109 protein-coding genes and 2 pseudogenes (1 of these 111 only partly in view) are annotated in these 111,657 nt (G+C 72.4%); 54 read left to right on the top strand and 57 right to left on the bottom strand.

Annotated elements, in window-relative coordinates; translation table 11 throughout:
• On the bottom strand, positions 1-59 hold the 5' end (the start) of the coding sequence (locus FB563_RS39875; RefSeq protein ID WP_055710578.1) for a putative protein N(5)-glutamine methyltransferase. It extends 733 nt beyond the left edge of the window; only the first 59 of its 792 coding nucleotides appear in the window; its start codon is at positions 57-59; the stop codon falls past the left edge of the window.
• A gap of 221 nt (positions 60-280) precedes the next feature.
• On the opposite strand from FB563_RS39875, the gene FB563_RS39870 reads away from it, so the two are divergent.
• Genes FB563_RS39870 through FB563_RS39860 form a run of 3 tightly spaced genes read left to right on the top strand, consistent with a single transcriptional unit; the run spans position 281 to position 4,603 of the window.
• On the top strand, positions 281-2,077 hold the full coding sequence (locus FB563_RS39870) for a hypothetical protein (RefSeq protein ID WP_142219240.1): 1,797 nt from the start codon (positions 281-283) through the stop codon (positions 2,075-2,077).
• Positions 2,078-2,123: 46 nt separating this feature from the next.
• On the top strand, positions 2,124-3,365 hold the full coding sequence (locus FB563_RS39865) for an AAA family ATPase (protein WP_055709546.1): 1,242 nt from the start codon (positions 2,124-2,126) through the stop codon (positions 3,363-3,365).
• Positions 3,362-4,603: a vWA domain-containing protein gene (locus FB563_RS39860; RefSeq protein WP_055709547.1), complete on the top strand. Its 1,242-nt coding sequence runs from the start codon at positions 3,362-3,364 to the stop codon at positions 4,601-4,603. The genes FB563_RS39865 and FB563_RS39860 overlap by 4 nt, the downstream gene beginning before the upstream one ends.
• Before the next feature lie 315 nt (positions 4,604-4,918).
• On the opposite strand, the gene FB563_RS39855 is transcribed toward FB563_RS39860, so the two are convergent.
• Positions 4,919-6,019 carry an ABC-2 transporter permease gene (locus FB563_RS39855; protein ID WP_055709548.1) on the bottom strand — a complete coding sequence of 367 codons (1,101 nt, stop codon included), beginning with the start codon at positions 6,017-6,019 and terminating at the stop codon, positions 4,919-4,921.
• 125 nt (positions 6,020-6,144) lie between these two features.
• Between FB563_RS39855 and FB563_RS39850 the strand changes: the two genes are divergently transcribed.
• Positions 6,145-6,543 (top strand): MarR family winged helix-turn-helix transcriptional regulator, encoded by a 399-nt coding sequence (locus tag FB563_RS39850; protein WP_234358020.1) that lies wholly within the window; start codon positions 6,145-6,147, stop codon positions 6,541-6,543.
• A gap of 22 nt (positions 6,544-6,565) precedes the next feature.
• Here FB563_RS39850 and FB563_RS39845 read toward each other — a convergent pair whose 3' ends face one another.
• On the bottom strand, positions 6,566-7,327 hold the full coding sequence (locus FB563_RS39845) for a GNAT family N-acetyltransferase (protein ID WP_055709550.1): 762 nt from the start codon (positions 7,325-7,327) through the stop codon (positions 6,566-6,568).
• Positions 7,324-8,247 (bottom strand): quinone oxidoreductase family protein, encoded by a 924-nt coding sequence (locus FB563_RS39840; protein ID WP_055709551.1) that lies wholly within the window; start codon positions 8,245-8,247, stop codon positions 7,324-7,326. The genes FB563_RS39845 and FB563_RS39840 overlap by 4 nt, the downstream gene beginning before the upstream one ends.
• 179 nt (positions 8,248-8,426) lie before the next feature.
• Between FB563_RS39840 and FB563_RS39835 the strand changes: the two genes are divergently transcribed.
• The 6 genes from FB563_RS39835 to FB563_RS39810 all read left to right on the top strand — a co-directional run bounded on the left by FB563_RS39835 (position 8,427) and on the right by FB563_RS39810 (position 13,964).
• Complete coding sequence (locus FB563_RS39835) at positions 8,427-9,032, top strand: sulfite oxidase-like oxidoreductase (RefSeq protein ID WP_055709552.1); 606 nt, start codon at positions 8,427-8,429, stop codon at positions 9,030-9,032.
• 172 nt (positions 9,033-9,204) lie between these two features.
• Positions 9,205-9,924 (top strand): ferredoxin reductase, encoded by a 720-nt coding sequence (locus FB563_RS39830; RefSeq protein WP_055709562.1) that lies wholly within the window; start codon positions 9,205-9,207, stop codon positions 9,922-9,924.
• Between the two features lie 215 nt (positions 9,925-10,139).
• Positions 10,140-10,724 (top strand): Rv1733c family protein, encoded by a 585-nt coding sequence (locus tag FB563_RS39825; protein WP_055709553.1) that lies wholly within the window; start codon positions 10,140-10,142, stop codon positions 10,722-10,724.
• A 107-nt stretch (positions 10,725-10,831) separates the two neighbouring features.
• Entirely contained in the window at positions 10,832-11,800 is a 969-nt protein-coding gene (locus FB563_RS39820; RefSeq protein ID WP_055709554.1) for an acetylxylan esterase, read from the top strand.
• A 108-nt stretch (positions 11,801-11,908) separates the two neighbouring features.
• Positions 11,909-13,075 (top strand): serine hydrolase domain-containing protein, encoded by a 1,167-nt coding sequence (locus tag FB563_RS39815; RefSeq protein ID WP_055709555.1) that lies wholly within the window; start codon positions 11,909-11,911, stop codon positions 13,073-13,075.
• Between the two features lie 130 nt (positions 13,076-13,205).
• Positions 13,206-13,964 (top strand): GntR family transcriptional regulator, encoded by a 759-nt coding sequence (locus FB563_RS39810; protein ID WP_055709556.1) that lies wholly within the window; start codon positions 13,206-13,208, stop codon positions 13,962-13,964.
• On the opposite strand, the gene FB563_RS39805 is transcribed toward FB563_RS39810, so the two are convergent.
• Entirely contained in the window at positions 13,934-14,686 is a 753-nt protein-coding gene (locus FB563_RS39805; RefSeq protein ID WP_055709557.1) for a class I SAM-dependent methyltransferase, read from the bottom strand. The genes FB563_RS39810 and FB563_RS39805 overlap by 31 nt on opposite strands.
• Positions 14,687-14,690: 4 nt before the next feature.
• Positions 14,691-15,254 carry a PadR family transcriptional regulator gene (locus FB563_RS39800; RefSeq protein ID WP_055709558.1) on the bottom strand — a complete coding sequence of 188 codons (564 nt, stop codon included), beginning with the start codon at positions 15,252-15,254 and terminating at the stop codon, positions 14,691-14,693.
• An 80-nt stretch (positions 15,255-15,334) separates the two neighbouring features.
• Here FB563_RS39800 and FB563_RS39795 point away from each other — a divergent pair, with 80 nt between their 5' ends.
• Together FB563_RS39795 and FB563_RS39790 are read left to right on the top strand one after the other, a co-directional pair.
• Positions 15,335-15,733 (top strand): nuclear transport factor 2 family protein, encoded by a 399-nt coding sequence (locus tag FB563_RS39795; RefSeq protein WP_055709559.1) that lies wholly within the window; start codon positions 15,335-15,337, stop codon positions 15,731-15,733.
• Between the two features lie 192 nt (positions 15,734-15,925).
• Positions 15,926-16,450, top strand: a complete 525-nt coding sequence (locus FB563_RS39790) for an SDR family NAD(P)-dependent oxidoreductase (RefSeq protein WP_234358014.1) — start codon at positions 15,926-15,928, stop codon at positions 16,448-16,450.
• On the opposite strand, the gene FB563_RS44720 is transcribed toward FB563_RS39790, so the two are convergent.
• Together FB563_RS44720 and FB563_RS44715 are read right to left on the bottom strand one after the other, a co-directional pair.
• The gene (locus tag FB563_RS44720; protein WP_234358016.1) at positions 16,386-17,336 is read right to left on the bottom strand and encodes a hypothetical protein; all 951 of its coding nucleotides are present in this window, start codon (positions 17,334-17,336) and stop codon (positions 16,386-16,388) included. The two genes, FB563_RS39790 and FB563_RS44720, sit on opposite strands and share 65 nt — an antisense overlap.
• A 149-nt stretch (positions 17,337-17,485) precedes the next feature.
• On the bottom strand, positions 17,486-17,752 hold the full coding sequence (locus FB563_RS44715) for a hypothetical protein (protein ID WP_234358018.1): 267 nt from the start codon (positions 17,750-17,752) through the stop codon (positions 17,486-17,488).
• A gap of 7 nt (positions 17,753-17,759) precedes the next feature.
• Between FB563_RS44715 and FB563_RS44710 the strand changes: the two genes are divergently transcribed.
• The 3 genes and pseudogenes from FB563_RS44710 to FB563_RS39770 all read left to right on the top strand — a co-directional run.
• The gene (locus tag FB563_RS44710; RefSeq protein ID WP_234358019.1) at positions 17,760-18,251 is read left to right on the top strand and encodes a hypothetical protein; all 492 of its coding nucleotides are present in this window, start codon (positions 17,760-17,762) and stop codon (positions 18,249-18,251) included.
• A 264-nt stretch (positions 18,252-18,515) separates the two neighbouring features.
• The gene (rho, locus tag FB563_RS39775) at positions 18,516-19,664 is read left to right on the top strand and encodes a transcription termination factor Rho (protein WP_167528556.1); all 1,149 of its coding nucleotides are present in this window, start codon (positions 18,516-18,518) and stop codon (positions 19,662-19,664) included.
• A 101-nt stretch (positions 19,665-19,765) separates the two neighbouring features.
• A pseudogene (locus FB563_RS39770) lies at positions 19,766-20,599 on the top strand (D-alanyl-D-alanine carboxypeptidase family protein); the annotation flags it as partial.
• Between the two features lie 59 nt (positions 20,600-20,658).
• Here the strand turns inward: FB563_RS39770 and FB563_RS45335 are convergent.
• The 15 genes from FB563_RS45335 to FB563_RS39695 form a co-directional block, all read right to left on the bottom strand.
• Entirely contained in the window at positions 20,659-22,050 is a 1,392-nt protein-coding gene (locus FB563_RS45335) for a glycosyltransferase family 87 protein (protein WP_107100600.1), read from the bottom strand.
• The gene (gene mptB / locus FB563_RS39760) at positions 22,047-23,450 is read right to left on the bottom strand and encodes a polyprenol phosphomannose-dependent alpha 1,6 mannosyltransferase MptB (RefSeq protein WP_055705883.1); all 1,404 of its coding nucleotides are present in this window, start codon (positions 23,448-23,450) and stop codon (positions 22,047-22,049) included. The genes FB563_RS45335 and mptB overlap by 4 nt, the downstream gene beginning before the upstream one ends.
• 143 nt (positions 23,451-23,593) lie before the next feature.
• A complete protein-coding gene (locus FB563_RS39755) occupies positions 23,594-24,532 on the bottom strand; it encodes a glutaminase (protein ID WP_055705882.1) in 939 nt (312 codons plus the stop codon).
• A gap of 64 nt (positions 24,533-24,596) precedes the next feature.
• Positions 24,597-26,009 carry an aspartate ammonia-lyase gene (gene aspA / locus FB563_RS39750; RefSeq protein WP_055705881.1) on the bottom strand — a complete coding sequence of 471 codons (1,413 nt, stop codon included), beginning with the start codon at positions 26,007-26,009 and terminating at the stop codon, positions 24,597-24,599.
• A gap of 63 nt (positions 26,010-26,072) precedes the next feature.
• Positions 26,073-27,089 (bottom strand): asparaginase, encoded by a 1,017-nt coding sequence (locus FB563_RS39745; RefSeq protein ID WP_055705880.1) that lies wholly within the window; start codon positions 27,087-27,089, stop codon positions 26,073-26,075.
• 40 nt (positions 27,090-27,129) lie between these two features.
• Positions 27,130-28,569 carry an amino acid permease gene (locus FB563_RS39740; RefSeq protein WP_055705879.1) on the bottom strand — a complete coding sequence of 480 codons (1,440 nt, stop codon included), beginning with the start codon at positions 28,567-28,569 and terminating at the stop codon, positions 27,130-27,132.
• Complete coding sequence (locus FB563_RS39735; protein ID WP_055705878.1) at positions 28,566-29,246, bottom strand: FadR/GntR family transcriptional regulator; 681 nt, start codon at positions 29,244-29,246, stop codon at positions 28,566-28,568. Before FB563_RS39735 ends, FB563_RS39740 begins: the two co-directional genes overlap by 4 nt.
• Positions 29,247-29,418: 172 nt before the next feature.
• Positions 29,419-30,255, bottom strand: coding sequence for an undecaprenyl-diphosphate phosphatase (locus FB563_RS39730; protein ID WP_055705877.1), 837 nt, complete (start codon positions 30,253-30,255; stop codon positions 29,419-29,421).
• 75 nt (positions 30,256-30,330) lie between these two features.
• Positions 30,331-30,705 (bottom strand): fluoride efflux transporter CrcB, encoded by a 375-nt coding sequence (gene crcB / locus FB563_RS39725; protein ID WP_055705876.1) that lies wholly within the window; start codon positions 30,703-30,705, stop codon positions 30,331-30,333.
• On the bottom strand, positions 30,702-31,082 hold the full coding sequence (locus FB563_RS39720; protein WP_055705875.1) for a DUF190 domain-containing protein: 381 nt from the start codon (positions 31,080-31,082) through the stop codon (positions 30,702-30,704). The genes crcB (FB563_RS39725) and FB563_RS39720 overlap by 4 nt, the downstream gene beginning before the upstream one ends.
• Positions 31,079-31,537 carry a fluoride efflux transporter CrcB gene (crcB, locus tag FB563_RS39715; RefSeq protein WP_055705874.1) on the bottom strand — a complete coding sequence of 153 codons (459 nt, stop codon included), beginning with the start codon at positions 31,535-31,537 and terminating at the stop codon, positions 31,079-31,081. The genes FB563_RS39720 and crcB (FB563_RS39715) overlap by 4 nt, the downstream gene beginning before the upstream one ends.
• A 67-nt stretch (positions 31,538-31,604) precedes the next feature.
• Positions 31,605-32,561, bottom strand: coding sequence for an SMP-30/gluconolactonase/LRE family protein (locus FB563_RS39710; protein ID WP_055705873.1), 957 nt, complete (start codon positions 32,559-32,561; stop codon positions 31,605-31,607).
• A 48-nt stretch (positions 32,562-32,609) separates the two neighbouring features.
• Complete coding sequence (locus FB563_RS39705) at positions 32,610-32,897, bottom strand: helix-turn-helix domain-containing protein (protein WP_055705872.1); 288 nt, start codon at positions 32,895-32,897, stop codon at positions 32,610-32,612.
• Positions 32,898-33,086: 189 nt separating this feature from the next.
• Entirely contained in the window at positions 33,087-34,649 is a 1,563-nt protein-coding gene (locus FB563_RS39700) for a glycosyl hydrolase 53 family protein (protein ID WP_055705871.1), read from the bottom strand.
• Positions 34,650-34,757: 108 nt separating this feature from the next.
• Complete coding sequence (locus FB563_RS39695; protein ID WP_055705870.1) at positions 34,758-36,779, bottom strand: beta-galactosidase; 2,022 nt, start codon at positions 36,777-36,779, stop codon at positions 34,758-34,760.
• A 235-nt stretch (positions 36,780-37,014) separates the two neighbouring features.
• Here FB563_RS39695 and FB563_RS39690 point away from each other — a divergent pair, with 235 nt between their 5' ends.
• From FB563_RS39690 to FB563_RS39665, 6 genes are all read left to right on the top strand, one after another.
• Complete coding sequence (locus FB563_RS39690; protein ID WP_055705869.1) at positions 37,015-38,331, top strand: ABC transporter substrate-binding protein; 1,317 nt, start codon at positions 37,015-37,017, stop codon at positions 38,329-38,331.
• Positions 38,328-39,254 carry a carbohydrate ABC transporter permease gene (locus tag FB563_RS39685; protein ID WP_055705868.1) on the top strand — a complete coding sequence of 309 codons (927 nt, stop codon included), beginning with the start codon at positions 38,328-38,330 and terminating at the stop codon, positions 39,252-39,254. The genes FB563_RS39690 and FB563_RS39685 overlap by 4 nt, the downstream gene beginning before the upstream one ends.
• The gene (locus FB563_RS39680; protein ID WP_055705867.1) at positions 39,251-40,156 is read left to right on the top strand and encodes a carbohydrate ABC transporter permease; all 906 of its coding nucleotides are present in this window, start codon (positions 39,251-39,253) and stop codon (positions 40,154-40,156) included. Before FB563_RS39685 ends, FB563_RS39680 begins: the two co-directional genes overlap by 4 nt.
• Positions 40,153-41,184: a LacI family DNA-binding transcriptional regulator gene (locus FB563_RS39675; RefSeq protein WP_055705866.1), complete on the top strand. Its 1,032-nt coding sequence runs from the start codon at positions 40,153-40,155 to the stop codon at positions 41,182-41,184. Before FB563_RS39680 ends, FB563_RS39675 begins: the two co-directional genes overlap by 4 nt.
• Before the next feature lie 223 nt (positions 41,185-41,407).
• Positions 41,408-41,758 (top strand): VOC family protein, encoded by a 351-nt coding sequence (locus FB563_RS39670; RefSeq protein ID WP_055705865.1) that lies wholly within the window; start codon positions 41,408-41,410, stop codon positions 41,756-41,758.
• 85 nt (positions 41,759-41,843) lie between these two features.
• Positions 41,844-42,263, top strand: a complete 420-nt coding sequence (locus FB563_RS39665; RefSeq protein ID WP_055705864.1) for a MarR family winged helix-turn-helix transcriptional regulator — start codon at positions 41,844-41,846, stop codon at positions 42,261-42,263.
• Positions 42,264-42,313: 50 nt separating this feature from the next.
• Here FB563_RS39665 and pqqB read toward each other — a convergent pair whose 3' ends face one another.
• The 7 genes from pqqB to FB563_RS43375 all read right to left on the bottom strand — a co-directional run bounded on the left by pqqB (position 42,314) and on the right by FB563_RS43375 (position 47,482).
• The gene (pqqB, locus tag FB563_RS39660; protein WP_055705863.1) at positions 42,314-43,204 is read right to left on the bottom strand and encodes a pyrroloquinoline quinone biosynthesis protein PqqB; all 891 of its coding nucleotides are present in this window, start codon (positions 43,202-43,204) and stop codon (positions 42,314-42,316) included.
• Positions 43,205-43,350: 146 nt separating this feature from the next.
• Positions 43,351-43,749 carry an SseB family protein gene (locus FB563_RS39655; protein ID WP_055705862.1) on the bottom strand — a complete coding sequence of 133 codons (399 nt, stop codon included), beginning with the start codon at positions 43,747-43,749 and terminating at the stop codon, positions 43,351-43,353.
• Between the two features lie 905 nt (positions 43,750-44,654).
• On the bottom strand, positions 44,655-44,831 hold the full coding sequence (locus FB563_RS44700) for a GntR family transcriptional regulator (RefSeq protein ID WP_234357716.1): 177 nt from the start codon (positions 44,829-44,831) through the stop codon (positions 44,655-44,657).
• The gene (locus FB563_RS39645; RefSeq protein WP_055705861.1) at positions 44,828-45,379 is read right to left on the bottom strand and encodes a cysteine hydrolase family protein; all 552 of its coding nucleotides are present in this window, start codon (positions 45,377-45,379) and stop codon (positions 44,828-44,830) included. Before FB563_RS39645 ends, FB563_RS44700 begins: the two co-directional genes overlap by 4 nt.
• Positions 45,376-46,890, bottom strand: coding sequence for a purine-cytosine permease family protein (locus FB563_RS39640; RefSeq protein ID WP_055705860.1), 1,515 nt, complete (start codon positions 46,888-46,890; stop codon positions 45,376-45,378). The genes FB563_RS39645 and FB563_RS39640 overlap by 4 nt, the downstream gene beginning before the upstream one ends.
• A gap of 106 nt (positions 46,891-46,996) precedes the next feature.
• A complete protein-coding gene (locus FB563_RS39635; RefSeq protein ID WP_055705859.1) occupies positions 46,997-47,320 on the bottom strand; it encodes a DUF2795 domain-containing protein in 324 nt (107 codons plus the stop codon).
• A gap of 9 nt (positions 47,321-47,329) precedes the next feature.
• A complete protein-coding gene (locus FB563_RS43375; protein ID WP_159045501.1) occupies positions 47,330-47,482 on the bottom strand; it encodes a hypothetical protein in 153 nt (50 codons plus the stop codon).
• A 163-nt stretch (positions 47,483-47,645) separates the two neighbouring features.
• Here FB563_RS43375 and FB563_RS39630 point away from each other — a divergent pair, with 163 nt between their 5' ends.
• A complete protein-coding gene (locus tag FB563_RS39630; protein ID WP_055705858.1) occupies positions 47,646-47,840 on the top strand; it encodes a DUF2795 domain-containing protein in 195 nt (64 codons plus the stop codon).
• Positions 47,841-47,911: 71 nt separating this feature from the next.
• Here the strand turns inward: FB563_RS39630 and FB563_RS39625 are convergent, their stop codons facing one another.
• Both FB563_RS39625 and FB563_RS39620 read right to left on the bottom strand, forming a co-directional pair.
• On the bottom strand, positions 47,912-49,609 hold the full coding sequence (locus FB563_RS39625) for a purine-cytosine permease family protein (protein ID WP_142219239.1): 1,698 nt from the start codon (positions 49,607-49,609) through the stop codon (positions 47,912-47,914).
• 70 nt (positions 49,610-49,679) lie between these two features.
• Positions 49,680-50,396, bottom strand: a pseudogene (locus FB563_RS39620) (MFS transporter); the annotation flags it as partial.
• A gap of 175 nt (positions 50,397-50,571) precedes the next feature.
• Between FB563_RS39620 and FB563_RS39615 the strand changes: the two are divergent.
• Complete coding sequence (locus tag FB563_RS39615; RefSeq protein WP_055710308.1) at positions 50,572-51,645, top strand: NAD(+)/NADH kinase; 1,074 nt, start codon at positions 50,572-50,574, stop codon at positions 51,643-51,645.
• Between the two features lie 140 nt (positions 51,646-51,785).
• Here the strand turns inward: FB563_RS39615 and msrA are convergent, their stop codons facing one another.
• A complete protein-coding gene (gene msrA, locus FB563_RS39610) occupies positions 51,786-52,307 on the bottom strand; it encodes a peptide-methionine (S)-S-oxide reductase MsrA (protein WP_055710307.1) in 522 nt (173 codons plus the stop codon).
• Positions 52,308-52,649: 342 nt separating this feature from the next.
• Between msrA and FB563_RS39605 the strand changes: the two genes are divergently transcribed.
• Both FB563_RS39605 and FB563_RS39600 read left to right on the top strand, forming a co-directional pair.
• Positions 52,650-54,299, top strand: a complete 1,650-nt coding sequence (locus FB563_RS39605) for a carbohydrate binding domain-containing protein (RefSeq protein WP_244329075.1) — start codon at positions 52,650-52,652, stop codon at positions 54,297-54,299.
• Positions 54,300-54,328: 29 nt separating this feature from the next.
• Positions 54,329-55,090, top strand: coding sequence for an alpha/beta fold hydrolase (locus FB563_RS39600; protein WP_055709142.1), 762 nt, complete (start codon positions 54,329-54,331; stop codon positions 55,088-55,090).
• 100 nt (positions 55,091-55,190) lie between these two features.
• On the opposite strand, the gene FB563_RS39595 is transcribed toward FB563_RS39600, so the two are convergent.
• Together FB563_RS39595 and FB563_RS39590 are read right to left on the bottom strand one after the other, a co-directional pair.
• Positions 55,191-56,102: an SDR family oxidoreductase gene (locus FB563_RS39595; RefSeq protein ID WP_055709143.1), complete on the bottom strand. Its 912-nt coding sequence runs from the start codon at positions 56,100-56,102 to the stop codon at positions 55,191-55,193.
• Positions 56,103-56,136: 34 nt separating this feature from the next.
• On the bottom strand, positions 56,137-56,913 hold the full coding sequence (locus FB563_RS39590; RefSeq protein WP_055709144.1) for an SDR family oxidoreductase: 777 nt from the start codon (positions 56,911-56,913) through the stop codon (positions 56,137-56,139).
• Positions 56,914-56,992: 79 nt separating this feature from the next.
• Here FB563_RS39590 and FB563_RS39585 point away from each other — a divergent pair, with 79 nt between their 5' ends.
• The 4 genes from FB563_RS39585 to FB563_RS39570 are packed head-to-tail and all read left to right on the top strand — an operon-like array spanning position 56,993 to position 60,465.
• The gene (locus tag FB563_RS39585) at positions 56,993-57,769 is read left to right on the top strand and encodes an enoyl-CoA hydratase family protein (RefSeq protein WP_055709145.1); all 777 of its coding nucleotides are present in this window, start codon (positions 56,993-56,995) and stop codon (positions 57,767-57,769) included.
• Positions 57,766-58,638, top strand: coding sequence for a CoA transferase subunit A (locus FB563_RS39580; protein WP_055709146.1), 873 nt, complete (start codon positions 57,766-57,768; stop codon positions 58,636-58,638). The genes FB563_RS39585 and FB563_RS39580 overlap by 4 nt, the downstream gene beginning before the upstream one ends.
• The gene (locus tag FB563_RS39575; RefSeq protein ID WP_055709147.1) at positions 58,631-59,404 is read left to right on the top strand and encodes a CoA-transferase subunit beta; all 774 of its coding nucleotides are present in this window, start codon (positions 58,631-58,633) and stop codon (positions 59,402-59,404) included. The genes FB563_RS39580 and FB563_RS39575 overlap by 8 nt, the downstream gene beginning before the upstream one ends.
• Before the next feature lie 11 nt (positions 59,405-59,415).
• On the top strand, positions 59,416-60,465 hold the full coding sequence (locus FB563_RS39570) for an NAD(P)H-dependent flavin oxidoreductase (RefSeq protein ID WP_055709171.1): 1,050 nt from the start codon (positions 59,416-59,418) through the stop codon (positions 60,463-60,465).
• 115 nt (positions 60,466-60,580) lie between these two features.
• Here the strand turns inward: FB563_RS39570 and FB563_RS39565 are convergent, their stop codons facing one another.
• From FB563_RS39565 to FB563_RS39555, 3 genes are all read right to left on the bottom strand, one after another.
• Entirely contained in the window at positions 60,581-61,738 is a 1,158-nt protein-coding gene (locus tag FB563_RS39565; RefSeq protein WP_055709148.1) for an acetyl-CoA C-acetyltransferase, read from the bottom strand.
• A gap of 859 nt (positions 61,739-62,597) precedes the next feature.
• Positions 62,598-63,380, bottom strand: coding sequence for an SDR family oxidoreductase (locus FB563_RS39560; RefSeq protein ID WP_107100759.1), 783 nt, complete (start codon positions 63,378-63,380; stop codon positions 62,598-62,600).
• Positions 63,381-63,382: 2 nt separating this feature from the next.
• Positions 63,383-63,802 (bottom strand): hypothetical protein, encoded by a 420-nt coding sequence (locus FB563_RS39555; RefSeq protein ID WP_055709150.1) that lies wholly within the window; start codon positions 63,800-63,802, stop codon positions 63,383-63,385.
• Positions 63,803-63,926: 124 nt separating this feature from the next.
• On the opposite strand from FB563_RS39555, the gene FB563_RS39550 reads away from it, so the two are divergent.
• A complete protein-coding gene (locus FB563_RS39550; protein WP_055709151.1) occupies positions 63,927-65,096 on the top strand; it encodes an acyl-CoA dehydrogenase family protein in 1,170 nt (389 codons plus the stop codon).
• Complete coding sequence (locus FB563_RS39545; RefSeq protein ID WP_055709152.1) at positions 65,096-66,091, top strand: acyl-CoA dehydrogenase family protein; 996 nt, start codon at positions 65,096-65,098, stop codon at positions 66,089-66,091. The genes FB563_RS39550 and FB563_RS39545 overlap by 1 nt, the downstream gene beginning before the upstream one ends.
• On the opposite strand, the gene FB563_RS39540 is transcribed toward FB563_RS39545, so the two are convergent.
• Entirely contained in the window at positions 66,085-66,510 is a 426-nt protein-coding gene (locus FB563_RS39540) for a CBS domain-containing protein (RefSeq protein ID WP_055709153.1), read from the bottom strand. The genes FB563_RS39545 and FB563_RS39540 overlap by 7 nt on opposite strands.
• Before the next feature lie 154 nt (positions 66,511-66,664).
• Between FB563_RS39540 and FB563_RS39535 the strand changes: the two genes are divergently transcribed.
• Positions 66,665-67,123 (top strand): archease, encoded by a 459-nt coding sequence (locus FB563_RS39535; protein WP_055709154.1) that lies wholly within the window; start codon positions 66,665-66,667, stop codon positions 67,121-67,123.
• A gap of 54 nt (positions 67,124-67,177) precedes the next feature.
• Here the strand turns inward: FB563_RS39535 and FB563_RS39530 are convergent, their stop codons facing one another.
• Both FB563_RS39530 and FB563_RS39525 read right to left on the bottom strand, forming a co-directional pair.
• On the bottom strand, positions 67,178-68,590 hold the full coding sequence (locus tag FB563_RS39530; protein WP_055709155.1) for an RtcB family protein: 1,413 nt from the start codon (positions 68,588-68,590) through the stop codon (positions 67,178-67,180).
• A gap of 34 nt (positions 68,591-68,624) precedes the next feature.
• Positions 68,625-69,266 (bottom strand): phosphoribosyltransferase, encoded by a 642-nt coding sequence (locus tag FB563_RS39525; protein WP_055709156.1) that lies wholly within the window; start codon positions 69,264-69,266, stop codon positions 68,625-68,627.
• 285 nt (positions 69,267-69,551) lie between these two features.
• Between FB563_RS39525 and FB563_RS39520 the strand changes: the two genes are divergently transcribed.
• Complete coding sequence (locus FB563_RS39520) at positions 69,552-70,001, top strand: hypothetical protein (RefSeq protein WP_063797141.1); 450 nt, start codon at positions 69,552-69,554, stop codon at positions 69,999-70,001.
• Between the two features lie 23 nt (positions 70,002-70,024).
• On the opposite strand, the gene FB563_RS39515 is transcribed toward FB563_RS39520, so the two are convergent.
• Complete coding sequence (locus FB563_RS39515) at positions 70,025-70,924, bottom strand: LysR family transcriptional regulator (protein ID WP_055709157.1); 900 nt, start codon at positions 70,922-70,924, stop codon at positions 70,025-70,027.
• 116 nt (positions 70,925-71,040) lie between these two features.
• Between FB563_RS39515 and FB563_RS39510 the strand changes: the two genes are divergently transcribed.
• Entirely contained in the window at positions 71,041-71,736 is a 696-nt protein-coding gene (locus tag FB563_RS39510; protein WP_055709158.1) for a type 1 glutamine amidotransferase domain-containing protein, read from the top strand.
• A gap of 24 nt (positions 71,737-71,760) precedes the next feature.
• Here the strand turns inward: FB563_RS39510 and FB563_RS39505 are convergent, their stop codons facing one another.
• Positions 71,761-72,459, bottom strand: a complete 699-nt coding sequence (locus FB563_RS39505; RefSeq protein WP_055709159.1) for an HAD family hydrolase — start codon at positions 72,457-72,459, stop codon at positions 71,761-71,763.
• Positions 72,460-72,569: 110 nt separating this feature from the next.
• On the opposite strand from FB563_RS39505, the gene FB563_RS39500 reads away from it, so the two are divergent.
• Complete coding sequence (locus FB563_RS39500; protein WP_055709160.1) at positions 72,570-73,520, top strand: alpha/beta fold hydrolase; 951 nt, start codon at positions 72,570-72,572, stop codon at positions 73,518-73,520.
• Positions 73,517-74,191 carry a TetR/AcrR family transcriptional regulator gene (locus tag FB563_RS39495; protein WP_079049021.1) on the top strand — a complete coding sequence of 225 codons (675 nt, stop codon included), beginning with the start codon at positions 73,517-73,519 and terminating at the stop codon, positions 74,189-74,191. Before FB563_RS39500 ends, FB563_RS39495 begins: the two co-directional genes overlap by 4 nt.
• 47 nt (positions 74,192-74,238) lie before the next feature.
• On the opposite strand, the gene FB563_RS39490 is transcribed toward FB563_RS39495, so the two are convergent.
• Both FB563_RS39490 and FB563_RS39485 read right to left on the bottom strand, forming a co-directional pair.
• Positions 74,239-74,715, bottom strand: a complete 477-nt coding sequence (locus FB563_RS39490; protein WP_055709161.1) for a (2Fe-2S)-binding protein — start codon at positions 74,713-74,715, stop codon at positions 74,239-74,241.
• A gap of 8 nt (positions 74,716-74,723) precedes the next feature.
• Entirely contained in the window at positions 74,724-77,033 is a 2,310-nt protein-coding gene (locus FB563_RS39485) for a molybdopterin cofactor-binding domain-containing protein (RefSeq protein WP_055709162.1), read from the bottom strand.
• A 173-nt stretch (positions 77,034-77,206) separates the two neighbouring features.
• On the opposite strand from FB563_RS39485, the gene FB563_RS39480 reads away from it, so the two are divergent.
• From FB563_RS39480 to FB563_RS39470, 3 genes are all read left to right on the top strand, one after another.
• Complete coding sequence (locus FB563_RS39480) at positions 77,207-78,409, top strand: PucR family transcriptional regulator (RefSeq protein WP_055709163.1); 1,203 nt, start codon at positions 77,207-77,209, stop codon at positions 78,407-78,409.
• A 127-nt stretch (positions 78,410-78,536) separates the two neighbouring features.
• On the top strand, positions 78,537-79,358 hold the full coding sequence (locus FB563_RS39475; RefSeq protein WP_055709164.1) for an SDR family NAD(P)-dependent oxidoreductase: 822 nt from the start codon (positions 78,537-78,539) through the stop codon (positions 79,356-79,358).
• Between the two features lie 62 nt (positions 79,359-79,420).
• A complete protein-coding gene (locus FB563_RS39470) occupies positions 79,421-80,152 on the top strand; it encodes a DUF7873 family protein (RefSeq protein ID WP_055709165.1) in 732 nt (243 codons plus the stop codon).
• Between the two features lie 934 nt (positions 80,153-81,086).
• Here FB563_RS39470 and FB563_RS39460 read toward each other — a convergent pair.
• The 3 genes from FB563_RS39460 to FB563_RS39450 all read right to left on the bottom strand — a co-directional run bounded on the left by FB563_RS39460 (position 81,087) and on the right by FB563_RS39450 (position 84,752).
• A complete protein-coding gene (locus FB563_RS39460; RefSeq protein WP_055709166.1) occupies positions 81,087-82,778 on the bottom strand; it encodes a tetratricopeptide repeat protein in 1,692 nt (563 codons plus the stop codon).
• A gap of 178 nt (positions 82,779-82,956) precedes the next feature.
• On the bottom strand, positions 82,957-83,748 hold the full coding sequence (locus FB563_RS39455) for an SDR family NAD(P)-dependent oxidoreductase (RefSeq protein WP_055709167.1): 792 nt from the start codon (positions 83,746-83,748) through the stop codon (positions 82,957-82,959).
• Positions 83,745-84,752 carry an NADP-dependent oxidoreductase gene (locus FB563_RS39450; RefSeq protein ID WP_107100758.1) on the bottom strand — a complete coding sequence of 336 codons (1,008 nt, stop codon included), beginning with the start codon at positions 84,750-84,752 and terminating at the stop codon, positions 83,745-83,747. Before FB563_RS39450 ends, FB563_RS39455 begins: the two co-directional genes overlap by 4 nt.
• A gap of 276 nt (positions 84,753-85,028) precedes the next feature.
• Here FB563_RS39450 and FB563_RS39445 point away from each other — a divergent pair, with 276 nt between their 5' ends.
• Both FB563_RS39445 and FB563_RS39440 read left to right on the top strand, forming a co-directional pair.
• On the top strand, positions 85,029-85,493 hold the full coding sequence (locus FB563_RS39445) for a DUF485 domain-containing protein (RefSeq protein ID WP_079049022.1): 465 nt from the start codon (positions 85,029-85,031) through the stop codon (positions 85,491-85,493).
• On the top strand, positions 85,490-87,106 hold the full coding sequence (locus FB563_RS39440; RefSeq protein WP_055709168.1) for a sodium/solute symporter: 1,617 nt from the start codon (positions 85,490-85,492) through the stop codon (positions 87,104-87,106). Before FB563_RS39445 ends, FB563_RS39440 begins: the two co-directional genes overlap by 4 nt.
• 202 nt (positions 87,107-87,308) lie before the next feature.
• Here the strand turns inward: FB563_RS39440 and FB563_RS44690 are convergent, their stop codons facing one another.
• A complete protein-coding gene (locus FB563_RS44690; RefSeq protein ID WP_159045590.1) occupies positions 87,309-87,464 on the bottom strand; it encodes a hypothetical protein in 156 nt (51 codons plus the stop codon).
• Positions 87,465-87,911: 447 nt separating this feature from the next.
• Here FB563_RS44690 and FB563_RS39430 point away from each other — a divergent pair, with 447 nt between their 5' ends.
• The 5 genes from FB563_RS39430 to FB563_RS39410 are packed head-to-tail and all read left to right on the top strand — an operon-like array spanning position 87,912 to position 93,352.
• Entirely contained in the window at positions 87,912-88,928 is a 1,017-nt protein-coding gene (locus FB563_RS39430; RefSeq protein WP_234357961.1) for a GlxA family transcriptional regulator, read from the top strand.
• Positions 88,925-90,688: a thiamine pyrophosphate-binding protein gene (locus tag FB563_RS39425; protein WP_142219237.1), complete on the top strand. Its 1,764-nt coding sequence runs from the start codon at positions 88,925-88,927 to the stop codon at positions 90,686-90,688. The genes FB563_RS39430 and FB563_RS39425 overlap by 4 nt, the downstream gene beginning before the upstream one ends.
• Positions 90,660-91,313 carry a hypothetical protein gene (locus FB563_RS39420; RefSeq protein ID WP_055710299.1) on the top strand — a complete coding sequence of 218 codons (654 nt, stop codon included), beginning with the start codon at positions 90,660-90,662 and terminating at the stop codon, positions 91,311-91,313. Before FB563_RS39425 ends, FB563_RS39420 begins: the two co-directional genes overlap by 29 nt.
• Positions 91,310-92,329 (top strand): 3-oxoacyl-ACP synthase III family protein, encoded by a 1,020-nt coding sequence (locus FB563_RS39415; RefSeq protein WP_055710300.1) that lies wholly within the window; start codon positions 91,310-91,312, stop codon positions 92,327-92,329. The genes FB563_RS39420 and FB563_RS39415 overlap by 4 nt, the downstream gene beginning before the upstream one ends.
• 3 nt (positions 92,330-92,332) lie before the next feature.
• Positions 92,333-93,352, top strand: coding sequence for a histidinol-phosphate transaminase (locus tag FB563_RS39410; RefSeq protein ID WP_055710301.1), 1,020 nt, complete (start codon positions 92,333-92,335; stop codon positions 93,350-93,352).
• Between the two features lie 154 nt (positions 93,353-93,506).
• Here FB563_RS39410 and FB563_RS39405 read toward each other — a convergent pair whose 3' ends face one another.
• Together FB563_RS39405 and FB563_RS39400 are read right to left on the bottom strand one after the other, a co-directional pair.
• Positions 93,507-95,150 (bottom strand): DEAD/DEAH box helicase, encoded by a 1,644-nt coding sequence (locus FB563_RS39405; protein ID WP_055710302.1) that lies wholly within the window; start codon positions 95,148-95,150, stop codon positions 93,507-93,509.
• A gap of 87 nt (positions 95,151-95,237) precedes the next feature.
• Complete coding sequence (locus FB563_RS39400; protein WP_055710303.1) at positions 95,238-95,441, bottom strand: cold-shock protein; 204 nt, start codon at positions 95,439-95,441, stop codon at positions 95,238-95,240.
• Positions 95,442-95,787: 346 nt separating this feature from the next.
• Here FB563_RS39400 and FB563_RS39395 point away from each other — a divergent pair, with 346 nt between their 5' ends.
• On the top strand, positions 95,788-96,462 hold the full coding sequence (locus FB563_RS39395) for a hypothetical protein (RefSeq protein ID WP_055710304.1): 675 nt from the start codon (positions 95,788-95,790) through the stop codon (positions 96,460-96,462).
• Positions 96,463-96,548: 86 nt separating this feature from the next.
• On the opposite strand, the gene FB563_RS39390 is transcribed toward FB563_RS39395, so the two are convergent.
• The 3 genes from FB563_RS39390 to lnt all read right to left on the bottom strand — a co-directional run bounded on the left by FB563_RS39390 (position 96,549) and on the right by lnt (position 100,824).
• The gene (locus tag FB563_RS39390) at positions 96,549-98,468 is read right to left on the bottom strand and encodes a helix-turn-helix domain-containing protein (RefSeq protein WP_055710305.1); all 1,920 of its coding nucleotides are present in this window, start codon (positions 98,466-98,468) and stop codon (positions 96,549-96,551) included.
• A gap of 175 nt (positions 98,469-98,643) precedes the next feature.
• On the bottom strand, positions 98,644-99,123 hold the full coding sequence (locus FB563_RS39385; RefSeq protein WP_055710306.1) for an NUDIX hydrolase: 480 nt from the start codon (positions 99,121-99,123) through the stop codon (positions 98,644-98,646).
• 90 nt (positions 99,124-99,213) lie between these two features.
• Complete coding sequence (lnt, locus tag FB563_RS39380; RefSeq protein ID WP_142219236.1) at positions 99,214-100,824, bottom strand: apolipoprotein N-acyltransferase; 1,611 nt, start codon at positions 100,822-100,824, stop codon at positions 99,214-99,216.
• Between the two features lie 415 nt (positions 100,825-101,239).
• On the opposite strand from lnt, the gene FB563_RS39375 reads away from it, so the two are divergent.
• On the top strand, positions 101,240-102,211 hold the full coding sequence (locus FB563_RS39375; protein ID WP_142219235.1) for an O-antigen ligase family protein: 972 nt from the start codon (positions 101,240-101,242) through the stop codon (positions 102,209-102,211).
• Between the two features lie 36 nt (positions 102,212-102,247).
• Here FB563_RS39375 and FB563_RS39370 read toward each other — a convergent pair whose 3' ends face one another.
• Both FB563_RS39370 and FB563_RS39365 read right to left on the bottom strand, forming a co-directional pair.
• The gene (locus FB563_RS39370) at positions 102,248-102,793 is read right to left on the bottom strand and encodes a hypothetical protein (RefSeq protein ID WP_055709945.1); all 546 of its coding nucleotides are present in this window, start codon (positions 102,791-102,793) and stop codon (positions 102,248-102,250) included.
• A gap of 107 nt (positions 102,794-102,900) precedes the next feature.
• Positions 102,901-103,686, bottom strand: coding sequence for a glutamate racemase (locus FB563_RS39365; protein ID WP_055709946.1), 786 nt, complete (start codon positions 103,684-103,686; stop codon positions 102,901-102,903).
• A 39-nt stretch (positions 103,687-103,725) separates the two neighbouring features.
• Here FB563_RS39365 and FB563_RS39360 point away from each other — a divergent pair, with 39 nt between their 5' ends.
• On the top strand, positions 103,726-104,919 hold the full coding sequence (locus FB563_RS39360; protein WP_411573230.1) for a glycosyltransferase: 1,194 nt from the start codon (positions 103,726-103,728) through the stop codon (positions 104,917-104,919).
• A 6-nt stretch (positions 104,920-104,925) separates the two neighbouring features.
• Here the strand turns inward: FB563_RS39360 and FB563_RS39355 are convergent, their stop codons facing one another.
• Positions 104,926-106,269, bottom strand: a complete 1,344-nt coding sequence (locus FB563_RS39355) for a TerD family protein (RefSeq protein WP_142219252.1) — start codon at positions 106,267-106,269, stop codon at positions 104,926-104,928.
• A gap of 292 nt (positions 106,270-106,561) precedes the next feature.
• On the opposite strand from FB563_RS39355, the gene FB563_RS39350 reads away from it, so the two are divergent.
• The 5 genes from FB563_RS39350 to FB563_RS39330 form a co-directional block, all read left to right on the top strand.
• A complete protein-coding gene (locus tag FB563_RS39350) occupies positions 106,562-106,993 on the top strand; it encodes a DUF6643 family protein (protein ID WP_142219234.1) in 432 nt (143 codons plus the stop codon).
• A 43-nt stretch (positions 106,994-107,036) separates the two neighbouring features.
• Entirely contained in the window at positions 107,037-107,861 is an 825-nt protein-coding gene (locus FB563_RS39345) for an MOSC domain-containing protein (protein WP_055709913.1), read from the top strand.
• Between the two features lie 185 nt (positions 107,862-108,046).
• Complete coding sequence (locus FB563_RS39340; protein ID WP_055705369.1) at positions 108,047-108,652, top strand: Rv1733c family protein; 606 nt, start codon at positions 108,047-108,049, stop codon at positions 108,650-108,652.
• Between the two features lie 230 nt (positions 108,653-108,882).
• On the top strand, positions 108,883-111,321 hold the full coding sequence (locus tag FB563_RS39335; protein WP_055705368.1) for a right-handed parallel beta-helix repeat-containing protein: 2,439 nt from the start codon (positions 108,883-108,885) through the stop codon (positions 111,319-111,321).
• A 37-nt stretch (positions 111,322-111,358) separates the two neighbouring features.
• Positions 111,359-111,657: VOC family protein (locus FB563_RS39330; RefSeq protein ID WP_142219233.1), on the top strand; the 299-nt coding region annotated here is incomplete at its 3' end.

The following is a 111,657-nucleotide window of genomic DNA, read 5'->3' as shown; positions in this document are numbered from 1 at the left end:
GCGCGCAGGGCGGAGACGAGAGGGGCGGGGGAAGAAGACAGGGAACCAGGAGAGGACATGGGGGTCAAAAGCCTTTCGGAGCGCGGGACTTCAGGGCGCTCTCGCGGTCACCGCTGCCGGTGCACCGTCCGCGACCGGACGTCCACACTACCCCAAGGGGGACGCCGGTTCCGGGCGGGAAAAACACCTCGCGCGGTGCCGGGCGGGCGGCTACGCTCGCCGCGATGACGACTCACACCTCGCAGAGATTGGGGGTCCCGTCCGCGCAAGGTGAGCGCTGATGCTCCCTTCCACCGCGCACGGGGACTCCCGGCTTTCCATGTGGCTGCGCGTACGGACGTACGCCGTGCCACCGTCCATGATCGAGCTCGCCACCCGCCGCCGTGCGGCCGGGGACTGGGCCGGGGCCTGCGCCGCCGCCCGGATCGACGTCGACCTCGATCTGCGTTCCGCAGCCCGCGCCCACGGCCGGGAGATCGCGGCCCGGCTCCGCGCCGACCTCCGCCGTCTCGCCCCGGACCTGCTGCGCTGGCACATGCCCAGGATCGCGCCCGACGGGCTGCTGCGCCCCGGCCTGACCCTGACGCTGGCCCGGTACGAGCGGCCCGGCCGGGCCGGCCCGCTGCACCTCGTGGCCCGCACGCCGCCGGCCTGGGCGGACGCCGGCCAGCGGATCGGCCTCGCCCTGTTCGATCCGGCCGACCCGCCCGCCGGCCGCCATCCGCATCCCCACCCGCACCGCCGCTACCGGCTCGATCTGCACCGGCACCTGTGGGACGCGAGCAGGTCCGGCGAGCTGCGCGCCCGGTCGGGCGCGGTCGGTCCCGCACCACCGGACCTCGATCCGCTGGGCCTCCTCCCGCCCGGGAGCGGCTGCGCCGTCGGCCGCTGGCCGGCGGAGGCGGATCTCCTGCTGCGCGCCGAAGGACACTCCGGCGGACCCTTCGCGGTACGGCTCGGTGGCGGCCGCCGGTTGCTTCTGGCCGTGACGGCGGACGGCGGCGACGCACCGGAGCCGATCCGTCAGCGGCGCCGGACCGACCCGGCCGACGGGGCGCCGGGCCCGGGCGGGGTGCGGCACCGTGGCGCACCGCATCAGGTGGGCGACGTGCCGGATCCGGCCGAGAACGGGTGCGGGGCCGGCCCGGCCGAGGGGGCGCCGGGCCTGGCCCGGATACGTCACCGTGGCCGGGCGCGCCACATCGGGGGCGGGGGTGACGCGCCGGATGCGGCCGAGTTCCTGGGCGGCGCATGCCCGGACGAGGCGGCACCGGTCCCGGGCCGGGTACGGCATCCTGGCCAGGCGCGACACGTCGGGGGCGGGGGTGACGCGCCGGATGCGGCCCGGTTTCCGCGTGGGGCGGGTGCCGACGGGGTGCCTGGCCCCGCCGGGCTCCCGTACCAGGTCGCGGGCCGGGACGGTGCGCCGCGCCTGCGGATCGTCGACGAGGTGCCGCCGGGCGGTCGCTCCGCCGTGCCGGTGCTGCCCGACGCGGCGACCTGGGTGACGCCCGATCTGGAGTTGCTGCGTGCCGGACTCATCGGCGCGGACCGGCTGCATCCCTTGGTCGCGGCCGCACTGGTCCCCGGTCACCCGGCGCCCGGCGCGCTCCGCGATCCGGATCCGGTGGATCGGGCACGTCGGGTGGAGTGCGGGGGAGCCACGCACCGGATCGGCCTGGTCGACGGAGTCCTGGTACCGCTGGACCACCATCCGGACGAGATCCGGCGCGAGGAGCTGCTGGCCGCGCTCGGCGGACCGCCATTGCCCTGTCTGCGGGTCATCGACGAGGCGCACCGGCGCCCCGACTGCCTGGCCGGTGTGCGGGAACGGCTGGACCACGGTGACACCGAAGGCGCCCTGGCCGTGGTCGAGGGCCTGCTGGGTCCCGGTGCCGTGCTGCGCGAGGGGCCGCTGCGGGACGAGCTCACGGCGGCCGCCGAGCGGCGCATCGCCTACGGGCTGTACCGGGCCGGCCTGACCGACCCCGGCGAAACCTCCCCCCACCCGAGCCGCCGCACCGGCCGAGGCCGCCGCCCCACCCGGCGGCAGGCCCGTCCCGTCACCTTCTTCTGAACTCGCTTTCATTCCAGTCCACTTCACACTCCTCAGGTGATCACCCATGACCTCGTACGTTTCCACTCCCCTGCCCGCAGGCCCTCCCCTCTCCTCCCAACTCGCCGTTGCCGACGCCCTGTCGGCCCTGCTGCGCGACTCGACCACCGAACCACGCTCCGACGTCCAGCTGGAGGCGCTGACCCTGGCCGTGGCCGCCGATCTTCCGGTGCTGCTGTGGGGCGAGCCCGGCATCGGCAAGACGGCGGCCCTCACCCAGCTCGCCAGTGCCCTGGACCTGCCGTTGACCACCGTGATCGCGAGCGTCCACGAGCCGTCCGACTTCTCCGGCCTGCCCGTCCTGGGCGACGATCCGGCGGTGCAGGGCGTCCCGATGGCCCCGCCGGACTGGGCGGTGCGGCTGGTACGGGCCGGGCGGGGACTGCTGTTCCTGGACGAGCTGTCCACCGCTCCCCCGGCGGTGCAGGCGGCCCTGCTGCGACTCGTGCTGGAACGTCGGATCGGCGCGCTGCGGCTGCCGCCCGGGGTGCGCATCGTGGCAGCCGCCAACCCGCGCTCCTCGGCGGCCGACGGCTGGGAGCTGAGCCCGCCGCTGGCCAACCGGTTCGTGCATCTGCAGTGGGTCCATGACCACGACGTCGTCGTTCGGGGCCTCGGCGGGACCTGGCCGCGGGCGACCCTGCCCCGGCTGGACGCGGAGCGGCTGCCCGAGGCCGTGGCCTTCGCCCGGCGCGCGGTGTGCCAGTTCCTCGTCGCCCGGCAGGGGCTGGTGCACCGGCTGCCGAGCGGGGAGAGCCGCCGGGGAGGGGCGTGGCCGTCGCCCCGGAGCTGGGAGGCGACCCTGCGGCTGATCGCCTTCGCGACCGCCGCCGGATCCTCGCGGGACGTGCTGTCGCTGCTCGTCCGCGGCACCGTGGGAGACGGCCCCGGGCTCGAGCTGCTGGCGAGCCTGGACCGGATGGACCTGCCCGACCCCGAGACCCTGCTCGCCGACCCGGTGGGTGCGGAACTGCCCGAGCGCGGGGATCTGCGGCAGGCCGTGCTCGACGGCGTGGTGGCCGCGGTCCGTGGGCGCCCCGAGCGGGCCCGCTGGGACGCGGCCTGGGCCCTGCTGGTGCGGGCGATGGAGACCGGCGCCCCGGACGTGGTGGTCGTCCCGGCGACCACGCTGGCCTCCCTGCGCCGGGACGACTGGGCCGTACCGGCGGCGATCGAGCGGCTGGCCGGCGTGGTGTCGCTGTCCCGGCGGGCCGACCAGGCCGCGCGTACGGCCGGCACCCGCCGATGACGGCGGCCGCGCCCGGGGCGCTGGACCTCGGCAAGCTGTTCGCCGCCCGGTTGCACGCGGCCCGCGTCCGGCCCTACCTGGCGACGGCGCTGTTCGCGCTGCGGCCGGTGGAGTCGCGGGAGGTCCCGACGATGGGGGTGGACCGGTACTGGCGGTGCTATGTCTCCCCGGCGTTCGTGGACCGCACACCGGTGGCGGAGCTGGCGGCGGTGTGGGTGCACGAGGTGGCGCATCTGCTGCGCGACCATCACGGGCGCAGCGAACGGTTCGCCCGTGAGCACCAGCTGACCGGGCCCGCGGAAGGGCTGCGCATGAACATCGCCGCCGACTGCGAGATCAACGACGACGTGTACGGCGAGGGTCTGGTGTGTCCCGAGGACGCGGTGACACCGGGGAAACTGGGGCTGCCCACGGGCTGGTTGATGGAGGACTACCTGCCCGGGTTCCGGCTCGGCTCTCGGCTGGAAAGAATGGCCTGGCTGGACTGCGGCAGCGGCGCCGACGGGCTGGAGCGGGGCTGGGAGCTGGGGCCGGACGGCGCGCACGGGCTGAGCGAGCAGGAGCGGGACGCGATCCGGTTCCGGGTGGCGCAGGGCATCAAGGGCAGCCCGGGCCGCGCGCCGCAGGGCTGGCGGCGGTGGGCGGAGGAGGTGTTCCATCCGCCGCAGCCGTGGCGCCAGTTGCTGGGGTCGGCGCTGCGGTCGGCGGTCTCCGCGCCGGGCGTCGGCGAGGACTACAGCTACGGCCGTCCGGCGCGGCGTTCGGCCGGGCTGTCCGGGGTCGTCCTGCCGAGTCTGCGGCGCAGGCCACCCCGGGTGTGCGTGGTCATCGACACCTCGGGGTCGGTCAGCGACGCCGAACTGGGCAGCGCGCTGCTGGAGGTGGCCGCGATCTGCCGGGCCGTGGGCGGCCGGCGGGACCTCGTCTCCGTACTGTCCTGCGACGCCGCGGCCGGGACCGTGCGGCCGCTGTGCCGGACGGAGGGCATCGAGCTGGTGGGAGGCGGCGGCACGGACCTGCGCACGGGGTTCGCCCGCGCCCTTCGGACACGGCCGGACGCCGTGGTCGTCCTGACCGACGGTCAAACCCCGTGGCCCGCCGAACGACCGCCGTGCCGGACCGTGGTGGGGCTGTTTCCGCGCACCGGTGGCTCGTACGACGAGGACCAACCCGACTACCGCCCGGACGCGCCGCCGACGTGGGCGCGGGTGGTGACGATCGGGTGTGGGACGGGCTGACGGAGTGACATGCCGGCAAGCCGGCCCAGCCCGATGAAGTGCACGCCGGGAGCCCGCTCCGGTGAAGCGCCACCAGGGGCCCACCGGGCGAGGCACCGCAGCCGAGCCCCGCCCTGTGAAGCGCCGGAAGCGAGCCCGGGCGAATGAAGGCAGGTAGGTGGCCTCGCCCGGTGAAACGCCCGGAGCGGGTCCGGACCTTTGAAGCGCCCGCAGCTTCCCGGACCCGTGAGGAACCGGAAGCGAGCCCGCCCGCGAAAAGCCGGCCGGGAGCCCCGCCCGTCGCTGGGCGTGCTCCCTGGGCCGGGCGGTGCCGGGTCAGACGCCGACCGTCTCCTCCAGCTCTTCCTCGGCCTCCTGCTCGACCGCCCGCGTCGCCGGGCGCCCGGTCGGCGGCAGGGTGGGCGTGGCCGTCGTCTCGGGCCCGGTCGCGGTGCCGGTGTGGCCGGCCGCGTGCCGGGCCCGGCGGGGCCGCTCGTACAGGGCCGCGATCCCGGTGACGACCAGGCCCACCAGCAGCCAGACCACAAGGGTCCACACGTTGCGGGTCAGACCTTCGTCGCCGAAGTACAGCAGGCTGCGGACGCCCTCGACGAAGCCGGCGCCGTTCCAGAAGGCGTGCAGGGTGCCGAAGAAGCCGTTCTGCAGCTCGGGCCGGAACAACCCGCCGGAGCTGGTGAAGTTGAGCATCACGAACAGCACCATCATGGTGAGCGTGGTCCACCGCTTCAGGAAGGTGTGCAGGCCGACGCCGATGAGGAGGATGCCGGCCGAGTACAGCCAGGCCATGCCCCACACGCCCGCGAGGTCGTGGTGGGCGAGGTGGAACACCGGTCCGGCGAGCAGCGCGCCGATGCCGCTGACCACGGCGGAGACGCCGAGCGCGAGCAGTGCCCGTACCCGCATCGCGAGGGCGGCGCCCGCGGCACCGAGGGCGGCGACCGAGGCGTAGGAGCCGATGCTGAGCGCGATCAGCAGGAAGAACAGGCCCTGCCCGGTGGGGTCGTCGGCGACGGGTTCGGCCACGTCGGTGACCTTCAGCGGTACGCCCTCCTTGGCGGCGACCGGCGTGAAGACCTTCTCGACGGCCGTCGCGCCCATGTCGGAGGCGGCGCTCGCCACCAGCAGTTCGGGCGCCTTGACGCTCGGCACATAGGCGCCGGTCACGTCGCGGGACTTCAGCAGCCCGACGGCGTCGGCGCGGGTCGCGACCGTGCGGACGTCGAGCTTGTCCCCGGCGGTGTCCTTGACCGTCTGGGCGAAGACCTTCGCCTGCGGGGTGCTGCCGACCACGGCGACCGGCAGGTGGTGCGGCTCCGGGGTCACGAAGGCCCCCATGTACGCGAGCCCCATGCCCAGGCACATCAGCAGCGGGGTGATCAGGTGCGTGAGCACATGGCGCAGGGCCGGTGACCTCATCGCGCACGACCTCCAAAGGTTGGCTTATACAACTTTCACTTCAAGTTGTACTATACAACTAGAACGCCGAAGGAGGTATTCCCGTGAGCGCAGCGGAGTCGGCCGTCGAGGCGATCCAGCGCGAGATGACCATCTTCGCCCGCCGGGCCCGCGCCTCGGCGGGCCGGATGCATCCCGAGCTGTCCCTGGTGTCGTACACCCTGCTCGGCCATCTGGAGGAGCGTGACGGCTGCCGCGCGACCGACCTGGCGGCGCACTACGCGCTGGACAAGTCCACCGTCAGCCGCCAGGTGGCCGCGCTGGAGCGGGCGGGGCTGATCGAGCGCCGCCTGGACCCGGAGGACCACCGGGTCCAGGTGCTGCACCTGACGGAGGCCGGCCGGGAGATCCTCGCCCAGGTCACCCGCAGCCGCCGGGCCGCGTTCCGCGAACGGCTCGCGGACTGGCCGGAGGAGGACCTGGTGCGCTTCGCGGCCTACCTGGAGCGGTACAACGCGGGTCCGGGCGAGACCGGGGCCGACTGACCCCCCGATCGTCCGACGCCGCTCATGCCACCGGCACCACGGCCCGCGCGTCGGCCGGCCGCTCCGGGGCGCGGGCCGCGAGGAACGCCGTACGGCGGCGCAGCCGGAAGCCGAGGGACTCGTACAGCCGGATCGCGCCCGTGTTCTCGGCGCTCGTGTGCAGGAACGGCGTCTCGCCGCGCTCCCGTATGCCGTGCGCGACCGCGAGGATCAGCCGCGTGGCGAGGCCCTCGCCGCGGAACGCGGGATCGGTGCAGACCGCGCTGATCTCGGTCCAGCCCGGCGGATGCAGCCGCTCCCCCGCCATGGCGATCAGCGCGCCGTCCCGGCGGATGCCGAGGTAGGTGCCGAGTTCGACAGTGCGCGGCAGGAACGGTCCGGGCCGGGTGCGGGCCACGAGGTCGAGCATCTCGGGCACGTCCGCCGGGCCGAGGCGGACCGCCTCCGCGTCCGGCGCGGCGGCGAGACCGTCGTCCACGAACTGCACCCCGTCGATCCGGAAGGTGATCTCCCAGCCGTCCGGCACCTCACCGCAGTACCCCGCCAGCGGGATCTCCGCACCGGGACCGGCCAGCGCCGCCAGGTCCGCCCAGTCCCGTGCGTGAGGTTCGTCGGGCAGCGCCAGCCAGGGCGAGACGTCGACGGGGTAGCGCAGCACACGGCCGCGGCGCTCGGCGAAGTGCGCGTGCGGGCCGGCCAGGGAGGTGAGAGCGGGGTTGTCGAGGACGTGCGGGGTGTCGGCGGCGGTCCCGTCGCCGACACCCGCTCCGGCTATGAGGCTCACGCGGCCACCTCGATCACGATCTTGCCGAGGGCGTGCCCGTCCTCCACGGTGCGCAGCGCCTGGCCGGCCTGCTCCAGCGGGAAGACGCGGGTGATGTGCGGCTTCAGGGCGCCGCGTACGGCGAGGTCGGCCACCGCCTCGAAGACGGCGGCGGTGCGGACCCGCTTCACGGGGGCGCCGCCGAGCGCGGTCACGGCCTCCTGCGGGGAGCCCGCGGTGACCAGCTTGCTCCGGTCCTTCAGCAGCTCGGCGACCGCGCCGAGCACCGGTCCGCCCACCAGGTCGTACACCCCGTCGATCCCGTCCGGCGCGGCGGCCCGCACCCGCTCGGCCAGATCGGGGCCGGAGGCCACGTGCACCGCGCCCAGCGACTGGACGAACTCCCTCTTGCCCTCGCTCGCCACGCCCACGACCCGCAGCCCGAAAGCGCGGGCGATCTGCACGGCAGCGCTGCCGACGCCGCCGCCCGCGCCCGTCACCAGCAGGGTCGAGCCACCGGGCAGGCTCAGCTGGCGGACGCCGTCGTAGGCGGTGGCGGCGGCGACCGGGAGGGTGGCGGCGTCGCGGAAGGACAGCGCGGCGGGCTTGTGGACGGTCGAGTCGGCGGTGAGCAGGGCGTACTCGGCGAATCCGCCGTGCGCGGCGCTGCCGAACACCTCATCGCCGGCGGCGAAGCCGGTGACTCCCGGGCCGACCTCCTCGACGACGCCGGCGGCCTCGCTGCCGAAGACCACCGGAAAGACACGCTCGCCCTCGCCGGGGCGGCGGAAGCCGTCACGCAGCTTCCAGTCGACGGGGTTGACGCCTGCCGCGCGGACCGCGATCAGGATCTCGCCGGGGCCCGGGCTGGGACGGTCCAGGTCGATCAGCGCCTCGGTCTCCGGTCCTCCGTGCCGTGTGTAGACATACGCCTTGGGCATGCTCGTTCCTCGCTTCTCTCGCGCTGTCACCGGTCTACCGGTGTCGGCATCGAGCGCAAAGGAGAAGCGCCGCAGAGCTATTCCCCTGGCCCGAAAGAGTTCATACGGCCGCAATCATCCGGGCCTGAGAGGCGGTGACCAGGGACGGAGCACCCGGACCGACCACGTACGGTTGAAGGATGAACGTTACGCGAGGCTTCACGGGCCGCCCGCGCGTCCACAACCCGGGACTGCCGCCCGGGCAGTACGACGCCGGCGACGACTGGCCCGTCCTGTCCGCCGAGGTCACCCCCGACCTCGCACCGGCCGACTGGTCCCTCCGGATCGACGGCCTGGTCGAGCGGCCGCACACCTGGGACTGGGACGCGGCGCACGCGCTGCCGGCGTCGGCGTACGACGGCGACATCCACTGCGTGACGGGCTGGTCCAAGTTCGGGGTGAGCTTCGGCGGTGTCTCCCTGGACGCCTTCTTCCATGTGGTCCGCCCCCATGTGTCCGCCACCCATGTGCTCGCCCGTTCCCACACCGGCTACACCACCAACCTGCCGCTCGCCGATCTCACCGGCGGGCGGGCCTGGATCGTGTGGGAGTACGGCGGCGAGCCGCTGCCGGCCGAGCACGGTGGCCCGGCGCGGCTGCTGGTGCCCCACCTGTACTTCTGGAAGAGCGCCAAGTGGATCGCCGGCCTCACCCTCCTCGACCACGACGAGCCGGGCTTCTGGGAGGGCAACGGCTACCACGAACGCGGCAACCCCTGGGAGGAGCAGCGCTACTCCGGTGACTGACAGGATGACGAAGAACCCAGGCACCCACGCCGTCCACCCGGAACCGGAGGCTCCGTCCGCGCCCCAGGCCCCGGCCGCCCGCACACCGGACGCGGGTACTCCCCGCACGGCCCTGACGCCGGACGCCCCCGCCCCGGCCTCCGGGCCCGCCGTTCCCGCCACGCGTTTCGCCGTGCCCGGGCGGATCGCCGTGAGTGAGCAGGTCGCGGCGGTGTGGCAGAGCGCCACGGTGGTGGGGATCCGGCGGGAGACGGCGCGTGCGGCCAGCTTCCGGCTTGCGGTGCCGGGCTGGGCGGGGCACCTGCCCGGCCAGCATCTGATGGTGCGCCTCACCGCGCAGGACGGTTACGTGGCCCAGCGGCACTACTCGATCGCGTCGGCCCCGGACGACTCCGGGCACATCGAACTGACCCTGGACCAGGTGCCGGACGGCGAGGTCTCCGGCTGGTTCCACACGGTCGCCCGCCCCGGCGACACGGTCGAGGTGCGCGGGCCGCTGAGCGGCTTCTTCGCCTGGCCGGGCGACCGGCCCGCGCTGCTGATCGGCGCCGGCTCCGGGATCGTCCCGCTGATGTCGATGGTGCGGCACCACCGCAGGCGCTCGCTCACCGTGCCTCTGCGCATGCTGGTGTCCGCGCGCAGCCCCGAGGAGCTGATCTACGCGGCCGAGCTCGGCGCGGAGACGACGCCCGTCTTCACGCGCAGCGCCCCACAGGGTGTGCCAGTGGGACGTATGAGCGCCGCACATGTGGCGCCGCTCCTGGCCGAGCAGCCTCCCGGTGGGTGGGAAGCCTATGTGTGCGGATCCAACGGGTTCGCCGAGCACGCGTCCCGGCTCCTCGTCGCGGCGGGCCAGCCGGCCGACCGGATCCGGATCGAGCGCTTCGGCTGACCGGGTCGCACGCCGGGGTCGTCCGAGCGGCCGTGGGGCGCGTGGCGCGTTCCGTGCTCCAGGTGGGCTCGAACTTACGCTTCGCGGCGTGAGCGAGGTGCTCCGTACGGGGTACGAGACGGGTGTGGGCGCTCGTGTGCGCGAGCGGCGGGGGTGAAGCGCCGTACCAGACCGACTCGTCGGCTCTCCGGCTCCGACGGTGCGAGGAGGTGGACATGCGTACCGGGGTGCGTGGCTGGCGCTGGCGGCGCAATCCGCTGCGGCGCCGCTCGGATGTCGTGGAGGCGTGGACGGTGCTCATCGTCGCCGTCCTGCTGTTCGTCGTCACACCGCTGGTGGGCGTCGCCGCGGGCCTGCGCGCGCATGACACGGCCCGGAGCCTCGCGGCCACCCAGCGGGCCGAGCGCCACCAGGTGCGCGCCCGGGTGATCGGCGACCCGCCCGAGCGGCCGTCGTCCGAGCAGAGCGACCGCGCGTACGCGTACCGCGCCCAGGTCCGCTGGACCGAGCCGGGCAGGGGAGTCCGTACGGCCTGGGCCCGGGTACCCGCGGGGACGCGTACCGGTGACACCGTCTCGGTGTGGTTCGACGCCCGGGGCCGCAGTGTCGCGCCGCCGCCGGGCGACGCGGCGGTCTGGCAGCACACGGTGACCGTCGGCCTGGTCGCAGCGGGCGGTTCGGCGGCCCTCGTGCTCCTCGGACACGCCGTCGAGCGCCGGATCGCGCTGCGCCACCGGCTGGCGGAGTGGGAGCGGGAGTGGGCGCGGACGGGACCGAGGTGGACCCAGCCGCGGGCGTGAGCGGCGGATGCGCGGCCGCCACGAGGGAGCAAACGCTTACTGGTCAGCCCTCGGGCACCCACCGTACGGTGAGCTGACGCAGTCTCCCTTCGCAAAGGTGGTTGCACATGGCCCTGTTCGACCTGCCCCTGGACGAACTCCGGGAGCACCGCAGCGAGTCCACCGAGCCCGAGGACTTCGACGCCTTCTGGGACAAGACCCTCGAGGAGGCGCGCGAGCACGAGCTGGACGCCCGCTTCGAGCCGGTGGACACCGGACTGTCGACGGTCCAGGTGTACGACGTCACGTTCGCGGGGTTCGGCGGCCACCCGGTCAAGGGCTGGCTCCGGCTGCCGGCCGGAACCACCGAACCGCTGCCCCTGGTCGTGGAGTTCCTCGGCTACGGCGGCGGGCGCGGGCTGCCGCACGAGAGCCTGCTGTGGGCCTCGACGGGCCGGGCCCACTTCCTGATGGACACCCGCGGCCAGGGCAGCGCCTGGGGCGCCGGGGGCGGCACTGCGGACCCGGTCGGCGCGGCCCCGGCCTATCCCGGGTTCATGACGCGGGGCATAGACGCACCCGAGAACTACTACTACCGCCGGGTGTACACGGACGCCGTGCGCGCCGTCGAGGCGGCCCGCTCGCACCCGCTGGCCGACGCGTCGCGGACCGTGGCGCTCGGCGCCAGCCAGGGCGGCGGCATCACCCTGGCCGTCGGCGGTCTGGTCCCCGACCTGGTCGCGGTGGCGCCGGACGTGCCGTTCCTGTGCGACTTCCCGCGCGCGGCGACGCTGACCGACCGGCATCCCTACCGCGAGATCGGCCTGTTCCTCAAGACGCACCGCGGCCGCTCGGCGGAGGTGCAGCGCACGCTGTCCTACTTCGACGGCGTGCACTTCGCGGCCCGCGGCCGGGCGCCGGCCCTCTTCTCGGCGGCGCTGGAGGACCAGACCTGCCCGCCGTCGACGGTGTTCGCCGCGTTCAACGCCTGGGCGCACGAGGACAAGGCGATCGAGGTCTACGACTTCAACGACCACGAGGGCGGCGGTCCCTTCCACGAGGCGGAGAAGCTCCGCTGGCTGCGGTCGTACGCCTGAGGCGGCGGGCCTGTGTGAGGGTCTTCCCTCCAGTCCGACCAGTCGGTACGTTCGGGGCACCCGGGCCGCAGCGCCGCGACCCGGGTTTCCGGCGACGACGGAGGTCCCATGTCCGCGCACAAGACACAGGTCCACGGCCACTGCGACGCGCGCTTCACAGCGGTGCGGGAGGCCTTCGAGGCCAACTTCCGGGAGCGGGGCGAACTGGGCGCCGCCGTCGCCGTGACCGTCGACGGCACCACGGTGGTGGACCTCTGGGGCGGCTGGGCGGACGCGAGGGCCACCCGGGCGTGGGAGCGGGACACGCTGGTGAACGTGTGGTCGACCACCAAGGGTCCGGTGGCACTGTGCGCCCATCTGCTCGCCGACCGGGGACTGCTCGACCTCGACGCGCCCGTGGCGGCGTACTGGCCCGAGTTCGCGGCCGCCGGCAAGGAGAAGGTGCTCGTACGGCATCTGCTGTCGCACCGCGCCGGGCTGTCCGGGCTGCGCGAGCCGCACTCCCTGGCGGACCTGTACGACTGGGAGCTGACGACCGCCCGGCTGGCGGCGACCGAGCCGTGGTGGGAGCCGGGCACCGTCTCCGGGTACCACGCGCTGACGTACGGCCACCTGGTCGGCGAGGTCGTCCGGCGAGTCTCCGGGCTGCGCCCGGGGGCCCTCCTGGAACGGGAGGTCACCGGGCCGCTCGGGATCGACTTCACCGTCGGACTGCCGGCGAAGGAGGCGGGGCGGGCGGCCGAGCTGGTGCATCCGCCGGCCGCCGACCGCGGTGAACAGGTGGCGGTCTTCAGCCAGTTGACACCCGCCGCGCTGGCGGCACTGACGAATCCGGCGGTCGGCGCGGCGGAGGCGAACACGGACGAGTGGCGAGCGGCGGAGATCCCCGCGGCGAACGGACACGGCACCGCACGCGCCGTCGCGGCACTGTACGGCGTCTTCGCCGGGCGCGGCCGCCACGGCGGGCGGCGTCTTCTGTCGCCGGAGGCGGCGGAGCGGGTGCGCGAGGGTCAGGGAAGCTGCCGCGATCTGGTGCTGGGCGCGGGCTTCGACCGGGAGACCGAGGCGGGGCTCGGGCTGTGGCTGAGCGGTCCGCAGGGGTCGTACGGCCCGAATCCGCGGGCTTTCGGTCATGACGGCTTCGGCGGTTCATGCGGGCTCGCCGACCCGGAGGCAGGCGTGTCGCTGGGGTACGTGATGAACCGGATGGGGCCGCGCATCGCCGACGACCCACGGAAGATGGCGCTGATCGACGCCCTGTACAGCGCTCTGTGACGGCACGATCGCGCGGGTGGGTTTCGGCCGAACCGGCAGACCGCCCTTCCCTCGTGGTTTAGACCAATGCTAAGTGTGGTCGCGCAACGAGCCCGCACGACTACGTCTTGTCACCACAGGAGGGCGCGGCATGGCCCGCACCACCCCGCACGAATCCACACCGCGGCAAACCGCGCAGGGCGACGACCGGCCCCTGTACGGGCGGATCGCGGCACTGCTCCTCGACGAACTGCGCGCCGGCACCATCCCCCCGGGCGAACGGCTGCCGGGCGAGCGGCACTTGGCCGCCTACTTCCAGGTCAGCCGGGAGACCGTCCGGCAGGCCCTGGAGGTGCTGCGGCGCAGCGGTGCCGTCTCCACCGACCGGCGGGGCAGCCATGCCGGGCTGCCCGCCCGGCCGGTCGCGGCGCCGGGGACACCGGCCTTCCCGCTGGGCGCCCGGTCGGCGGACCCGTCCGCGGTCGACCTGGCCACGGTGACCTGGGAGGCGCCGCCGGAGCAGCATGCTCGGGCGCTGGGTCTGGCCCCGCACCGGCCGACGCTGGTGCACCGCTACCGGTCGGCGACGCCGGACGGCCGGTCGCTGCGGACGGCCGTGACGTCGTTCTCGGCGGTGGCACTGGCCGAGGTCGCCGAGCTGGCCCGCTACCGGAACCGGGCCGACGGCACCACCCCCGCGCAATTACGGAGGGCCTACGACTGGATGCGCAAGGCCGGCCTGTCCCTGCACCACCGCGATTCCATCACCCAGGTCGACGGCGCCGCCTCGGTGCGGGTGACCCGGCGGGTGCACGACCAGTACGCCCGGCCGCTGGAGATCACCGACCTGGTGGTGGACGCCGAACGGGACGCCCTGGTCTACGAGTTCACGCTGCCGGCGGCCGGCTGAGCCCGTCGTGCCACCACCAGCCGGGCCCGTGGGCCGCCGTCGCCGCGCCGTCCGAACTCGGGCAGGGGGTGCAGCTCGACGGTGAACCCGGCCCGGCCCAGCTCGCCGAGCACGCCGCCGAGCCGGAAGGAGCGGTAGTACATGACGAACGGCGGCCGCCACAGGGCGTTGCGCACCCGCATCACCGCGTCGAAGCCGAGCAGCATCCAGAACCCGGCCCGCGTCGCAGGGGGCGGGGCGAGCACCGGGAAGGCGAACCGGCCGCCCGGCCGCAGTACCGAGTGGACCTGACCGAACAGCCCCGGCAGTTCTCGGGGCAGGAAGTGGCCGAACGCGCCGAAGGAGACCACGAGATCGAAGGCGGCCGCGAACGGCAGGGCACGGGCGTCGCCGCGCACCCAGGCGACCCCGGGCCCGCCGGCGGGCCGCACCCGGTGCCGGGCGACGTCGAGCATGCCGGCGCTGAAGTCGACCCCGGTGACGCTCCGGCGGCACAGCCCGGTGAGCACCTCCGCTCCCGCGCCCGTGCCGCAGCACAGATCGAGCCCGTCCTCGAACGGGCCGAGCGGGATGAGCGCCTTCGCCACGGAATCCAGGACGCCGTCGGGGGTCCGGAAGGGCGTGTGATCGAACTTCGGGGCGAGCAGGTCGTAACCGCGTTCGACGGAGGACAGTGCCTGCACGGCGAGTTCACGCAGGCTGGGGCCTTCGGGACCGAACATCTCCTCAGCCTAGGGCCACACGCCGGGTCAGGACCGCGAGTGCCCGCTCGCACCAGCGCAGGTTCTCCTCCTCGAAGCCGATCCCGGCCATGAGGGTGAGGTACGGGCCGACGCGGTCGGCGCTGCTCAGGTACTCGTCCTCGGTCCGGCCGTCGAGGAGGCGGGCCTGCACCCGCCGGTAGCGGTCGAGCTTGCCGCGCGCCCAGCCCATGCGCTCCTCGATCAGCGCGCGGGTGACCTCCGGGTCGCCGCCGTCCATCGCCTGGATCTTGATGAGGAGCTCGTCACGGATGGCTGTGGGCCGTTTCGGCGGCTCGGTGGCGAAGGCGTCCAGCTCGGCCCGGCCGGCCTCGGTGAGCGTGAACATCCGCTTGTTCGGCCGCCGCTCCTGCTGCACGGTCCGGGCCTGGACCAGTCCGTCCTGCGCGAGGCGCTCCAGCTCCCGGTAGAGCTGCTGCGGGGTGGCGGGCCAGAAGTTCGCGAGCGAGACGTCGAACGACTTCGACAGCTCGTAGCCCGAGGCCTCGCCCTCCAGCAGGGCGGCCAGGACGGCGTACTTGAGCGACATATGGACAGGCTAGCAGTCGTTGACTAATCTCATCCGCACCTATTCAAATAATTGTCTATGTGATGGTGCGAGGTGATCCGATGCACGCGTTCCGCGCGGCGGTGGAGGCCGGCGACTTCGATGCCGTCGAGGCGCTGCTGGCCGAGGACGTCGTCTTCTCCAGCCCGGTCGTCTTCAAGCCGTATCCGGGCAAGGCGATCACCGCGGCGATCCTGCGCGCGGTCTCCCAGGTCTTCGAGGACTTCCGGTACGTCCGCGAGATCGGCGACCCGGCCGCCCCCGACCACGCGCTGGTCTTCACCGCCCGGGTCGGCGACCGCGAACTGACCGGCTGCGACTTCCTGCATGTGAACGAGGACGGCCTGATCGACCAGTTCATGGTCATGGTCCGCCCGCTGTCCGGGGCGCACGCCCTCGCCGAGGCCATGGGTGCGCGGTTCGACGGGATCGTGAAGGAGGCGGAGGCGCGGTCGGCGTGAGCGTGGTCGGTGTGCCGTCGGTGCTCGCGCCCAGGGACCTGCCGCTCGGGGCGCGCACGGCCGCGTCCTCGGCGAGGGCGAGGGCGGTGTGGTACGACGTGCCGGTGACCGTCCAGGTGGAAGGAGGCGGCCCCGTCGCTGTCGTGAGGCAGGCGAGAAGCCGGCCGCGACCCTGACAACGCGGGCATCTCCATGCGGGCCCGCCTCGGCGAGGTCGAACTCGCCTACCTCAACCGGGCGTTGGCGGTGAACACGGCGGGGCCGCTGCTCGGCATCCAGGCACCGGCCCCCCGGATGCCGGCGGGCTCGGCCATCGTGAACGTCGGCTCGGTCGCCGCCCTGACCGCCCCCACGCCGTCCAGGGTGGCGGCCCTGGAGCCGGCCCCGCGCGGTATCCGCACCGATCTCGTCCATCGCGGATACATCGAGACCCCGCTGATGGCCTCCGCGAACCCGGTGTTCGTCCGGGCCCACCTCGCGGTGACGCCTCAGGGCCGCCCCGGCACCGTGGACGAGATCGCCCCGCTGGTGGTGTACCTGCTGTCCGACGAGGCGTCGTGCGTCAACGGGGCGGAGATCACGGTCGAAGGGCGGCTACGCGGCGCACGGCGGTGTCGAGGCCATCACCAATGCGCTGGACCTCGCCTGAGGGTCAGTTCTTCAGCTGGCCGAGCGTGGCCTTGGCGTCCTTCTTCAGCCAGTCGTCCACGTCGCTGAGCGCGGGCGGGTTCTTGTCCTGGTCGTACGAGGTCAGGTAGGCGCTGTAGCTCATCGTGTACGTCACCCAGCCGTCGCGGACGGCCAGCGTGGCGTAGCGGGAACCGCTGCTGGAGGAGCCGCTGGTGGTGTCCTGGCTGACCAGGTAGGCCTCGTCGCCGATACCGCTGACCGGGGAGACGTCGTAACCGGTGTGGCTGTCACCGTAGTTCTTCCAGGTGGCGGTGAACTCGGGCCCGGGGTTGGTCTTCCTGTGCAGGTCGAGCTGCATGGACAGATAGGCGTCCGCATAGGTCGAGCCGGTCTTCTTCAGGCCCACGCTGCAGAAACTCTCGTCCAGCGCCACGTTCTTCAGCGAGGTCTTGGTCGGCGAGGAGTCGCCCTGCGGATACTCGTCCTTGAAGGAGGAGTAGTCGGCGCTGGAGCACATGTTGGACGGCGCCGAGTAGCCGCGCAGGTCCGCGCTGCCGCCCTTGCCGCCGAGGAGGAAGACACCGCCCGCCCAGGCGGCGGAGGCGACGACCGCGCCGACCGCTGCCCACAGCACCGCCTTGCCCACTGCGCCGCCACCGGACGCAGGTACGGGCGGCACCGCGGCCCCGAACTGGGGAGCCTGCGCATACGGGTTGCCCGGCTGCGGCTGAGTCGGCTGACCGAACTGGCCCGGCTGTCCGGGCTGACCCTGGCCGAACTGGCCCGGCTGACCCGGCTGCGGCTGGGCCGCGGGCCCGCCGACCAGCGTGGGCTGGGCGTAGAAGTTGCCTGGCGGGGACTGTGGATTCGGGTAGGGGTAGGCCGTCGGCTGCGGCGGGACGGCGGGCGCGGGCTGCTGGGGCTGCGGAGCCGGCTGGTCGGCCGGCTGTGGGGACTGCGGTGGCGTGGACATGCCTTGAAAATAGTCCACGGTTGACGGTCAAGTCCCCCGACGTCCGGGATCGTTATGGTCTGGGGACATCTGATGCGGTTCCCTCACAGGACAGGCCCCAGCGAAAGGGCCGGGGTGCGAGGCCCCGGCCCTCCAGTGTCGCCTGCGGCTCACACGGACGCGCTCGGCACCGCCGCCGCCACCGCCGCACGGGCCGAGTTCCCGCGCAGCAGCAACAGGGTGACCAGCGCGCCGAGGAGCGAGGCGCAGCCGCAGACCACCACGCCGAGGGCCATGCCGTGGCCGAGCGCGCTCTGTGCCGCGGCCCTGGCGCCGTCGCTGCCGGCGCTGACCACGGCGAGCGGCCCGGCCGCCGCCTCCATGCCCGTGTCGGTGCCGGCCGGTTTGCCCGCCAGAGCCGAGGACGCGGCGCTCATCGCGCCGGTGCTGATCACCGCGGGCCCGAGGCCCTGCCCGAACTCCCGGACCAGGCAAGGAGACCACGCGGATGAAGCCGATACCGAGCAGCACCGGGCCGATGAAGGCGGCGAGCGAGGTGGTGGTGACGGGCAGCGCGGCAGTCCTGAACTGACCGGCCGCCATCGGCAGCAGTCCGCCCATGAGCAGGGTGCGCGGCTCGACCCGGGCGAGCATCCGGCTGAGCACCGGCGCGAGCAGCAGCGGGACGATCTGGAGGATGACGAACGGCAGGCCGGCCCTGAGCGCGCTGAGATGCGTCACGGCGCCGAGCCGGATGGAGACGCAGTAGGCGGTGCCGATCAACCCGAACCTGTCCGTGAGGGCGACGACGGCGCCCGCCGCGAAGGACGGGATCTTCAGCAGGTCCAGGTTGAACATGGGCAGCCGAATACCAACTGGCCGAGGTGGTGCTGCAGCGCGCGGGGGCGGGAATGGACGGCTGCGGCGGGATGTTGACCGAACCGAGCGCACGGGTATAGTGCGATCAGAGCGTGTGCGTGTCCCGGCGTACGGACACCGGCGCCGCTCTTCTCTCCATCAGCCCCCGGCCGAGGCTTCCGTCCGGCCCGGGCTTCTTCTCTGCACCACCTCGTGACCAGGGCGTTTCCGCCATACCCGAGGTGCCGTTCCCGCCGCCCGGAGGCAGCTGTCAAGGCCTCCCGCTCGCGGCCTCTCCCCCCTCGCCACTCTCGGTCTTCCGTCCGTGAAAGGACCTCCCACATGACCACCACACTCGAACACCCTCCCGTGGTCCAGCAGGCCCCGGCCGCCCGGCTCGTCACCGGTGTCCTCGACATCGACGCGCAGGGGAAGGGGCACCTGCGGGCCGCGCACCTGCTGGCCTCCCCCGCGGATCCCCAGGTCGCGCCGGGCCTGATCCGGCGCCATGGGCTGCGCAAGGGCGACCTCGTCGAAGGCGTCCAAAATGACCGGCGCGCGCTGACCGGGATCACGCGCGTCGACGGCCGCGACCCGGCGGACCTCCGCGGCCGGCGTCACTTCCGCGACCTCACCCCGCTCCACCCGCACGAGCGCATCCGCCTCGAACACCCCGCGTCCGGACCGGCCGGGCGCGTCACCGATCTCTTCGCGCCGGTCGGCAAGGGCCAGCGCGGACTCATCGTGGCCCCGCCGAAGAGCGGCAAGACGGTGCTGCTCCAGCAGCTCGCAGCCGCCGTGGCCGGCAACCACCCCGAGTGCCGGCTGATCGTCCTGCTGCTGGACGAGCGCCCCGAGGAGGTCACCGAGATGCGCCGCTCGGTGCGCGGCGAGGTGTACGCCTCCACCTTCGACCGGACGCCCAAGGAGCACATCGCGCTCGCCGAGCTCGTCGTCGAACGGGCCAAGCGCCTGGTGGAGGCCGGCGAGGACGTCGTGATCCTGCTGGACTCGCTGACCCGGCTGTGCCGGGCGCACAACAACGCCTCCGCCGCCGGCGGCCGCACCCTGAGCGGCGGTGTCGACGCGGGCGCGCTGCTCGGGCCGAAGCGGTTCTTCGGCGCCGCCCGGCAGGCCGAGGAGGGCGGCTCGCTGACCATCCTCGCCACCGTCCTGGTGGACACCGGCTCGCGCGCCGACGGCTACTACTTCGAGGAGCTGAAGAGCACGGGCAACATGGAGCTGCGCCTGGACCGGGAGTCCGCCGCCCGGCGCCTCTTCCCCGCCGTGGACCTCGACGCCACCGGCACCCGACGCGAGGAACTCCTCCTCACTCCGGCCGAGTTGGCGGCCGTACACGGTCTGCGCCGGGTCCTGCGCTCCCGCGAGGGCGGCCCGTCCGGCCTTCAGACCCTCCTGGAGCGGCTGCGCTCCACGCCCGACAACGCCGCGTTCCTGCGGCAGATCCTGCCCACCCTGCCCGCCGGCTGAGCCCGCCCGGAGACGGCCCCGGTGCGGCATCCGGGTTGCTCGTGTGCTCCGAACGGCCGCCACGGCGCGAGGGACGACGCCCACGTTCGTACGTTGATCATATGATCAGCGGACTTTCTCATCGGGTGGCCGTGTCGGCCTGTGCCCTGTGCGCGGCCGGCGTACTGGCACTCTCCCCCGCCGCCGCCTCCGCCGGGCCCCGTACCGGGGAACCCGCCCCGCCCGGGCCCCGGGCGGTCATGCCCCAGCCGTCCCAGCTCTACCGCTCCGGCACCCAGGTCCGGCCGCACCGCGACGCGCCCGAACTGCCGGAGGTGTCGGCGCTGTCCTGGGTGGTGGCCGACGCCGGCAGCGGGGCGGTACTGGCCGCCGGCGACGCGCACCGCAAGCTGCCGCCCGCGAGCACCCTGAAGACCCTGTTCGCCCTCACCGTGCTGCCGTCCCTGCCCGCCACGATGCGGCACACCGTGCGCGACGAGGAACTGGCGGACATCGGCCCGGGCAGCAGCCTGGTCGGCGTCCAGGAGGGACACACCTACCAGGTGGCCGACCTGTGGCGCGGTGTCTTCCTCAACTCGGGCAACGACGCCGTGCACGTGCTCGCCTCGCTGAACGGCGGGTGGTCGGCCACGGCCGCCGCGATGCAGGCCAAGGCGCGCTCACTCGGCGCCCTGGACACCCATGTCGTCTCCCCCGACGGCTACGACGCCGACGGCCAGGTGTCCTCCGCCTACGACCTGGCGGTCTTCGGCCGGGAGGGCCTGCGCAATCCCGACTTCGCCCGCTACTGCTCGACCGCGGAGGCGTACTTCCCCGGGGACGGCGCGTCGTTCGGCATCCGGAACACCAACCGGCTGCTGACCGGTGCGAACGGCGTGGTGAAGTATCCCGGGCTGATCGGCATCAAGAACGGCTACACCAGCAACGCGGGCAACACCCTGGTGGCGGCCGCCCGGCATGGCGCACGCACGCTGGTGGTGACCGTGATGAACCCTCAGCACGGCGGCGGCTTGGCGGTGTACGAGGAGGCGCGCGAGCTGCTCGACTGGGGCTTCGCCGCGGCCGGCCGGGTGGATCCGGTCGGCTCGCTGGACGGGCTGCGCGTCAAGTCCCGGCCGGCGTCGACGGCCCCACCGGTGGTCGCGGCCGCGGCGACGTCGCGGGCGCGGGACGGCGACTGGGGCTGGCCGGCCCGCGCCGCCGCCGCGGGGCTCGCGGGTCTCGCCGCCGGGGCCGCGACGGTGGCGGTGCTCCGGCCCTGGAGCAGGCGGACCCCGCGCGGCTGACCCGTCGGCAGGCCGAGCAGGAGGCCCAGTGTGATCCAGGTGTAGGTGTTGCTGCCGAGAAAGCCACCGACACCGGAGGCGTCGTCGAACCACAGCCAGACCACGCTCGTGCACAGCACCGCGTACAGGGCGCCCGCGACCCGCGGGTGCTCGGCACGCAGCAGCACCGCGAACGACGGCAGCAGCCACACCAGGTGGTGCACCCAGGTGATGGGGCTGACCAGGCAGGCCGCCGCCCCGGTCAGCGCGAAGGCCGCCGTCCAGTCACCGGCCCGCACGGCCCGGCGGGTGCGCCATGCCCAGACGCACAGGGTCAGCAGGACCGCCGTCGCCCACAGCGGGCGGCCCGGCTCGCCGAGGCGGGCCAGCACACCCTGGAGCGACTGGTTCGACACATAGTCGAGCCGGCCCACCCGGCCGGTGTCCCACAGCGCCTCGGTCCAGTAGAAACGGGACGCGCGCGGGTCCGCCCAGGCGGCCAGCGCGGTCGCCGCGACGGCCACGGCCGTCGCGACGCCGGCCGCCCGGCGCCGTCCGGCGAGCAGCAGCAGACCGATGAACAGGGCGGGCGTGAGCTTCACGGCTGCGGCGAGACCGATCCCCGCGCCCGCCCAGCGCTCCCGGCCGGCCGCCAGCAGCAGGCAGTCCCCCAGAACAAGGGCGAGCAGCACCAGGTTGACCTGGCCGAAACTGAAGGTGTCCCGCAGCGGCTCGAACAGCGCGAGCAGGCACAGGCACAGCGACCAGCGGTACCAGCCGTGCCGCCGCCAGTCCGGGCCGGCCAGGATCCGCAGGACCACCGCCAGCGCGGCCAGATTGACCAGCAGGGACGCGGCGATCGCCGAGGTCCGGTCCAGCAGGGCCAGCGGCAGCATGGTGAGCGCCGCGAACGGCGGATAGGTGAAGCCGTACGAGGTGCCGGGCACCCGGTAGTCGTAGATCAGGCCGCCGTGGTGCATCCAGGTGTGCACGGTGCCGTAGTAGACGCGCAGGTCGAAGAAACCGCGCAGCAGCGGCACGGTGGCGGTGAAGACGGTGACCGCGGCGGCGAGGGCGAGGACCAGCAGCAGACGGCCCCGGGTCGTACGCGGCCCGCTCACGCCATGCGTCCCGGGGCCGGGGCCTGGGCCGCCTGGTGGGCCTGCCACAGCACGACGACGCCGAGCACGCCGCCGGAGACGGCGAGCACCAGCTGCCCGAGGTCGGCAGGCCCGCCGCTCGGCAGTACGGCGAGGGCGAGGACGCCCGCCAGGGCGGCGACCCGGTGCCGTACCGAGGTGCTGGGCGCGGCGGCGGCGATGAGGAACAGGCCCCACAGCACGTACCAGGGGCGGATCGCCGGACCGAACACGGCGACCGTCAGCAGACTCAGCCCGAGGGCGTACACCGGTCTGACGCGCAGCCGGAGCCATATCAGGGCCACCGCGACGGCGGTGGTGGCGAGGCCGAGCAGCTGCCAGGCCGGCACCGCCAGCGGGGCCAGGTTGCTGCCGAGGTGCTCCAGCAGGGCACCGGTGGCACGGCCGAGCAGGCTGGTCAGGGCCCAGTTGTGCGGCGAGACGGGGGTGGCCAGGGCGCCGATCCAGCCGTAGCCGGTGCCTGCGACGGCCGTGGCGGCGACCGTCGTCACGGCGGAGGCGGCCGCCGTGGTCAGGACGGCCGGCAGCGGGCGGCGGCCGGAGCGGACCTGCAGGGCCACGACCGCCGGCAGGCCGAGCGCGGCCGGCGCCTTGACCAGGGCGGCCAGGGTCACGAGGACCGCTCCGAGGGCACCGCCGGCCGGCCGGTCGCCCCGCGCGGCGACCAGGCCGAGCCCCAGCAGACCCAGCATCAGGGCGTCGTTGTGGGCGCCCGCGACCAGATGCAGCAGGACGAGCGGGTTGAGGGCGCCGAGCCAGAGGGCCGCGGCCGGGTCGGCGCCGCTGTGCCGGGCGAGGCGGGGCAGCGCCACCGCCATCAGGGCCACGCCGAGCAGGGCGACCAGCCGCATGCCGAGCAGTCCGGCGGGCAGCCGCCCGTGCGTCAGTCCGGACAGCGCGGAGGCCACGGCCAGGAAGGCGGGGCCGTAGGGGGCGCCGGTGTGCTGCCACATCGGGGCCACCTCGTCGGCGAGCGGGCCGCCGAGCGCGGCCGGGCCGTGGGCGTAGACGTCCATGTGGGCGTCGACCATGGCGCCCTGCGCGAGATAGCTGTAGACGTCCCGGCTGAACAGCGGCGGTGCGAGCAGCAGCGGTGCGGTCCACACGGCGAGCACCAGCAGCAGGGCACGCGGGCTGGGCGGCTGAGGGCCGCGCACCAGGCGGCCGAGGAGCACCCAGGCCGCTATCAGCAGGACGACACCGAAATAGACCCCGACCAGACCGAGCGCGGCCTGCACCGAGGCGGGGGCCAGGAGATCCTGCACGGGCAGGGCACCGGCCGTCTCACCGCCCAGCGCGAGAAAGGCGGTGCCGGCCAGCCCGAGCACCTGGCAGCGGCGGAGATCGACGGGGAAAGCCATGGCCAACACTGGTTCAGCGTGTCAACGCCGGGTGGCCGGAAGACGACGGTCCCTCCACCACTGGGCGGCCCGTACGTGACCGGCATGTGAGCAGCGACGGCCGTCCCCCGCACCAACTGCCCGGACCGACCACCCCGAACCGATCAGAACACTGACAGACCGGTCAGTGTCGTGAAGCGGTCCAGTGCCGCCACCCCCGCCACCGAGTTGCCGCGTTCGTCCAGGCCCGGGCTCCACACGCAGAGGGTGCAGCGGCCGGGGACGACCGCGATGATTCCGCCGCCGACTCCGCTCTTGCCCGGCAGGCCGACCCGGTAGGCGAAGTCCCCGGCCGCGTCGTACGTCCCGCAGGTCAGCATCACCGCGTTGACCTGCTTGGCCTGGCTGCGGGTGAGCAGCCGGCTGCCGTCGGCGCGGATGCCATGGCGGGCGAGGAAGCCGGTGGCGAGGGCGAGGTCGGCGCAGGAAGCGGCGATGGAGCACTGCCGGAAGTACTGGTCGAGCAGGACCGGGATGTCGTTGTCGATGTTGCCGTAGGAGGCCATGAAGTGGGCGAGGGCGGCGTTGCGGTCGCCGTGGGCGGTCTCGGAGGCCGCGACCTCCTTGTCGAAGTCCAGGGAGGCGTTTCCGCTCTCGCTGCGCAGAAAGGCCAGCAGCTCACCGGCGGCGTCCCCGGTGCGGGTCTGGAGGCGGTCGGTGACGACGAGGGCGCCCGCGTTGATGAAAGGATTCCGCGGGATGCCGTTCTCGTACTCCAGCTGGACCAGGGAGTTGAAGGGGTTGCCGGAGGGCTCGCGGCCCACGTGCTCCCAGAGTTCGTCGCCCTCCCGGGCCAGGTCCAGGGCCAGGGTGAAGACCTTGGTGATGGACTGCGTGGAGAACGGCTCGCGCCACTCCCCCACCCCGTACACCGTGCCGTCCAGCTCGGCGACGGCCATGCCGAAGCGGCGGGGATCGCAGGCGGCGAGGGCCGGGATGTAGTCGGCGGCCCGGCCGCGGCCGGGCGTGCGTTCCATCTCCTCGGCGATGCGCTCCAGGACCGGCAGGAAGGTGAGGGACGACGTCGTTGTCATGATCACCATTGTGCCTCCGTACCGGCCCTGGAGCCCACTCGCGCGTGGGCTGATATCTGCCCGTTACCGCAGGTCAGGCGGCAGGTGCCCCGCTGCCGGCGACGACCTCGGGGCGCAGCAGGTCGGCCAGCCGCTCGGCCGGCAACAGGCCCTTCTCCAGGACGAGTTCGGCCACGCCCCGGCCGGTGACGAGCGCCTCCTTGGCGATCTCGGTGGCGGCCGTGTACCCGATGTGCGGGTTGAGGGCGGTGACCAGGCCGATGGAGTTCTCCACGGTGGCGCGCAGCCGCTCGGTGTTGGCGGTGATGCCGGACACGCAGCGCTCGGCCAGGGTGAGGCAGGCCCTCTGCAGGTGCGTGACGGACTCCGACAGCGAGTGCAGGATGATCGGCTCGAAGGCGTTGAGCTGGAGCTGTCCGGCCTCGGCGGCCATGGTGATGGCGACGTCGTTGCCGATCACCTCGAAGGCGACCTGGTTGACCACCTCGGGGATCACCGGGTTGACCTTGCCCGGCATGATGGACGAACCCGCCTGCACCGGCGGCAGGTTGATCTCGCCGAGGCCCGCACGCGGACCGGAGGACAGCAGCCGCAGGTCGTTGCAGCTCTTGGAGAGCTTGACGGCGATCCGCTTCAGGACACCGGACATCTGCACGAAGGCCCCGCAGTCCTGGGTGGCCTCGACCAGGTTGGCGGCGGTGACCAGTGGCAGCCCGGTGATCACGGACAGGTGCCGGCGGGCGGCCTCGGCGTACCCGGCCGGGGCGTTGAGGCCGGTGCCGATGGCAGTGGCGCCCAGGTTGATCTCATGGATCAGCTCGACGGCCTCGGCAAGACGGCTGCGGTCCTCCTCGATCATGACGGCGAATGCGGAGAACTCCTGACCGAGCGTCATCGGCACGGCGTCCTGCAGCTGTGTACGGCCCATCTTGAGCACGTCACGGAACTCGACGGCCTTGCGGGCGAAGGCGTCCTGCAGGACCGACATCGCCTTGAGCAGCCCACGTACGGCGAAAACCGTCGCGATCTTGACGGCGGTGGGATAGACGTCATTGGTCGACTGACCGAGGTTGACGTCCTCGTTGGGGTGCAGATACGTGTACTCGCCCTTGGCGTGGCCGAGGAGTTCCAGCGCGCGGTTCGCCACGACCTCGTTGGCGTTCATGTTGGTGGACGTGCCGGCGCCGCCCTGGATGACGTCGACGACGAACTGGTCGTGCAGCTTGCCCGCCCGGATCTCCTGGCAGGCGGCGACGATCGCACGTGCCTTCTCCGGTGCCAGCAGGCCGAGTTCCTCGTTGGCGAGAGCGGCGGCCTCCTTGACGGCGGCCAGGGCGTCGATCAGATGCGGGTAGGCGGAGATCGGGGTGCCGGTGATGGGGAAGTTCTCCGTGGCGCGCAGGGTGTGCACACCCCAGTACGCCTCGGCGGGTATGTCACGGTCGCCGAGCAGATCGTGTTCGCTGCGGGTGGTGGCGGCGGTCATGAGGGTAAGGTCCTCTTTCTGAGGTACAGAAGGTGATTGCAGGACGGCGGATCGAGCCGAGCGTCACGCGCAAGCGGTGAACGGAAGCGGATCCAGCGCACGTACGGCCTGAACGCAGCCCACCGGCTCGCCACCACCGAGCAGTGGCTCCCCTGCGAACTCGGTCAGCAGGCCAGGGTCCACGCCCGCGCGAGCGAGCGCCGCCGCCGCCACCGGAACCCGCGCCCGATTCGCCCCGTCGGCGATCTTCACGGCGACGGCACGGCCATCCGGCAGCGCGGCGACCTGCACGCCCTCGAACCCGTCCTTGGCCAGCAGCCCCGGCACCGCCCGCATCAGCGCGGCGACATCACGCCCCGAGCCGGAGGCCATCTCGGCATGCGAGCGCATCGCGTCGGCGACCTTGGCCTCGGGCGTGCCCGGGGCCGCGGAGGTGATCCGGGACAGGGCGCGGGCGAGGCCGTGCAGGGAGATGGAGAACAGCGGTGCGCCGCAGCCGTCGACGGTGACCCGGGCGACCCGCTGGCCGGTCAGGTCCTCGACGATCTCCTGGATCGCCTGCTGGAGCGGGTGCTCGGGGCCGAGGTAGTCCTGCAGCGACCAGCCGTTGAGCTTGGCGGTCCACAGCATGGCCGCGTGCTTGCCGGAGCAGTTCTGGGCGAGCCGGGAGGGCAGGCGGCCCTCGCGCACCCAGGAGTCCCGGACGACCGGGTCGAACGGCATGTCGGGGACGTTGCGCAGGTCGCCCTCGGTCAGCCCGGCGAGTTCGAGGATGCGCCGGGTGCCGGCGAGGTGACGCTCCTCGCCGGAGTGGCTCGCGGCGGCGAGGGACAGCAGTTCTCCGTCGAGCGGCAGCCCGGCCCGCAGCATCGCCACGGCCTGGAGGGGCTTGACGGCCGAGCGCGGGTAGAACGCGGCCTCGATGTCGCCGAGCTGGAACTCCACCGTGCCGTCGGCGTCGAGGACGACGACGGAGCCGTAGTGGATGCCCTCGACGACTCCACCGCGGATGAGGTGGGCGACCGGGGCGTGAAGGGGTTCGCGGACGAGGGGTGCGTCGGCGGGAGAACTGCTGTACATCACTGCCTGCATCGATGAGTCGGGTCGGCCGGTACGCGGGTCACGCGTCTGCGCCGGTGGACGTGCGGGATATCCGGCCGCGGATGGCGTACCAGCCCGCGACCAGTGCTGCGACGATCAGCGGCAGACAGAGCACGGTGGTGCGTCCGGCGCCGCCGTCGGCGTACATGAGGACCAGGACGGCGGCGAGGAACGCCAGCGTCACGCCTTCGGTCCAGGGGGAGCCCGGCAGCCGGTACGACGGCCGGATCAGTTCGCCCCTCTGGGTCTTCCGCCAGAAGAGCAGGTGACAGAGCATGATCATGCCCCAGGTCGCGAGGATGCCGATCGCCGCGAAGTTCAGGACGATCTCGAACGCGTCGGCGGGGACGACGTAGTTGAGGCCCACGCCGAGGACACAGATACCGCTGGTGAGGAGGATGCCGCCGTACGGGACCTGGCTGCGGCTCATCCGCGCGGTGAACTTCGGGGCCGAGCCGCTCATGGCCATGGAGCGCAGGATGCGGCCGGTGGAGTACAGGCCCGAGTTCAGCGAGGACATGGCGGCGGTGAGCACGACCAGGTTCATCACGTCGCCGGCCGCGGGGACGCCGATGTGCGACAGGACCGTCACGAAGGGGCTCTCCCCGGCGCTGTACTGGTTCCAGGGCAGCAGCATGGACAGCAGGACGACGGAGCCGACGTAGAACAGGCCCACGCGCCACATGATCGAGTTGATCGCCTTCGGCATGATCTTCTCGGGGTTCTCGGTCTCGCCGGCGGCCACGCCGACCAGTTCGACGGAGGCGTAGGCGAAGACGACGCCCTGGATGATCAGCAACATGGGCAGCAGGCCGTTGGGGAAGACGCCGCCGTTGTCGGTGATCAGGGACGGGCCGGGGTGGTGGCCCGCCACCGGGTGCTGGGTGACCAGCAGGAAGATGCCGATCGCCATGAAGACGACGAGCGCGCCGACCTTGACGATGGCGAACCAGAACTCCAGCTCACCGAATATCTTGACGGAGATCAGGTTGACGGTCAGGACGACCGCGAGGGCGATCAATGCGATAAACCATTGAGGGATGTCGGAGAACATGCCCCAGTAGTGCGTGTAGGTGGCCACCGCCGTGATGTCGGCGATGCCGGTGGTCGCCCAGTTCAGGAAGTACATCCAGCCCGCCGTGTAGGCGCCCTTCTCGCCCAGGAACTCCCGGGCGTAGGACACGAAGGCACCGGAGGACGGGCGGTACAGGACGAGTTCGCCGAGGGCGCGTACGACCAGGAAGGCGAAGACGCCGCACACGGCGTAGGCGACGAAGAGAGAGGGCCCGGCGTCGGCGAGCCTGCCGCCCGCGCCGAGGAAGAGGCCGGTGCCGATGGCTCCGCCGATGGCGATCATGTTGACGTGCCGGTGCTTCAGGCCTTTGCTGTAGCCGGCGTCTCCGGCGTCGACATGGCCGGACGAGGGGCGCGTCTCGTCTTTGAGGTGCTGCTCGCTCACGCCTCGGGTCCGCCTTCCGTGGGGAGATCGTCCGTCCGCTGGGGACGCACGATGTCGGTGAGGGTCGTCTCGACGCGGTCCAGGTGGTGGCTCATGGCCTGCACCGCGTCGTGTTCGGAACCGTCGATCAGCGCCTCGACGATGGCCCGGTGCTCGCGGTTGGACTGCTCGCGGCGCCCGCCCAGCTCGTTGAGGAAGGCCGACTGACGCGCCAGTGCGTCGCGGATCTCCTCGATGACCCGGCGGAAGACCGGGTTCTGGGCGGCCTCGGCCACGGCCAGGTGGAAGAGGGTGTCCATCGCGACCCACGCGGTGGTGTCCGTCTCCCGCTCCATGCGGTCGAGCAGGTGGGCCAGGTGGTCCAGGTCCTCCGGGGTGCGGCGCGCGGCCGCGTATCCGGCGACGGGGATCTCGATGTGCCGGCGGACCTCCAGGAGGTCGCTGGCCGCGTAGTCGCCGAACGTGGGGTCCTCGACGGCGTTCGCGACGACGAAGGTGCCCTTGCCGGTCCTGGAGACCGTGAGGCCCATCGTCTGCAGCGCGCGCAGCGCCTCGCGCAGCACGGGCCGGGACACCTCGAGGGTGCGGCACAGCTCGGCCTCGGAGGGGAGCTTGTCCCCGATGGCGTACTCGCCGCGTTCGATGGCGCCGCGGAGGTGGGCGAGCACCGCTTCCATGGCGCTGACGCGCCGCGGTGCCGGACCACCTGTCTGGCTGTCTGACAGGTTCACGGAAGCGATCCTGCGGGTTGCGCGCCGGGACTGTCAAGGCATGACGTAAACAAACATTCACGGGGTGCGGCGCCTGAATGCAGGCATCCGCACCCCGTGGGTGATCAGCAGAGTTCTCTCAGGCGCTGAGCACGCCCGCACCGAGCAGGCCGAGCAGGCCGGCGCCGATGATGATCCGGTAGATCACGAACGCGTTGAAGGAGTGCTTGGCGACGAACTTCAGCAGCCAGGCGATGGAGGCGTAGGCGACCACGAAGGACACGATCGTGCCGACGGCCAGCGGGGCCGCGCCGACGCCCGCACCGAGGGCGTCCTTGAGCTCGTAGATGCCGGCGCCGGTCAGGGCCGGGATGCCGAGGAAGAACGACAGACGGGTGGCGGCGACACGGTCCAGGTCCAGGATGAGCGCGGTGGACATGGTGGCGCCGGAGCGGGAGAAGCCGGGGAAGAGCAGGGCGAGGATCTGCGAGCAGCCGACCCACATCGCGTCCTTGAACGAGGTGTCGTCCTCACCGCGCTTGTGCCGGCCCATCTGGTCCGCGCACCACATCACCACGGAGCCGAGGATCAGGGAGCCGGCGACGACCCAGAGGGACCCCAGCGGACCGTCGATCAGCGGCTTGGCGGCCAGGCCGACCAGGACGATCGGGATGGTGGCGTAGATGACCCACCAGGCGAACTTGTAGTCGTGGTGGTAGCGCTCCTCGCGGTTGGTCAGACCGCGGAACCAGGCGGAGACGATCCGCTTGATGTCCTTGAAGAAGTACACGAGCACGGCGGCGATGGCGCCGACCTGGATGACGGCGGAGAAACCGACGACGGACTTGTCGTCGACGGGGATGTGCATGAGTCCCTCGGCGATCTTCAGGTGACCGGTGGAGGACACCGGGAGGAACTCGGTCACCCCCTCGACTACTCCGAGGACGACGGCCTGACCGACGGAGATGGCGCTCATGGGATCCAGTTCTGAGGAGAGTTGGTCGACATTGCTGTAGACAGTACTTGCTGCGGCCGGCGCTCTGGCAAGCGCCTAGGACCACAGGGCGGCGGCGAGCGAGACACCCGCGAAGGCGGCGGCGAGCCCGGCCACCAGGCTCGCCACGACGTTGGCCGCGGCGTACAGGCCGGAGCCTGCCTCGGCCAGCCGCAGGGTCTCGTACGAGAAGGTCGAATACGTCGTCAGCGCGCCGCAGAATCCGGTGCCCAGGAGCAGCTGTAGGTGGGGCCCGGCCGCTCCGGCGGAGAAGGCGCCGGTGAGCAGCCCGAGGGCCAGACAGCCGGTGACGTTCACCACGAAGGTGCCCCAGGGGAAGACCGGGTCGTGGCGGGCCTGCACGGCACGGTCGGTGAGGTAGCGCAGCGGTGCGCCGACCACGGCCCCCGCGATGACGAGCAGCCAGTTCACAACGACTTCTTACCCTTCGGATCCGTGTCCCCCGGCTCCCCGGAGCGCCCCACGTACCGGACCACCTCGCACTCCTCCAGGGTCACGAGACCTTCGTCGACCAGTTCGTCGAGCTGCGGCAGGAAGGCCCGTACGCGCTCCTCGGTGTCCACGACGACGACCGCCACGGGCAGGTCCTCGCTCAGGGAGAGCAGGCGGGAGGTGTGGATGCGGGAGGAGGCGCCGAAGCCCTCGATGCCCCGGAAGACGCTCGCCCCGGCGAGGCCGGCCGCGTGCGCGCGGTGCACGATCTCGGAGTAGAGGGGCTTGTGGTGCCAGGTGTCGTCCTCGCCGATGTAGACGGTCAGCCTGAGGGCCCGGCCGGTGAGTGAGGTCATCGCTTCCTCCCGATCAGCACCCGGCGGGCGGCGACCGAGGCCAGCCACACCGCGGCGAGCGCCGCGCACGGCGTCGCGGCGAGATAGCCGAGCCCGAGGCCCGGGCGGCCCGCGTCGACCAGCCTGCGGATGTCGACGGCGTAGGTGGAGAAGGTGGTGAAGCCGCCGAGCACGCCGGTGCCGAAGAAGGGGCGTACGAGGCGGTGCGCGGCCCACACGTCGGTGATGAGCACCATGAAGACCCCGATCACCGCGCAGCCGATCACGTTGGTGCAGAAGGTCGCCCAGGGGAATCCGCCGGGCGGCGTGGGCCAGGCCAGGGCGAGGCCGTAGCGGGCGCACGCGCCGAGGGCGCCGCCGAGGGCGACCACGGCGACGACGGGTATCTGGGCACGCCATTCAGACCGCCGTGGGGCGGGGCGGACACGGAGGCTCTCGGCTTCCGGGGCTGTCATGCGGTTGCGTCTCCTGTTCGGCCTGCCCCGACGGGTGATCACGGCCGGGCACCAGGGTACCGCCGGGTCAGGCGGCGCCGGGCCGTGCGCAGACCGCGATGCCGGGCTCCCACAGGCTGCCCAGGACGAGGTGGTCCCCGGTCGCGCAGACGCTGGTGACCATGCGGAAGCCCGAGCGGCGGCGGGTGAGGTGCCGGACGGTCCCTCCGGTGTCGTCGAGGGCCATCACCGCGGTCGTCCCGCTCGGGCGGTACGGCGCGTGTACGGCGGCCCGGGCGGCGGCGGCGCGCACGGTGGGCGGGGTGCGGTGCAGGAGGTCCAGCGGCGGGACCCGGGGGCTGGCGAGCGCGACCCAGAGCGGGCCGTCGGGGCCTTCGCGCCAGAGGTTGTCCGGCATGCCGGGCAGCGCGGCGAAGAGGCCGGCGTGGCCGGCGCGCGGGCCGGTGAGGTGGTACCGGGTGAGGCGGCAGGCGCCCGTCTCGGCGATGACCAGGAAGGAACCGTCGCCGCTCAGGGCCAGGCCGTTGGCGAACTGCAGCCCCTCCAGCAGGACTTCCGGCTCACCGCCCTCGGGGGTGAGGCGGAGCAGGCGTCCGCTGCCGGTGTGCTCGACGATGTCGCCGATCCACTGCTCCAGTGGGTAGCGGCGGCTGGAGACGGTGAAGTACACCGTGCCGTCCGGCAGGGCGACGACGTTGCTGCAGAAGCGGAGCCGCTCCCCCGCCACCGAGTCCGCGAGCACGCGTACGGCACCGCCGGGGTCGACGCGCAGCAGGCCGCGTTCCGCGTCGCAGGCCAGCAGACCGCCGTCCGGGAGCGGTTCGAGTCCCAGCGGACGGCCGCCCGTCTCGGCCACCACCTCCACCCGGGCCGTGCGCGGGTCGCCGAGGCCGTGGACGCGCAGGATCCGGCCGTCCGCCACTCCGGTCAGCACGCGCCCGTCCGCGTCGGCCACCACGTCCTCGGGACCGTGGGCGCCCAGGGAGAGGTAGTGCTGCGGGACGAGTGCCGTGGGTCGGTCCATGCGCGTGCCCTTCGCAGTCGGCCGGCCGGTGTCCCCTGTGTCGTCCCCTCACCAGCCCTTCTCGAAAACCCGGGCCACCTCCGCGATGCGGATCTCGTCGCGCCGGTAGCAGGTGCCCCAGCAGCTGCGGCGGGCGCGCAGCAGGCCGAGCCGGGTGAGAAAGTCCAGGTGGGCTTCGGCGGTCCGGCGGGGCACGCCCAGCTTGGCCGCCACGGCACGCGCGGTGACTCCCGTCTCGGCGAGATCGCGGCGGCGGGGCGCCGGGAAATGGGCCGCGGGGTCCTTGAGCCATAACAGAATCGTCTGCCGCATGCGGCCCGACGGGGTTCCCATCATCCGTCCGCCTCCGTCCCCGGCCTCCTCGTACGCAGTGTTCCCACTGTCGCGCGGACGACGCCGCAGCGTCCGGGAATCGGTGCTCGTTGTCCGGTACCGAACGGCCGTACGACCGGGGTGGGTGCATATGACCCCGGAAAATGGGCGAAGGCCCGGCCGCCCCTTACGGCCGGGCCCGTCACCGGTGGTTCAGCGGTGGCTGAACCACGTCATGGAGGAGAGCGCCTTGTCGTCGTAGCCGAACAGGGCCTGGTTCTCCCAGCCGTTGCCGGAGGTGGCGTCGGTGGGGTCCCAGCCGTTGCCGGTGACGGCGGTCCAGGTGGCCTCCCAGTAGAAGACGCCGAGACCGCGGCCGTTCGGGACGGCCTCCACGATGCTCGCCACGTCGTTCATCCACTTGGTCTGCCCGGCCACGGTCGCCGGGTAGCCGTTCACCAGCTCGCCGCTGGTGTCGATCTGGTTCTCCAGGGAGTCGTCCTGGGCCAGGGTGAACGGGTAGGCCGTCTCCGCGACGAACACCGGCTTGCCGTAGCGGGAGGCCGCGTCGTCCAGGGTGGTCTGGAAGTCGGAGAGCGGGCCGTGCCAGTAGCCGTAGTACGACAGGCCGATCGCATCGAACTTCACGCCGGCCGCCACCGCGTTGTCGAACCACCACTCCGTGCCGGACTTGTCCCCGCCCTTGGCCAGGTGCAGCGCGACGACCGTGGAGGAGCTGACCGCCTTGGCCGCGTTGTAACCGGAGTTGAGCAGGCCGGCGAGCTGGCTCCAGTTGTCCGTCGAGCCCTCGGACCACAGGATGCCGGCATTGATCTCATTGCCGATCTGGACCATGTCGGCGGTGGTGCCTTGCGCCTTCAAGGCGTTCAACACGTCGTAGGTGTGGTTGTACACGTCCGTCTTGAGTTGACTGTATGTATGGCCCACCCAGGCGGCCGGCTTGTTCTGCCGGCCCGGATCGGCCCAGCTGTCCGAGTAGTGGAAGTCGACCAGCAGCTTCATGCCCTGTGCCTTGATCCGCTTGGCCATCGCCAGGACGTGCGTCTTGTCGTTGAAGCCGTCGGCCGGGTCCACCCAGACCTTCAGCCGGGCGTAGTTCATGCCGTACGACTTCAGGATGGCGAGGGCGTCACCGGTGGTGCCGGAGGCGGTCTTGTAGACACCGCCCTTGGCCTCGCTCTTGGCGAGGGAGGAGATGTCGGCACCATGGATGGATGTACCAGTGGTGCCGGAAGCAAAGGTCAGATCGTCAACGTTGATCCAGTTGCCGGCGTTCGCGTCACTGTTGACGCTGATGGTGCACTGGTTGTTGGTCACCTTGATCGGCGTGACGATCCTGATCCACCCACTGGACGAGATGGGCAGATCGGTGCGCTGCTCCGCACTCCCGCAATTCTTGAGCGCTATGTACGCGGCGTTCTGCCCACCACTTGAGCGGACCCATGCGGTCAAGGTGTAGTTGCCGTTGGCCAGCCCCGGCAGGTACTGGTACGTCTCGACCTTGTAGGCCGAGGACGCGTACTGGGTGAGGCGGTAACCGCCGCTGTGGCCGCCGGCCTCGGTGTACGAGGCGCCGGTGTCGCCGTACTCGGACCAGCCGGTGGGGGTGGCCACGCCGGTGCCGTCGGCCTCGAAGCCGCCGTTGGTGAGGGTGCTCGCGGCCTGCGCGGTCTGCGCGGGCAGGAAGGTGAGGGCGAGCCCGGCCGTGAGCGGCAGCAGCAGGGCTCTGGTGGTGCGTCTGGGATGGAACTTCATCGTCCGTCGTCCCTTCGACGTGAACGGGGAGGGGGTCCTCCGGTGGGGCCGGAGGAGAACCCTGCCGCCCACGGCTCTCGTGGCACACGCGGGCGGAGGGGAGCCGGCTCAGCCGTCGAGTCGTACTACCCGGACGGCCCCCGCCGGGACCGCGAGGCGGCCCGCGGCGCGCTCGCCCGTCAGCAGCTCGGTGCCGGGCGCGTCCAGCGGCACCTTGGTGTCGCCGGCGGTGTGGTTGATCGCGAAGAGGTAGGTCCCGGACTCGCCGCTGCGGCGGACGACTTCGACGTCCCGGGGCAGGTCGGCGCGGGGGGCGATCCGGGCGTCGTCGGCCGCCCGGCCGACGAGTGCGTCCAGACCCGCCGCGTCCAGGCGGGTGGAGACGTACCACGCGGTGCCCCGGCCGTGCCGGTGCCGGGTGACGGCCGGACGGCCCGCGGTGAGGCCGTCGGCGTACGCCCACACGGTCTCGGCGCCGCGCGGCACGACGAACTCGGTCCACACGTCCCCGCTCAGCTCGGAGCCGTCGGGGCCGGTGAGGCGCACCCGCTCGTCCTTCAGCAGGGGCGAGAACTCTTCGACGGTCAGGCCGAGGACGTCGCGCAGCGCGCCCGGGTAGGCGCCCTCGTGCACGGCGTCGTGCTCGTCGACGATGCCGGAGAAGTACGACACCAGGAGGGTGCCGCCGTTCTCGACGTACTCGGTGAGGTTGTTCCCGGCCGCCTCTGTCATCAGGTACAGCGCCGGTACGACGACAAGGGGATAGGCCGACAAGTCGGCTTCCGGGTGGGCGAAGTCGACCGTGAGGTGGCGGTCGTAGAGGGCCTCGTAGAAGGCGTCGGCGCGTTCGCGCGGGTCGTGGTCCTCGCTGGGGCGCCAGGCGAGGTTCTGCGCCCACCAGGACTGCCAGTCCCACAGCATGGCCACGTCGGCCTCGGTGCGGGTGCCCCGGATGGCGCTCAACGAGTCGACGGCCGCGCCGAGTTCGACGACCTCGCGCCACACCCGGGTCTCGGTGCCGCCGTGCGGGAGCATCGCCGAGTGGAACTTCTCGGCGCCGCGCCGGGACTGGCGCCACTGGAAGAACATCGCGCCCTCGGAGCCGCGGGCCACATGGGCCAGGGAGTTGCGGGCCATCTGGGCGGGCGCCTTGGCGGGGTTGCGGGGCTGCCAGTTGACGCCCGAGGTGGAGTGCTCCAGGAGCAGCCAGGGGGCGCCGCCGGCGACCGAGCGGGTGAGGTCGGCGGCCATCGCCAGGTTGACGTGGGTGCGGCGGCCGTCGGTGATCAGGTAGTGGTCGTTGGTCACGAGGTCGACCTCGCGGCCCCAGGCCCAGTAGTCCATGGAGTCGCACTGGCTGAGGGCGGTCATGAAGTTGGTGGTCACCGGGACGCCGGGCGAGAGGCGGTGCAGGATGTCGCGCTCGGCGCGGAAGTTCTCGCGGATGGTGGCGTCGGCGAACCGCTTGTAGTCGAGGGCCTGGCCCGGGTTGCCGACGGTCGGGGTGGCCCGGGGCGGGTTGATCTGCTCGAAGGCGGTGTAGCGCTGGCCCCAGAAGGCAGTCCCCCAGGCCTCGTTGACGGCGTCCACGGTGCCATACGTCTGGGCGAGCCAGCGACGGAAGCGGTCGGCGCAGGAGTCGCAGTAGCAGGCCGAGACGGGGACGCCGTACTCGTTGTGCACGTGCCAGAGCGCGAGCGCGGGGTGGTCGCCGTAGCGCTCGGCGAGCTTGGTGGTGATGGCCTTGGCGGCGGCGCGGTAGTCGGCGTTGCTGTGGCAGATCGCACCGCGCGAGCCGAACTCGTAGCGCAGGCCCTCGGCGGTGACCGGCAGCGCCTCCGGGTGCGCGCGGTAGAACCAGGCGGGCGGCGCGACGGTGGGCGTGCCCAGGTCGACGCGGATGCCGTTCTCGTGCAGCAGGCCGAGGACCCGGTCCAGCCAGCCGAAGTCGTACTCCCCCGGAGCCGGTTCCAGCAGGGCCCAGGAGAAGATCCCGACGCTCACCATCGTGACGCCGGCCTCGCGCATCAGCCGGACGTCCTCCTGCCAGACGCCTTCCGGCCACTGCTCGGGGTTGTAGTCCCCACCGAAGGCGAGCCTGGTGAGGCCCCTGGGGCTGGTGTCCGGCATGGGTGTCTCCCGTGGGTCGATCATTTGGGAACGTGCACACACAGCGGCGGCGCTGCGATCCCAACATAACCGCACAGCAACAACCATTGACAAGTGTCCAGGATGTTTCTCTACTGTGAACGCTCACAGAAGCATGGCAGGGACTCGCGGCAGGTGAGCGCCCGGGTCATGTGAACGTGCACATCTGCACGGCAGGTCCCCGCAGCGGGCGGGGACCCAGGTCAGGGGAGAAACCATGCCGCACACGAAGCGTCGTCGCCTCGTGACAACCGCCCTCGCCGTCGCGCTCGGCGCGACCACCCTCGCCGCCTGCGGCTCCGGGGACGACAGCAGGTCCGAGTCCGGTCCGGTCTCGCTGACGTACTGGACCTGGACGCCCGGCATGGACAAGGTCGTCGACCTGTGGAACAAGGGGCCCGGGAAGAAGGACCGGATCACCGTCACGGTGAAGAAGCAGGCGTCCGGCGACACGCTCGTCACCAAGATCCTCACCGCGCACAAGGCGAAGAAGGCCCCGGACCTGGTGCAGGCCGAGTACCAGGCGCTGCCGACACTGGTCAGCAATGACGCGCTGGCCGACATATCCAAGGAAGTCGGCGACGTGAAGAGCAAGTTCGCCGACGGCGTCTGGCAGCAGACCACGCTCGGCACGGACGCGGTCTACGCGGTCCCGCAGGACATCGGCCCGATGATGTTCTACTACCGCGCGGACCTGTTCAAGAAGTACGGCCTGACGGTGCCGACCACCTGGGACGAGTTCGCGCAGGTCGCCCGGCAGCTGAGGAAGAAGGCGCCGGACAAGTACCTGACCACCTTCTCCGCCAATGACTCCGGTCTCTTCGCCGGTCTCGCCCAGCAGGCCGGCGCCAAGTGGTGGACCACATCCGGCGACAAGTGGAAGGTCGCCATCAACGACGCCGCCACCCAGAAGGTCGCCAGGTTCTGGGGCGGGCTGGTCAGGGAAGGCGTCATCGACAACCAGCCGATGTACCAGCCGGCCTGGAACAAGGCGCTCGACACGGGCGAGGAGATCGCCTGGGTCAGCGCCGTGTGGGCGCCGGGCACGCTGACCACGGCAGCCCCGGACACCAAGGGCAAGTGGGCCATGGCCCCGCTCCCCCAGTGGTCGCAGGGCCAGGACGTGACCGGCAGCTGGGGCGGCTCCTCCACGGCCGTCACCACCGACTCCGCGCACAAGGACGCCGCCGCCGAGTTCGCCGCCTGGCTGAACACCGACCACGACGCCCTCAACGCGCTGGCGAAGGACGGCGGTATCTACCCCGCCTCCACCTCCGCCCAGCTCAGCGGCGCGTTCACCACCCCGCCGGCGTTCTTCTCCAACCAGCCCGACTTCTACACCAAGGCCGCCGACATCGCGAAGACCACGGCGCCTTCCGCCTGGGGCCCGAACGTGAACGTCGCCTACGCGACCTTCAACGACGCGTTCGGCGCCGCCGCCAAGAACAAGTCGGACTTCGTCACCGCCCTGAACAGGATGCAGGACGCCACGGTCGCCGACATGAAGAAGCAGGGCTTCGGGGTCTCTCGGTGAGCAGCACGGCAGGCCGGAGGTCGTACGGGGTCAAGGGGGCCCCGTACGCCTTCCTCGTTCCGGCAACGATCCTCTTCGCCCTCTTCTTCGCGCTGCCCATCGGGTACGCCCTCTGGCTCAGCTTCCGCAAGATCCACGTCTCCGGCCTGGGCCTCGGGTCCGGGGCGCGGCACGAGGTCTGGGCCGGCTTCGAGAACTACACCGAGGCCTTCCAGGACAGCGAGCTGCTGCACGGCGCGCTGCGCGTGCTCGGGTACGGCTGCATCGTCGTACCGGTGATGCTCGGTCTCGCGCTGCTGTTCGCGCTGATGCTGGACTCGGAGAAGGTGCGGCTCGCCCCGTTCACCCGGCTCGCGATCTTCCTGCCGTACGCCATCCCCGGTGTGGTGGCCGCGCTGATGTGGGGCTTCCTGTACCTGCCGTCCGTCAGCCCCTTCTACTACGTCCTGCAGAAGCTGCACCTGCCGCAGCCGAACCTGCTGGACGGCGGCCCGCTCTACGTCGCCCTGTCGAACATCGCGGTCTGGGGCGGCACCGGCTTCAACATGATCGTCATCTACACCTCGCTCCGGTCGATCCCGGCCGAGGTGTACGAGGCGGCGAGGCTCGACGGCGCCACCCCGCTGCAGATCGCGCTGAAGATCAAGGTCCCGCTGGTGGCACCCTCGCTGGTGCTGACGTTCTTCTTCTCGATCATCGCGACGCTCCAGGTGTTCAACGAGCCGACCACCCTCCACCCGCTGACCAATTCCGTGAACCTGAGCTGGAGTCCGCTGATGAAGGTGTACCAGGACGCCTTCCACCGGAACGACATCTACTCGGCGGCGGCCGAGGCGACGCTGATCGCCCTGGCCACCCTGGTGCTGTCCTTCGGGTTCCTGCGGGCTGCGAACCGCCGTGACAAGCAGGAGGAGGCGCGGTGAGTTCTCTTGCCGTCCGCAAGGCCGCCCCGGCCGCGGGCACCTCGCCCGGAACCGCGCAGGCCCCGCCGTTGCGCCACCGGATCGCCCTGGTCCCGACGATCACCCTGCTGATCGGCGCGATCTACATGCTGCTGCCGGTCGCCTGGGTGGTGATCGCGTCCACCAAGTCCGGCCACGAGCTGTTCTCCACCTTCACCTTCCTGCCCGGCTCCGGCTTCACCGGCAACATCAAGGACCTCAACGCCTACCGAGGCGGCATCTACTGGACGTGGATGGGCAACTCCGCGCTGTACGCCGGTCTCGGCGCCCTGCTGTCGACCGCCGTCTCGGCGTTCAGCGGCTACGCCCTCGCGACCTACCGCTTCAAGGCCCGCGAGACGATCTTCAACGTCCTGCTCGCGGGCGTACTGATGCCGCCGGTGATCCTCGCCATCCCGCAGTACCTGCTGCTGGCGAAGGCGAATCTCACGGACTCCTACCTGTCCGTGCTGCTGCCACAGATCCTCTCCCCCTACGGCGTCTACCTCGCCCGGATCTACGCGTCAGCCGCCGTCCCCGCCGACGTGGTGGAGGCCGGGCGGATGGACGGGGCGAGCGAGTGGCGGATCTTCACCCGGATCGCGCTGCCCATGATGATCCCGGGCATGGTCACGGTGTTCCTGTTCCAGTTCGTCGCGATCTGGAACAACTTCCTGCTGCCGTACATCATGCTCAGCGACGACGAGAAGTTCCCGCTCACGCTGGGTCTGTACACGCTGCTGGAGCAGGGCTCCAACACCCCCGCGCTGTACACGCTGGTGATCACGGGCGCGTTCCTCGCGGTCCTGCCGCTGATCGCGCTGTTCCTGGTGATTCAGCGGTTCTGGAGCCTCGACCTGCTCTCCGGGGCCGTAAAGTCATGACCATGAGCAATTCGGGGGGCCGGCGCAAACCGCCGACGATCCACGACGTGGCGCGGGAGGCAGGCGTCTCGCGCGGCACCGTCTCGCGTGTGCTCAACGGCGGGCACTACGTCAGCCCCGCCGCGGCCGAGGCGGTCAACGCCGCCATCCGCAGGACCGGGTACGTGGTGAACCGGCACGCCCGCTCGCTGATCACCGGCCGCTCCGACTCGGTCGGCTTCCTGCTGACCGAGCCGCAGGAGCGGTTCTTCGAGGACCCCAACTTCAATGTGCTGCTGCGCGGTTGCACCCAGGCGCTGGCCGCGCACGACGTCCCGCTGCTGCTGATGATCGCGGGCACCGAGGACGAACGGCGGCGCATCACGCGGTACATCACCGCCGGGCATGTCGACGGGGTGCTGCTGGTCTCCAGCCACTCGGGCGATCCGGTCGCGGAGGAACTGCGGGAGGCGGGCGTGCCGCTCGTCGCCTGCGGCAAGCCGATCGGCCTTGGCTCGAAGGTGAGTTACGTGGCCGCCGACGACCGGGACGGGGCCCGGGACATGGTCCGGCATCTGCTGTCACTGGGGCGTCGGCGGATCGGTGTGGTCACCGGTCCGCTGGACACCCCCGGTGGTGTGGAGCGGCTCGCCGGGTACAAGGAGGTGCTGGCCGAGGCGGGCCTCGGGGTCGACGAGAGCCTGATCGTCTCCGGGGACTACAGCCGGGCGAGCGGTGAGGCGGGCGCGGAGCGGCTGCTGGCGCAGGCACCGGACATGGACGCCGTGTTCGTCGCCTCCGACCTGATGGCGCAGGGCGTGCTGGCCGCGCTGCACCGCGCGGGCAAAAAGGTGCCGGATGACATCGCTGTCGGCGGCTTCGACGACTCCCCGGCGGCTACGGCCGCGACGCCCCAGCTCACCACGATCCGGCAGCCGTGGGACCGGATCAGCAACGAGATGGTGCGGGTGCTGCTCGCGCAGATCGGCGGGGAGGATCCGGCGGCGGTGATCCTTCCTACGGAGTTGGTGCGGCGCGCTTCCGCGTGAGCCGGGGCGGCCACTGGGGTGCCGGGAAACGTCGTCGGGCGTCTGCGGCTCAGTCGTGGCCGGCCGCGCCGTTCCCCGCGCCCCTACGGGCGCGACCGCGCCCGTCTCGGAAGCTCCCGCAACCGGTCAGGATCGGAGAAGCCGGAGCGGGCTCCCCGGTCCTAGCGTGAGGGCACCGACGGAAAACCCGTCGGGCCACGCGCCTCAGAAAAAGGAGAGTCCCATGACCGCCGGCGTGCAGACGATCATCTACCCCGTGAAGGACAAGGACCGCGCCAAGGCCCTGTTCACCGCCCTCCTGGGTGTCGAGCCGTACGCGGACGAGCCCTACTACGTCGGTTTCAAGGCCGAGGGACAGGACGTCGGCCTCGACCCGAACGGGCATGCCCAGGGACTGACCGGGCCGGTGCCGTTCTGGCACGTCACCGATCTCCGGGAGCGCCTCGCGGCCCTGCTGGCGGCGGGCGCCGAGGTCGTCCAGGACGTGCGGGACGTCGGCAACGGCAGGCTGATCGCCTCGGTCAAGGACCCCGACGGCAACCCGATCGGCCTCCTCCAGGACCCGGTCGCCTGAGCACCGCCCCTCGGCTCGCCCCGCCGCATGTACCCGCACTAGTTGCACACTCAACGATTGGCCGGATCGGTGCTACGGTGCGGGTATGGCAGTCAAGACGGCCGACGCCCGGCTCGAGGAGCGGTGGCGGGACATCCTCGCCGTGCACGCCCGCACCATGTGCGAGATCGACCGGTCCCTGCATCCGCACGGGCTGGGCGCCAGCGACTTCGAGGTGCTGGACATCCTGGCGACCGAGTCGCCCGCGCAGGGCGACCAGTGCCGGGTGCAGAACCTGGTCGGGCGGGTTCATCTCACCCAGAGCGCGCTGTCCCGGCTGATCGGCCGGCTGGAGAAGGACGGGCTGGTGGAGCGCTCGGTCTGCGCGGAGGATCGCCGCGGGGTGTGGGTGGCGCTCACCCCGAAGGGCCGCGCCCTGCACGCCGAGGTGCTGCCGCTCCAGCGCGCCGTGCTGGAGCGCATGCTGACCGGTCTGGAGCGCCAGGGCAGCCGGCAGGACCAGTAGGGCCTGTCGTCACATTCCCCGCAGGACCGGTGGAGCGCCGGCTCGGCCGTCTACAGCACCAGCTCCGCCCCGTCGGGCAGGATCTCCACGCCCTCCTCGGCAATGCGGGCGCGGGCCGGGGAGGCGGGGTCGAGCAGCGGGTTCGTGTTGTTGAGGTGGGTGTAGATCCGGCGTGCGCCGGGATGCCGGGCCAGGGCGGCGAGGGTGCCGTCCGGGCCGCTGACCGGCAGATGGCCCATGGCGGCCTGGCGGGCCGGGGTCCGTACCGTCATGCCCATCTCGTCGGCCGCGTAGAAGGTGCCGTCCAGCAGCACGCAGTCGGCCTCGGCGCACAGCTCGTCCAGGTCCGGACTCCAGGTGCCCACACAGGGCGCGTAGACCAGCACTCCCCCGCTGGCCAGGTCCTCGACCCGGTACGCCGTCACCCACGGGGCGGACGGCTCCGGCGCCTGCACCGGCACGTACTTCGGGATCTTCGCGCCCAGCGGATGGGCCGTGACCACCAGCCCGCCGGCCAGCACGAACCCGCCGTCGGCCAGGCTGTCCGCCCACTCCCAGGGAGCGTATCGGTCCAGGGCGGCCCGGGCGGGTGCCAGCACGGCGTGGACCGGCGGGGCGGCGTAGACCTTCAGCCGCGCCGCCCCGCGCAGCTCGGCCATGCCGGTGACGTGGTCGGCCTCGGCGTCGGTGAGCAGGACGCCGCGGAGCGGGGTGTCCCGGGGGCCGGGGCCGGGCCACAGCGCCGGTGTGGCGGTGAGCTGGATACGCAGATCGGGCGAGGCGTTCAGCAGCCACCAGTCGCGGCCGTTGCCCGTGACGGCGGCGCACTCCTGGGTGCGGGAGGGCAGCTTGCCGTCCCTCGCCGCCGTACACAGTGAGCAGGCGCAGTTCCACTGCGGGAAGCCGCCACCGGCGGCGGTGCCCAGCAGGACGACCCTCACGACCCCCACTCCTTCGCGCGCCGTGGTCTGTCCGTCGCCGGGGATCTTCCCCTTCCGGCGACGTGTGACCACCCCTTGGCAGGGGTCAGTTCCGGCCGTCCTTCGGCCGATGCGCGGTTGTCCACGGGGGCGGGGGCGGTTGTGTGTCAGCGGGCCAGCAGCGTGCGTACCCCCTGGGACGTGAGCGTCAGGGCGTGCGTGGAGTTGCCGTCTATGGCCAGGGAGAGGTCCTCGTCGGGCCACTGGGAGGCCAGGGCGCCGAGGGGGATGAGACGGTACCGGGAGACGAAGGGCAGGAGCCCGGCCATCTCGCCCTCCGTGGTGAAGACGGGCACGACCGGGCCCCCTCCGGGCTGTTCCAGAACGGGCAGGGCCACGGTCGTGGCGTCGGCGCCCTCTCCGTCGACCGCGTCGTCCGGCACGGGGACGAGCACGTCACTGTGGGCGAGGACGTCCAGCGCGGCCTCGTCCTCGGCGTTCACGGCCAGCGTGTCCAGCGCCTGCTGGGCCGGCGTCGGCAGGTCGTTGTGTGCGGGTGTCTCCATGGCAGGTCCCCAGGTAGCGACGGTCGTACGGGCCACCCGGGGCGGAACCGCACCCGGGCGTGCTCCGCCTCGCGTACCCGGTGGGTCGTGGGGCATGCGTGCGGATCGGCGGGAGATCCGATGGTGCCCGGGAGCGGTGGTGGCCTGGGATCGAGGAAGCCGGCCGGTGAAAGTGGTCGTCCCCACGCGGGACCGCGCGGACAGGCCCTGGCTCGGCCGTATGCCGATGCAGCCATGGTTCCGCGAGCCCAAGAGGGGCGGCTTCACCGCCTCCCTCCGCGACCCGGTGCCCGAGCGGACCCGTTCGCCAGTGCCGGTGGGTGCCCGGTACGCCGGTACAGCCCCGGCCCGGCAATCAGGATCCGACGGCATGGGCGTGGTTCCTCGCCTGCTGGGACGCGGCCTGCGCGACCGGGTGCCGGAGGAGTGTGTCGGGGAAGGAACCGTCGGCCGCGTGACTGGGACGCCGTGCCCTGGGGAACCAGTCCCGCGGCGCGCGGCGCAGCAGCTCCGCCTCCCCGGTGTCGACCAGCCGCCCGCAGACCCGCTGCTCCCATGGTCGGGCCGCAGCCCGGCCCGCAGGAGCAGCTCGGTGAGCGGTTCCTCGCCGAGGCCGCGGGCGGCCGGCTCGCGGATCACCGGCCCCGGCGGCAGGTAACTGCACTCGTACGACACCACGGCCCCGTCGCGACCAGCTCGCGGATCCGCCCCCCCCGTACACGAACTCGCCCTCCCCCAGACGGAGTTCGGCGGCGTGGGCGCTCTCTCGTGCGTCTCGTGTGCGGCGAGGGCGCGCACGCTGGTGGCCACGCCCCGCACGGCCCGGGCGCGGGCCCCGGCGAGCCGGTCCTCCGGCGGCCCGCCGGCGAAGAGGACGTACGAGCCCTTGCCGGTGCGGGTGGTGATCAGGCCTCCTCGGACAGTTCGGCGAGGGCCGCGCGCACGGCCGTACGGCTGACGCCGAACCGCTCGGCGAGGACGTGTTCGCCGGGCAGCCGCGCACCGGCCCGGCCGCTGCCGTCGCGGATCTCCCGGGCGAGGATCCGGCTGATCCGCTGGTGCTCGAGCGGAACGCCGGTCACGGCCCGGCCTCGGCGAGCAGCTCGTCGACCGTGGTGACCCGGACCAGCGGCCGGTACAGCTCCATGATCTGCAGGGCCTTGAGGTGGGAGTCGTCGTCCGCGCCCGCGCAGGCGTCCGCGACCACCAGCACCTCCGTGCCGGCGTCGGCGGCGGCCAGGGCGGTGGAGAGCACACAGCACTCGGTGCTGACACCGGCCAGGACCAGACGGTCGTCCGGGCCGACGCGCGCGGCGAGTTCCGGGATCCACTTGCCGAAGGTGGTGGCGTCCACGACGTGGTCGGCCAGGCCGGCGAACTCGCCGGAGAGCCGCCAGAGTTCGGCGTCCGGGGGCTGCCGGGCGAAGGGCCACTGGTCGTAGTACGCGCGCCAGGCCCCGGCCGGTTCCCCGGGGGCCAGGAAGCGGGTGAAGGTGACGCGGCCCGCGAAGGCCGGCAGCAGGCTGCGCACCCCCGCCGCCGCGTCGGCGTACCGGGGCGTGGCCCATGGGCTCGCCGGGTCGGCGAAGACACGCTGCATGTCGATGACGGCGAGGTGTCCGCCGGTCATGCGTGGAGCACCTCCTCGTCGGTCACCGGGCTCGGTGCCCGCGCCTCCTGGGCGTGGACCCGGCCCCGGCCCGTCAGCAGGTGCCCGAGGAAGGCGACGGCCAGCGACACCAGGACGCCGAGGTTGGCGTAGGCCCAGGCACCGGCCCTGCCGCCGAGGCCCACGGGGCCGAGGAGGTAGCCCTGCCAGGTGAGCCAGCTCGCGGCGGTGTTGGTGACCAGGCCCCAGCCGACGGCCGTGGCGGCGAGGGTGAGGAGCAGGGGCGCCGGGGCGATGTCGCCGTAGCGGCCGTGCGGGCGGTAGAGGTCGCCGTCGTCGTAGTCGCGGCGGCGCAGGGCGAGGTCGGCGAGGACGATGCCGCACCAGGCGGCGATGGGGACGCCGAGCGTGGTGAGGAAGCCCATGAACTGGCCGAGGAAGTCGCCGGCGAAGAACACGATGTAGACCGAGCCGGCGATCATCAGGACGCCGTCGAGGAGAGCGGCCAGATAGCGGGGCACCGGCAGGCCGGCGGAGAGCAGGGCGAGGCCCGAGGAGTAGATGTCGAGGACTGCGCCGCCGACCAGGCCGAGCACGGCGACCACGGCGAACGGCACCAGGAACCAGGTGGGCAGGATCGTGGTGAGCGCGCCGATCGGGTCGGCCGCGACGGCCTTGCTCAGCGCTTGGGAGGAACCGGCCAGCAGCAGGCCGAAGACCAGCAGGAGCAGGGGGGCCGCCGAGGCGCCGAAGGTGGTCCAGCCGATCACCCCGCGGCTGGAGGAACTCCGGGGCAGATAGCGGGAGTAGTCGGCGGCGGCGTTCACCCAGCCCAGGCCGAAGCCGGTCATCATGAACACCAGCGCGCCGATGAACTCCTGCGCGGAGCCGGACGGCACGGCGCTCACCGTGCTCCAGTGGATGTGGCCGGCGACGAGGGCGACGTAGACGACGGTGAGGAAGCCGGTGACCACGGTGATCACCGTCTGCAGCCGCATGATCAGGTCGAAGCCCATGACTCCGCCGACGACGGTCAGCGCGGCCACGACCGCGAGGGCGGCGATCTCGGTCCCGGTGCCGCCGCCCCAGCCGAGGCGGCCGAGGACGGTCGCGGTGGCCATCGTGGCGAGCGCGGTGAGGACGGTCTCCCAGCCGACGGTGAGCATCCAGGAGATCACGGACGGCAGCCGGTTGCCGCGCACTCCGTACGCCGCCCGGCTGAGCACCATCGTGGGCGCCGAGCCGCGCTTCCCGGCGACCGCGACGACCCCGCACAGCAGGAACGAGCCGGCGATGCCGAGCACTCCGGCCGCGAGGGCCTGCCAGAAGGAGATCCCGAAGCCGAACGCGAAGGCGCCGTAGCTCAGGCCGAGTACGGAGACGTTGGCGCCGAACCAGGGCCAGAACAGCGAACGCGGGGTGCCCTTGCGCTCCGCGTCCCCGATGACGTCGAGGCCGTGAGTCTCCACCTGCAGCGGGCGGCCGGCGGATCTGCCGCCGGTGCTGTCGAGCGGTTCCTGCGGTTGCGTCATCGCCGAGCCACCTGCCCTACCTGTCCAGACGTGTCCCCTCACGCTAGAGCCGGGCCGGCGGGCCGTCAGGCCTTTTCGTCCAACGGCCCGGCCGGTCCTCGTGGGTTCAGCGGTCGAACTCCTCCTGGATCGGTGTCCTCGGCTCCTCCCGCAGGTGCTGGGAGAGTCCCGGCTTGCCGCCCTCCCGTGCCTGTTCCGCGCGCTGTGCGGCGGTGCGGTCGAGGTCGGAGTCCGGATCCACCCGTACCGACCTCGCCACGTCCTCGCGGCCGGTGTACTGCTCGGCGGGGATGCCGCGCAGGGCCTTGACGACCTCGTCCGACGCGCCCGCCTCACGCGCGGCCGTGACCAGGCGGTCCTTGTCGGCCGGGTACGACACGTCCTTCAGCGCGGCCAGCACCTCGGGGACGCTGGTGCGTGCCGTGCTCATGGCTCCTCCTCACTCGTCGCCTTCCTCGGCGTTCTCGTCCGCGGTGTCCTCGCCCTCGGCCTGGGACGGAGTCGTACGCGACGGCTGCTCGGCCTCCGCGCTGCCCGGCTCCCGCTCGCCCTCGGCCTGCGAAGGGGTGCTCTCGCTCAGGGGGCCTCCCACACGCGTCCGTGCCGGTTCCAAAGCCCTCGGGTACCCGTCCGTCACGGGTCCCAAGACAGGGGGAGATCCGTGAATCCGCTGCCAGTGGGTGGGTACCTGGGCAGTCCCGGCGCGGCGTTGCGGCGCCGGTGTACCGAGGACCATCTCACCGCCTGGAGGAGCCATGGCGGGTATCAACCCCCCTGACCTGCAGAAAGCGCTGTCCGGCGCGGAGTACCCGGCGAACTCCGACCAGCTTCGGAAGGTCGCCGAGAAGAACCACGCGTCCAAGGAGGTCACCGAGCGCATCGCGCACCTCGGGAAGAAGGAGTTCCAGAACCCCGCCGAGGTGAGCAAGGCCGTCTTCCAGAACGAATGACCGGCCGCGGTGTGCGGTGGCCGGGGCACCTCGCCCCGGCCACCGCGCGTTCCGCGCACACGCGGCCGGGCTCAGTCCTGCGCGCGCACGGCGGGCAGGCCCAGGGCGACCGGGCCGGCGGCGCCCCCGGCCTTGCACGTGTCGTGGCAGTCCTTCTCCAGGCTGCAGCACAGCGAGCAGATCGCGCCGTGGTGGAAGGGGCAGCCGGCCATGTCCGGCCGTTCGAAGCCGGTCGCGCACACCGAGCAGGTCAGGGTGGCCGCCGAGGGCAGCCCGTCGGGTCCGAGCAGCGGCTCGTCCAGAACGTCCGCGCGGGCGATGTAGTACTTGCCCTTCGTGAGCACGGCGAACAGCGGCGAGAGCACCATGGCGAGGAACAGCGCGATGAAGGGGGAGAACGCCTTGCCGAAGGCGTCGAAGTACGCGGCGATGGACACCGCCGACGCGATCAGCATGGAACCGAAGCCGACCGGGTTGAAGTGGTGCAGGTGGGCCCGCTTGAACTCGATGTACGACGGGCTCAGCTTCAGCGGCTTGTTGATGACCAGGTCGGCGACGACCGCGCCGATCCAGGCGATCGCCACGTTGGAGTAGAACCCGAGGACGGTGTTGAGGAAGCCGAAGACGCCGCCCTCCATCAGGGCGAGGGCGATGCCCACGTTGAGGAAGATGTAGACGACGCGGCCGGGGTGACGGTGGGTCAGCCGGGAGAAGAAGTTCGACCAGGACAGCGAACCGGAGTAGGCGTTCGTGGAGTTGATCTTCACCTGGGAGAGGATGACGAAGAAGGTGGCCAGCCCCAGGGCGACGGGCGCGGCGAAGGTCCCGAACCCGTGGACGTACTGCTGGATCGGCTCGTTGGCCTTGGCCAGCCCCACGCTCGAGGCGATGCAGAAGGCGAGGAAGGCGCCGCCGATCTGCTTCAGCGCGCCCAGCACCACCCACCCGGGCCCGGCACCGAGGACCGCGGCCCACCACTGCCTGCCGTTGCCGGCCGTCCTGTCGGGCATGAAGCGCAGGTAGTCGACCTGCTCCCCGATCTGCGCGATCAGCGACAGGGCGACGCCGGCGCCCGCCCCGACCCCGAGCATGCTGATGCTCGACCCGGTGGGCGAGTTGCCCGCGAAATGCGTGAACTCGGCGAACTTCCCGGGCTCCTGGATCGCGATGGACACGAACGGCGCGACCATCAGCACCAGCCAGACCGGCTGGGTCCACACCTGCATCTTCGACAGCGCGGTCATGCCGTACACGACGAGCGGCAGGATGATCAGCGAGCAGATGACGTAGCCCACGGGCAGCGGTATGTGCAGGCCCAGTTCGAGCGCCTGCGCCATGATCGAGCCTTCCAGGGCGAAGAAGATGAAGGTGAAACTCGCGTAGATCACCGAGGTCAGCGTCGAGCCCAGATATCCGAATCCGGCGCCCCGGGTCAGCAGGTCCATGTCGATGGAGTACTTCGCCGAGTAGTACGAGATCGGGATGCCGGTGAGGAAGATGACCACCGCCGCGGTCAGGATCGCCACCATGGCGCTGGCGAAGCCGTGGGAGACGGCGATCGAGCCGCCGATGGCGAAGTCCGCGAGATAGGCGATGCCGCCGAGGGCCGTGGTGGCCACGACGTACGGCGTCCAGCGGCGGAAGGACTTGGGCGCGTAGCGCAGCGAGTAGTCCTCCAGGGTGTCGTTCTGCGTCCACCCGTTGTACGTCCGGGCGCCCGGGGAGGACGGCGGGGCTGGCGGCGCCTGATTGTCGACGGTCTCCGTCACGGCTGCTCCCTCTTCCTGCGGTCCGCCTCGGTGGCCCCGAGGCGTTGCAGGGAAGGTTCGCGCCGCGTCATTACTGCGCCGTTTCGCCTCCTTTACGACGGCGGACATGCTGAGGGGGATCGCCGCTGGTCACCGGCGCGGGGCCGTCGGGTGCGGGTGCATTTCCCCTTCCTTCCCGGTGGCCTTCCGCTTCCTTCTCGGTGGCCTTCCGCGCGGTGGCCGGCTCGGGCAGGGTGCGCAGCAGGAGCCGGCTCAGCGCCGGCATGAGGATGAGCGGGGTCAGGGCGGTCCGCGGGGTGGTGGCGTCGGCGAGCCTGCCGATGAGCGGGCTCGCGAGACCGCCGACGCTGACGGCCAGGCCCAGGGTGATGCCTCCCGCCGTACCGACGCGGGCGCGCAGACAGTCCTGGCCGAGCGTGACCCGGAGGGAGAACGGCACGTACAGGCCGGCGGAGGTCAGCGCCACGCACGCGTACAGCGCGGGACCAGCGACGAACACCACACCCGCGACCGCCGCTACGGAGACCAGGTAGGACCAGCGGCACACCGTGACCCGGTCCCACCGCTCCGCCGGCGCGCCGCCCAGCACGGAGCCGACGGCGCCGCCGAGATGGAGCACGAACAGCGCGGCGGTGCCGGCGGCCGCGCTTCCTCCGAGGCGCTGCCCGGCGTACAGGGAGAGAAAGCTGCTCAGCCCGATGAACACGACCGAGCGGCACACCACGACCAGCGACAGCTTCACGAACGACGGCGTGCGGTTACAGCCCCGCCCGCCGGCGCCGTACCGCCCGCGCGGACGGCTGTCGCGCCCCTGTGCGCGGTCGCGTGGTCCGGAGTGCGGCGGCCCGGGTAGGCGGTACGCACGTTCACACGCACGCCCACCCGGCGCGGCGTGGCGCGTTCGGCGCGGGAGCGGGCGGCGGTGAGGATGGCGGGCGGGAGCAGCCGGCTGGGAGGTGGGTATGACGGTGCAGCGGATCGGCCTGGTGGTGCACGGCGGCCGGGCCGAGGCCGTGGCCGCCGCGCAAGTGGTGCGCGAGTGGTGCGCGGAGCACGCCGTGGGGTGCGCGGACATCGACGTGTGGCGGGAGGGGGCGCGGCACAGCGCCCGGGAGGAGGTCGACGCGGCGGGCGATCCCGACCTCATCGTCACCCTCGGCGGGGACGGCACCTTTCTGCGCGGCGCCCGGATGGCGGCCGAGAACGACGCCCTGGTCCTCGGCGTCGACCTCGGGCGCGTCGGCTTCCTCACCGAGGTCCCGGCCTCGGCGGTGCGCACGGCGCTGGACGCGGTCCGGTCCGAGCGGATCACCGTGGAGAGCCGGATGCTCCTCACCATGCGGGCGTCCTGCCGGCTGGAGGTGCCCGCGCAGATGGAGGCGCTGCTGCGGTACGGCCGCGGGCCGATGCTGCCGCCGCCCCGCGTGCGGTCGGAGTGCGAGGTCGGTGACGACTGGGGCGTCGCCCTCAACGTCACGGCTCTCAACGACGTCGTCGTGGAGAAGCTCGCCAGGGACCGGCAGGTGTCGGTGGGGGTGTATCTGGCCGGCCGGCTGCTGGCCAGCTACTCCGCCGACGCGCTCCTGGTGGCCACGCCGACGGGGTCCACCGCGTACAGCTTCGCCGCCGGCGGCCCGGTGGTCTCGCCGCGCGCGGAGGGGCTGGTCTTCACTCCGGTCGCGCCGCACATGGTGTTCAACCGCTCGGTCGTGGCCGCGCCCGACGAGCCCATCGCCCTGCGGGTCCTGGACCGGTCGGGACAGGCCGCCGTCAGCATCGACGGTCAGCTGCGCGGCGTGCTCGGCCCCGGGGACTGGATCGGCGTGTACGCCGCGCCACGCCGGCTGAAGGCGGTCCGGCTGGGCCCGATGGACTTCTACGGCCGGCTGCGCGAGCGGATGAACCTCACGGACGCGCCTGCCGCGCTAGCCGACGGGAAGGCCGCTCCCCTGTGGCCCATCACCTCACCCCGGCCGGGCGACCTGGCCCACCTCGCGCTGCCCCCGGCTCCCGAGGAGGGGCGTCGGCTGTCCTGAGAACCGGGGGCGGTGGGAACCCACAGCCCACACACCGGTCAACAGCCGTTCGCAGCCGTCCTCTTGGGCGGGGTGCGCGACGGGATCCCGGCCCCGCGCCGCGCTCATGCCCCCCGCCGGCGCCTCACGCGGTCACCGGGTCAGTCCGTCGTGGACGACTCCCGCTTCGGCAGCTTCCAGTTCGGTCGCGGGAAGTGGCAGGTGTAGCCGTTGGGGTAGCGCTCCAGGTAGTCCTGGTGCTCGGGCTCCGCCTCCCAGAAGTCGCCCACGGGTTCCACCTCCGTGACCACCTTCCCCGGCCACAGCCCGCTCGCCTCGACGTCCGCGATCGTGTCCAGGGCGACGCGGTGCTGTTCCTCGTCGCCGTAGAAGATGGCGGACCGGTAGCTGCGCCCGATGTCGTTGCCCTGGCGGTCCCGCGTGGTCGGATCGTGGATCTGGAAGAAGAACTCCAGGATGTCGCGGTAGCTCGTCACCGTGGGATCGAAGAGGATCTCGATGGCCTCGGCGTGGTCGCCGTGATCGCGGTACGTCGCGTTCGGTGTGTCACCGCCGCTGTAGCCGACGCGAGTGGAGACCACGCCCGGCTGCTTGCGGATCAGATCCTGCATGCCCCAGAAACAACCGCCCGCCAGGACGGCCCGCTCGGTTCCCACGGTCATCGGTCACTCCCTGAAGCTCGAGCCCGGCGCGGTCGTGGACGTGCCGGTTCCATGGTCACCCAGCCTAATACGGCCCACGCTCGTCCGGCCTTCGCCCCTGTCCGCGAACCTTCTGCCCGATCCGCACGCGGGTCCGGGCATCGGGAATCCGGATGGATCGAGTTGGTCTAGTCCTCTTGACGGGGTGACCCACCGGCGCTTTGGTATGTACCAACTCGGCTCGCACGGCACCACCACCCACCCCTCCACGCCCGAGGCACCCCCAGAAGGGGAACTGTCATGCACCTGGCAAGATTTGCGGCTTCCGCATGCGCGCTCACGCTCGCGGCCACCGGAGCCGTCGTGGCTTCGGCACCGGCCGGCAGCGCCGCGGCGGCGAGCAGCGTCTACTCCGTGGCTCCCTACGTCGACATGTCCAACAGTCAGGAAGGACTCCTCGACACCGCCATCACCGGACACCAACTCAAGGCCTACACCGCGGCGTTCGTGCTCGGTGAAGGCTGCAACCAGATCTGGGGCGACACCCTCCCCATCGGCAACGACTCCTACACCGACCCGGAGATCGCCAAGGCGAAGTCCGAGGGCGCCTCCGTCATCATCTCCTCGGGCGGGGCGAGCGGCGAGCCGCTCGCCTGGACGTGTTCCACCCAGAGCAGCATCGACGCCGGATACCAGGCCCTCATCAACGACTACGGCGTCACCCGGCTCGACTTCGACGTCGAGGGCGCCGCCGTCGCGGACACCGCGGCCACGGCCCGCCAGATGCAGGCGATGAAGGACCTCAAGGCGTCCAACCCCGGCCTGCAGTTCTCCATGACCCTGCCGGTACTGACCAGCGGCCTGACCAACGACGGCGTCAACATCCTCAAGGCCGCCAAGAACGCGGGCATCAGGATCGACGTGGTCAACATCATGGCCATGGACTACTACGCGGGCACGGGCACCGAGATGGGCCAGGGCGCGGTCGAGGCGGCCAGGGCCACGCTGGCACAGATGCAGTCCGTCGACTCCGGTTACACCTACGCCAATCTCGGGATCACCCCGATGATCGGCAAGAACGACGACGGTTCGACGTTCACCCTGGCCGACGCCCGGACCGTGGAGACCTTCGCCGCGCAGAACGGCGTCGGACGGCTCGCGTTCTGGTCCGTCAACCGCGACCAGCCGTGCAGCGGCAGCGCCAACTCCCTGCCCACGTGCAGCGAGATCAGCCAGAACAGCCTGGCGTTCACGGACGCGTTCGTGCCGTACGAGGGCACCTCGGGCGGCGGCGGGGGCACGACGAGTGACTTCTCCGTGTCCCTGTCGCCCGGCTCCGCCACGGTCGCCCAGGGCGGTTCCACGACCGCCACCGTCGCCACGGCCGTCACCTCCGGCAGCGCCGAATCCGTCAGCCTCTCGGCCTCCGGCGCGCCCTCCGGCGTCAGTGTCTCCTTCAGCCCCGGCTCCGTGACGTCCGGGGGCACCTCGACCCTGACGGCGACGGCCGGCTCCTCCGTGGCCGCGGGCACCTACCCGATCACCGTCACCGGCACCGCGGCCAGTGGCAGCCACAGCGCGACCTACACGCTCACCGTCACCTCCAGTGGCGGCGGGGGCGGGGGCGGCGGGGGCTCGCTGACCAACGCCGGCTTCGAAACCGGCGGTCTGAGCCCCTGGACCTGTACGGGCGGCAGCACGGTGGTCGCCGGCCCGGTCCACAGCGGCAGCCACGCCCTCCAGGTCACCCCGAGCTCCAGCGGGACCGGCGAATGCGACCAGACCGTCACCCTGTCCCCCAACCACGCCTACACGCTCAGCGGTTGGGTCCAGGGCCCCTACGCCTACCTCGGGGTCAGCGGCGGCGCCACCGCCGGCACCTGGTCCAGCAGCACGAGCTGGAACCAGCTGACCGTCAACTTCACCACGGGAAGCAGCGGAACGGTCACGGTCTACGTCCACGGATGGTACGGCCAGTCCGACGTCCACGCCGACGACTTCACCCTCGGCTAGAAGAACGCCACAGGTATGCGCTCCCCCGCATGCCGAACCCCGCCGTGTCCTGCTGTTCCGGCCGTGACGGTGTGCGCCTCGCCCACCGGGAACTGGGCGAGGGCAGGCCGCTGGTGCTGCTGCACGGCTTCACCGGGGACGGGACGCTGTGGCTGCTGAACGGCCAGGCGGAGGTGCTCGCGGCAGCCGGTCGTCGCGTGATCCTGCCGGACCTGCGCGGGCACGGCAGGAGCGCGAAGCCCCAGGGCGCCTCCGCCTGCCCCCCGGACGTGCCGGCCGAGGACGGCTTCGCTCTCCTCGACCACCTGGGGCTGACCGAGTACGACCTCGGGGGGTATTCGCTCGGTGCCCGGATCGTGGTGAGGATGCTGGTGCGCGGCGCGGCACCCGGCCGGGCCGCGGTCGCGGGCCAGGGCCTGCGTCAGGTGCTCGGCACGGGAGGCGGGGCGGGGGCGTCCCTGCGGCCGGTTCTCACCGGCTGGGGGACGTTCGAGCCGGGATCGCCGGAGGAGCGCTCCGAACGGTGGCTCCGGTCGGGCGACGCGGATCCGGTCGCGCTCCTCCACGTCCTCGACTCGCTCGTCGCCACGCCGGCCGAGCAGATGGGCCGGATCGACGTACCGACGCTCGTCGCGACGGGCGCCGACGATCCGCGCACCGCCTCGGCCGCCGAGCTGATCGAGGCGCTGCCCCACGCCACCGGGACCGTCGTCCCCGGAAACCACTGGACGGCGGCCGGCGCGCCGGAACTGGTCACGGCCATCGTGGACTTCCTCGCCGGCCGCCGGTGATCACCACCCGTCTCCGAGCACGCCCGGTACGGCGCTGCCCGGGGCCCTCGCAGCGGGGGCACGCGGCGCGGCGGGCCGTGGTGGGCGCCACCGCCGGGACCTACTGCGCCCCGTACACCGGCAGCGGGGGCTCCGCCTCGGCGACGAGTTTCAGGGCCGCCTCACCCGCCTCCGCCGGCGTCCAGCGGGCACCCTTGTCGATGGTGGGGCCCGGGCGCCAGCCCTGCATGACGGTGATGCGGCCGCCCTCGGACTCGAAGACGCGGCCGGTCACACCCGCGGAGGCGGCGGAGCCCAGCCAGACCACGAGCGGGGAGACGTTCTCGGGGGCCATGGCGTCGAAACCGCCGTCCTCCGGCGCGGCCATGGTCTCGGCGAAGGTGTGCTCGGTCATCCGGGTCCGGGCGGCCGGGGCGATGGCGTTGACCTGGACGCCGTAGCGCGCCAGTTCGGCGGCGGCGACCAGGGTCAGGCCGAGGATCCCGGCCTTGGCGGCGGAGTAGCCGCCCTGGCCGACGCTGCCCAGCAACCCGGCTCCGGAGCTGGTGTTGATCACGCGGGCCTCGGGAGTGCGGCCCGCCTTCGCCTCGGCACGCCAGTGCGCGGCGGCGTGCCTGAGCGGCAGGAAGTGGCCCTTGAGGTGGACGCGTACGACCGCGTCCCAGGCGTCCTCCTCGAGGTTGACGAGCATGCGGTCGCGCAGGAACCCGGCGTTGTTGACCAGGGTGTCCAGGCGGCCGTAGGTCTCCAGCGCGGTGGCGACGAGCGAGGCCGCGCCCTCGGCGGTGGCGATGTCGCCCCCGTGCGCGACGGCCTCGCCGCCGAGCGCGCGGATCTCGTCGACGACCTGCTGAGCCGGTCCGGCGGCCCCGCCGGTGCCGTCGAGGCCGACGCCGAGGTCGTTGACGACGACCTTGGCCCCCTCGGCGGCGAGAGCCAGGGCGTGTGCGCGGCCCAGGCCGCGGCCCGCGCCGGTGACGGCGGCCACGCGTCCGGTGCACAGTCCGGTCATGGGAAGGGTCCTCTCGTGGGTGCCGGAGTACGGGTCACTTGTTGACGTCTGCCGCGTCGAGGAAGGCGGGGCGCTCCCCTCCGCCGTGGACGTGCAGGCTCGCCCCGCTGATGTAGGTGGCCCGGTCGGAGGCGAGGAAGACGCAGGCGTCGCCGATGTCGGCGGGCGCGGCGAGGCGGCCGAGCGGGACGGTACGGCCCACGGCGGCGATGCCGTCCTCGTCCCCGTAGTGCAGGTGCGACAGTTCGGTACGGACCATGCCGGGGACGACCGTGTTGACCCGCACCCGCGGCGCCCACTCCACGGCCATCGAGCGGGCGAGGCTGTCCAGGCCCGCCTTGGCCGCGCCGTACGCCGCGGTGCCGGGTGAGGGGCGGGTTCCGCTGACGCTGCCGATCATCACGATCGACCCGCCCCGCTGCTGACCGCGCATCACCTCGTACGCGGCGAGCGACGCGGTGAGGGGGGCGAGGAGGTTCAGCTCCACGACCCGGGCGTGCCGTGCGGCCCCGCCCTCGCCGAGCAGCCGGAAGGGGGTGCCCCCGGCGTTGTTGACGAGGGTGTCGAGGCGCCCGTACTCGTCCCGCACCCGCTCGAAGAAGGCGCCGACCGCGTCGGTGTCGCGCAGTTCGACGGGGAGGAAGCGAGCCGTCCGGCCGGCCGCCTCGACCGGCGCCTGCGGGGGCCGGCGCGCGCAGGTCACGACGTCCGCGCCGGCCTCCAGGAACGCCCGGGCGATGCCGGCGCCCACGCCCCGGGTGCCGCCGGTGACCACCGTGACGCGTCCGGTGAGATCGATGACCGCCGCCAAAGGGCACCTCCCGCAGCGCGCGCTCCGCTGCTACCTTCATGCCTAACAAACGTTTGGTGGAAAGGTAGCTGATCCGCTCATGGGTGTCTCCACCTCCGCCCCCGAAGACGGGGTCGCCGTCGTCACCGTGGACTTCCCGCCGGTCAACGCCCTTCCCGTGCGGGGCTGGTCCGACCTGGCCGCCGCCGTGCGCGCCGCCGGCGCCGACCGGAAGGTCCGGTGCGTGGTGCTCGCCGCCGAGGGCCGCGGCTTCAACGCCGGCGTCGACATCAAGGAGATGCAGCGCACGGCCGGGCACACGGCCCTCGTCGGTGCCAACCGCGGTTGCTACGACGCGTTCGCCGCGGTGTACGACTGCGAGGTCCCGGTGGTCGCCGCCGTACAGGGCTTCTGTCTGGGCGGCGGTATCGGGCTGGTGGGAAACGCCGACGCGATCGTCGCCGCCGACGACGCGGTCTTCGGCCTGCCCGAACTGGACCGGGGCGCCCTGGGCGCGGCCACCCATCTCGCCCGGCTGGTGCCCCAGCACCTGATGCGGGCCCTGTACTACACCTCGCGCACCGTCACCGCCGAGGAGCTGCACCGGCACGGCTCGGTGTGGCGGGTGGTCCCGCGTGCCCAACTCCGCGAGGCGGCGGGGGAGTTGGCACGGGAGATCGCCGCCAAGGACGGGTCCCTGATCCGCCTGGCCAAGGCTGCGATCAACGGCATCGACCCGGTCGACGTGCGCCGCAGCTACCGCTTCGAGCAGGGCTTCACCTTCGAGGCCAACCTCACCGGCGTCGCCGACCGCGTCCGCGACACCTTCGGCGAGGCCCGGGAGTCCGTCGGCACGGACCAGGAGCAGCGGTCATGAGCAGGGACAAGACGATGACCGTCGAGGAGGTCGTCGGCCGGCTGGACAGCGGCATGACGATCGGCATCGGCGGCTGGGGTTCGCGGCGCAAGCCGATGGCACTGGTGCGGGCGCTGCTGCGCTCGGACCTCACCGACCTGACCGTCGTCTCCTGCGGCGGCCCGGACGTCGGCCTGCTCGCGGCGGCGGGAAAGATCCGCACGCTGGTCGCGGCCTTCGCCACCCTCGACTCCATCCCCCTGGAGCCGCACTTCACGGCGGCCCGGCAGCGGGGCGCGCCGGAGCTGGTGGAACTGGACGAGGCCATGGTCATGTGGGGGCTCACCGCGGCCGCGCACCGGCTGCCCTTCCTGCCGGTCCGGGCCGGTCTCGGATCCGACGTGATGACGGTCAACCCCCGGCTGCGGACGGTGCGTTCGCCGTACGAGGACGGCGAGGAACTCGTCGCCGTACCCGCCCTGCGCCTGGACGCGGCGCTGGTGCACCTCAACCGGGCGGACGTGCACGGCAACGCCCAGTACCTGGGCCCGGATCCCTACTTCGACGACCTGTTCTGCGAGGCCGCCGACGCCGCCTACGTCTCCTGCGAGCGGATCGTGGACAGCGCCGACCTGCTCAAGGACGCCGGGCCGCAGACCCTGCTGGTCAAGCGCGCGTTCGTGACCGGCGTCGTGGAGACACCGAACGGCGCCCACTTCACCTCCTGCGTCCCCGACCACGACCGTGACGAGGCGTTCCAGCGGGCCTACGCACGGGCGGCCCGGGACCCGCAGGCCTGGCGGGCCTTCGCCGAGCGGTTCCTGTCCGGCGACGAGGACGCGTACCAGGCCGCGGTGACGGCGTTCCACGAGGAGGCCCCACATGAGTGACCGCCGTACGGCGACGAGGGCGACGCGCGCCGAGTACTGCGTGGTGGCCTGCGCCGAGGCCTGGCGTGGCGCGGGCGAGGTGCTGGCGAGCCCGATGGGGACCGTCCCGACGATCGGTGCCCGGCTGGCGAGGCTCACCTTCTCCCCCGACCTGCTGCTGACCGACGGCGAGGCACTGCTGATCGGTGACGTCCCGGCGGTCGGCGCCCGGCCCGGGGTGGTCGAGGGCTGGCTGCCCTTCCGGCAGCACCTGGCCCTGGTCGCGACCGGGCGGCGGCACGTGATGATGGGCGCGAGCCAGCTCGACCGGTACGGCAACCAGAACATCTCCTGCATCGGCGACTGGGCCAGGCCCACCCGGCAGTTGCTGGGTGTGCGCGGCGCTCCCGCCAACACCCTGAACAATCCGACCAGTTACTGGGTGCCGCGGCACTCGACGCGGGTGTTCGTCGAGCGGGTGGACATGGTGTGCGGCGTGGGCTACGACCGTGCCGCGGCGGCCGGTCCCGCCGCGTCCCGGTACCACCACATCGCGGACGTCGTCAGCGACCTGGGCGTCTTCGACTTCCGGACGCCCGAGCGGACGATGCGGCTGCGCTCGCTGCACCCGGGGGTCACGGTCGAGCAGGTCGTCGAGGCCACCGGCTTCCCGCTGACGGTCCCGGACGAGGTGCCGTACACCCGCGAACCCACGGACGCGGAGCTGCGGCTGATCCGCGAGGTCATCGACCCGGGGGCGCTGCGCGACCGCGAGGTGCCCGCGTGACCGGCATCGCGATCGCCACCCCGCTGACCGAGCTCGTCGGGGTACGGCACCCGATCGTGCAGACCGGCATGGGATGGGTGGCCGGTCCCCGTCTGGTGTCGGCCACCGCCCGGGCCGGCGCCCTCGGGATCCTCGCCTCGGCCACCATGACGACGGAGCAGTTGCGCGCGGCCGTCCGTGAGGTCAAGTCCCGTACCGACGCGCCCTTCGGGGTCAATCTGCGGGCCGACGCCTCGGACGCGGCCGAACGGGTGCGGATCATCATCGAGGAGGGGGTGCGGGTCGCCTCGTTCGCGCTCGCGCCCTCCCGGGAGCTGATCGCCCGGCTGAAGGACGCCGGCGTGGTGGTCATCCCGTCCATCGGGGCCCGGCGGCACGCGGAGAAGGTCGCCGCGTGGGGCGCCGACGCGGTGGTGGTGCAGGGCGGGGAGGGCGGCGGGCACACCGGGAAGGTCGCCACCACGGTCCTGCTTCCCCAGGTGGTCGACGCGGTCGGCATCCCGGTCGTCGCGGCCGGCGGTTTCCACGACGGCCGCGGCCTGGTCGCCGCCCTCGCCTACGGTGCCGCGGGGATCGCCATGGGCACCCGCTTCCTGCTCACCTCCGACAGCACCGTCCCCGACGCGGTCAAGGCCCGGTACCTGGCGGCCACGGTGGACGACGTGACCGTCACGACCAGGGTCGACGGGCTCCCCCACCGGATGCTGCGCACCGAACTGGTCGACTCCCTGGAACGCTCGGGCCGGGCGACGGCGCTGCTGCGCGCCGTACGTCACGCGGCGTCCTTCAAAGCGCTGTCCGGCACGAGCTGGGCGCGGATGGTCCGGGACGGCCTGGCCATGCGGCACGGCAAGGAGCTGACCTGGAGTCAGGTCCTGCTGGCCGCCAACACCCCCATGCTGCTGAGGGCGTCGATGGTCGAGGGCCGGACCGACCTCGGTGTGATGGCCTCCGGGCAGGTCGCCGGTCTGATCCACGACCTGCCGTCCTGCGCCGGGCTCGTGGACCGGATCATGACGGAGGCCGGGGCCGTCCTCCGCGGGCTGCCGTCGGCCGAGTAGCACTGTCCCGGCGCGCTCGATCGGGCAATGTCCCGCCGGCCTCGCCGTGGCCGGCGCGGTGAGGTCACGAACCCCGCCGCCTGCGCACGGCCACAGACGGCGGGGGAGCGGCGGGTCAGAGCCGCTCGACGATGGTGACGTTGGCCTGGCCGCCGCCCTCGCACATGGTCTGCAGGCCGTAGCGTCCGCCGGTGCGCTCCAGCTCGTGCAGCAGCGTGGTCATGAGCTTGGTGCCGGTGGCGCCCAGCGGGTGGCCGAGGGCGATGGCGCCGCCGTTGACGTTGACCTTCTCCGGATCCGCGCCGGTCTCCTTCAGCCAGGCGAGCACCACGGAGGCGAAGGCCTCGTTGATCTCCACGAGGTCGATGTCATCGAGGGTCATCCCGGCCTTCTTCAGAGCGTACGCGGTGGCCGGGATCGGCGCGGACAGCATCCGGATGGGGTCCTCGCCGCGCACCGAGAGATGGTGGACGCGGGCGCGGGGCGTCAGACCATGTTCCCGCACGGCTCGTTCACTCGCGATCAGCAGGGCGGAGGCGCCGTCGGAGACCTGGGAGGAGACGGCGGCCGTCAGCCGGCCGCCCTCGACCACCGGCTTCAGCGCCGCCATCTTCTCCGGCGTGGTGTCGCGGCGGGGCCCCTCGTCGCGGGTCACCTCCCCGTAGGGGGCGAGTTCGCGGTCGAAGCGGCCCTCGTCGATGGCGCGGACGGCCCGTTGGTGGGAGCGGAGCGCGAACTCCTCCATGTCCCGGCGGGAGATGCCCCACTTGTCGGCGATCATCTCGGCGCCGGCGAACTGGTTGACCGGCCGGTCGCCGTAGCGGGCCCGCCAGCCCTCGGAGCCGGCGAAGGGGCCCTGGGTGAGCCCCAGGGGCTCGGCCGCCTGGCGGGTGGCGAAGGCGATCGGGATCATCGACATGTTCTGCACCCCGCCCGCGACCACCAGGTCCTGGGTGCCGGAGAGCACCGCCTGCGCGGCGAAGTGCAGGGCCTGCTGGGAGGAGCCGCACTGGCGGTCCACGGTCACCCCCGGCACCTCCTCGGGCAGCCCGGCGGCCAGCCAGCAGGTACGGGCGATGTCGCCGGCCTGCGGGCCGACGGTGTCCAGGCAGCCGAGGACGACGTCCTCGACGGCGGCTGGGTCGACGCCCGAGCGCTCCATCAGCGCCCTCAGCACATGGGCGCCGAGATCGGCCGGGTGGACGGCGGCCAGCCCGCCGCCGCGCCTGCCGACCGGCGTGCGAACCGCTTCGACGATGTATGCCTCGGCCATGGCCCCTCCTTGGGGGATCGGTGATGTCTGCGGTCTCATGCGCGGCGTCGCGGTGCCCTCCGGCACCGTCGACGGGCACGGGCGGGCGATCTCCTGCGTGCGGTGCCGTCCGTCCGGCCGGTCCCAGGACGCGGCGACCCCACGGTGTCGCGCGCGAAGCGGCAGATGAGCCGGACGCCGAGCCCGGCACGGAAGAGCTCGACGGCCGTCCTGTGCTCCGGCGTTCCCGGCCACCCCTGCTCGAACCGGATCTGCGCGTCGGCGGGGGGACACGCGTGTCCCAGGCGCTGTCCCCGGGACCACGCCCGCAGGCGAGGACGGCCGCTGCCCGCGCGTGTCCGGGCGGCGGCCCGGATCCGGCGGCCGGTGGTGGCGGTGCGGCCCTGCCCGGCGGACACCCCGGCTGCGGCCGCGGCAGTTCCTCGCGCCGCTCGGGCGAGGGCCCCCCGGCGGTCGTCCCGCTGCTCATGCTGCACCGTCGTCCCGGACGCCCGCAGGCGAGGACGGCCGCTGCCCGCGCGTGTCCGGGCGGCGGCCCGGATCCGGCGGCCGGTGGTGGCGGTGCGGCCCTGCCCGGCAGACACCCCGGCTGCGGCCGCGGCAGTTCCTCGCGCCGCTCGGGCGAGGACCCCGCGGCGGTCGTCCCGCTGCTCATGCTGCACCGTCGTCCCGGACGCCCGCAGGCGAGGACGGCCGCTGCCCGCGCGTGTCCGGGCGGCGGCCGGATCCGGCGGCCGGTGGTGGCGGTGCGGCCCTGCCCGGCGGACACCCCGGCTGCGGCCGCGGCAGTTCCTCGCGCCGCTCGGGCGAGGACCCCGCGGCGGTCGTCCCGCTGCTCATGCTGCACCGTCGTCCCGGCTCAGGCCTGCTGGCTGCTGACGGACAGGACCTCCCCGGTCAGGTACGAGGAGTAGCCGCTGGCCAGGAAGACGATGACGTTGGCGACCTCCCACGGCTCGGCCCAGCGGCCGAAGGCCTCGCGGGCGGTCAGTTCCCGCAGCAGCTCCGGCGTGGTGACCTTCACCAGGTGCGGGTGCATGGCGAGGCTGGGCGAGACGGCGTTCACCCGCACCCCGTACTCCGCGGCCTCCACGGCGGCGCAGCGGGTGAGGGCCATGACCCCGGCCTTGGCGGCGGCGTAGTGCGCCTGGCCCCGCTGCGCCCGCCAGCCGATCACCGAGGCGTTGTTGACGACGACGCCCCCGGCGCCCGCCGCCTTCATCCGGCGCAGCGCGGCGCGGGTGCAGCGGAAGGTGCCGGTGAGGGTGACGTCGAGGACCTTGTCCCACTGAGCGTCGGTCATCTCGACCAGGTCGGCGGTGCCGCCGAGTCCGGCGTTGTTCACGACGACGTCCAGGCACCCGTGCCGCTCCACCGCGAAGTCGAAGAGCGCGGCGACCTGGTCCTCGTCGGTGACGTCGCAGGGCAGTGCCGCGACGCGGTCCGCCCCGAACTCCGCGGCCAGCGCCGCCTCCGACTCCTTCAGCCTGCGGGCGTGGGCGTCGGAGAGCAGGACGCGGGCACCTTCCTCCAGCAGCCGACGGGCGGTCGCACCGCCGATGCCGGCGCCCGCGGCGGCGGTGACCACGGCGGTACGGCCCTGGAGGAGGGCGTGACCCGGAACATAGGGCGGCGGGGGGATGCTCACGGGCGGGCCTCCTTCGGCAGGCCGAGGACGCGCTCGGCGGTGGTCGTACGGCGAGTCCGGACGGAGCCGGCGCGGTTGGCGTCGGCGCAGTCGGCGTCGGCGCGGGAGATGGGGAACAGCCGCTGCCCGCCGGTCGGTCCGGCCGCCGCGATGCCGTCCGGCATGCGCAGGACGTCGAAGCCGCCGGCGTGGTCCGGCGGGGCCGGTGCGCTCGCGGCCCGGCCGCCGTACTCGCCCGGCCGGCCCGCACAGGCCCGGCCCGCGGCCGCCAAGTCCCACTCGTGGACGAGGCGTTGCGTATCGGCCTGGGCGCCACGACCGGGGCCGTCGCGTCCGGGGAGAACGGCCGGCTCGCCGGTCGGAGCGGCCCGCAGCCGGCCGCGGACCTCGCTGCGGGGCTCCTCGACGCTGCTCATGGGCGGCTCCGGAGGGCTCTCGACGCCTGATGGGCCGTACGTTAACCTACCAAACACTTGTTAGGGAAGGAGGGCGGATGTCGCACGCCATGCAGCGGACCGGTGCCGAGGAGGGGGGCGGCTGATGGACCTCGACTTCTCCGCCGCGGACGACGCCTTCCGCGCCGAGGCACGGGCCTGGCTCGCCGGTCATGTGCCCGGCACCCCCCTGCCCTCGCTGGAGACGGCAGAGGGGTTCGCGGCCCACCGGGACTGGGAGCGCACCCTGTTCGCCGACCGCTGGTCGGTGGTCTCCTGGCCCGATGAGTACGGCGGCCGGGGCGCCTCCCTCCTCCAGTGGCTGATCTTCGAGGAGGAGTACTACGCGGCCGGTGCGCCCGGCCGGGTCAGCCAGAACGGCATCAACCTCCTCGCGCCCACCCTCTTCGAGCACGGGACACCGCAGCAGTGCGCGCGCGTCCTGCCGCCCATGGCGAGCGGCGAGGTGATCTGGGCCCAGGCCTGGTCCGAGCCGGAGTCGGGCTCCGACCTGGCCTCGCTGCGCTCCACGGCCGTGCGCACGGCCGGCGGCTGGCGCCTGAGCGGCCAGAAGACCTGGTCGTCGCGGGCGGCGTTCGCCGACCGCGCGTTCGGACTGTTCCGCAGCGACCCCCACGCCGACCGGCCCCACCAGGGACTGACGTACCTGATGTTCCCGCTGGACGCGGAGGGGGTGACGGTGCGGCCCATCCGCCGGCTCGACGGCAAGCCCGCCTTCGCCGAGATCTTCCTCGACGAGGTCTTCGTGCCCGACGAGGACGTGATCGGCGAGCCCGGGCAGGGCTGGCGGGTGGCGATGAGCACGGCGGGCAGCGAACGCGGGCTCACCCTGCGCAGCCCCGGCCGCTTCACGGCCGCCGCCGACCGGCTCACTGCCCTGTGGCGCTCGGTCGCCGACCCCTGCGACACCGCGCTGCGCGACCGGGTGGCCGATGCGGTGATCGGCACCCGCGCCTACCGGCTGTTCGCCTACGCGGCCGCCTCGCGCCTGGCGGCGGGAGACTCGATCGGGGCGGAGTCGAGCCTCAACAAGGTGTTCTGGTCCGAACTGGACATCGCTCTGCACGAGACCGCCCTCGACCTGCTCGGCCCCTACGGCGACCTCGCCGACGACGCCGCGGACGCGCCCGCGCACGGCGGCTGGGCCGAGGGGTACGTCTTCTCCCTGGCCGGTCCCATCTACGCGGGCACCAACGAGATCCAGCGCGACATCATCGCCGAGCGGCTGCTCGGCCTGCCGAAGGGACGCCGGTGATGCGCTTCCTCCTGGACGCCGAGCAGCGCGACTTCGCCCGCTCACTGGACGCCATGCTGAGGGCGGCGGGCACACCGGACGTCGTACGGACCTGGGCGGCCGGGGACACCGGGCCCGGCCGCGCCCTGTGGGCCAGGCTGGCCGAGGCCGGGGTGTTCGCGCTCGGGACACCGGAGCGTTACGACGGATTGGGTGCGCGACCGGTCGAACTTGCCGTGGCCTTCTTGGAGTTGGGCCGCCACGCGGTGCCGGGACCGCTGGTGGAGACGGTCGCGGCGGCGGCCCTGCTGGACCGGCTGGGCGACGCGGCGTCGGCCGCGGCCTGGCTGCCGGGGATCGCCGCCGGCAAGGTCGTCGCCTCGCTGTGCCTGCTCTCCCCCGGCAGTCCCTACGCCCTGGACGCGGACGCCGCCGACGCGGTGTTCGTCGTCGAGGGCGACACCCTGCGCCTGGCCCGGGCGCACGGCCCCGTACAGCACTCGCTGGACCCGGCGCGGCGGCCGGCCCGCCCGCTCGGCGGCGGCGTACTGGCCCAGGGGCCGGCCGTCGCCGCGGCGGCCGCGCACGCAGCCGAGCTCGCGGCGCTCACCACCGCAGCGCAGGCCCTCGGGCTGGGCCGCGCCCTGCTGGACCGCACCGTCGAACACGTCCGGCGGCGCAAGCAGTTCGGGGTCGCCGTCGGCTCCTTCCAGGCGGTCAAGCACCGGCTGGCCGACACCCTCGTCGCCCTGGAGTTCGCCCAGCCGCTGGTCCACGCCGCCGCGCTGGCGCTGGAGCGGGGCGGCGACGGGCGCGGAAGCGATATCGCCGCGGCGAAGGTCTCCGCCTGCGAGGCGGCGTACGCCGCGGCGCGCACCGCCCTGCACCTGCACGGCGCCCTCGGCTACACCGAGGAACTGGACCTGTCCCTGTGGATCCGCAAGGCCCGCGCGCTGCGCACCTCCTGGGGCACACCGTCGGCCTGCCGGGCCCGGGTGCTCGCGCCGGGTCAGTGATTGGGTTCCGCCCTGCTGATCTCCGCCAGCGCCGAGTGCGGGTCCTCGGCGGCCGCCAGGTCACCGAGGCTGACGAACCCGACCGGGCAGCCGCCGTGTTCCACGACCGGGAGCCGGCGCAGCCCGTGCCTTCGCATGAGCTCGACCGCGCGGTCCGTGGTGTCCTCGGGTGTCACGGTCAGCACCGGCGGCCGGCTGCACACCGTGCCGGCCGTGGTGGTGTGCGGGTCCAGTCCCTCGGCGAGCGTCCGCACCACGATGTCGCGGTCGGTGAGCACACCGAACAGATCGCAGTCGTAGGCGACCAGGACGTCACCGATGTCGTGCTCCCGCATGAGGAACGCCGCCCGTTCCACCGTGGTCATCGGTTCCACCGCCACCGCGCCGGGCGACATCACGTCACGTATCCGCCGTGTCATCGGGCACCTCCGGCTCCGAGAAGGGTGAGGCGTACGGCCTCGCCCGCCCGCGTAGCCCGGGACGGCTCGGGCAAACCGGCAGACATGGCGCCGCCGGGCCCGGCGAGTGACGATGGAACCCGAGGGGGGAGCCGGAGAAGGGATCTTGGCGGCCATGGTGGGTGACATCAGCGACGAGCTGCGCGCACGACGCGAGGGCGAGAACGGTCACCGCTCGATGCCGCACACGGCGGACACGCGGCTGCAGGCCTGGGGCGCCACCCGGGAACAGTGTCTGACCGAGGCCGTACGCGCCATGGTCGAGGCCTTCGCCGATGTGTCCGAGGCCCACCCCGCCACCATGGAGCGGGTCCGTCTGGCCCCCGGCGACGACGCGGACCTGCTGGTCGCGCTGCTGGACGAGGTGGTCTACCGGCTGGAGGTGGCGGGCCGGATCCCCGTCGACGTGGAAGCGGAGCCCACCGACGACGGTGGACTGGAGGTACGGCTGTCGCTCGCCCGCCTCGCGGACGTCACCGTCATCGGTGCCGCGCCCAAGGGTGTCTCCTGGCAGGAGCTGCACATCGGCCCGGACGCGTACGGCTGGTCCTGCACGGTGATCGTGGACGTGTGACCACACACACGCGCGCGCCCATCGCCGTAACCCCCGTCCGCCGGCCACCGGCGGTCAGCCCTTCACCACCCCGAGCGGCACCAGCCGGGCGACCTTCCGGCACAGCCCCGCCCCCTCGCTCGCGGCGACGACGGCGTCGACGTCCTTGTACGCCTCCGGTGTCTCCTCGGTCAGGCCGCGCCAGGACTTCGGGCGCGCGGCGATGCCGGCGTGCCGCAGCCGGGTGCGCAGCTCGCTGCCGGTGATGCTGCGCGCGGCCTGGTGGCGGCTCATGGTGCGGCCGGCACCGTGGCAGGTGGAGTGGAAGGCGTCGCCCCGGTCCACGCCGGCCAGCACGTACGACGCCGTCCCGAGGGTGCCGGGGATCAGTACCGGCTGCCCGAACCCGCTTATGTCGTCGGGCAGTTCGGGATGGCCGGGCGGGAAGGCGCGGGTGGCGCCCTTGCGGTGGACGCACAGCCGGCGCCGCTGTCCGTCCACCGGGTGGGTCTCGATCTTGGCGAGGTTGTGGGAGACGTCGTACACCAGCGACAGCCGGGCTCCGGCCGCGCGCCGGAACACACCCCGCGCGGCGTCGGACAGCAACTGCCGGTTCGCCCGGCCGTAGTTGGCGGCGGCGGCCATCGCCCCGAGATAGGCCTGCCCCTCGGGCGAGTCGACCGGCGTACAGGCGAGCTGCCGGTCGGGCACGGAGATGCCGTAGCGGGCCATGGCGCGGTCCATGAGCCGCACATGGTCGGTGCAGATCTGGTGCCCCAGCCCACGCGAGCCACAGTGGATCATCACGCACACCTGACCCGGCCGGATCCCGAAGGCGGCCGCGGCCGGGCCGTCGTACACCTCGGCCACCTGCTGCACCTCCAGGAAGTGGTTGGCGGAGCCCAGGCTGCCCACCTGGCCGAGGCCCCGCTCCCGGGCCCGCGGGCCCACCTGGTTCACGTCGGCGTCGGCGACCGCGCCGCCGTCCTCGCAGCGCAGCAGGTCGCGTTCCTCCCCGTGGCCCCGCTCCACGGCGTAGCGGGAGCCCTCGGCCAGCAGTCGCTCCAGCTCCCCGGGGCCGTCCGGCCGCCATACGCCGCCGGGCCCGGCGCCCCGCGGGATCGCCCGGTCGAGGCCGTCCATCACCGCGGTCAGCGCGGGCCGGAGCGTCTCGCCGTCGCAGTCGGCGGCCAGCAGCCGCACCCCGCAGGAGATGTCGAAGCCGACACCGCCCGGGGAGACCACCCCGCCGGCGTCCACGTCGGTGGCGGCGACCCCGCCGATGGGGAAGCCGTACCCCCAGTGGATGTCCGGCATGGCGTAGGAGGCGGCGACGATACCGGGCAGGGTGGCCACGTGCACGACCTGCTCCAGGGACTGCTCGGCGTCCCGGAGCAGCTGCCGGGACGCGAACACGATCCCGGGCACCCGCATGCCGGCGTGCGGCTCGATGCGGTAGCGGAAGGAACGTTCCTCGATCAACTCCATCGCGGCCTCCGCTCCGGTTCGGCGTACCCCGGGGTCACTGCCCGTGCAGCGCGGCGAGCACGTCGTCGTCCGTCAGCTGCTCGAAGTCCTCGTACCACTCCCCCACGGCCAGGAACACGGTCGGCCGCTGCAGGCAGAGCACCTCGTCGGCCTCGCCGCGCAGCAGCTCGGCCGCCTGCGGCGAACACACCGGCACCGCGAGCACCACCCGCTCCGGCGCCTGGCGGCGCAGCCAGCGCAGCGCCGCCCGCGCGGTCGCCCCGGTGGCCACCCCGTCGTCCACCAGGATGACGGTACGGTCCCGCAGCTCGGGCGCGGGACGGCCCTGCCGGTACCGCTCCTCCCGGCGGTGCAGCTCCGCCCGTTCCCGCTCCACCACCTCGTCCAGGGCCGCCTCCTCCAGGCCGAGTTCGTCCAGGGTCCGCTCGTCGAACAGCGGGGGGTCGTCACCCGCGAGCGCCCCGACACCCAGCTCCTCCTGGAAGGGTGCGCCGATCTTGCGCGCGACCAGCACGTCGAGCGGCGCCTCCAGCGCCCGCGCCACCTCGCGGGCCACCGTCACCCCGCCGCGCGGCAGGGCCAGCACGACCGGATGCGTCAGCGCCCCCGCCTCCTGCCGGATGCGCAGCCGCTCGGCCAGCTCCCGGCCGGCGTGGACGCGATCATGAAACCGCATGCCCAGTCGACTCCTTCCACACCTCCGCCGGGCTCGTCCCCGGGCCGCGGCGTGCGGTCGTACGACGGCTCGCGCCCGGCAGGTGCTCCTGCTCGCACCCGGACAACCGGACGGACACGGGGCACCTCCCTCCGGCGCCCCGGCCGGGTACCCGGACCGCACCGCCACGACACGGGACACGCCCGCATGTCCGCGGCCCGGTGCCGGGTGACGAGCGGCACCGATCGCGGCGGTGTCCGGCAGCCGCGCGCGGAAGCGACGAGTATGGAACGGAGGAGCTGAGCGATGGCACGCATTCTCGTCGACGGGGACGACGTGGTCGTACGCCTGCCGTGGTGGCAACGGGCAGCGGCCCGGCGCGGTCACGTGCGGGTGCCGCTGGCTGCGGTGTGCCGGGTGACGGTCGAGGCCGACTGGTGGCGCGCCCTGCGCGGGGCCCGGCAGCGCGGCACCTGGGTTCCGGGCGGCTGGTCCGTCGGCACGCGCGGCCATCCCGGCGGCACGGACTTCGTGGCCCTGCGGCCCGGGAGGCCGGTCGTGGTCGTCGAACTGCGGCCCTCGGCCCCCTTCCGGCTCCTCGCCGTGTCCGTCGCGGACGACGACGAGGCGCGGGGCACGGCTCTGCGGCTCGGCCGGGCCGCCCCGAGGATCGACACCTCCACGCGCTATCGGCAGCCGGTTCCGGTACGCGGAGAGACCGACGACGGGAGTGCTCCTGCTGCCCTGCCCCGGTAGGTCTCCGCCGCCCAGGTCTGTCGTCACCGGCCACGCAGGGCGTGCAGCAGGTGGTCGCGGACGCGGATCACGTCCGGGTTGTCGGGGACGCCCGGGCGCTGGACCAGGTAGGCGGTGTTGATCGGGGCGTCGTCGGGCTCGTGCAGGACGACGAGGGCTCCGGAGGCGAGCTCGTCGGCGCACAGATAGCGGGGCAGCACGGTGAAGCCCGCGCCGGCCACGACCGCGGCCTTCACTCCGCGCAGGTCCGGCACCGTGACGGCGGCGGGGCAGGAGAGCCGGCGACCGAAGACATGACGCCAGTAGCGGCGGGCGATGGGCAGGTCCTCCGCGTATGTCACCAGCGGAACCGAGTGCAGGACCGAGGGGCCCTCGGTGGCGAGCGGCTCCTTCACCCGCTCGGCCCACACGGGAGCCGCGACCAGCACGAACTCCTCGTCCGCCAGCGGCACCGCGGACAGTGTCCGGCCCTGGGGGCGGAGCGTGGCGATCACCAGGTCGTGGCGGCCCGCCCGTAGCTCCTCGAGCAGTGCGTCGGTCAGCCCCGCCGCCACCCGCAGCCGCACCCCGTCCGCCACGAGCGGCGCCAGCACCGGCAGCACGCCGGTGCACAGGAACTCGGCGGGGCCGGCGAGGTGCACCGGATCGGCCGTACGGCCCTCCGTCGCGTCCGGGCCGGAAACGGCGGCGAGCAGGTCCAGCCCCGGGGCGACCCGTACCGCGAGTTCGTCGGCCACGGCGGTCGGCGCGACCCCTCGCGGCAGCCGCTCGAACAGCTCCCGTCCCGTCTGCCGCTCCAGGGCGCGCATCTGTGTCGTCACCGTGGGCTGCGACAGCCCCAGCAGCTGCGCGGCACCGGTGAACGAACCCGATCGGTACACCGCCAGGAACGTGCGCAGCAGGTTCAGGTCGAGATCGCTCACGCATCAAAGGTAGCCATAGAAGTTCCAATGCCTGGCATTGGAGTCCTCATTGGAAACACATGGCTCGGGGTCCTAGGTTCGAGGACGATCTCTCCAACTCCCCCGAAAGAAGCACCATGTCGAAGATCCTCTTCGTGATGACCGGCGTCGACCACTGGACGCTGGCCGACGGCACCAAGCACCCGACCGGTTTCTGGGCCGAGGAGGCCGTCGCCCCGTACGAGGCGTTCAGGGCAGCCGGTCACGAGATCGTCGTCGCCACGCCCGGCGGCGTCGTCCCGACCGTCGACCGCGGCAGCCTCGCGCCCGAGGTCAACGGCGGACAGGAGGGCGCGGACAGGATCGCCGCCGCCCTCGCCTCCATCGGCGAGATCAAGACCCCGGTCCGGCTGGAGGACGTCCGCCTGGACGACTACGACGCCGTCTTCTACCCGGGCGGCCACGGCCCCATGGAGGACCTCGCCGTCAATGCCGTCTCCGGCCGGCTCCTCATCGACACGCTCGGCTCGGGCAAACCGCTGGGTGTGGTCTGCCACGCCCCGGCCGCGCTGCTCGCCGCCGAGCGGGGCGACGGTTCCAACGCCTTCGCCGGTTACCGGGTGGCCGCGTTCACCAACGCCGAGGAGACGCAGGCGGGCTTCGCCGACAAGGCCAGGTGGCTGCTGCAGACGCGGCTCGAGGAGGCGGGCGTCGACGTCCAGGTCGGCGAGCCGTGGGCGCCCAACGTGGTCGTCGACCGCAACCTGATCACCGGACAGAACCCCGCCTCCTCCGCCCCGCTCGCCGCGGAACTGCTGAGGAAACTGGGCTGAACCGCCGCAGCGGGCGATGCCCCGTCACTCCATGGCCCCTCGCGCGCCCGGGCCCGGACGCCGTGCGCGAGGGCCGAGTACGGAGGTCAGCGCCGTGGCCGTCGCGGAGGCGTCCGTGTGCACGATCCCCGCGAGACCCGCGCGTTCGGCCGCGGTGATGTTCTGCTCCAGGTCGTCCACCATCACCGCGTCCTCCGGGCGGACGCCCAGCCGTTCGCAGGCGATCTCGTAGGCCCGGCGCGAGGGCTTGCGGACGCCCACCTCTCCCGAGATGGTGACGGCGTCGAACATGACCGGCAGGTCGAACCCGGCGTAGCAGTCGTCACCGAGCGAGTTGGACAGCAGACCGACCCGGTACCCTGCCTCGCGCACCCGCGCGACCAGATCGATCATGGCGTGGTCGGGCTCCAGCGCGCGCTGGATCCGGCGGACGATGCCCGGCTCCGCGGGGTCGATCGCCACTCCGTGGGCGCGGAGCCGCTCGGCGAAGCCCTGTTCGAACTCCAGCTCGCCGATCCGGCCTTCCTCGTGCGCCACGAGCAGGGCGCCGCTCACCTTGTCCCTGGCCAGCAGCCGCAGCGGCAGCCGCGGGTCGCAGCCCAGCTCGGTCCCCAGCTGCTCGAAGGCCGCGTGCACGCTGGTGGTGAGCACACCGCCGAAGTCGAACAGGACGGCGCTGCGGGTACCGGGCGTCGTGTCCGCGCCCCGGCCGAAGAGATGCATCGTCCCTCTCCCTGTATATTTGAATCCAACGTCAGGTTCAATACTTATAACCTCCCGTCGACCAGGGCAGTTGGTCGAGGGTGATCAGCCGATGGGCGGTGCGGTGGCACATGACGACGAAGGCTTCACTCGCGGACTGGGAGCGCCTCGAGGCACGTGAGGTCGCCACGAACGGCATCACCCTGCGCGTCTTCGAGCACGGCGAGCAGCGGCCCGGCACACCGCCGGTCGTGCTGTGCCACGGGTTTCCCGAGCTCGCCTTCTCCTGGCGGCACCAGGTCTTCGCCCTGGCCCAGGCCGGCTACCGGGTCCTCGCGCCCGACATGCGCGGTTACGGAGGGAGCTCACGGCCTCGGGAGGTCGAGGCCTACGACGTGCTGAGCCTGTGCGGGGACCTCGCGGGCCTCCTGGACGACGTGGGCGCCGAGGACGCGGTCTTCGTGGGACACGACTGGGGAGCCAACGTCGTATGGCACATGGCCTGGCTGCATCCCGCACGGGTGCGGGCCGTGGCCGGCCTGAGCGTGCCCGTCACCCCGCGCTCCCCCGTCGCGCCGCTGCCCGTCCTCCGTTCGCGTCTGGGCGACGACTTCTACATGGTGTGGTTCCAGGAGCCCGGAGCCGCGGACGAGGCGCTGGCGCGGAACGTCCGCAGGACGCTCGTCGCACGCGAGGTCTACTCCGCCGAGTGGGCGTCCCGCGACGAGGCGGAACTCGCGCCCCCGCCGTGGCTCGACGAGGACGAACTGGCCTATTACGTCAGGACGTTCGAGGCGACCGGCTTCACGGGCGGCCTCAACTACTACCGCAACATGGACCGCAACTGGGCGCTGACCCGCGACCTGGAGGGCCGTCCCCTCACGCAGCCGTCCCTCTTCCTCACCGGCTCCCGGGATCCCGTCGCCAGGTTCATGCCCGCGCAGCGCCTCGGTGACGTCCTCACCGACCTGCGCGAGCACGTCGTCCTGGAGGGCGCCGGCCACTGGGTCCAGCAGGAGCGCCCCGAGGAGGTCAACGCCGCGCTCCTCCGCTTCCTCGGCTCGCTGGACCTGGGACGGTGAAGCCGGCGCCGCACCCGGGCAAGGGCCGCCGGGCCCCGGCTCATGACGGACCCCGGGAACCGCTCGCCCCGCGCAGCCGGCGGGGCGAGCGCACGCGAAACGCGCTCATCGCCGCGGCGCGCGAGGTCTTCGAGCGCGACGGTTATCTCGACGCCCGGATCACCGACATCACCGCGGCCGCCCATGTCGCGTCCGGCTCGTTCTACACCTACTTCACCGACAAAGAGGATGTCTTCCGGGCGCTCGTCGCCATGGTGCAGGAGGAGATGCTCCATCCGCACCTGCGCGAGCGCACCGGCATCACCGACACCCGGCAGCTCATCGACGCGGCCAACCGTGACTATCTGCGCTCGTACAAGAAGAACGCGCGCCTGATGGCCCTCTTCGAGCAGGTCGCGCACATCGACGACAGCTTCCTGGCGCTGCGGGTCGAACGCGGCAACGCCTTCGCGCGGCGCAACGCCAGGATGATCCGCGCCCTGCAGGACAGCGGCGAGGCCGACCCCACTCTCGATCCGCTGGTGACGGCCCACGCCCTGTCCGGCATGGTGAGCCGCATGGCCTACAGCGTGTTCGTGCTCGGGCAGCGGATCCCCTTCGAACGGCTGGTGACGACGCTCAACAAGATCTGGGAGAACGCGCTGCAGCTGAAACCGGCGGACGACGCTTAGGCGGCCCGCCGCCGCACCGGCTGCTCGGCGACATCCCGGCCGACGCCTCAGTACTTCTTCGCGCCGGCCGTGATCGCCTGCCGGATGCGGTGGTAGGTGCCGCACCGGCAGACGTTGCGGATCTCGTCCAGGTCGGCCTCGGTGATCTCCCGGCCCTCCGCGCGGGCCTGGCGGACCTTGGCGACGGCGGTCATGATCTGACCGGGCTGGCAGTAGCCGCACTGCGCGACGTCGTACTCCAGCCAGGCCTCCTGCATCGGATGCAGGTCACGGCCGACGGTGGCGGGCAGGCCCTCGATGGTGGTGATCTCGTCATCGGCGCCGATGTCCTTCACCGGCACCGAACAGGGGTTGAAGGCCTTGCCGTTGATGTGGCTGGTGCAGGCCTGGCAGACGCCGAGGCCGCAGCCGTACTTCGGTCCGGTGACACCGAGGACGTCTCTGAGCACCCACAGCAGCCGGACGTCGTCCTCGACGTCGACGGACACCCGCTTGCCGTTGAGGATGAAGGTGTGTTCGGGCACATGGTCTCCTAGAAGGCGCGGTCGAGTCCGTCGGTGGGGGACGCGGGGATCGGCGGCGTGGTGGGCAGCGGCTCGAAGCCGAGCGGTCCGGCGTGGTTGACCGGGAAGTCCGTCGGCATGGTGCCGGTGGCCCGGCCGTAGGCGCAGGCCACCGCAGCGGCCGCACCCGCCACGGCCAGCTCGCCCGCGCCTCCGGGCTGCCCGGTGGCCGGCGGCATGACGACGATCTCCAGCTCGGGCGGGGTGTTCCACTGCCGGGTGTAGAAGTAGTGGTCCCAACTCCCCTCCAGGAAGTGGCCGCCCGCGAGATGGAGGCCGGAGGTGAGGGTGATCGCGATGCCGTCCATGATGCCGCCCATCATCTGCGCCTCGAGTCCTCGCGGGTTGACCGCCAGACCCACGTCGACGGCGCACACCACCTTGGTGACACGCGGTCCGGTGCAGGCGTCGCGGATCGTGCGGCCGGTGGTCTCCGGCCGGCAGTCGATCTCGGCGAGGACGGCGACGTACGCGTGATACTCGGGATGGAGCGCGATGCCCTGTGCCGTGCCAGCGGGCATGCTCCGGCCCCATTGCCCGACGTCGGCCACCTTGTCGAGGACGGCCCGCGCCCGCTCCTCCTTGAGGAACTCCCGGCGGAACCGGTACGGGTCCTTGCCCATCCGCTTCGCCAGCTCGTCCACGACCAGTTCCTGCGCACAGCGCACGTTGGGCGAGTAGATGTTGCGCATGGAGCCGGTGTGGAATCCCTTGTCGGTCTCGCCGAGCACCTGGGTGACGACGCCGAAGTGGTACGGCGTCTGCTGACTGAGCGCGAAGATCGTCTCGGAGAAGGTCAGATCGCCGACGGGCAGCCGTGCGGCCTCCGCGGTGATGATCTCACCGACACCGTGGCCGAAGTCGGTGGCCACGGAGGTGTGCCGCTGGTCGTAGGTGAGCACCTGGCCGAGCGCGTAGGTGGCGCGCACGCGCGAGGTGGCCATCGGGTGCGTGCGGCCCTGCCGGAAGTCGTCGGTGCGGTGCCACATCACCTTGACCGGCTTGCCCATCGCCTTCGAGATCTCGGCGGCCTCGGCGGCGGCGTCATGGAAGAGCTTTCGGCCGAAGGAGCCGCCGCCCTCGGTGACATGGACCTTCACTGCGCCGGCCGGCAGTCCCAGCTTCAGCGCGATCTGCTCCTGGGCGGTGATCGGGGACTTCAGGCTTCCCCAGATCTCGGCCGAGTCCTCCCGTACGTCGGCGATGGCGCAGTTGGTCTCCAGCGCGCTGTTGCTCGCGAAGTGGAAGGTGAACCGGGCGTCGACCGACTTGCTCAGCAGGTCCGGTGCGGGAAGCGGGACTTCCGCCTTGCGGAGTTCGTCGCGGACGGTGTCGTCGCTCTTCCCCTCGGCCGTTCCGGGACCCCAGGAGACCTTCAGCGCGCGCACGGCGTCGATGCACTGCCCGAACGTGCGGCCACGGACGGCGACGCCGGTCGAGACGGCCACGACGTCGGTGATGCCGGGCATCGCCCGCACCGCGGCGAGGTTCTCCACCGAGCGCACGGTGCCGTTGATCGCCGGCGGCCGGCACACCATGGTCGGCAGGGCGTCGGGGACGTGCAGGTCCATGGCGAACTTCTTGCGCCCGGTCACCGCTTCCCGCGCGTCGACACGCCCCTGCGGGGTGCCGATGACCTCGAAGTCGGCGGCCTCCTTCAGTGCGACGGAGACCTGACTGGTCGTCATGGCCGCCGCCTTTTCAGCGAGTTCGCCGTACGTGAGACTGCGTCCGGTGGCCGACGAGGTGATGACCCCGGCCTTGGCGGTCAGGGTGTCCAGAGCCTCCCCGAGTTCCAGGGCCGCCGCCCGCATCAGCCGGCCCCGGGCCACCGCGGCGGCCACCCGGATCGGTGTGAAGGTCGAGATCGTGGTGTTGGAGCCACCGGTGAGCTGGTTGAACAGCAGCTCCGGCCGCGCGTCCGCGAGCGTGACCCGGATCCGCTCCAGCGGCAGGTCCAGTTCCTCGGCGATCAGCATGGCGCTGGAGGTCGTGATGCCCTGCCCGACCTCCGCCCGGGGCAGCGCGAAGGAGGCCGTGCCGTCGCTGTCGAGCCGGATCGTGATCAGGTTCGCCGTCGGCAGTGCCGCGTCGGTGAGCATGTCGTTGAGGTCGTAGATCTCCGCCGGACCCGGCACGGAGGGGACGACCGCCATCGCCCCGTCCGGCGCGAGCGCCACCTCACCGAGTTCGGCGGCCACGGTCAGCGTCGAGGCGGCCAGCACATACCCGAGGAATCGCCGCCGCCCCATCCCGGCCGTTCCGGGTACACCGTCCATACGGTCTCCTTCGATCCGCCACGAGTTGTGCACATGCCCGATCCGTGCGGTCACGGTGGGACGCGCCGCCGGTGATTCCACCGCCCGCCACCGGTTTCGGCCATAGGCGGGGGGCGGGAAAAGGCGGCGCCGGCCTGTGCCGGCGCACAGTTCCGCCGGACTACACTGCGCCCGTGACGACGCAGCCGAGGGCCGACGACCGGTTCGTCCGACTGGTCGGCCGCCTGCTGGCCGAGGTGGACCGGCTCGCGGAGGACCTCACCGACGAGATCCTCGGAGGCGAGCACGCGTACACCGAGAGCACGCTGCTCGGCCGGGAACAGCTGCGCGCTGTGGTGCGCGACAACCTGACCACGATGTTCGCGGCGCTGCAGGGGCGGCCGACGACGCTTCAGGCGCCGCGCGCCGCCGGGCGGCTGAAGGCCGCACAGGGCATCCCGCTGGCCGCACTGCTGCATGCCTACCGGCTGGCCGGCCGCTTCGTCTGGGACCGGCTGCTCGCGGCCGCCGTGGACGAGGAGAGCACGGTCCAGCTGCTGCACATGGCCTCCGGCATCTGGGCGGCCATCGACGACTACTCCAGTGCGGCCGCCGACGCCTACCGGGCCACCCTCGAGGAGCAGTCGCGTCGCGACACCACGGCCCGGAGCATGATGCTCACCACCCTGCTCGACGGCAGGGCCGGCACCAGTGCGAGCGCATGGGAGATCGCACGGGTCCTGGACCTCGACCGGCAGGGCCCCTTTCTGGTGGTCTGCGCCGAGGTCCACGACGGGGTGGAGCCACTGCCCAGCGTGCGAAGCCGCCTGCGGGCCGCCGGCATCGGCTCCGAGTGGATCCAGCCGATAGGGGCCTGGGTGGGTCTGCTGTCCCTCCCCCACGAACAGGCCGTCGCGCATGCCGTCGACCGGCTGTCCGACCTCGCGCTGACCCGGGTCGGGGTCAGCCGCGCGTTCACCTCGCCCGTGAACGCCCCGGCGGCCTGGCGGCAGGCCCAACTGGCCGTCCAGTGCCTGCCCCACGGAACGGGCGGCACCCATCTGTACGGCAGCGCGCCGGTATCGCTCCTGGCGGCCGCCTCCCCCGACATGGCGCGGGAAGTCGCCCGGACGGTCCTCGGCCCCTTGCTCGCCCTGCACCCGCGGGAACAGGCCACCCTGCTGGACACCCTGCAGGCCTGGTTCACCGCCGGCGGATCGACGACGGCGGCGGCCGGCCGGCTGCACTGCCACCGGAACACGGTCCTGTACCGCCTCAACCGCGTCGCCGAACTGACCGGCCGCCGCACCACCGACGCCGCGTCCGCCGCCGAGCTCTACATCGCCCTCGAAGCCGTACGCCTGAGCGGCCGGCCGGGGTCACCCGCGCCGCACTGACCGGTCCGGCGCCCGGTGACGCGGCCGCACCCCCCTGTCTCAAGATCGCCGGTAACGGGAGGCGGGGCGTGCGGCCGCTTCTACGATCGGTTACCCGCGTGCTCCCGGAACAGAAGGATGAACCCCTCTGATGGACGAGCGAGTTGTCATCGTGACCGGCGCCGGCTCCGGCATCGGCGAGGCCACCGCACGGTTGCTGCGCGAGCAGGGACACCAGGTGGTGGTCACCGGGCGCCGGGTGGAACCGCTGCGACGGCTCGAGGAGGAGACCGGCGCACTGGCGTACCCGTCCGACGTGGGCGACCCCGGCGCCGCCGAGGGTCTTGTCCGTACGGCCCTCGACGCCCACGGCCGGCTGGACGGTGTCGTGCTCAACGCGGGCATCGGGCGCGGCGGAACCGTCGGGGACCTGTCGCCGGCGGACTGGGACGAGGTGATGCGCACCAACGTCACCGGCCCGATGCTGCTCCTGCGCGCGGCGATCCCCCATCTGCTGCGGGCGCGCGGTGCCGTCGTGGCCGTCGCGTCGGTCTCCGCCCTGCTCAACGGCCCGGGCAACGCCCCGTACGCCGTGTCCAAGGCCGCCCTGCTGTCGCTGTGCCGTTCCGTGGCCGTCGACTACGGGCGCGCGGGGGTGCGCGCCAACGTGGTGTGCCCCAGCTGGGTGAGGACCGAGATGGCCGACCGGCGCATGGCGCGTTTCGCCCGGGAGGCGGGGCTGGGGGACGGCGATGTGGACTCCGCCTACGCGGAGGCGACCAGGCCGCTGCCCATGGGCCGGCCGGGCGAGCCGCGTGAAGTCGCCGAGACGATCGGCTGGTTGCTCTCCCCGGCGGCGTCCTATGTCAACGGTGCGGTGCTCACGGTCGACGGCGGGGCGACGGCCCTGGATCCGGGGACCCTCGCGTTCGACTTCCACATCGCACCGCGCACCGACGCGGACCTCTAAAAGCGAGTGCGCGTGTTCGAACCGGTGAGGTACGTTCCTGCCTGTTCGAAGGGGGAGCCGAAGTGGCGAAACTGAACCAGATCATCGCTGTCGAGAAGGGTGTCAAGAGCAAGTCGCTCCAGGACATCACCGCGGCGCACCACAAGGTGCAGAAGCCGGCGCTGCTGGCCGGTATCTCGCGTACGTACCAGCCGAAGGACGAGGAGGGCGAGCAGCTGCCGCCCGAGTCCACGCGGGTGCAGGTGCAGGCCGAGGACGTGCTGCGGGAGATGTCCGTGTCCCTGACCCGGCTCTTCGACGTCACCGCCACCAAGGACTGGGCGAACTGCGCGGCCCGTGCGGACGTCACGGTCGACGGCCGGACGATCCTCACCGACGTCCCGGTCAGCTATCTCCTCTTCCTGGAGAAGCAGCTCACCGACCTGCACACGTTCGTCAGGAAGCTCCCCACCCTTGACGCCGCCGAGTCCTGGTCGCACGACCCGTCCACGGACTGGTGGAAGACGGACCCGGTGCGCACGATCCGCACCAAGAAGGTCCCCCGCAACCACGTCAAGGCGGAGGCGACCGACAAGCACCCGGCGCAGGTCGAGGTGTACTACGAGGACGTGCCCATCGGGTACTGGACGACCGTGAAGTTCTCCGGAGCGCTCCCCGCGCGGCGGGTGAACGAGCTGGTGGAGCGCGTGGAGAAGCTCCAGCAGGCGGTGAAGTTCGCCCGCGAGGAGGCCAACGGCTCCGAGGTCACCGACCAGCGGGTCGGCGAGGCGGTGTTCGGCTACCTGCTCGGCTGACACCGGCCACGGGTAGCATCCACGATCGCCCCCGCGTGCGAGCGCGGGGGTGCGCAACAGGCGCGGGCCGGATTGAGGCCTGGTCCGCGTGATGAGCGCAAGCTGACACTGAAGTTCAGCCTGAAGACACGGTGACAGTGAAGGTTCGAGTCCTTCCCCCGGCACACATCCGCAACGGGCCGGGGTAGCCCAACTCGGCAGAGGCAGCCGTGGTCAATCTCAGACTCTCGCTCCAGTCTCAGCATCGCCGCCGATCGCCGGATCGACGGAGGCCGGACGAACGCCGTCGGATGCGAGTTCGACTCTCGCCTGCACCTCTCTCACGGTGCGGTAGTTCAAAGGAAGAACACGACGGCATGATGACTGATCCGTCCTCTTAAACGCCGCCGGCGTGCGCAATTGGGTGGCATCCCCAGGGGCCCGGGAGCTGGATACGACTCCCGGGCCCCGCCACGTCCACCGGCCGTCGAAGGTGCCGAGGCTGAAGGCGAGACCTGGTCGTCCGGGGACTGCTGCGGCACTTCGGCCTGTCTGCCGACGAGGCCGAGCGAATCTGCTCGCTCGGCCTGCCCGACCTGGGTCTCGTCGACGCCGCCGTCATGTGACCGGGTCGGAACCGCCCGCGCGACGCAGGGCTTCGGCGAATCCCATGTCCCGCTCGAGAGACAAGGACGATCTGATCGCCGTTGCCATCGAGTGCGGCTTCGAGTCCCGGCGCGCGACCGTCGGCCTGCCGGATGTTGCAGTTACCGGGGCGCTGCTGCTGTCGCACCAGGACCTGGCGGCCTACGGCTCGATGTGTGCGGTGGCGGGATGGCTTCAGCCGGACGGTGGTCGAGGGGGCAGCGGCGCGGAACGGGTGCCCGGCGGGGAAACGGTCTCTCCGGTGCGGGACGCGCTCCCAGGGGGACGCCTCGGGCCGTCTGCTGACGGCTCAGTGTTCCGTCGTGCAGCAACCGCCTCCGCCGGCGGTGTCGGAGAACGCGTCGAGGCGGCAGAAGCAGGACGCCTCGACCGGCACGTCGGCCATCGCGGCGGCGATCCTCAACTGCTGGGCCACGATCTGTGTCTCTCCCGCCCTGCCCAGCCGGACCAGACACTCGTGCAGCCCGTGCAGGGCCCAGACGTTGCCGGGGTGCTGCACGGCGCGGGGAAGGGTGTCGTCGAGTCCCAGGTCGGCGCGGTAGACCGCCTCGGCCTCCGCGACGCGCCCCTGCTCCAGGAGCAGGGCGCCGTATGCGTGCCGGGTGGGCTGCATCCATCCCCACGGCTCGTCGTAGGGAAGGTTGTCGTCCAGGGCGATCGACCGCTCCAGCGCGGCGAAGGCGGCGTCGTGGTCGCCCTTGCGGTAGGCGAGTTCACCGTCGAGCATCGCCGACGCGATCGCCAGGATGTCGGCGCAGGTGTTGTTGAACAGCATGCGGGTCTCCGGGACCCGGGCGACCGCCTCGCCGAACAGCCGTCGCTCGGCCTCGGCCTCGGCGATACGGCCGGTGGCCGACCATGCGATGCCCCGGGCGTAGTGCAGCATCGCCGTGCTCACGCTGTAGAGCTCCCGGTCGGCGGGCAGGGGCAGCCGGAGGATGTCGCTCCATCGGCCGAACCGGATCAGCACATGGACCCGCATGGCGAGGAAGCCTTCCAGCCAGTCGGCCATCGGCGGGCTCTGCACGCGCAGCAGGTCCTCGGGAATGGACGCCTCCAACCGGGCCGCTGCCTCCAGGGCGGTCCGGAACTGGCCGAGGAACATCGCGCCGTAGATCTTGAAATGGTGGTTGTGCGACCGGTACAGCGTGTAGAAGTTCATCGCCCCGGCCCGCGCGTGGAACTTCTCGTCCGCGACGATCGCGTCGTGGTTGTCCGACACCACGCGACGGTAGTCGCCGCAGAGTACCTCGATGTGGGACGGCATGTGCTGCAGATGGCCGGCGTCGGGCGCCAGGCCGCGCAGCCGGTCGGCGACGGGCAGGGCGGCCTCGGGCGTCGGGGACATCTCCATCAGGTGGATGTACATGTGCAGGACGCCAAGGTGCCCCGCCCCGGCACCGGTCGCCAGCGCCCGGTCGAGGACGGCCTTCGCCTCGAGCGTGCGGGCGCCTTCGGCCGGTCCACCGGTCCGCAGGTTCCACAGCCGCCAGGGCGTGAGGTTCATCAGCGCGTCGGCGTACAAGGTGGCGATGTCGGGGTCGTCCGGAGCGAGTTCGTGGACGGCGCGCATGCCGTCGGCGTACGGCGTGTTCCACGCGGAACAGTCGTCGACCGCCTTCGCCTGCGGATAGCGGGCACGCAGCGCGCCGATGAGGGCTCGTTCGACGGGCGTGGCGGCGGCTGCCGCCTTCTCGTGGGCGAGTTCCACGGCGGCATGGGTGCGTGCGACGGTGCGTGCGAGGTCCTGCTCGTCGAAGAACGCCCACGGCTTGTTGTAGTTGGGGCCGAGTGCGTACGCGATGCCCCAGTAGGCCATGGCGCAGTGGGGGTCGGCCGCCGCGGCGGCTTCGAAGCAGGAGACGGCTTCCTCGTGGTTGAAGGCGTACGTCCAGACCAGTCCGCGGTCGAACCAGAGTTGCGCCTCGGGTGAGGACGTCGTCACGGGGCGGCTGTAGGTGCCGAGATCGTAATAGTCCATGCATCGTCCCTGACCGTCCGACCGCCGAGGCGCCGGGAACCGACCGCATTGATGACGCGAAGCGTGTACCGAGCAGCGTAGTGGAGCGAGTCGTGACGTGATGCGGGATGCGGGATGCGGAGTGCGGACCTCGAAAGGAGGGGTGGGCCCGGTCGTTCAGACCCACCCCGGAAACGTCTCAGACGCCGACGGGTCTGCCCGGCCCGGGAACGTTGCGGAAGCGGAACGGCTCCGGTTCCCGGCCGGCCTGGATGAACCAGCACTCGCCGGAGCCGTCACCGGTGAGGATCCGCAGCACCGTGCCGGCGACGGTCTCGGCCGGGATGACCGGCAGACCCTGCTCGGAGAGCATGCCGCGCAGGGGGTCGATGATCCGCGACTCGGCGAACCCCGGGCAGACCGCGTTGAAGCGCACGTTCTCCGGCGCGAGAGCCGGCCCCAGGGAGCGCGCGAGTCCCACGACCGCGTGCTTGTTGGCCCCGTACAGCGGATCGAGCGGCACGGCCGCCAGGCCCGCCAGGGACGCGGTCGCCACGATCGACCCTCCACCGCGGGCCCGCAGCGCCGGCAGCACCGCGTGGGTGCCGAAGACCACGCCGTCGAGGTTGGCCCCCATCGCCCGGCGGTAGCGCACGGGGTCGAAGTCCTCGCCGACGCCGCATCCGGTCGCCACCCCCGCGTTGAGCAGCGCGATGTCGACCCCGCCGTACGTCTCCTGGGTGAACTCCACCAGCGCGCGGTTGGCGTCGAGGTCGGAGACGTCGCAGGCGCGGAAGTGGCCGCCGACCATCTCGGCCACCTCCCGGCCGCCCGGCGCGTCGAGGTCCGCGACGACCACGCGCGCCCCCGCCCTCGCCAGTGCCAGCGCCATGGCCCGGCCCAGCCCGCCGGCGGCGCCGGTGACGATCGCCACCTTCCCCTGGAGCGCGGCGCTGTCCTTCTGTTCCCCCCGCGGGGCAGCGGCGGTCACGCCAGCTCCAGCACGAGCTTGCCGACGTTCTCGCCGCGGAAGAGCATCTGCAGCGTCTCGGGGAAGTCGTCCACGGTGCCCCTCACCACATGTTCCTTGACCTTGATGCGGCCGTCGCCGATCCAGGCGGCGATCTCCTGCGCCGCCTGCGCGTAGCGCTTGGCGTAGTCGAAGACGACGAAGCCCTCCATCCGGGCGCGGCGCACCAGCAGCGAGAGGTAGTTCGAGGGGCCCTTGACCGGCGTGGCGTTGTTGTACTGGCTGATCGCACCGCAGACCACGACGCGGGCGTGCATCGCCAGCCGGGTCAGCGCGGCGTCGAGGATGTCCCCTCCGACGTTGTCGAAGTAGACGTCGATGCCGTCGGGGGCGTGCTCGCGCAGCGCCTTCCGGACGTCGCCGGCCCGGTAGTCGATCGCCGCGTCGAAGCCGAGTTCACCGGTGAGCAGGGCGCACTTCTCCGGGCCTCCGGCGATGCCCACGACCCGGCAGCCCTTGGCCTTCGCGATCTGGCCCGCGATGGTTCCGACGGCTCCGGCGGCCCCGGACACCACGACCGTCTCGCCGTCCTTCAGCGCCCCGACGTCCAGCAGGCCGAAGTACGCGGTCATGCCGGGCATGCCCAGCGCTCCCAGGTACGTCGAGGGCGGGGCGAGCGAGGTGTCGATCTTCATCGCGCCCCGGCCGTCGGAGACCACGTACTCCTGCACGCCGAAGGTGCCGACCACGTGGTCACCCGGTTGGAAGCCGGGGTGGTCGGAGGCGGTGACCTCGACGACCGATCCGGCGCGCATCACCTCTCCGATGCCCACCGGCGGCAGGTAGGAGGGCCGGTCGTCCAGCCAGCCCCGCATGGCCGGATCCAGGGAGATGACGCGTGTCCGGCCGACGAACCGGCCCGGGCCCGGTTCCTCCAGGGGCTCACTACGGTGCTCCCAGTCCTCGGGTTTCACTTCGCCCACCGGGCGGGCTGCCAGACGGATCTGCCGGTTGGTCGCGGACATAGCGCCTCCTGTCGTTCGCGGCTCCCCGCGACCATACCGACCAGTAGGTACGCGTGGGCGTGTGACATTCCCCACAAGCCACTCACGCACCCGGTGGCCTACGGTCCGGGGGTCGTCGCCGTAGAGCGATCACCGTCGACCGGATGCCACATCGAACTCGAAACGTGATGCCCAGCAGGCTTATCAGGCATTCCAACCAGTCGGTATCGTGCGCCGCCACCCCCGAGCTCCACCAACGCCCCCGCATCAGAGCCGCACCGGAAGGCCACGCACGCGATGACACTCCCCGACGAGCGGGATCCACGGCAGGTGTCGTACCGCCACAGCGTCCCGCAGGACAACCCCTACACGTACGACTATGCGTACGACGTCTTCTCGTACGAGCCGTACGGCCGAGCAGCCCGGTACGAACCGTCCGCGCCCGAGACCGGCCGGCGCGGTGGCGACCTCGCCGCCCTGCGCTCGGCCTACCGCGTGCTCCGCCGGGTCTCCACGCTCACCGCGCTCGGCTCCTTCGTGGTGTACGTCGTGCTGTCCTGCTGCGCGCCGGACCTGATGGGTTCCCGGATCACCGGTGAACTGAGCCTGGGCATGGCCCTGGGGGTCCTCCAGCTCGTCGTCACCTTCGCGGCGGTCCTCTGGTACGGCCGCAGCGCCCGACGCTCCGTGGACCCACTGGCGCGGGCCGTGCGAGAGCAGACGGTCCGGCGGCCGGACCAGGAAGCCGGGGTGGCGAGATGAACGACTTCGGCACGGGGACACAGGCCGTCGTCCTGGTCCTGTTCACCACCCTGGTGACCCTCACCCTGCTGATGTGCGTGATGGCGGGACCGGACCGCGACGACCTGACGAACTTCTACACCGGCTACCGCTCGCTCACGCCCCTGAAGAACGGCCTGGCGATCGCGGGCGACTACATCTCGGCGGCCACGGTGCTGAGCACCACCGGCATCATCGCGCTCGCCGGATACGACGGATACGTCCTGACGGTCAGCACCGCCCTCTCGCTGGTGCTGCTGATGTTCCTGCTGGCCGAACCGCTGCGCAACGCGGGCAGTTTCACCATGGGCGACGTCCTGGCCCGCACCATGCCGGGGCGCGCGGTCCGTGTCGCCTCCTGCGTGGTGACGCTCGGCGCGACCCTGCCCTTCCTGGTCGTCCAGCTCTCCGGAGCCGGGTCCCTGCTCACCTTCATCCTGGGCATCCCGCATCTGGCCGGCGCCAGGACGACGTGCATCGTCCTCGTCGGCAGCCTGATGATCATCTACGCGGCGCTCGGCGGTATGCGAGGAACCGCGCTCATTCAGATGATCAAGATCGTGCTCCTGCTCGGCACCAGCGCCACCGTCGCCGTCCTCGTCCTGAACCGCTTCGACTGGAGCCCGGACGCCGTGCTCCAGGCGGCCCGGCGCGGCAGCGGAGCGGGCCCCGCCTTCTTCCGGCAGGGCCTGCAGCTGGGCACCTCGGCCGTCGACCGGCTGGACTTCGCCAGTCTTCAGATCACCGTGATCCTCGGCGCCGCCTGCCTGCCCCACATCACGATGCGTCTGTACTCCGCGCGGGACGTGCCGGCCATTCGTCGCTCCATGTCGTGGGCGGTCGGCACGGTCACCACGTTCTGCCTGCTCGTGATCATCATGGGTACGGGCGCGGCCGCGCTGGTGGGATCGCAGTACATCACCGCGGCCGACCCCCACGGAAGGACGTCCGTGCTCATGCTGTCCCGGGCGCTCGGCGGTGGCGCCGGTTCGGTGGGCACCACGGTTCTCTACGCGGCCATGGCGGGCACGGTGTTCATCACGCTGCTGTCCTCGGTCGCGGGAATGACCCTGGCCGCGGCCTCGTCGCTCGCCCACGACCTGTTCGCCCACACCGTGCGGCGGGGACGGGCGGAGCCGCGTACGGAGATGACGGTGGCGGCGTGGACGAGCGTGGCCGTGGGAACCGTGGCCATCGCGCTCTCCACCCTGGTGCAGAACTGGGACGTCGCCGTACTGACCACGCTGGCGATCTGCATCGGCGCGTCGGCCGTGGCCCCGGCACTGACGTACTCCCTGTTCTGGCGGGGCTTCACACGGACGGGCCTGCTCGCGAGCCTCTACGGCGGTGCGGCCTGTGCCCTGGTGCTGATGATCTTTTCCAAGGCCGTCTCGGGCACGCCCTCGGCGGTCTTCCCGAACGCTGACTTCCACTGGTTTCCCATGCAGTCCACCGGCCTGGTCTCCGTGCCGTTCGGCTATCTGGCGGGCTGGCTGGGCAGCCGCTGGGAGCAGCGGCGCCGCGCCGCCGACAGCCACGAGAGCCGACGGCTGTACGAGGAGAGCGAGGCACGGCTGCTGGCCGCGGCCGAATGACCGCATCCGCCCGGGCGGGCTGCGCACGCGGCCTCGACGCCGCCGCCGTAGCCCGCCCTGGGGTTCCAACTCGCGTGCTGCCAAGGGCCAGTTGAGCTCCACCACGGTTTCCGGGGCGTGCAGGCTGGTGCCGGTGAGCTCCTCGAAACGGCGCAGGCGGTAGCGGACGGTGCTCACATGGACGTGTCCGCTGCGGGCGACTTCACGGAGAGTCCAGGAAGGTGAGGTCGAAGCGGCCGTAGGAGACGGTCCCCCCGTCCCCGACCACGGGCAAGCGCGACTCCGGCACTCCCAGGCCGCGGCCGATGTTCGCGGTGGAGGGCGATCCGACCAGCTCCGCGCCGGTCTCCAGTGCCACACCGGCGCGTCGAGCGCGTGATCGTAGTGGGAGTGGGCGCAGAACACCGCGGCCAGGCTCCTCACCCGCAGCCGGTCGATCGTGGCACGCACCAGAGACCGGTCGGGCGCGATCCTGCCCAGGGCGACGCGAAGCATCCCCGGCCGGGTGACGAACCCGTCGCTGGGGGGTCGCTCGTCATCGGGCGCTGCCGGTACGGGAGATACGGGCGCAGGCTCGGACGGCCGACAGGCATTCTCATGCCTGCATCCTGACGTGTTCGGCGGCTTCGGCCGAGCACGTGCACGGCCGCACCGACGCCCTGTGAGCTGCCTCACGCAGCGCCGGCCGCCCGGTACACGAACTGCCTTGCCAGCGCCTTGCCCGCCCCTGTGGCGCCGCGCGTTGGCCGGATGCGTCAGTAATCTGTCATTGCAGCCAGTGCGAGATCCGATACAGGCTGTGACCGTGTTGGAGCGACGTGTTGTTGTGGTGGTGTACGGGGGCGCGATGGCCCTGGACATCACCGGACCGATCGAAGTGTTCGATACCGCGAACCGCCTCCTCGGCCCCTCGGGCATCCCCTACCGGACCGAGTTCGTCTCCGCCGACGCACCGCTGGTGCGCATGAGTTCGCGGATGGTGGTCGAGGCATCACCACTGGAGGCAGGGCAGGGCCCCATCGACACACTCCTCGTACCGGGCGGGTGGAGTCTCGACAGCGCACTGCGGGACGAGGAACTCGTGCCCTGGATCGGCCGGGCAGCGGCCCGGTCGCGCAGGGTCGCCTCCGTCTGCGGCGGATCCTTTCTGCTGGCCGAGGCGGGCCTCCTCGACGGCAGGCGCGCCACCACGCACTGGGCGTACAGCGAGGCGATGGCCTCCCGCTATCCGGACGTGACGGTGGACGCCGAGCCGATCTTCGTCTGGGACGGCCCGTTCGTGACCTCCGCCGGCGTGTCCACGGGCATCGACATGGCGCTGGCTCTGGTGGAGGCCGATCACGGATCCGCGCTCGCGCTGCAGACGGCACGGTTCCTGGTGCTGTTCCTCAAGCGGCACGGAGGCCAGTCCCAGTACAGCGCCGTCCTCGACGCGCAGTTGGCCGACCATCCGCCGATCCGGGCCGCGCAGGAGTGGATCCTGGAGAACCTGGACAGCCCGTTGCCCGTGGCCGAGATCGCGCGGCGGGCCAACATGAGTCAGCGCAACTTCGCCCGGGTCTTCCGGCGCGAGGTGGGCACGACACCCGGACAGTACGTCGAGCGGACGCGTATCGCCCGCGCACGCGAACTGCTGGAGACCACGGACCTGACGATCAGCCAGATAGCCGGCCGCTGCGGATTCGCCGCCACCGAGACGTTCTTCCGCTCCTTCGGACGGACCCTGGGACTCACCCCCAAGGAATACCGGCACCGCTTTCAGGTCATCTCGCCGTCCGGCCTCATCGACCGGCACCACGAGAGGGAGAGGAACCCCGCATGACCATCACGACCTCGGAATCACACACGGGGGAAGCCGACGGAGAAACGGTACGTCTGGTCGACTGGCTGGCCGGCGAACTCGCCGGGGCCGGCGTCACCCACATGTTCGGCGTCGGCGGCGCGAACATCGAGGACCTGTACGACGCGGTGCACCGCGGCGGCGCCGTCCGGGGCGTCGTCGCCAAACACGAGTTCTCCGCCGTCACCATGGCCGACGGATACGCGCGTACCACCGGCCGCCTGGGGGTTGTTGCCGCCACCTCGGGCGGTGGGGCGATGAATCTCGTACCGGGTCTGGCGGAGGCGTACGCCTCCCGGGTACCCGTGCTGGCCCTGGTGGGCCAGCCGCCGACCGGCCAGGAAGGGCACGGGGCGTTCCAGGACTCCAGCGGCAGGGCGGGCTCCTTCGACGCACGTGAGGTCTTCGCACCCCTCTCCCGGTTCTGCGCCCGGGTCGATGAAGCGGACTCGTTCGTGGAGTTGCTGCCCCGGGCGGTCGCGGCGGCACAGGCCGAGCCACGCGGACCGGCCGTGCTGTTGCTGCCCAAGGATGTGCAGCAGGCGCGGATCCGGGTGCCCGCCCGCGGTGCGGCCCCGACACCGGCCGGCCCCGCCACGACAACCACGGCGCGGCGCGACACAGCTGCCGTCAGCGCCGTGTCGGACGCCCTTCGCGCGGCCGGTCGCGTCCTCGTCATCGCCGGTGAGGGCGTCGCCACGGCCGGCGCACGTGGGGAACTGGCCGAACTGGCCCGGCGCCTCGGGGCATGGGTGGCGGTCACCCCGGACGCCAAGGACGTCTTCGACAACCGTGATCCCCGATTCGCGGGAGTGGCCGGGGTAATGGGCCATGCCAACGTCGAGGACTGTCTGCGCCGGGCCGATCTGTGCCTGCTGGTCGGTACCCGGCTGCCGCTCCTGGCGCGCGGTGGCCTCGACCGGGCCCTGGCCGCCACCGACGTCATCAGCCTCTGCCCCGAACCGCCGTTCGTGGCAGGCACCGCACTGGGCGGGGACCTGCGGGACGCGCTGCGCGCGGTGACCGCCCGGCTGCCCCCGCACCGACGCCCCTGCCCGCCGCACGCCGGCCCCCTGCCCGCTGCCGTCCCGGGTGCGCTCGTCGGGACCCGAGGGCGAACGGTTGCCCACGCCCAGGCGGTCGCCGCCGTGGAGGCGGCCCTCCCCGAGGACGCGCACGTCTTCGTGGACGCGGGCAACACCGGGGCCGGCGCGATCCATCTCCTCCCGGCACCGCGACACGGCCGCTTCGTGGTGGCGGTCGGCATGGGCGGCATGGGCTACACCTTCGGTGCCGGCATCGGCGCCGCGCTCGCCACCGGCCGGCGCACCTACGTCCTCGCGGGCGACGGGGCCTTCTTCATGCACGGCATGGAGGTGCACACCGCCGTGGAGTACGACGCACCCGTGACCTTCGTGATCTTCAACAACAACGCCCACGCCATGTGCGCGATGCGGGAGGAGTTCTTCCAGGGTGGCGTCCGCAGCGACGACCTGTTCGCCCGGACCGACCTCGCCGCCGGAGTGGCCGCCGCCTTCCCGTCCCTGCAGGTCACGGAGGCCGCCGACGCGGCGCACCTGCGCACGGCACTGCTGCGCAGCAATGCCGGCGCCGGCCCGGCGTTCGTCTCGGTGGAGTGCGACCCACGGGAGATCCCCCCGTTCCTTCCGTTCCAGTCCTTCACCAAAGCCGCCGAGAGCAAGGAGAGTTCGGATGAGCGAGCCGTTGTCCACGTTGGCTGACATCCCCGGTCTGGTCCGGATCGAGAACACCGGCAAGGAGGAACTGACCGCCCACTGCATGGAGCTCACCCACGCGGTCTACCCCCACCATCAGGTCTACGGGCAGTACTGCACCATCCACGAGTACGTCGACTGCCCGCCGGAGCAGGCCTACGACTACCTGCGCCAGGGGCACCACCTGGAGGAGTGGACCTGCAGCCTGCGGGACTTCGCGCCCACCGGCACACCGGGGCTGTGGGTCGGTCATGACCGGCTGGAGGACGACACCCGGATCTACTGCAGGGTGATCGCGAACCCAGAGGCCATGACCGTGGACTACCACTGCTCCTGGGACCAGGGCGAGAAGCTGTGGATGATCTACCTGATGCGGGTCGTGCCGGCCCGACTGGTCCTCGACAAGCCGGGTTCGGTGATCACCTGGACCAACTGCCGGCACCCCTACTACGACGACAACCCGCACCCCGGCCTGGCGCCCCGCCCCGACCGGCCCTGGGTGGGCGACTACTGGGACCTCTTCTACGCGGGGCACACCGTGGAGATGCACAACCTCAAGGCCATCCTGGAACACCGGCACCGGGGCGGCCTGCCGGTCAATTCGGCGCCGGCGAGGGCGGTGGCTCCGTGACCACGGTCAGCCTCACCGACGTGGCGAGCTACCTGCCCGGCGAGCCGGTCCCCGCGGAGTTCTACACGGACTTCCCCGGAGCCGAGGACAAGCTCCGCAACCACCCCATGTTCAAGGTGCCGCCGTTACGGCACCACGTGGCCAGGGACGAGACCAACGCCGACATGGTCGAGCGCGCCGTACAACCTCTCGTCGAACGGCACGGCATGAAGGAAATCCGTGGCGTCGACGTGCTGTTGGTGCACAGCCAGCTGCCGGACCTGCCGTTCGTGGGCGCCGGGACCGAGGTGGCGCGTCGGCTGGGTCTGAACCCGGAGTGGCTCGTCGATGTGGCCAACGCGGGCTGTGCGTCGTTCGTGCACATGGTGAAGCTGGCCCGGCAGATCCTCACCTCCACCGACGCGAAGACGGCGCTGATATGCAATGCGCAAAGCGCCGCGGGACAGTGGTTCACCCAGTCCGAGGTGCGCAAACTCGCCCAGGCGGCGATCCCGGGGGACGGCTGCGGTGTGGGGTACGTGACGACGTCGGCGCAGTCGCCGGTCCTCGACGTGGAGACCAGGCACATCGGCGAGTACGCCGGCGACATGACCGTGGCCGTCGACGACGGCCGTAAGTACTGGGAGCCGGGCGAGTCCCAGCTGCGGATCGGGTTCACCGACGCCAGTGTCGCCAAGGTCCTGGCACGCGGGAACCGCCTCGTCCCCGAAGTGGTCACGGCCCTGTGCCGGCGGCTCGGCGTGGCGAGCACCGACATCGACGTCCTCATCACCAACCAGCCCAACCGCACCTTCCTGCGGAACTGGCGAGAGGCGCTGCAACTGCCTGCCGAACGGCACCTGAACACCTTCGACGAGTACGGGAACCTCTTCGGATCGGCGATCCCGATCACCCTGGACCGCGCGATCGACTCCGGACGGGTGACGGACGGCGACCTGGTGGTGCTGGGGGGATTCGCCCACGCGGGCGACTTCGCCGGTGCCGTCGCCGTGCGCTGGCACGGCGGACGGGGCTGAGCCATGGACATCCCCGTGCTGCACCGGCTCGCCCTGAACGAGAGCCCCTATCCCCCGCTGCCCTCGGTACGCGAGGCGATGCAGCGGGCCGTCGCAGAGGCTCACCGTTACCCGCCGTTCCACCCCGACGACCTCACCGAGCGGATCGCCGCATGGTGCCGGGTGCCCCCCGACCGCGTCGCGGTCGGCAGCGGATCGGTCGGCGTGGCCCTCCAGTTGCTCCAGGCAGTGGTCCGGCCCGGTGACGCGGTGGTACACGCCTGGCGCACCTTCGACGCCTATCCTCTCCTGGCCGGCATGGCCGGCGCTCAGCCTGTCCCCGTCCCCCTGTCGCCGGACGGACACCAGGACCCGGGCGCCCTGCTCGCGGCGCTCGACCACCGCACCCGCGTCGTGGTGCTGTGCAATCCGCACAACCCCACCGGCAGCCTCGTCACCGCCGACGCGCTGTCGGCGTTCCTGCGCCGGGTCCCTCGACACATCACCGTGCTCCTCGACGAGGCGTACGTGGAGTTCGCCCGCGACACCGATCTGCCGGATTCACCCGCGCTCCTGGACGCACACCCCAACCTGCTGGTCCTGCGCACCTTCTCCAAGGCCTACGGCCTCGCCGCCCTGCGGGTGGGCTACGGCCTCGGCTCCTCCGAGCTGGTGGAGCGGATCCGCCGGCAGCAGCTGCCCTTCGGGATCAACGCGGTGGCAACGGCGGCGGTGCAGGCATCACTGCGGGCCGAGAGCGAGCTGCGCCTCCGCGTGGACACCGTCGTCGCCGAACGTGAACGGCTCCGGCGCGAACTGGCGTCCCTCGGCTGGCGCGTACGCCCCGGCCACGCCAATTCCGTCTGGCTCGCCGCGCCCGATCCGATCGATGCGGGCGCGGCGGCACTCACGGAAGCCGGTGTCCAGACGCGCCACTACCCCGGTGAGGGACTCCGGCTCACCGTCGGCAACCGGAACGCCAACGACACGGTGCTGACCGCGCTGGCGGAAGTGCGCGCGCACCGGAGTGCGTCGCGGACGTGAAGGGTGGGCGCGAGGGCGGCTTGTTCCCGCCCTACGACCTCGCCAGGGACGTCGTCACCAGGGCCGGCCTCGTCCGGTGCGGCCCAGGCCCCGTCGCCGAACCCCCCAGCCTTCGGCCGGGGGGACCCCCACGGCGGGAGTTCGACGACAGGACCTAGGTGGCAGAGCTGCGGCGGCCGGATCCGCGGACGGCTTTGCCGGAGGCAGCGCCGGTCGCCGGCCGGCGGTCGGAACCGCGGCCGCCCGCTCCGGTGGCGCCTCCCGCGGCCCCGCCGGATCCCGCTCGGCGGGCGGAACCGCGCCCGCCGGCTGCGGGGGCGCCACCGGTCGCTGTCGCCCCGGCCCCGGACCGGCGGTCGGAGCCCCCGCTGTCCGTCCTGGCCGCAGTACCTGTCGCCGCCCTGGCTCCGCCGCCGTTTCGGCGGCGGCGGCCGGATCGCCTTCCGGGCTCCGTACCGTTCTTCCGGTCCGGGCGGGACGCCGTCGGCGTCGCCGGCTGGGGCACCTCGATGGTGACGGCCACACCGGAAGGTTCGCGGGCGCCGGTGATGGTGGCCAGTTCCGGGTCGCTCGACGTGATGCGGGCCGTTCGGGGGCGGATGCCCGCGTCCGACATGAGCCGGTTCACGTCCCGCTTCTGGTCGGACAGGACCAGCGTGACCACGCTGCCGGAGCCACCGGCGCGGGCCGTGCGGCCGCCCCGGTGGAGGTAGTCCTTGTGATCGGTGGGGGGATCGACGTTCACGACGAGGTCGAGGTCGTCGATGTGTATGCCCCGGGCCGCGACGTTCGTCGCCACCAGGGCGGTGACCTGCCCGTTCCTGAACTGCTCCAGGGTGCGGTTGCGCTGCGGCTGGGAGCGGCCGCCGTGCAGTGCCGCCGCGCGGACACCGACGGACAGGAGCCGCTTGGCGAGCCGGTCGGCGGACCTCTTGGTGTCGAGGAAGAGGATGACCCGCCCGTCACGGGCCGCGATCCGCGTGGTGACGGCCTTCTTGTCGGTCTCGTCCTGGACGTGGAACACATGGTGCTCCATGGTGCTCACCGCTGCCGCGGACGGGTCCACGGAGTGCACCACGGGGTCTGTCAGGAACCGCTGCACCAAGCGGTCGATGTTGCGGTCCAGGGTGGCGGAGAACAGCATGCGCTGTCCGTCGGGCCGTACTTGCTGGATCAGCTTGGTGATCTGCGGCAGGAAGCCCATGTCGGTCATCTGGTCGGCTTCGTCCAGCACCGTGATGCGTACGCCGGTGAGCTCGCAGTCTCCGCGCTCCACCAGGTCGTTGAGCCTGCCGGGCGTCGCCACGAGTACCTCGGCACCGCGCCGGAGCGCACCGGCCTGCTTGGTGATCGACAGCCCGCCGACCACGGTGGCCAGACGGAGGTTCACCGCCGTCGCGTAGGGGGTGAGCGCGTCCGCCACCTGCTGGGCGAGCTCCCGGGTGGGCACCAGCACGAGAGCCAGGGGCGCCTTGGGCTCCGCTCGCAGTCCGGCCGTGCGGGCCAGGAGGGCCAGCCCGAAGGCGAGGGTCTTGCCGGAGCCGGTGCGCCCTCGTCCCAGCAGGTCACGGCCTGCGAGCGAGTTGGGCAGCGTGGCGGCCTGGATGGGGAAGGGAGTGGTCACGCCCTGCGTGGTGAGGGCTTTCAGCAGCTCCGCGGGCATGTCCAGAGCGGCGAATTCCTCGACGGCGGGAAGGGCGGGTGTCGTGCTTTCCGGCAGCCGGAATTCCCTCGGCGACGACGCCGACGGTCGGGGTGACGAGGCGCGCCGGTTCGTTTTCTGGGGCCTGCGGGACATGCGGTTGTCTGCCTTTCTGGAAACAGCACAAACCGGGGTCCGCACCCTGACGGTGCGGACCCCGGTGAGCGGATACGCGTCCGGCGATCAGGCGGGGAGGATGTTCTCCGCCTGCGGGCCCTTCTGGCCCTGCGTGACGTCGAAGGAGACCCGCTGACCCTCCTGGAGCTCACGGAAGCCCTGGGTCGCGATGTTCGAGTAGTGGGCGAAGACGTCGGGGCCGCCGCCGTCCTGCGCGATGAAACCGAAACCCTTTTCAGAGTTGAACCACTTCACGGTTCCCTGTGCCATTTTCTTCTCCGTTCTGTAGGCAGAGGCCCCATTCCGGAGATGCCGGCAAACAACAATGCGCCCGAAGGAGAAACATTCCCGTCAGGCGCACATGGGTTCATGGGTACCAAAACTGCAACGCCAACACGATAGCACAGGTCGCCGACGGCATGCCGTCGCGGAGGCGCAGCGGGTCTCGCCGATCACTTACGGGCAGAAGGTCACTCACGGCTGGGATTTCGTCAACTGGTGGTGTAGATAGGTCAGTTGTTGCGAGTCCTCAAGCGCAACAGGCGGTGATCACGGCACTTTCGGTCACTCTTCCCGCGATCGCCGACCCCCCTCATGCACAGCGAAAGGCACATGTATGGCGAACAACCGCAGGACGCGCCACGGCGGGCGCACGCTGGCGCTCTCAGTGGCTGTCCTGGGCGCGGTCGCGGCGACAGCCGTTCCGGCCGCGGCCGACGACCAGCCCACCCGGGCGCAGATCATGGCCGACTGCGACTCCGGCGAAGGCAAGTGCACCTTCAACGACCCGCAGCTGGGCCAGGCGTATCTCGGAGACTTCCACCGCGTCTCCGACTCGCTCTACAACTGCAGCACCTCGCCCGCCACCCAGTCGATGACCTGGTCCGACACGGTCGGTTCCACGGACTCGGCGGGCGTGTCCGTGACCGCCGGCGGCAAGATAGCGGGAATCATCGACTTCAGCGTGACAGCGACCTACAGCCACTCCTGGTCGAGCACGCACTCGGAGACCAGCTCCGTCAACATGACGGTGAAACCGGGTGAGGTCGGCTGGATCTCCCGTGCGCAGGTGATGCAGACCGTCTCCGGCACCTGGCAGACCCATTACGACGACCGGAAGTGGGGGCACTACTTCTGGTTCGTCCCCGACGTCATCACCGGGCCTGCTCCGAACGGGACGGACGGCCGGAGCAACGCGGTGGTCGTCAAGTCCAGGAAGATGACCACCGAGGAGAAGCGGTCCTGTTCCAGCCGCTCCGGCAGGAACAGGACGTTCGTCGTCCGAGGCTGATCCACCGGACACCTCGCCGGAACGGTCCGACCGGCGCGCTGCCGGACTCCGCACGCGCGGCCCCCGTACGGCACGTCCGTACGGGGTCAGCGTCTGTCCGGGGCCGCCAACCGGTGCAGACGCAGGGCGAGTTGGATCTCCAGGGCGCGGGCCGGGGTCTGCCAGTCGTCGCCCAGCAGCCGGCCCACCCGCTCCAGCCGCTGGGCGACCGTGTTGACGTGGACGTGCAGCGCGTCCTTGGTCCGGGCCGGGCTCATCGCGCAGGCGAAGTACGCGTCGAGGGTGCGCAGCAGTTCCGTGCCGCGTCGCTCGTCGTAGGAGACGACCGGGCCGATGGTGCGGTCGACGAAGCCGGCGATGTCCCGCTCGCCCGCGAGGAGCAGGCCGAGGAAGCCGAGGTCCTCGGCCGCCGCCCCGTCCCCGGCCCGGCCGAGCAGATGCAGCGCTTCCAGGCAGCGGCGACCCTCGGCGTAGGCGGTGGCGACGGTCTCCGGGTGGGTGGCGAGGTCGCCGACCGGGGCGGAGGCGCCGACGGTGACGGGCTGGTGGACGGCCGTACCCAGCTGGCGGGCGGTGCGACGGGCCAGGTCCGTGGCGGTGTCGCCGGCGGCGAGCGGCAGCAGAAGGACGGTGCCGCCGTCACGTGCGGCGGCCAGGCCGTGCCCGGTCGCGGCGAGGTGGGAGGCGGCCGACCACAGCCGGCGGCGGGCCGCGGCCTCCTCGTCGGCGTCGGCGGCCGGGCCGTCAAGGCGCGCGGCGAGGACGACATGGGTGGCGTCCAGATCGGCGTGCAGCCGGGCGGCGCGTTCGCGCAGCAGGCGCGGATCGCGGTCGCGGGCGTCCAGCAGGTCGTCCAGCAGTTCGCCCCGCACCCGCTGTTCGGCCTCGGCCGCCGAACGGCGGGCGAGCAGGAGGAGGGAGGTGACCATCGCGGCGCGCTCCAGGGTGCGCTGGTCGACGGGGTCGAGGCCGGGATGTCCGCACAGCACCAGCGCGCCGAGGAGTTCGCCGCCCGCGGCGACCGCGGCGATCCAGTCGTCGCCGTGCCGTACCGCGTGGCCCTCGGCGCGGGACGCCTCCAGCGCGGCGGCCGGCGCCGCGTCGGCCTCGCCGAACTCCACGGTGCCGTCGAGGACTTCGGAGACGGCGGCGGCCACGTCGTGCACCCCGCCGCCGCGCAGGACGAGTTCGGCGAGCCGGTCGTGCACGTCGGAGGCGCGCTCGATGGCCGCGCTGCGGTCCCGGATGATCTCGTTGGCCCGCTCCAGGCCGGCCAGGGCGGCGCGGGTCTCGGTGAGCAGATTGGCGCTGTCGATCGCGGCCGCGGCGAGGGCGGCGAAGGAGCCGAGCAGGGCGATCTGCGCGCGTTCGAAGACGCGCGCCCTGCGGTCGGCGGCGAAGAGGACGCCGATGACGTGCGGGCCGAGCATGAGGGGGACGCCGAGGATGGCGACCAGGCCCTCGTCACGGACGCCGGCGTCGATGGTGAGGGTGTGCTGGAAGCGGGCGTCCTTGAAGTAGTCCTCCGTGACGTACGGCCGTGTGGTCTGGGCGACCAGTCCGCCGAGGCCCTCGCCCATGCCGAGGCGCAGCTGCTGGAAGCGGGCGGAGACCGAGCCCTCGGTGACCCGCATGTAGGTGTCGCCGCGCGCCGGGTCGTTGAGGGTGAGGTAGGCGACGTCCGTGCCGAGCAGGGACCGGGCGCGCTGCACGATGGCCTGCAGGACGGCGTCGAGGTCGCGCAGACCCGCGAGGTCGTGGGCGGTCTCGAACAGCGCGGACAGCTCCGCCTCGCGGCGCCGGCGCCCCTCCAGCTCGGCCCGGACGCGCAGGGCGAGCAGCTTGGCCCGCTCCAGCGCGGCGATGCGGTCGGCCGGTCCGCCCTCGGCGCGGGCGAGCAGCACCGGCTGCTCGTACGCCTCCACGGAGGCGTCGCGGGCCAGCAGCTCGAGGAAGGGGGCCTCGATGCTGCCGCCGGGTGCCGGCTGAAGGTGATCGCGAGACATGGTCACAGGATTCCGCATCGGCCGCCCGGCTGGTCAGGCTGTGGAAAACTCCTGGGCCGGGCGATACCGGGCGCTTCACACATCTGCGGACGTGACGGCGGAGGCGCGCAGACCACGGACGTTGGACCCATTGACGATCCGCCCTCCATCACTACCTGTGGTCGCCGCCCATACTTCAGTCGGCAGTCGCAGGGTCAAACCATGTGGGTGCCTCGGACATGGCCTGCTTGATCCGGAGCAGGCCGAACTGATGGAGCTCGGGCAGCGCGTCCACCGTGAACCAGCCCACCTCCAGGGACTCGTCGTCGTTGACCCGGGCCTCGCCGCCCACGGCGCGGCAGCGGATGGTGATGTCCATGTACTGGCACTGGTCGCCGTTGGGGTAGGTGACCGGCTCCAGGGCCTGGACGAGGACGACCCGCTCGGCCACGCAGCGCACCGCCGTCTCCTCGAAGACCTCCCGCACGGCACAGGCCGCGGGCTGCTCGCCCGGCTCCGGGATGCCGCCGATCACCGACCACTTGCGGGTGTCGGCCCGCCGGCCCAGCAGCACTCTGCCCTCGTCGTCGAAGACGATCGCGGTGACTCCGGGGAGCCAGAGCAGTTGCCGGCCGGCGGAGGAGCGGAGCGTGCGGATGAAGTCAGGAGTAGCCATGGGCCCGACCCTAACGGGCCGGACCCATGAACTCCTGGCTGTTCAGCGGGCGTACGCACCGGTTCAAGGGTGCGTATCCCGGTCGTACGGCTAGGCGCCACCGGCGCGCCGACGGCGCAGCCCGGACCCGATCGCCCAGCCGACACCGCCCGCGGCGACCAGCACCAGAGCGATCTCCGGGAGGATGCCGAGCTCGGTCGCGGGGGTCTTGGACGTGCGCAGCGGCACCTTCTGGACGAGGTAGGCGGGCACGAACATGCCGGTCCGCTGGGTGATCTTCCCGTCCGGCATGATGATCGCGCTGACGCCGCTGGTCACCGGCACGGTGACGGTGCGGCTGTGCTCGACGGCGCGGATCCGGGACATGGCCAGCTGCTGGTAGGTCATCTCGCTGCGGTCGAAGGTCGCGTTGTTGCTCGGCACGGAGATCATCTCCGCGCCATGGGTGACCGTGTCCCGCACGGCCCAGTCGAAGGCGGCCTCGTAGCAGGTGGCGAGGCCCACCTTGGCGCCGTCGATGTCGAAGACGCCCGGAGTGCTGCCGCGGCTGAAGTCCTGGCGGACCATACCGGTCCAGTTCTTGTTGACCGCGCCGACGAGCCCGCGCAGCGGGAGGTACTCGCCGAACGGCTGGATCTGCCGCTTGTCGTAGGTCTGCGTCGGTCCCTCGACCGGGTCCCACAGGATCTGCTCGTTGAGCAGTTTGCCGTCCTTCTCGACGACTCCGCCGACCGAGATGGGCACGCCGACGGCCTTGGCGGCGCCGTCGATGACGGCGGCCGCGTCCGGATTGCTGAAGGGGTCGATGTCGGAGGAGTTCTCCGGCCACAGGACATAGTCGGGCTTCGGGGTCCTGCCCGCCTTGATGTCGGCGGCGAGCCTGAGCGTCTCGCGCACGTGGAAGTCGAGCACGGCCCGTCGCTGGGCGCTGAACTCCAGACCGGAGCGCGGCACGTTGCCCTGGATGAGCGCGACGGTCCGGGTGCCGTCCTCGGCCCTGTCACTCACCAGCGGCCGGGCGGCGACCGCACCCGCGACCGGGACGGCGACGCTCAGCAGCGCGGCGGCCGCCGCGCCCCGGCGCACGTCCCCGGTCCGGCGCCGCTCGGCGAGCAGCCGGCCGGCCTCGTACAGGCCGAATCCGCACAGGACGACCGCGAAGCCGAGCACGGGCGTGCCGCCCACCGCGGCGAGCGGCAGGAAGACGCCGTCCGCCTGCCCGAACGCGATCTTGCCCCAGGGGAAGCCCCGGAAGGGCACACGCGCGCGTACCGCTTCGCCCGCGATCCAGAGGGCGGCCGCCCACACCGGCCAGGCCGGCAGCCGGGAGACGGCGGCGACACCGACGCCGACCAGGGCGACGAAGACCGCCTCGATGGCGACGAGGGCCAGCCAGGGACCGGGCCCCACCTCCACGCCGGTCCACACCAGCAGCGGCAGCAGGAAGCCGAGCCCGAAGAGGTAGCCGAGGCCGAGGGCCGCCCTCCAGCCACGCCCGCGCAGCACCCAGCCGAAACCGGCGAAGGCGGGCAGCGCCAGCCACCACAGGGTGCGCGGCGGGAAGCTGACGTAGAGCAGCACTCCGCAGAGCGCGGAGGCGACGGCCGGGACCAGGCGCAGCAGGCGGCCGCGGAACGCGCTGGGCGCGGGGGACGGCTGGAGCTGGTCCGGCTGGTCCACGGAAGTTGCGGTGACGGTCACCCGGGTGAGTGTACGGCGGCCACCTGGGCCGCCGACAGCGCGGTTCGCGGGCCGGGACCGGCACCGCGGACCGGGGTCGTCCCTGGTCGCCGCCCGTCCCGGCCGGCCGGCGCGCCGGCCCCGTCACGGGACGAGCACGCGCCTCGGCACCGACTGGGCGCCACGTCGTTCGGCCCGCCCCACCGCGACCTTCCGCCGCATCTCGTGCCCAAACCGGTCATCAGCCGCTACCGTGAGCAGGCCTGAAACAAGGGTCGGGGACCGGGGATGACTTGGAACTGGGGTCGGGGACCGGGGACGAGGGGCAGCGGTGGGGTCGACGGGGACGAGGTCTGCGGCCGGGAGAACGAGGTCCGCGAACGGGATGGCCGCGGGCGCGGCCGACGTCAGGCGAAACGTTTCCGACGGGGCGGGCATGATCCTTCTGGGCGCCTGCGCCGGCTGGTCGCTGATCACCGCGGCGGCACACGACGGGCGGCCCGAGGGCGTGCTGCTCGCGGTGCTCGCCGTGGCCGCCGGCCATGCCGTCGGCCGGATGTCCGGGGCGCTGCTGCCGGTGGCCGCGCCATGCGCCGGTGCGGCGGCCGGCCTGACGCTCGCCGTGGCCCTGCCCGGTCTCGCCGCAGGTCCCCGGTACGCCGCCCCGCTCGGCCACGCCGGTGGCACGGCCGCCCTGCTGACGCTGGCCACGGGTGCCGCGTGCTGCGCCGCCTGGGCGTCGCGCGTACCGGAGTTGAGGCTGGTGCTGCGGCTGCCGGCCCTCGGGCTCGTGCTGGCCGGGGCCGTGCTGGGGTCGGCGGCCGGGTGCGTGGCGAGTGCGGCTGTACTGCTGTGTTCGCTCGCCGCGGGCTCGGTGTCCCGACGGGGCGCCTGTCTGCTGGGCCTGGCGACGGCGGCGGCGCTGGCGGCCGGAACGGCCTGGGCGCTCGCCGCCGATGCGCTGCCGGGCAAACTCGCCCGGGTGCTGGAAGGCCGGCTGAGCGCGCACCGGGTTGCGTTGTGGCAGGACGCCCTGCGTCTGGCGGGGCGGAACCGGGGGCTCGGGGTCGGTCCGGGACGGTTCGCAGAGGTGGACGGCACGGCCGCGCAGACGGTGTCCGCCGACGGCAAGCCGCACTCGGCCCTGCTCCAGCTGGCGGCGGAGCAGGGCGTCGTCGGGGTACTCCTCTTCGGCGCCGCGTTCTGCTGGCTGCTGCACGCGCTCTGGCGCTCTCCCCGCTCCACCCCGGTCGCCCTGACCGCCGGCACGGCCCTGACGGCACTGGCCGTGCTGGCCGCGGCGAGCAACGCGCTGAGCTTCACCCCGGTGACCGTGGGCGCCGGACTGCTGGCCGGATGGGCGACGGCGCGGCCGTGGGCGCGCGACGGCGCGGAACCCCGGAGCTGAACTGCGGATTCCCCGCGTGCCGCGCGAGGCGCGGCCTCAGCGGGCCGATCCCGGAGTGATCGTCCGCAGCCGGTCCCTGATGACCCGGACCGCCGACTCGGCGTTGTCCACGGTGATCGTGAAGGTGTGGCCGTCCCACAGGCGCAGCACGACGCCCTCGCCCCGGCGTACGACCACGGCCGTGCCCTTCTCCGGTCGCCACCGGTAGCCCCAGCCGCCCCAGTTCCGTGGTGTGACGAGGGCGGTGAAGTCGGCGCCGGCCACATGGGAGAGCGGGATACGGCGGCGCGGCAGCCCCATGTGGCCGCAGCGCACCTCGACGCACTCCTTGTCGAGCCTGAGGTCGACGTGCACGAAGGCGAGCGTGCCGAAGAGGACCAGCAGACCGGCGGCGATGCAGCCCACGACGGACATCACCAGCGGGGCGACGCCGGAGGTCCAGGCCGAGTCCACGGCCAGCTCGATACCGAGGGCCATGCAGGCCGCACCGACCAGCGCCAGCAGCCACTGGACCCGGTTGGTGGCGCGCCCGGTCCAGACATCGGGGTTCTGGCTGTCGTCGGCGTGGGGGTGGTCCCTCATGTTTATGAGGTTACTCAGGTTTCGCTGCGCGGGTAGGGAGTCGCGGAGCGTGACTGACCCGGGTGGGCCAGGGCTTGTGACCGAGGCGGAGCGTCGTCGCGGGCCGCTCAGCGGACGGGGCTGACCGCCTGCAGGAAACGGCCTTCCTGGTAGGACAGCGCCGTGTCCGGGAGCGTGGCCTCGCGACCGCTGAGCAGCACGGTGAGCGTGGTGTCGGCGACGGCGGCCGGAGCCGGCTCCACGCCGATCCGGCGCAGGGCCTGCGCGGCCACCGCGCCCGCGGAGCCGTGCAGCGCGAGCGGCGGACGGCCGGGCCGCTGGACGGCCGCCCGGATGCGCTCGCCGACCAGCTCGTAGTTGGTGCAGCCGAGGACGACGGTGGTGACGTCCTCGGGAGTGCGGGCGGCGGCCGAGGCGATCGCGGCGTCGATCGCGGCCTCGTCCGCGTGGTGCACCGCGTCCGCGAGACCGGGGCAGGGGACCTCGGTGACGCCGACACCGGCGGCGAACTGCTCGATCAGGTTCCGCTGGTAGGCGCTGCCGGTGGTGGCGGGGGTCGCCCAGATCGCGACATGCCCGCCGCCGGCGGCGGCCGGCTTGATCGCCGGGACGGTGCCGATGATCGGCAGGTCCGGTTCGAAGCGGGCCCGCAGCACCGGCAGGGAGTGCACGGAGGCGGTGTTGCAGGCGACGATCAGGACGTCCGGCTCATGGGCGGCGGCGGCCTCGCACACGGCGAGGGCCCGCTGGGTGATGTCCTGAGGGGTGCGCGGCCCCCAGGGCATCCCGTCCGGGTCCCAGGAGAGCACGAGATCCGCGTCGGGTCGCAGCCGCCGTACCGCGGCGGCGGCGGGAAGCAGGCCGATTCCGGAGTCCATGAGCGCGATCTTCACCCGGCCACGATAGACGATGGGGCCTTGGGGACCCCTCCGGTGGGGCAGACTGCGGGCGTGAGCGCCCTGCTGTGGATCACCGTCGTGTCGCTGGCCGCCTGGTGCTGGCTGCTGCTGGGCCAGGGCTTCTTCTGGCGCACGGACGTCCGGCTGCCGCCGCGCCGGGAACCGAACGCATGGCCGTCGGTCGCAGTGGTCGTACCGGCCCGTGACGAGGCCGCGGTGCTGCCCGCGAGCCTGCCGTCGCTGCTGGCGCAGGACTATCCGGGGCGGGCGGAGGTCTTCCTGGTGGACGACGGGAGCACCGACGGCACCGGGGACCTGGCCCGCGAACTGTCCCGGCGGCACGGCGGGCTGCCGCTGACCGTGACCTCGCCGGGCGAGCCGCCGGCGGGCTGGACGGGGAAGCTGTGGGCGGTGCGGCACGGCATCGGCCTGGCACGCGCGCGTGACCCCGAGTATCTGCTGCTCACGGACGCGGACATCGCGCACGCGCCGGACAGCCTGCGCACGCTGGTGGCGGCGGCACACGCGGGGGGCTTCGACGTCGTGTCGCAGATGGCGCGGCTGCGGGTGGAGAGCGCGTGGGAGCGCCTGGTGGTCCCGGCCTTCGTCTACTTCTTCGCGCAGCTGTATCCCTTCCGGTGGATCGGCCGGAAGGGATCGCGTACGGCCGCGGCGGCGGGCGGCTGCGTCCTGTTGCGCGCCGGGATGGCGGAGAAGGCGCGCATCCCCGACGGCATCCGGCATGCCGTCATCGACGACGTGGCGCTCGCGCGCGCGGTGAAGGGCGCCGGCGGGCACGTCTGGCTGGGACTGGCCGACCGGGTCGACAGCGTGCGGCCGTATCCGCGGCTGCACGACCTGTGGCGGATGGTCTCGCGCAGCGCCTACGCCCAGTTGCGGCACAACCCGCTGCTGCTCCTCGGCACGGTCGCCGGGCTGGCCCTGGTGTACCTGGTGCCGCCCGCCACGGTGGTGGTCGCAGCGGCGGGCGGCGCCGCGGCGACGGCGGCCGTCGGCGCTGTGGCGTGGGCGGTGATGGCCGGGACGTACGTGCCGATGCTGCGCTACTACCGGCAGCCGCTGTGGCTCGCTCCGCTGCTGCCGTTCACCGCGTCGCTCTATCTGCTGATGACGGTCGACTCGGCCGTGCAGCACTACCGGGGGCGCGGGGCCGCCTGGAAGGGCCGCACGTACGCGCGTCCCGATGCCGTGCCCGACGAGGGCTGAGCCCGGTCACTTGCGGCCGGGCGTCCAGTCCATGCCCCATCCGTAGGCGCGGTCTATGGTCCGCTGCGGGCTCACTCCGCGCTCCGGCACGAGATAGCGCGCCTCTCGCTGCACCAGGAGATCGCCGCCGGTGTTGGTGATCAGGGCGAGCGCGCACACCGTGGACGGCACGGTGCACTCGTCGAGCGAGAAGTCGATCGGGGCGCCGTGCTGCGGTTGCAGGGTGACGGTGGCGTGCAGGTCGGCGAAGGAACTGGCGCCCTCGTAGATCGTGACGAAGACGAGGATGCGCCGGAAGTCCTGCCTGTGGTCCAGGTTGACGGTGAGGTTCTCACCGCTCGCCACGGCACCCGTGCGGTCGTCGCCGTCGAGGTGGATGTACGGCGGCCGGTGCAGCGAACCGAAGGCGTTGCCGAGGGCCTGTACGACCCCTTTGCGGCCGTCGGCGAGCTCGTACAGGGCGCACAGGTCCAGGTCGAGCTCGCCCCGCCCGCCTCCCCACCGGCCGCCCCAGCCGGAAAGATGTTTGCGCATCTGCCAGTTGAGGTTCACCCGCATGACACCGGAGGTACCGCCCTGCTTGGCGAGCGAGACCGAGGGCGCCGTCTTGGTGAGGGTGACCTTGGACAGGCGGACGGGCTGTGGCGCCGGAGGGGTCGCGGGCGCGGACGGCCTGGGTGCAGTCGGCATGGTCGGTGGTGGCGGCGGTACGGGGGTCGGCGCGGGGGGCGGGGGCGGGGTCACGCGGGCCGGTACGGGAGGCGGAGGCGGCGTCACGCGGGCCGGTACGGGAGGCGGAGGCGGGGTCACCGGGGGCGGCGCGGCATGCTGGGGTTCGTCCACGGTGATGCCGAAGTCCGTTGCCAGGCCCTCGAGTCCGCTGCTGTAGCCCTGGCCGACGGCGCGGAACTTCCAGCCGCCCTGGCGGCGGTAGAACTCGCCGAGCACGAAGGCCGTCTCCACGGTCGCGCCGGGGCTGTCGAAGCGGGCGACCGCCTGGCCGGTCCCGGTGTCGGTCACCTCGATGTAGAGGCCCGGGACCTGCCCGAAGGTCCCGCCGTCGGCGGAGGCGGCGAGGACGATCCGCTCGATCGTGCCCTCCACGCGCGCGAGGTCCACGACGACGGTGTCGGTGACACCTGCGTCGGCCGTCCTCTTGCCCGCGTGGCGCACCGCACCGGAGGGATGGACGGGCTGGTTGTAGAAGACGAAGTCGTCATCGGAGCGGACCTTCCCGGTGGCGAGCAGCAGCGCGGAGGCGTCCGCGTCGGGCACGCCGGGCCCGGAGCGCCACCCCATTTCGACGCGCAGCGCCGTGGTCGGCACCGGCGTGTTCGCCCCTTTCAGCATGGACATGCCCACCCCCATCCGTGTCGGCTTCGTACACCCTCGGTCGTCCAGGTCATCCCTACCCGCAGAACCTGTTCGCCGGTGTCGGCGAACTCCCCGACCACTGCGGGAGGATCGCCGGTCAACTGGCGGTAACCCCGCAGGACCTCGCTCTTTACACGATTAAAGCGCGCACGGACGTCCTTTTTTGCCAAGTTCGCTCGGATTGGGGATCCCGCGTCACTGCGGACACGGAAAACAACCCTCTTATCGGTCTCCCCAACGAGCACATCGTGGGCTTAACTTATGTGCCATGACCTCCCCCCGCTCCACTTATGGTGGCGGCTACTACTCCGCCTCCTTCCCGGACACCCCGATCTACGACTCGCTCGTCGCCGAGCGCGGTACTCCGCAGATCGCCCCGATCCGGGTCCCCGCCGCCTACGACACGGGCAGCAGCCTGCCCGCCCTGCCGTCGGCCCTGCCCGCCCTCCCGGCGGCGCCCTCCCCGCAGGCCCCGGCCTACGGCTACCCGCAGACGCCGCAGCCCGCCCCGCTGCAGCAGGCACCCACGGCGTACATCCCGCAGCAGGCCGCCGCCCCGCGGGGCTACCCCGGCCCGCAGGCCCCGCAGCAGCAGCGCCCCATGGGCACGGGTTACGAGGCCATGCGCCCGGCCGCCCCGCGGCCCACGCCGGCTCCCTACCAGGACCCGTACAACAACCAGCAGTACCGCGGCTACTGACCGGCCACCGGTCGCTGTCGGTGCCTGCTGGCAGGATGGCGGCATGGGAAACGCCGAATTGCGGTCGATCCACGTACATCCGGTCAAGGCGTTCCGGGGTCACGCACCCCGGGAGGCTGTGGTGGAGCCCTGGGGCCTGGCCGGAGACCGGCGCTGGACGCTGATCGACAACGGGGGAAAGGTCGTCACACAGCGCGAGCAGCCGCGCCTCGCGCTGGCCGCCGCCGAGCCTCGGGCCGGCGGCGGCGTACTTCTGTCCGCGCCCGGCCAGGCGCCCTTGACGGTGTCCGTGCCCGAGCCCGCCGGGACCGTGCCGGTGGACGTCTTCGGCACGAAAGTCGAGGCGGTACCGGCCGCCGCTGCCGCGCACGCCTGGTGCAGTGCCTATCTGGGGGCGGACGTGCGCCTGGTCCACATGGACGATCCGGCCACCCGCCGCCCCGTCGATCCCGAGTACGCCCTGCCCGGCGAGACGGTGAGCTTCGCCGACGGCTACCCCTTGCTGGTCACCACGACGGCCTCCCTCGACGCCCTGAACTCGCTGATCGCCGACGGTGCGCACGCCGCCGAGGGCCCGCTGCCGATGAACCGTTTCCGGCCGAACGTCGTCGTCGCGGGCACCGAGGCCTGGGCCGAGGACCACTGGTCCCGACTCTCCATGGGCGAGGTGGTCTTCCGCGTCGCGAAGGCGAGCGGACGCTGTGTCGTCACCACCGTCGACCAGGACACCGCCGTACGCGGCAAAGAGCCCCTGCGCACCCTGGCACGCCACCGCAGGGCCGGCTCGAGGCTGCTCTTCGGCCAGAACCTCGTGCCCCTCTCGCGCGGCACGATCAGGATCGGCGACCCGGTGCGGGTGCTGGAGTAGCGCGCGGCGCCGGTACGGCGGCCGGGGAACCAGGGGCGGGTCCCGCTCGTTGGGAGGGCATGAGACTTTCGTGAGAAGCCGCGTGCGTGACCGTCCGCGGTGGACGTGATGTCGCTCTCTCTTGCTTCGGGTTGCGGATGCGCTCCCGTGGCGGGGGTTATGACGGAGCGAAAGGGGGTGGGGAGATGGGGGCAATCAGTGGCCTGTGGCGCTGGCGGCACAATCCGCTGCGCCGCCCGACCGACCTGGCCGAGGCATGGGTCGCCCTCGTGGCGCTGGTGCTGATCGCCGTTGCCGCGCCCGTGGTCGGCTGCCTCGTCGGCACCGCCGCCCAGGACTCGCTGCAGCGGTCCGTGCGCGAACAGCGGCACACGCGTCACCTCGTCACGGCCACGGTGCTGCGCGACCTGGGCGAGGTCCCCCTGGAGACCGACCCCGACACCACCCCGGCGCGCGAGATCCGCAGGCGCGTCCTCGCCGACTGGACCGCACCGGACGGCACCCCCCGGCACGGCCCGGCCCTGGCGAATCTCAAGTTCCCGCACACCGGCGCCCACTTCGGACTCTGGACGGACCCGCACGGCCGAATAACGACCCGCCCGCTGGACTCCGCCACCGCCACGACACACGCGGTGCTCGCCGGGATGGGCGCGGCCCTGCTGACCGCGGGCCTGGTCGAAGGCGGCAGGCGGCTCACGGTGTGGCGCATGGTCCGCGGCCGGTACGCACGCTGGGAGCAGGCCTGGGACCGGGCGGGCCCGGACTGGGGCAAGGCGGGCACCGGCTGCTGACGGCCTTCCGGCTCTGGTCAGTCCACCGTGCACGCACACGCTACGGTGGACCGGCCGAAGCGCATTCGGCGACAACCCGCGGGTGAGCGAACCGCAGGGGCGCGCGCAGGTTTCCGGGAGCGCGAACGCGTACCAGCCCCAGGGGCTGAGCACGGTCGTGGTCCCGGCACCGGCGGCAGTCCCCGTGGGAGCGAGCCATCAGTACGACGAGGTGGGGGCACAGCAACGCCATGGCACAGGGCACGGTCCAGGTGACGCACACCGGTACGTCGCGGTGGCGGCGCCGCACAGGCGAGTACGCGTCGCTCGCCGCCGCCCTGGAGGCCGCCACCGACGGCGACGTCCTCACCATCGCCCCGGGCACCTACCGGGAAAACCTCGTGGTCCAGCGGGCGGTGACACTCCGTGGCCCCGAGGGCTCCCCCGGCTCGGTTCGGATCGCGCCCGTGGACGGTGTGCCGCTCACCGTGCGCGCCTCGGCCGTAGTGCAGGACCTGCACGTGGAGGGCCAGGACGCGGCGGCACCCGCGCTGCTGGTCGAGGAGGGCACACCCGAGCTGATGGACGTGCGGATCGTGACCCGGTCCGCCGCAGGCATCGAGGTGCGCGGTGGCGCCCGCCCGACCGTGCGTCGCTGCACCGTCGACAACCCGGCCGGCATCGGCATCGCCGTACTCGACGGCGGGGGCGGGGTGTTCGAGGAGTGCGAGGTCGTCGCGGCCGGGCAGGCGGGCGTGGCCGTCCGGGGCGGTGGGCATCCGCGCCTGGAGCGCTGCCGGCTGCACCACGCCTCGGGCACCGGGGTGACCGTGACGGGCGAGAACTCCGCGCTGGAGGCGGTGGGTTGTGAGATCTACGAGGTCCGCGGCTCCGGCGTGCAGGTGACCCAGCGGGCGACCGCGCAGCTGACCGACTGCGACGTGCACCGCACCACCGCCGACGGCGTCACCCTGGACACGGACGCCGTCCTCACCCTCGCCGACTGCCACCTGCACGACATCCCGGAGAACGCCGTCGACCTGCGCTCCCGTTCGGTGCTCACGCTGACCCGGACGACGGTCCGTCAGTTCGGGCGCAACGGCCTGTCGGTGTGGGACCCGGGGACCCGGGTGGACGCCCACCAGTGCGAGATCTTCGACAGCACCGGCGACTATCCGGCGGTGTGGGTCAGCGACGGCGCCACCGCCGTCCTCGACTCCTGCCGGGTGCACGACGTACCGGACGCGCTGTTCGTGCTGGACCGCGGTTCGCGCGCGGACGTCGTGGACAGCGATCTGTCGCAGGTGCGCAACACAGCGGTGTCGGTGAGCGACGGGGCGACCGCGCAGCTCGACGACTGCCGGATCCGCGAGGCGGCGACCGGAGCGTGGTTCCGCGACCACGGCAGCGGCGGCACGCTGAACAACTGCACCCTGGACGGCACGCAGACCGGCGTGATCGTCACCAAGGGAGCCGACCCGACCATCGAGCGCTGCACGGTCGACTCCCCCGCCGAGGCCGGGTTCTACGTCTCGGCCGGCGGCCGCGGCAGCTTCCTGAACTGCCGGGTCAGCGGCAGCGGCGGCTACGGCTTCCATGTGATCGACGGCTGCCGGGCGACCCTGCGCAAGTGCCGTACGGAGCGCTGTGCGCGCGGCGGTTACGAGTTCGCCGACGCGGGCCCGGACACCGCGTCCGGCACGGGTCCGGTCGTGGAGGACTGCACCAGCGACGAGAGCGGCGGCATGCGGCCGCCCACGGTCCGCGAGACCTCCGTACAGACCATGTCGCCCTCCCCCGGGCTGCTCGGTTCGATCCCCGGGCAGCGCAGCACGGAGCAGGAGCCGCTGATCGCCCCCGCCCAGCCGGCGAAGCCGGTGCGGACGTCGAAGGACGTGCTCGGAGAACTCGACGCGCTGGTGGGCCTGGAGAGCGTCAAGCGCGAGGTGCGCGCGCTGACGGACATGATCGAGGTGGGCCGGCGCCGGCAGCAGGCGGGGCTGAAGGCGGCCTCGGTCAAGCGGCATCTGGTCTTCACCGGCTCCCCGGGCACCGGCAAGACGACGGTCGCCCGCCTCTACGGCGAGATCCTCGCCTCCCTCGGCGTGCTGGAGAAGGGCCACCTGGTGGAGGTCTCCCGGGTGGACCTGGTGGGCGAGCACATCGGTTCGACGGCGATCCGCACCCAGGAGGCGTTCGAGAAGGCGCGCGGCGGTGTGCTGTTCATCGACGAGGCGTACGCGCTCTCCCCGCAGGACGCCGGGCGCGACTTCGGCAAGGAGGCCATCGACACGCTGGTGAAGCTGATGGAGGACCACCGGGACGCGGTGGTGGTGATCGTCGCCGGCTACACGGCCGAGATGGAGCGCTTCCTGTCCGTCAACCCCGGTGTGGCCTCCCGCTTCTCCCGCACCATCACCTTCGGCGACTACGGCCCCGAGGAGCTGCTGAGGATCGTGGAGCAGCAGGCAGACGAGCACGAGTACCGGCTGGCGCCGGGCGCCGCCGAGGCGCTGCTGAAGTACTTCACGGCCATCCCGAAGGGCCCGGCGTTCGGCAACGGCCGCACCGCCCGGCAGACCTTCGAGGCGATGGTGGAGCGGCACGCGAGCCGCGTCGCCCAGCTGGCGGACCCGAGCACCGACGACCTGACCCTGCTCTTCGCCGAGGACCTGCCGGAGCTGCCCTGAGCGTCCGGCCGCACACGCTTCCTGGAGGATTTCGGTCATGAAGGCACTGGCGACGCTCGCCCGGCTCTACGTGTACGACCTGGACGAGGCGCTGCCCGCACTGCGCGCGCTGACGGGCCAGGACGTCCGCACCCGCTTCTCCCACGGTGGCGTGGAGGTCGCGAGCCTCGGCGGCTTCCTGCTCGTCGCGGGGGACGAGCAGGCCCTCGCCCCGTTCCGTGAGGTGCAGAGCACGGTGCTCGTGGACGACCTGGACGGGCTGCCCGCGCTCCTGACGGCCCACGGCGGGAAGATCGTCGACGGCCCGAACAAGGTGCCCACGGGCCGCAACGCGAC

The organism is Streptomyces puniciscabiei, assembly GCF_006715785.1.
Lineage (GTDB): Bacteria > Actinomycetota > Actinomycetes > Streptomycetales > Streptomycetaceae > Streptomyces > Streptomyces puniciscabiei.
This window is presented reverse-complemented; position numbering and strand designations above follow the sequence as displayed.

Bases quoted from the DNA above. Each gene is read 5' to 3' on its own strand.
- FB563_RS39400 (WP_055710303.1), bottom strand. From the start codon at position 95,441: ATGGCACAGGGAACCGTGAAGTGGTTCAACTCTGAAAAGGGTTTCGGT.
- FB563_RS39340 (WP_055705369.1), top strand. From the start codon at position 108,047: ATGGGGGCAATCAGTGGCCTGTGGCGCTGGCGGCACAATCCGCTGCGC.
- FB563_RS39720 (WP_055705875.1), bottom strand. From the start codon at position 31,082: ATGACCTCACTCACCGGCCGGGCCCTCAGGCTGACCGTCTACATCGGC.
- FB563_RS39500 (WP_055709160.1), top strand. From the start codon at position 72,570: ATGACGACGAAGGCTTCACTCGCGGACTGGGAGCGCCTCGAGGCACGT.
- FB563_RS39565 (WP_055709148.1), bottom strand. From the start codon at position 61,738: ATGGCCGAGGCATACATCGTCGAAGCGGTTCGCACGCCGGTCGGCAGG.
- FB563_RS39825 (WP_055709553.1), top strand. From the start codon at position 10,140: ATGCGTACCGGGGTGCGTGGCTGGCGCTGGCGGCGCAATCCGCTGCGG.
- FB563_RS39540 (WP_055709153.1), bottom strand. From the start codon at position 66,510: ATGACACGGCGGATACGTGACGTGATGTCGCCCGGCGCGGTGGCGGTG.
- FB563_RS39555 (WP_055709150.1), bottom strand. From the start codon at position 63,802: ATGAGCAGCGTCGAGGAGCCCCGCAGCGAGGTCCGCGGCCGGCTGCGG.
- FB563_RS39545 (WP_055709152.1), top strand. From the start codon at position 65,096: ATGCGCTTCCTCCTGGACGCCGAGCAGCGCGACTTCGCCCGCTCACTG.
- FB563_RS39375 (WP_142219235.1), top strand. From the start codon at position 101,240: ATGATCCTTCTGGGCGCCTGCGCCGGCTGGTCGCTGATCACCGCGGCG.
- FB563_RS39335 (WP_055705368.1), top strand. From the start codon at position 108,883: ATGGCACAGGGCACGGTCCAGGTGACGCACACCGGTACGTCGCGGTGG.
- FB563_RS39665 (WP_055705864.1), top strand. From the start codon at position 41,844: ATGGCAGTCAAGACGGCCGACGCCCGGCTCGAGGAGCGGTGGCGGGAC.
- FB563_RS39710 (WP_055705873.1), bottom strand. From the start codon at position 32,561: ATGGACCGACCCACGGCACTCGTCCCGCAGCACTACCTCTCCCTGGGC.
- FB563_RS39870 (WP_142219240.1), top strand. From the start codon at position 281: ATGCTCCCTTCCACCGCGCACGGGGACTCCCGGCTTTCCATGTGGCTG.
- FB563_RS39460 (WP_055709166.1), bottom strand. From the start codon at position 82,778: ATGGACTATTACGATCTCGGCACCTACAGCCGCCCCGTGACGACGTCC.
- FB563_RS39655 (WP_055705862.1), bottom strand. From the start codon at position 43,749: ATGGAGACACCCGCACACAACGACCTGCCGACGCCGGCCCAGCAGGCG.
- FB563_RS39535 (WP_055709154.1), top strand. From the start codon at position 66,665: ATGGTGGGTGACATCAGCGACGAGCTGCGCGCACGACGCGAGGGCGAG.
- FB563_RS39800 (WP_055709558.1), bottom strand. From the start codon at position 15,254: ATGTCGCTCAAGTACGCCGTCCTGGCCGCCCTGCTGGAGGGCGAGGCC.
- FB563_RS39600 (WP_055709142.1), top strand. From the start codon at position 54,329: ATGCCGAACCCCGCCGTGTCCTGCTGTTCCGGCCGTGACGGTGTGCGC.
- rho (WP_167528556.1), top strand. From the start codon at position 18,516: ATGACCACCACACTCGAACACCCTCCCGTGGTCCAGCAGGCCCCGGCC.
- FB563_RS39485 (WP_055709162.1), bottom strand. From the start codon at position 77,033: ATGGACGGTGTACCCGGAACGGCCGGGATGGGGCGGCGGCGATTCCTC.
- FB563_RS44715 (WP_234358018.1), bottom strand. From the start codon at position 17,752: ATGAGCGCCGCGTCCTCGGCTCTGGCGGGCAAACCGGCCGGCACCGAC.
- FB563_RS39595 (WP_055709143.1), bottom strand. From the start codon at position 56,102: ATGACCGGACTGTGCACCGGACGCGTGGCCGCCGTCACCGGCGCGGGC.
- FB563_RS39615 (WP_055710308.1), top strand. From the start codon at position 50,572: ATGACGGTGCAGCGGATCGGCCTGGTGGTGCACGGCGGCCGGGCCGAG.
- FB563_RS39820 (WP_055709554.1), top strand. From the start codon at position 10,832: ATGGCCCTGTTCGACCTGCCCCTGGACGAACTCCGGGAGCACCGCAGC.
- FB563_RS39705 (WP_055705872.1), bottom strand. From the start codon at position 32,897: ATGATGGGAACCCCGTCGGGCCGCATGCGGCAGACGATTCTGTTATGG.
- FB563_RS39445 (WP_079049022.1), top strand. From the start codon at position 85,029: ATGACACTCCCCGACGAGCGGGATCCACGGCAGGTGTCGTACCGCCAC.
- crcB (WP_055705874.1), bottom strand. From the start codon at position 31,537: ATGACAGCCCCGGAAGCCGAGAGCCTCCGTGTCCGCCCCGCCCCACGG.
- FB563_RS39860 (WP_055709547.1), top strand. From the start codon at position 3,362: ATGACGGCGGCCGCGCCCGGGGCGCTGGACCTCGGCAAGCTGTTCGCC.
- FB563_RS44720 (WP_234358016.1), bottom strand. From the start codon at position 17,336: ATGTCCACGCCACCGCAGTCCCCACAGCCGGCCGACCAGCCGGCTCCG.
- FB563_RS39790 (WP_234358014.1), top strand. From the start codon at position 15,926: ATGCGGGCCCGCCTCGGCGAGGTCGAACTCGCCTACCTCAACCGGGCG.
- FB563_RS39425 (WP_142219237.1), top strand. From the start codon at position 88,925: ATGACCATCACGACCTCGGAATCACACACGGGGGAAGCCGACGGAGAA.
- FB563_RS39810 (WP_055709556.1), top strand. From the start codon at position 13,206: ATGGCCCGCACCACCCCGCACGAATCCACACCGCGGCAAACCGCGCAG.
- FB563_RS39350 (WP_142219234.1), top strand. From the start codon at position 106,562: ATGACCTCCCCCCGCTCCACTTATGGTGGCGGCTACTACTCCGCCTCC.
- FB563_RS39745 (WP_055705880.1), bottom strand. From the start codon at position 27,089: ATGTACAGCAGTTCTCCCGCCGACGCACCCCTCGTCCGCGAACCCCTT.
- FB563_RS39840 (WP_055709551.1), bottom strand. From the start codon at position 8,247: ATGCCCAAGGCGTATGTCTACACACGGCACGGAGGACCGGAGACCGAG.
- FB563_RS39835 (WP_055709552.1), top strand. From the start codon at position 8,427: ATGAACGTTACGCGAGGCTTCACGGGCCGCCCGCGCGTCCACAACCCG.
- FB563_RS39410 (WP_055710301.1), top strand. From the start codon at position 92,333: ATGGACATCCCCGTGCTGCACCGGCTCGCCCTGAACGAGAGCCCCTAT.
- FB563_RS39640 (WP_055705860.1), bottom strand. From the start codon at position 46,890: ATGACGCAACCGCAGGAACCGCTCGACAGCACCGGCGGCAGATCCGCC.
- FB563_RS39675 (WP_055705866.1), top strand. From the start codon at position 40,153: ATGACCATGAGCAATTCGGGGGGCCGGCGCAAACCGCCGACGATCCAC.
- FB563_RS39370 (WP_055709945.1), bottom strand. From the start codon at position 102,793: ATGAGGGACCACCCCCACGCCGACGACAGCCAGAACCCCGATGTCTGG.
- FB563_RS39670 (WP_055705865.1), top strand. From the start codon at position 41,408: ATGACCGCCGGCGTGCAGACGATCATCTACCCCGTGAAGGACAAGGAC.
- FB563_RS39755 (WP_055705882.1), bottom strand. From the start codon at position 24,532: ATGGTGATCATGACAACGACGTCGTCCCTCACCTTCCTGCCGGTCCTG.
- FB563_RS39345 (WP_055709913.1), top strand. From the start codon at position 107,037: ATGGGAAACGCCGAATTGCGGTCGATCCACGTACATCCGGTCAAGGCG.
- FB563_RS39510 (WP_055709158.1), top strand. From the start codon at position 71,041: ATGTCGAAGATCCTCTTCGTGATGACCGGCGTCGACCACTGGACGCTG.
- FB563_RS39700 (WP_055705871.1), bottom strand. From the start codon at position 34,649: ATGAAGTTCCATCCCAGACGCACCACCAGAGCCCTGCTGCTGCCGCTC.
- FB563_RS39385 (WP_055710306.1), bottom strand. From the start codon at position 99,123: ATGGCTACTCCTGACTTCATCCGCACGCTCCGCTCCTCCGCCGGCCGG.
- FB563_RS39575 (WP_055709147.1), top strand. From the start codon at position 58,631: ATGAGTGACCGCCGTACGGCGACGAGGGCGACGCGCGCCGAGTACTGC.
- FB563_RS39850 (WP_234358020.1), top strand. From the start codon at position 6,145: ATGACCATCTTCGCCCGCCGGGCCCGCGCCTCGGCGGGCCGGATGCAT.
- aspA (WP_055705881.1), bottom strand. From the start codon at position 26,009: ATGACCGCCGCCACCACCCGCAGCGAACACGATCTGCTCGGCGACCGT.
- FB563_RS39530 (WP_055709155.1), bottom strand. From the start codon at position 68,590: ATGGAGTTGATCGAGGAACGTTCCTTCCGCTACCGCATCGAGCCGCAC.
- FB563_RS39630 (WP_055705858.1), top strand. From the start codon at position 47,646: ATGGCGGGTATCAACCCCCCTGACCTGCAGAAAGCGCTGTCCGGCGCG.
- FB563_RS39550 (WP_055709151.1), top strand. From the start codon at position 63,927: ATGGACCTCGACTTCTCCGCCGCGGACGACGCCTTCCGCGCCGAGGCA.
- FB563_RS39735 (WP_055705878.1), bottom strand. From the start codon at position 29,246: ATGGAAGCGGTGCTCGCCCACCTCCGCGGCGCCATCGAACGCGGCGAG.
- FB563_RS39635 (WP_055705859.1), bottom strand. From the start codon at position 47,320: ATGAGCACGGCACGCACCAGCGTCCCCGAGGTGCTGGCCGCGCTGAAG.
- FB563_RS39865 (WP_055709546.1), top strand. From the start codon at position 2,124: ATGACCTCGTACGTTTCCACTCCCCTGCCCGCAGGCCCTCCCCTCTCC.
- FB563_RS39405 (WP_055710302.1), bottom strand. From the start codon at position 95,150: ATGTCCCGCAGGCCCCAGAAAACGAACCGGCGCGCCTCGTCACCCCGA.
- FB563_RS39355 (WP_142219252.1), bottom strand. From the start codon at position 106,269: ATGCTGAAAGGGGCGAACACGCCGGTGCCGACCACGGCGCTGCGCGTC.
- FB563_RS39525 (WP_055709156.1), bottom strand. From the start codon at position 69,266: ATGCGGTTTCATGATCGCGTCCACGCCGGCCGGGAGCTGGCCGAGCGG.
- FB563_RS39520 (WP_063797141.1), top strand. From the start codon at position 69,552: ATGGCACGCATTCTCGTCGACGGGGACGACGTGGTCGTACGCCTGCCG.
- FB563_RS39420 (WP_055710299.1), top strand. From the start codon at position 90,660: ATGAGCGAGCCGTTGTCCACGTTGGCTGACATCCCCGGTCTGGTCCGG.
- FB563_RS39855 (WP_055709548.1), bottom strand. From the start codon at position 6,019: ATGAGGTCACCGGCCCTGCGCCATGTGCTCACGCACCTGATCACCCCG.
- msrA (WP_055710307.1), bottom strand. From the start codon at position 52,307: ATGACCGTGGGAACCGAGCGGGCCGTCCTGGCGGGCGGTTGTTTCTGG.
- FB563_RS39805 (WP_055709557.1), bottom strand. From the start codon at position 14,686: ATGTTCGGTCCCGAAGGCCCCAGCCTGCGTGAACTCGCCGTGCAGGCA.
- mptB (WP_055705883.1), bottom strand. From the start codon at position 23,450: ATGGCTTTCCCCGTCGATCTCCGCCGCTGCCAGGTGCTCGGGCTGGCC.
- FB563_RS39695 (WP_055705870.1), bottom strand. From the start codon at position 36,779: ATGCCGGACACCAGCCCCAGGGGCCTCACCAGGCTCGCCTTCGGTGGG.
- FB563_RS39815 (WP_055709555.1), top strand. From the start codon at position 11,909: ATGTCCGCGCACAAGACACAGGTCCACGGCCACTGCGACGCGCGCTTC.
- FB563_RS39390 (WP_055710305.1), bottom strand. From the start codon at position 98,468: ATGTCTCGCGATCACCTTCAGCCGGCACCCGGCGGCAGCATCGAGGCC.
- FB563_RS39730 (WP_055705877.1), bottom strand. From the start codon at position 30,255: ATGAGCGCCATCTCCGTCGGTCAGGCCGTCGTCCTCGGAGTAGTCGAG.
- FB563_RS39795 (WP_055709559.1), top strand. From the start codon at position 15,335: ATGCACGCGTTCCGCGCGGCGGTGGAGGCCGGCGACTTCGATGCCGTC.
- FB563_RS39440 (WP_055709168.1), top strand. From the start codon at position 85,490: ATGAACGACTTCGGCACGGGGACACAGGCCGTCGTCCTGGTCCTGTTC.
- FB563_RS39690 (WP_055705869.1), top strand. From the start codon at position 37,015: ATGCCGCACACGAAGCGTCGTCGCCTCGTGACAACCGCCCTCGCCGTC.
- FB563_RS39505 (WP_055709159.1), bottom strand. From the start codon at position 72,459: ATGCATCTCTTCGGCCGGGGCGCGGACACGACGCCCGGTACCCGCAGC.
- FB563_RS39580 (WP_055709146.1), top strand. From the start codon at position 57,766: ATGAGCAGGGACAAGACGATGACCGTCGAGGAGGTCGTCGGCCGGCTG.
- FB563_RS39395 (WP_055710304.1), top strand. From the start codon at position 95,788: ATGGCGAACAACCGCAGGACGCGCCACGGCGGGCGCACGCTGGCGCTC.
- FB563_RS39450 (WP_107100758.1), bottom strand. From the start codon at position 84,752: ATGTCCGCGACCAACCGGCAGATCCGTCTGGCAGCCCGCCCGGTGGGC.
- FB563_RS39585 (WP_055709145.1), top strand. From the start codon at position 56,993: ATGGGTGTCTCCACCTCCGCCCCCGAAGACGGGGTCGCCGTCGTCACC.
- FB563_RS39645 (WP_055705861.1), bottom strand. From the start codon at position 45,379: ATGACCGGCGGACACCTCGCCGTCATCGACATGCAGCGTGTCTTCGCC.